102 protein-coding genes, 1 tRNA gene and 1 pseudogene (1 of these 104 running past the window's edge) are annotated in these 115,343 nt (G+C 39.5%); 54 read left to right on the top strand and 50 right to left on the bottom strand.

Annotation, left to right across the window (positions count from 1 at the left end; all coding sequences use genetic code 11):
- A protein-coding gene (locus RYH73_RS06990) for a porin family protein (RefSeq protein WP_335312700.1) crosses the window boundary here: on the bottom strand, positions 1–330 show its 5' end (the start). Its footprint begins 381 nt before the window's first position; 330 of the gene's 711 nt are visible here — the first part of the coding sequence; it begins with the start codon at positions 328–330; its stop codon lies beyond the left edge, outside the window.
- 111 nt (positions 331–441) lie between these two features.
- Between RYH73_RS06990 and RYH73_RS06985 the strand changes: the two genes are divergently transcribed.
- A complete protein-coding gene (locus RYH73_RS06985; protein WP_335312699.1) occupies positions 442–1,401 on the top strand; it encodes a hypothetical protein in 960 nt (319 codons plus the stop codon).
- Between the two features lie 106 nt (positions 1,402–1,507).
- On the opposite strand, the gene RYH73_RS06980 is transcribed toward RYH73_RS06985, so the two are convergent.
- From RYH73_RS06980 to RYH73_RS06965, 4 genes are all read right to left on the bottom strand, one after another.
- Positions 1,508–2,959 carry a bifunctional 2-methylcitrate dehydratase/aconitate hydratase gene (locus RYH73_RS06980; protein ID WP_335312698.1) on the bottom strand — a complete coding sequence of 484 codons (1,452 nt, stop codon included), beginning with the start codon at positions 2,957–2,959 and terminating at the stop codon, positions 1,508–1,510.
- Positions 2,960–3,083: 124 nt separating this feature from the next.
- Complete coding sequence (gene prpC / locus RYH73_RS06975) at positions 3,084–4,244, bottom strand: bifunctional 2-methylcitrate synthase/citrate synthase (RefSeq protein WP_335312697.1); 1,161 nt, start codon at positions 4,242–4,244, stop codon at positions 3,084–3,086.
- A gap of 71 nt (positions 4,245–4,315) precedes the next feature.
- Positions 4,316–5,203: a methylisocitrate lyase gene (gene prpB, locus RYH73_RS06970; RefSeq protein WP_335312696.1), complete on the bottom strand. Its 888-nt coding sequence runs from the start codon at positions 5,201–5,203 to the stop codon at positions 4,316–4,318.
- A gap of 291 nt (positions 5,204–5,494) precedes the next feature.
- Positions 5,495–6,208 (bottom strand): 3-keto-disaccharide hydrolase, encoded by a 714-nt coding sequence (locus RYH73_RS06965; RefSeq protein ID WP_335312695.1) that lies wholly within the window; start codon positions 6,206–6,208, stop codon positions 5,495–5,497.
- A 196-nt stretch (positions 6,209–6,404) separates the two neighbouring features.
- On the opposite strand from RYH73_RS06965, the gene RYH73_RS06960 reads away from it, so the two are divergent.
- The 3 genes from RYH73_RS06960 (at position 6,405) to RYH73_RS06950 (ending at position 10,608) form a co-directional block, all read left to right on the top strand.
- Positions 6,405–7,373 carry a lipid A deacylase LpxR family protein gene (locus RYH73_RS06960; RefSeq protein WP_335312694.1) on the top strand — a complete coding sequence of 323 codons (969 nt, stop codon included), beginning with the start codon at positions 6,405–6,407 and terminating at the stop codon, positions 7,371–7,373.
- A gap of 104 nt (positions 7,374–7,477) precedes the next feature.
- Positions 7,478–9,793: a TonB-dependent receptor gene (locus RYH73_RS06955; RefSeq protein WP_335313454.1), complete on the top strand. Its 2,316-nt coding sequence runs from the start codon at positions 7,478–7,480 to the stop codon at positions 9,791–9,793.
- Between the two features lie 2 nt (positions 9,794–9,795).
- The gene (locus RYH73_RS06950) at positions 9,796–10,608 is read left to right on the top strand and encodes a DUF4249 domain-containing protein (RefSeq protein WP_335312693.1); all 813 of its coding nucleotides are present in this window, start codon (positions 9,796–9,798) and stop codon (positions 10,606–10,608) included.
- 71 nt (positions 10,609–10,679) lie between these two features.
- Here RYH73_RS06950 and RYH73_RS06945 read toward each other — a convergent pair whose 3' ends face one another.
- The gene (locus RYH73_RS06945; protein WP_335312692.1) at positions 10,680–11,288 is read right to left on the bottom strand and encodes a polysaccharide deacetylase family protein; all 609 of its coding nucleotides are present in this window, start codon (positions 11,286–11,288) and stop codon (positions 10,680–10,682) included.
- A gap of 77 nt (positions 11,289–11,365) precedes the next feature.
- On the opposite strand from RYH73_RS06945, the gene RYH73_RS06940 reads away from it, so the two are divergent.
- From RYH73_RS06940 to mnmE, 4 genes are all read left to right on the top strand, one after another.
- Entirely contained in the window at positions 11,366–12,736 is a 1,371-nt protein-coding gene (locus RYH73_RS06940) for a TolC family protein (RefSeq protein ID WP_335312691.1), read from the top strand.
- Between the two features lie 41 nt (positions 12,737–12,777).
- Positions 12,778–14,151 carry an efflux RND transporter periplasmic adaptor subunit gene (locus RYH73_RS06935; protein WP_335312690.1) on the top strand — a complete coding sequence of 458 codons (1,374 nt, stop codon included), beginning with the start codon at positions 12,778–12,780 and terminating at the stop codon, positions 14,149–14,151.
- A 14-nt stretch (positions 14,152–14,165) separates the two neighbouring features.
- Entirely contained in the window at positions 14,166–14,681 is a 516-nt protein-coding gene (locus RYH73_RS06930) for a YdeI/OmpD-associated family protein (RefSeq protein WP_335312689.1), read from the top strand.
- Between the two features lie 134 nt (positions 14,682–14,815).
- Positions 14,816–16,186: a tRNA uridine-5-carboxymethylaminomethyl(34) synthesis GTPase MnmE gene (mnmE, locus tag RYH73_RS06925; RefSeq protein WP_335312688.1), complete on the top strand. Its 1,371-nt coding sequence runs from the start codon at positions 14,816–14,818 to the stop codon at positions 16,184–16,186.
- A 58-nt stretch (positions 16,187–16,244) separates the two neighbouring features.
- On the opposite strand, the gene RYH73_RS06920 is transcribed toward mnmE, so the two are convergent.
- The 4 genes from RYH73_RS06920 to RYH73_RS06905 form a co-directional block, all read right to left on the bottom strand.
- The gene (locus RYH73_RS06920) at positions 16,245–17,027 is read right to left on the bottom strand and encodes a LamG domain-containing protein (RefSeq protein ID WP_335312687.1); all 783 of its coding nucleotides are present in this window, start codon (positions 17,025–17,027) and stop codon (positions 16,245–16,247) included.
- Positions 17,028–17,295: 268 nt separating this feature from the next.
- Entirely contained in the window at positions 17,296–17,673 is a 378-nt protein-coding gene (locus tag RYH73_RS06915) for a hypothetical protein (protein WP_335312686.1), read from the bottom strand.
- A 149-nt stretch (positions 17,674–17,822) separates the two neighbouring features.
- Positions 17,823–18,404 (bottom strand): tRNA-(ms[2]io[6]A)-hydroxylase, encoded by a 582-nt coding sequence (locus RYH73_RS06910; RefSeq protein WP_335312685.1) that lies wholly within the window; start codon positions 18,402–18,404, stop codon positions 17,823–17,825.
- Positions 18,405–18,621: 217 nt separating this feature from the next.
- Positions 18,622–19,074 (bottom strand): hypothetical protein, encoded by a 453-nt coding sequence (locus RYH73_RS06905; RefSeq protein WP_335312684.1) that lies wholly within the window; start codon positions 19,072–19,074, stop codon positions 18,622–18,624.
- A 312-nt stretch (positions 19,075–19,386) separates the two neighbouring features.
- On the opposite strand from RYH73_RS06905, the gene RYH73_RS06900 reads away from it, so the two are divergent.
- The 7 genes from RYH73_RS06900 to pbpC all read left to right on the top strand — a co-directional run bounded on the left by RYH73_RS06900 (position 19,387) and on the right by pbpC (position 31,648).
- On the top strand, positions 19,387–19,689 hold the full coding sequence (locus RYH73_RS06900; RefSeq protein ID WP_335312683.1) for an ArsR/SmtB family transcription factor: 303 nt from the start codon (positions 19,387–19,389) through the stop codon (positions 19,687–19,689).
- A gap of 16 nt (positions 19,690–19,705) precedes the next feature.
- The gene (locus RYH73_RS06895) at positions 19,706–20,806 is read left to right on the top strand and encodes an NADH:flavin oxidoreductase (RefSeq protein ID WP_335312682.1); all 1,101 of its coding nucleotides are present in this window, start codon (positions 19,706–19,708) and stop codon (positions 20,804–20,806) included.
- A gap of 398 nt (positions 20,807–21,204) precedes the next feature.
- Entirely contained in the window at positions 21,205–22,041 is an 837-nt protein-coding gene (gene epsC / locus RYH73_RS06890) for a serine O-acetyltransferase EpsC (RefSeq protein WP_335312681.1), read from the top strand.
- 44 nt (positions 22,042–22,085) lie between these two features.
- Positions 22,086–22,955: a cysteine synthase CysM gene (cysM, locus tag RYH73_RS06885; protein WP_335312680.1), complete on the top strand. Its 870-nt coding sequence runs from the start codon at positions 22,086–22,088 to the stop codon at positions 22,953–22,955.
- A gap of 113 nt (positions 22,956–23,068) precedes the next feature.
- Positions 23,069–23,515: a DoxX family protein gene (locus tag RYH73_RS06880; RefSeq protein ID WP_335312679.1), complete on the top strand. Its 447-nt coding sequence runs from the start codon at positions 23,069–23,071 to the stop codon at positions 23,513–23,515.
- 150 nt (positions 23,516–23,665) lie between these two features.
- On the top strand, positions 23,666–29,167 hold the full coding sequence (locus RYH73_RS06875; protein ID WP_335312678.1) for an alpha-2-macroglobulin family protein: 5,502 nt from the start codon (positions 23,666–23,668) through the stop codon (positions 29,165–29,167).
- 213 nt (positions 29,168–29,380) lie between these two features.
- Positions 29,381–31,648: a penicillin-binding protein 1C gene (pbpC, locus tag RYH73_RS06870; protein ID WP_335312677.1), complete on the top strand. Its 2,268-nt coding sequence runs from the start codon at positions 29,381–29,383 to the stop codon at positions 31,646–31,648.
- Positions 31,649–31,726: 78 nt separating this feature from the next.
- On the opposite strand, the gene RYH73_RS06865 is transcribed toward pbpC, so the two are convergent.
- Both RYH73_RS06865 and RYH73_RS06860 read right to left on the bottom strand, forming a co-directional pair.
- Complete coding sequence (locus RYH73_RS06865) at positions 31,727–32,350, bottom strand: response regulator transcription factor (protein WP_335312676.1); 624 nt, start codon at positions 32,348–32,350, stop codon at positions 31,727–31,729.
- Positions 32,347–34,317, bottom strand: coding sequence for a tetratricopeptide repeat-containing sensor histidine kinase (locus RYH73_RS06860; RefSeq protein ID WP_335312675.1), 1,971 nt, complete (start codon positions 34,315–34,317; stop codon positions 32,347–32,349). The genes RYH73_RS06865 and RYH73_RS06860 overlap by 4 nt, the downstream gene beginning before the upstream one ends.
- A gap of 290 nt (positions 34,318–34,607) precedes the next feature.
- On the opposite strand from RYH73_RS06860, the gene RYH73_RS06855 reads away from it, so the two are divergent.
- A complete protein-coding gene (locus tag RYH73_RS06855) occupies positions 34,608–34,937 on the top strand; it encodes a DMT family transporter (RefSeq protein WP_335312674.1) in 330 nt (109 codons plus the stop codon).
- Between the two features lie 421 nt (positions 34,938–35,358).
- On the opposite strand, the gene RYH73_RS06850 is transcribed toward RYH73_RS06855, so the two are convergent.
- From RYH73_RS06850 to RYH73_RS06835, 4 genes are all read right to left on the bottom strand, one after another.
- A complete protein-coding gene (locus RYH73_RS06850; RefSeq protein ID WP_335312673.1) occupies positions 35,359–36,402 on the bottom strand; it encodes a flavin reductase family protein in 1,044 nt (347 codons plus the stop codon).
- 505 nt (positions 36,403–36,907) lie between these two features.
- Positions 36,908–37,921, bottom strand: coding sequence for a glutathione synthetase (locus RYH73_RS06845; RefSeq protein WP_335312672.1), 1,014 nt, complete (start codon positions 37,919–37,921; stop codon positions 36,908–36,910).
- A 51-nt stretch (positions 37,922–37,972) separates the two neighbouring features.
- Positions 37,973–39,832, bottom strand: coding sequence for a flavohemoglobin expression-modulating QEGLA motif protein (locus RYH73_RS06840; RefSeq protein WP_335312671.1), 1,860 nt, complete (start codon positions 39,830–39,832; stop codon positions 37,973–37,975).
- A complete protein-coding gene (locus RYH73_RS06835; RefSeq protein WP_335312670.1) occupies positions 39,833–40,618 on the bottom strand; it encodes an N-formylglutamate amidohydrolase in 786 nt (261 codons plus the stop codon).
- Between the two features lie 145 nt (positions 40,619–40,763).
- Here RYH73_RS06835 and nagA point away from each other — a divergent pair, with 145 nt between their 5' ends.
- From nagA to RYH73_RS06820, 3 genes are all read left to right on the top strand, one after another.
- Positions 40,764–41,879, top strand: a complete 1,116-nt coding sequence (nagA, locus tag RYH73_RS06830; RefSeq protein ID WP_335312669.1) for an N-acetylglucosamine-6-phosphate deacetylase — start codon at positions 40,764–40,766, stop codon at positions 41,877–41,879.
- 170 nt (positions 41,880–42,049) lie between these two features.
- The gene (locus tag RYH73_RS06825; protein ID WP_335312668.1) at positions 42,050–43,051 is read left to right on the top strand and encodes an acyl-ACP desaturase; all 1,002 of its coding nucleotides are present in this window, start codon (positions 42,050–42,052) and stop codon (positions 43,049–43,051) included.
- A gap of 164 nt (positions 43,052–43,215) precedes the next feature.
- Positions 43,216–44,106, top strand: a complete 891-nt coding sequence (locus tag RYH73_RS06820; protein ID WP_335312667.1) for an alkaline phosphatase — start codon at positions 43,216–43,218, stop codon at positions 44,104–44,106.
- A 24-nt stretch (positions 44,107–44,130) separates the two neighbouring features.
- On the opposite strand, the gene RYH73_RS06815 is transcribed toward RYH73_RS06820, so the two are convergent.
- Positions 44,131–44,940 carry a hypothetical protein gene (locus RYH73_RS06815; protein ID WP_335312666.1) on the bottom strand — a complete coding sequence of 270 codons (810 nt, stop codon included), beginning with the start codon at positions 44,938–44,940 and terminating at the stop codon, positions 44,131–44,133.
- An 89-nt stretch (positions 44,941–45,029) separates the two neighbouring features.
- Positions 45,030–45,203 (bottom strand): hypothetical protein, encoded by a 174-nt coding sequence (locus RYH73_RS06810; RefSeq protein WP_335312665.1) that lies wholly within the window; start codon positions 45,201–45,203, stop codon positions 45,030–45,032.
- Positions 45,204–45,410: 207 nt separating this feature from the next.
- Here RYH73_RS06810 and RYH73_RS06805 point away from each other — a divergent pair, with 207 nt between their 5' ends.
- Together RYH73_RS06805 and RYH73_RS06800 are read left to right on the top strand one after the other, a co-directional pair.
- Positions 45,411–46,382, top strand: a complete 972-nt coding sequence (locus RYH73_RS06805) for a TIGR01212 family radical SAM protein (protein WP_335312664.1) — start codon at positions 45,411–45,413, stop codon at positions 46,380–46,382.
- Positions 46,383–46,487: 105 nt separating this feature from the next.
- On the top strand, positions 46,488–47,912 hold the full coding sequence (locus RYH73_RS06800; RefSeq protein WP_335312663.1) for a sugar MFS transporter: 1,425 nt from the start codon (positions 46,488–46,490) through the stop codon (positions 47,910–47,912).
- A 117-nt stretch (positions 47,913–48,029) separates the two neighbouring features.
- On the opposite strand, the gene RYH73_RS06795 is transcribed toward RYH73_RS06800, so the two are convergent.
- Positions 48,030–48,482 (bottom strand): VOC family protein, encoded by a 453-nt coding sequence (locus tag RYH73_RS06795; protein ID WP_335312662.1) that lies wholly within the window; start codon positions 48,480–48,482, stop codon positions 48,030–48,032.
- Positions 48,483–48,666: 184 nt separating this feature from the next.
- Between RYH73_RS06795 and RYH73_RS06790 the strand changes: the two genes are divergently transcribed.
- Positions 48,667–49,878, top strand: a complete 1,212-nt coding sequence (locus tag RYH73_RS06790) for a DUF763 domain-containing protein (protein WP_335312661.1) — start codon at positions 48,667–48,669, stop codon at positions 49,876–49,878.
- A gap of 6 nt (positions 49,879–49,884) precedes the next feature.
- Positions 49,885–50,598 (top strand): deoxyribonuclease V, encoded by a 714-nt coding sequence (nfi, locus tag RYH73_RS06785; RefSeq protein WP_335312660.1) that lies wholly within the window; start codon positions 49,885–49,887, stop codon positions 50,596–50,598.
- Between the two features lie 2 nt (positions 50,599–50,600).
- Here nfi and RYH73_RS06780 read toward each other — a convergent pair whose 3' ends face one another.
- Positions 50,601–51,038: a nuclear transport factor 2 family protein gene (locus tag RYH73_RS06780; RefSeq protein ID WP_335312659.1), complete on the bottom strand. Its 438-nt coding sequence runs from the start codon at positions 51,036–51,038 to the stop codon at positions 50,601–50,603.
- Positions 51,039–51,106: 68 nt separating this feature from the next.
- On the bottom strand, positions 51,107–51,310 hold the full coding sequence (locus tag RYH73_RS06775; RefSeq protein ID WP_335312658.1) for a hypothetical protein: 204 nt from the start codon (positions 51,308–51,310) through the stop codon (positions 51,107–51,109).
- A gap of 335 nt (positions 51,311–51,645) precedes the next feature.
- On the opposite strand from RYH73_RS06775, the gene RYH73_RS06770 reads away from it, so the two are divergent.
- Both RYH73_RS06770 and RYH73_RS06765 read left to right on the top strand, forming a co-directional pair.
- The gene (locus tag RYH73_RS06770) at positions 51,646–52,263 is read left to right on the top strand and encodes a hypothetical protein (RefSeq protein ID WP_335312657.1); all 618 of its coding nucleotides are present in this window, start codon (positions 51,646–51,648) and stop codon (positions 52,261–52,263) included.
- 90 nt (positions 52,264–52,353) lie between these two features.
- Positions 52,354–52,674, top strand: coding sequence for a heavy metal-binding domain-containing protein (locus RYH73_RS06765; RefSeq protein WP_335312656.1), 321 nt, complete (start codon positions 52,354–52,356; stop codon positions 52,672–52,674).
- A 175-nt stretch (positions 52,675–52,849) separates the two neighbouring features.
- On the opposite strand, the gene RYH73_RS06760 is transcribed toward RYH73_RS06765, so the two are convergent.
- The 3 genes from RYH73_RS06760 to RYH73_RS06750 form a co-directional block, all read right to left on the bottom strand.
- Complete coding sequence (locus tag RYH73_RS06760) at positions 52,850–53,419, bottom strand: AAA family ATPase (RefSeq protein WP_335312655.1); 570 nt, start codon at positions 53,417–53,419, stop codon at positions 52,850–52,852.
- A gap of 202 nt (positions 53,420–53,621) precedes the next feature.
- Positions 53,622–54,140 carry a DinB family protein gene (locus tag RYH73_RS06755; protein ID WP_335312654.1) on the bottom strand — a complete coding sequence of 173 codons (519 nt, stop codon included), beginning with the start codon at positions 54,138–54,140 and terminating at the stop codon, positions 53,622–53,624.
- 3 nt (positions 54,141–54,143) lie between these two features.
- Positions 54,144–54,983, bottom strand: a complete 840-nt coding sequence (locus tag RYH73_RS06750; RefSeq protein WP_335312653.1) for a patatin-like phospholipase family protein — start codon at positions 54,981–54,983, stop codon at positions 54,144–54,146.
- A gap of 182 nt (positions 54,984–55,165) precedes the next feature.
- On the opposite strand from RYH73_RS06750, the gene RYH73_RS06745 reads away from it, so the two are divergent.
- Positions 55,166–56,341 carry an acyltransferase family protein gene (locus tag RYH73_RS06745; RefSeq protein WP_335312652.1) on the top strand — a complete coding sequence of 392 codons (1,176 nt, stop codon included), beginning with the start codon at positions 55,166–55,168 and terminating at the stop codon, positions 56,339–56,341.
- Between the two features lie 27 nt (positions 56,342–56,368).
- On the opposite strand, the gene RYH73_RS06740 is transcribed toward RYH73_RS06745, so the two are convergent.
- The 6 genes from RYH73_RS06740 to RYH73_RS06715 form a co-directional block, all read right to left on the bottom strand.
- Positions 56,369–58,534 (bottom strand): peptidase domain-containing ABC transporter, encoded by a 2,166-nt coding sequence (locus RYH73_RS06740; protein ID WP_335312651.1) that lies wholly within the window; start codon positions 58,532–58,534, stop codon positions 56,369–56,371.
- Between the two features lie 47 nt (positions 58,535–58,581).
- Positions 58,582–59,754, bottom strand: coding sequence for an HlyD family secretion protein (locus tag RYH73_RS06735; RefSeq protein WP_335312650.1), 1,173 nt, complete (start codon positions 59,752–59,754; stop codon positions 58,582–58,584).
- A 155-nt stretch (positions 59,755–59,909) separates the two neighbouring features.
- Entirely contained in the window at positions 59,910–60,104 is a 195-nt protein-coding gene (locus RYH73_RS06730; RefSeq protein WP_335312649.1) for a hypothetical protein, read from the bottom strand.
- A gap of 417 nt (positions 60,105–60,521) precedes the next feature.
- Positions 60,522–60,716: a hypothetical protein gene (locus RYH73_RS06725; protein WP_335312648.1), complete on the bottom strand. Its 195-nt coding sequence runs from the start codon at positions 60,714–60,716 to the stop codon at positions 60,522–60,524.
- Positions 60,717–61,128: 412 nt separating this feature from the next.
- The gene (locus tag RYH73_RS06720) at positions 61,129–61,329 is read right to left on the bottom strand and encodes a hypothetical protein (protein ID WP_335312647.1); all 201 of its coding nucleotides are present in this window, start codon (positions 61,327–61,329) and stop codon (positions 61,129–61,131) included.
- A gap of 410 nt (positions 61,330–61,739) precedes the next feature.
- Positions 61,740–61,943, bottom strand: a complete 204-nt coding sequence (locus RYH73_RS06715) for a hypothetical protein (RefSeq protein WP_335312646.1) — start codon at positions 61,941–61,943, stop codon at positions 61,740–61,742.
- A 438-nt stretch (positions 61,944–62,381) separates the two neighbouring features.
- Between RYH73_RS06715 and RYH73_RS06710 the strand changes: the two genes are divergently transcribed.
- From RYH73_RS06710 to RYH73_RS06700, 3 genes are all read left to right on the top strand, one after another.
- Positions 62,382–63,227: a restriction endonuclease gene (locus tag RYH73_RS06710; RefSeq protein ID WP_335312645.1), complete on the top strand. Its 846-nt coding sequence runs from the start codon at positions 62,382–62,384 to the stop codon at positions 63,225–63,227.
- A gap of 186 nt (positions 63,228–63,413) precedes the next feature.
- On the top strand, positions 63,414–64,202 hold the full coding sequence (locus RYH73_RS06705) for a cold-shock protein (RefSeq protein ID WP_335312644.1): 789 nt from the start codon (positions 63,414–63,416) through the stop codon (positions 64,200–64,202).
- A 133-nt stretch (positions 64,203–64,335) separates the two neighbouring features.
- A complete protein-coding gene (locus tag RYH73_RS06700; RefSeq protein WP_335312643.1) occupies positions 64,336–64,845 on the top strand; it encodes an ExbD/TolR family protein in 510 nt (169 codons plus the stop codon).
- Positions 64,846–64,981: 136 nt separating this feature from the next.
- Here the strand turns inward: RYH73_RS06700 and RYH73_RS06695 are convergent, their stop codons facing one another.
- Positions 64,982–65,578 carry a YdeI/OmpD-associated family protein gene (locus RYH73_RS06695; protein WP_335312642.1) on the bottom strand — a complete coding sequence of 199 codons (597 nt, stop codon included), beginning with the start codon at positions 65,576–65,578 and terminating at the stop codon, positions 64,982–64,984.
- Positions 65,579–65,746: 168 nt separating this feature from the next.
- Between RYH73_RS06695 and RYH73_RS06690 the strand changes: the two genes are divergently transcribed.
- From RYH73_RS06690 to RYH73_RS06660, 7 genes are all read left to right on the top strand, one after another.
- A complete protein-coding gene (locus RYH73_RS06690; protein WP_335312641.1) occupies positions 65,747–66,349 on the top strand; it encodes a TetR/AcrR family transcriptional regulator in 603 nt (200 codons plus the stop codon).
- Positions 66,350–66,623: 274 nt separating this feature from the next.
- Positions 66,624–67,892 carry a TolC family protein gene (locus RYH73_RS06685; RefSeq protein ID WP_335312640.1) on the top strand — a complete coding sequence of 423 codons (1,269 nt, stop codon included), beginning with the start codon at positions 66,624–66,626 and terminating at the stop codon, positions 67,890–67,892.
- 20 nt (positions 67,893–67,912) lie between these two features.
- The gene (locus tag RYH73_RS06680; RefSeq protein WP_335312639.1) at positions 67,913–68,830 is read left to right on the top strand and encodes an HlyD family secretion protein; all 918 of its coding nucleotides are present in this window, start codon (positions 67,913–67,915) and stop codon (positions 68,828–68,830) included.
- A 1-nt stretch (position 68,831) separates the two neighbouring features.
- Entirely contained in the window at positions 68,832–69,803 is a 972-nt protein-coding gene (locus RYH73_RS06675) for an ABC transporter ATP-binding protein (protein WP_335312638.1), read from the top strand.
- The gene (locus RYH73_RS06670) at positions 69,778–70,518 is read left to right on the top strand and encodes an ABC transporter ATP-binding protein (RefSeq protein WP_335312637.1); all 741 of its coding nucleotides are present in this window, start codon (positions 69,778–69,780) and stop codon (positions 70,516–70,518) included. The genes RYH73_RS06675 and RYH73_RS06670 overlap by 26 nt, the downstream gene beginning before the upstream one ends.
- A 47-nt stretch (positions 70,519–70,565) precedes the next feature.
- Entirely contained in the window at positions 70,566–71,678 is a 1,113-nt protein-coding gene (locus tag RYH73_RS06665) for an ABC transporter permease (RefSeq protein WP_335312636.1), read from the top strand.
- Positions 71,679–71,699: 21 nt separating this feature from the next.
- On the top strand, positions 71,700–72,806 hold the full coding sequence (locus RYH73_RS06660) for an ABC transporter permease (protein WP_335312635.1): 1,107 nt from the start codon (positions 71,700–71,702) through the stop codon (positions 72,804–72,806).
- Between the two features lie 30 nt (positions 72,807–72,836).
- On the opposite strand, the gene RYH73_RS06655 is transcribed toward RYH73_RS06660, so the two are convergent.
- The 3 genes from RYH73_RS06655 to RYH73_RS06645 form a co-directional block, all read right to left on the bottom strand.
- On the bottom strand, positions 72,837–73,667 hold the full coding sequence (locus RYH73_RS06655; protein WP_335312634.1) for a DUF4349 domain-containing protein: 831 nt from the start codon (positions 73,665–73,667) through the stop codon (positions 72,837–72,839).
- Positions 73,668–73,770: 103 nt separating this feature from the next.
- Positions 73,771–74,406, bottom strand: coding sequence for an outer membrane beta-barrel protein (locus RYH73_RS06650; protein WP_335312633.1), 636 nt, complete (start codon positions 74,404–74,406; stop codon positions 73,771–73,773).
- Positions 74,407–74,537: 131 nt separating this feature from the next.
- Positions 74,538–74,945 carry a winged helix-turn-helix transcriptional regulator gene (locus RYH73_RS06645; protein ID WP_335312632.1) on the bottom strand — a complete coding sequence of 136 codons (408 nt, stop codon included), beginning with the start codon at positions 74,943–74,945 and terminating at the stop codon, positions 74,538–74,540.
- Positions 74,946–75,066: 121 nt separating this feature from the next.
- Here RYH73_RS06645 and fabF point away from each other — a divergent pair, with 121 nt between their 5' ends.
- From fabF to RYH73_RS06630, 3 genes are all read left to right on the top strand, one after another.
- Positions 75,067–76,311 (top strand): beta-ketoacyl-ACP synthase II, encoded by a 1,245-nt coding sequence (gene fabF, locus RYH73_RS06640; RefSeq protein ID WP_335312631.1) that lies wholly within the window; start codon positions 75,067–75,069, stop codon positions 76,309–76,311.
- 73 nt (positions 76,312–76,384) lie between these two features.
- Complete coding sequence (locus RYH73_RS06635; RefSeq protein WP_335312630.1) at positions 76,385–77,281, top strand: LysR family transcriptional regulator; 897 nt, start codon at positions 76,385–76,387, stop codon at positions 77,279–77,281.
- Positions 77,282–77,319: 38 nt separating this feature from the next.
- The gene (locus tag RYH73_RS06630; protein WP_335312629.1) at positions 77,320–79,041 is read left to right on the top strand and encodes a M14 family zinc carboxypeptidase; all 1,722 of its coding nucleotides are present in this window, start codon (positions 77,320–77,322) and stop codon (positions 79,039–79,041) included.
- A gap of 22 nt (positions 79,042–79,063) precedes the next feature.
- On the opposite strand, the gene RYH73_RS06625 is transcribed toward RYH73_RS06630, so the two are convergent.
- Together RYH73_RS06625 and RYH73_RS06620 are read right to left on the bottom strand one after the other, a co-directional pair.
- A complete protein-coding gene (locus RYH73_RS06625; protein ID WP_335312628.1) occupies positions 79,064–81,733 on the bottom strand; it encodes a carboxypeptidase regulatory-like domain-containing protein in 2,670 nt (889 codons plus the stop codon).
- 6 nt (positions 81,734–81,739) lie between these two features.
- Positions 81,740–82,630, bottom strand: coding sequence for a GLPGLI family protein (locus RYH73_RS06620; protein WP_335312627.1), 891 nt, complete (start codon positions 82,628–82,630; stop codon positions 81,740–81,742).
- 234 nt (positions 82,631–82,864) lie between these two features.
- On the opposite strand from RYH73_RS06620, the gene RYH73_RS06615 reads away from it, so the two are divergent.
- On the top strand, positions 82,865–84,343 hold the full coding sequence (locus RYH73_RS06615; protein WP_335312626.1) for a sensor histidine kinase: 1,479 nt from the start codon (positions 82,865–82,867) through the stop codon (positions 84,341–84,343).
- 52 nt (positions 84,344–84,395) lie between these two features.
- The gene (locus RYH73_RS06610) at positions 84,396–85,088 is read left to right on the top strand and encodes a response regulator transcription factor (protein WP_335312625.1); all 693 of its coding nucleotides are present in this window, start codon (positions 84,396–84,398) and stop codon (positions 85,086–85,088) included.
- A 208-nt stretch (positions 85,089–85,296) separates the two neighbouring features.
- On the opposite strand, the gene RYH73_RS06605 is transcribed toward RYH73_RS06610, so the two are convergent.
- Together RYH73_RS06605 and RYH73_RS06600 are read right to left on the bottom strand one after the other, a co-directional pair.
- A complete protein-coding gene (locus RYH73_RS06605; protein ID WP_335312624.1) occupies positions 85,297–85,824 on the bottom strand; it encodes a DinB family protein in 528 nt (175 codons plus the stop codon).
- Positions 85,814–86,431 carry a dihydrofolate reductase family protein gene (locus RYH73_RS06600; RefSeq protein ID WP_335312623.1) on the bottom strand — a complete coding sequence of 206 codons (618 nt, stop codon included), beginning with the start codon at positions 86,429–86,431 and terminating at the stop codon, positions 85,814–85,816. The genes RYH73_RS06605 and RYH73_RS06600 overlap by 11 nt, the downstream gene beginning before the upstream one ends.
- Positions 86,432–87,003: 572 nt before the next feature.
- Here RYH73_RS06600 and RYH73_RS06595 point away from each other — a divergent pair.
- Positions 87,004–89,208, top strand: coding sequence for an alpha-galactosidase (locus RYH73_RS06595; protein WP_335312622.1), 2,205 nt, complete (start codon positions 87,004–87,006; stop codon positions 89,206–89,208).
- Positions 89,209–89,274: 66 nt separating this feature from the next.
- Here the strand turns inward: RYH73_RS06595 and RYH73_RS06590 are convergent, their stop codons facing one another.
- A complete protein-coding gene (locus tag RYH73_RS06590) occupies positions 89,275–89,691 on the bottom strand; it encodes an OsmC family protein (RefSeq protein WP_335312621.1) in 417 nt (138 codons plus the stop codon).
- Between the two features lie 339 nt (positions 89,692–90,030).
- Here RYH73_RS06590 and RYH73_RS06585 point away from each other — a divergent pair, with 339 nt between their 5' ends.
- From RYH73_RS06585 to RYH73_RS06560, 6 genes are all read left to right on the top strand, one after another.
- A complete protein-coding gene (locus RYH73_RS06585; RefSeq protein ID WP_335312620.1) occupies positions 90,031–90,609 on the top strand; it encodes a phosphatase PAP2 family protein in 579 nt (192 codons plus the stop codon).
- Positions 90,610–90,796: 187 nt separating this feature from the next.
- The gene (locus RYH73_RS06580; RefSeq protein ID WP_335312619.1) at positions 90,797–91,945 is read left to right on the top strand and encodes a porin; all 1,149 of its coding nucleotides are present in this window, start codon (positions 90,797–90,799) and stop codon (positions 91,943–91,945) included.
- A 31-nt stretch (positions 91,946–91,976) separates the two neighbouring features.
- Positions 91,977–93,410, top strand: coding sequence for an anion permease (locus RYH73_RS06575; RefSeq protein WP_335312618.1), 1,434 nt, complete (start codon positions 91,977–91,979; stop codon positions 93,408–93,410).
- A gap of 32 nt (positions 93,411–93,442) precedes the next feature.
- Positions 93,443–94,102, top strand: a complete 660-nt coding sequence (locus RYH73_RS06570) for a succinate dehydrogenase cytochrome b subunit (RefSeq protein WP_335312617.1) — start codon at positions 93,443–93,445, stop codon at positions 94,100–94,102.
- A gap of 1 nt (position 94,103) precedes the next feature.
- Positions 94,104–96,017 (top strand): fumarate reductase/succinate dehydrogenase flavoprotein subunit, encoded by a 1,914-nt coding sequence (locus tag RYH73_RS06565; RefSeq protein ID WP_335312616.1) that lies wholly within the window; start codon positions 94,104–94,106, stop codon positions 96,015–96,017.
- Between the two features lie 46 nt (positions 96,018–96,063).
- Positions 96,064–96,813, top strand: coding sequence for a succinate dehydrogenase/fumarate reductase iron-sulfur subunit (locus tag RYH73_RS06560; protein WP_335312615.1), 750 nt, complete (start codon positions 96,064–96,066; stop codon positions 96,811–96,813).
- A 24-nt stretch (positions 96,814–96,837) separates the two neighbouring features.
- On the opposite strand, the gene RYH73_RS06555 is transcribed toward RYH73_RS06560, so the two are convergent.
- Positions 96,838–97,467: a helix-turn-helix transcriptional regulator gene (locus tag RYH73_RS06555; RefSeq protein WP_335312614.1), complete on the bottom strand. Its 630-nt coding sequence runs from the start codon at positions 97,465–97,467 to the stop codon at positions 96,838–96,840.
- 138 nt (positions 97,468–97,605) lie between these two features.
- Here RYH73_RS06555 and RYH73_RS06550 point away from each other — a divergent pair, with 138 nt between their 5' ends.
- Positions 97,606–98,427: an arylamine N-acetyltransferase family protein gene (locus RYH73_RS06550; RefSeq protein WP_335312613.1), complete on the top strand. Its 822-nt coding sequence runs from the start codon at positions 97,606–97,608 to the stop codon at positions 98,425–98,427.
- A 95-nt stretch (positions 98,428–98,522) separates the two neighbouring features.
- On the opposite strand, the gene RYH73_RS06545 is transcribed toward RYH73_RS06550, so the two are convergent.
- The 7 genes from RYH73_RS06545 to RYH73_RS06515 form a co-directional block, all read right to left on the bottom strand.
- The gene (locus RYH73_RS06545) at positions 98,523–99,650 is read right to left on the bottom strand and encodes an efflux RND transporter periplasmic adaptor subunit (protein ID WP_335312612.1); all 1,128 of its coding nucleotides are present in this window, start codon (positions 99,648–99,650) and stop codon (positions 98,523–98,525) included.
- Positions 99,651–99,662: 12 nt separating this feature from the next.
- The gene (locus RYH73_RS06540) at positions 99,663–102,941 is read right to left on the bottom strand and encodes an efflux RND transporter permease subunit (RefSeq protein ID WP_335312611.1); all 3,279 of its coding nucleotides are present in this window, start codon (positions 102,939–102,941) and stop codon (positions 99,663–99,665) included.
- 48 nt (positions 102,942–102,989) lie between these two features.
- Positions 102,990–104,348: a TolC family protein gene (locus tag RYH73_RS06535; protein WP_335312610.1), complete on the bottom strand. Its 1,359-nt coding sequence runs from the start codon at positions 104,346–104,348 to the stop codon at positions 102,990–102,992.
- Between the two features lie 149 nt (positions 104,349–104,497).
- On the bottom strand, positions 104,498–105,832 hold the full coding sequence (gene porY, locus RYH73_RS06530) for a sensor histidine kinase (protein ID WP_335312609.1): 1,335 nt from the start codon (positions 105,830–105,832) through the stop codon (positions 104,498–104,500).
- A gap of 16 nt (positions 105,833–105,848) precedes the next feature.
- Complete coding sequence (locus tag RYH73_RS06525) at positions 105,849–106,532, bottom strand: response regulator transcription factor (protein ID WP_335312608.1); 684 nt, start codon at positions 106,530–106,532, stop codon at positions 105,849–105,851.
- A 217-nt stretch (positions 106,533–106,749) separates the two neighbouring features.
- Positions 106,750–109,332, bottom strand: coding sequence for a phosphatidylglycerol lysyltransferase domain-containing protein (locus RYH73_RS06520; RefSeq protein WP_335312607.1), 2,583 nt, complete (start codon positions 109,330–109,332; stop codon positions 106,750–106,752).
- 143 nt (positions 109,333–109,475) lie between these two features.
- Positions 109,476–110,126 (bottom strand): HAD family hydrolase, encoded by a 651-nt coding sequence (locus tag RYH73_RS06515; RefSeq protein ID WP_335312606.1) that lies wholly within the window; start codon positions 110,124–110,126, stop codon positions 109,476–109,478.
- A gap of 97 nt (positions 110,127–110,223) precedes the next feature.
- On the opposite strand from RYH73_RS06515, the gene RYH73_RS06510 reads away from it, so the two are divergent.
- The 4 genes from RYH73_RS06510 (at position 110,224) to RYH73_RS06495 (ending at position 113,440) form a co-directional block, all read left to right on the top strand.
- Positions 110,224–110,865: a M949_RS01915 family surface polysaccharide biosynthesis protein gene (locus RYH73_RS06510; protein ID WP_335312605.1), complete on the top strand. Its 642-nt coding sequence runs from the start codon at positions 110,224–110,226 to the stop codon at positions 110,863–110,865.
- A gap of 69 nt (positions 110,866–110,934) precedes the next feature.
- Positions 110,935–111,939: an LLM class flavin-dependent oxidoreductase gene (locus RYH73_RS06505; protein ID WP_335312604.1), complete on the top strand. Its 1,005-nt coding sequence runs from the start codon at positions 110,935–110,937 to the stop codon at positions 111,937–111,939.
- 27 nt (positions 111,940–111,966) lie between these two features.
- Positions 111,967–112,338: a DUF423 domain-containing protein gene (locus tag RYH73_RS06500; protein ID WP_335312603.1), complete on the top strand. Its 372-nt coding sequence runs from the start codon at positions 111,967–111,969 to the stop codon at positions 112,336–112,338.
- Between the two features lie 142 nt (positions 112,339–112,480).
- Positions 112,481–113,440, top strand: coding sequence for an NAD-dependent epimerase/dehydratase family protein (locus RYH73_RS06495; RefSeq protein ID WP_335312602.1), 960 nt, complete (start codon positions 112,481–112,483; stop codon positions 113,438–113,440).
- A 100-nt stretch (positions 113,441–113,540) separates the two neighbouring features.
- On the opposite strand, the gene RYH73_RS06490 is transcribed toward RYH73_RS06495, so the two are convergent.
- Positions 113,541–113,837: a hypothetical protein gene (locus tag RYH73_RS06490; RefSeq protein WP_335312601.1), complete on the bottom strand. Its 297-nt coding sequence runs from the start codon at positions 113,835–113,837 to the stop codon at positions 113,541–113,543.
- A gap of 240 nt (positions 113,838–114,077) precedes the next feature.
- Between RYH73_RS06490 and RYH73_RS06485 the strand changes: the two genes are divergently transcribed.
- Positions 114,078–114,165: transfer RNA gene (locus RYH73_RS06485), tRNA-Ser, on the top strand.
- 270 nt (positions 114,166–114,435) lie between these two features.
- Here RYH73_RS06485 and RYH73_RS06480 read toward each other — a convergent pair.
- Together RYH73_RS06480 and RYH73_RS06475 are read right to left on the bottom strand one after the other, a co-directional pair.
- Entirely contained in the window at positions 114,436–114,669 is a 234-nt protein-coding gene (locus tag RYH73_RS06480) for a heavy-metal-associated domain-containing protein (protein WP_335312600.1), read from the bottom strand.
- A 144-nt stretch (positions 114,670–114,813) separates the two neighbouring features.
- Positions 114,814–115,224 (bottom strand): annotated as a pseudogene (locus RYH73_RS06475) (HAD-IC family P-type ATPase); the annotation flags it as partial.
- Positions 115,225–115,343: the final 119 nt, after the last annotated feature.

The raw sequence follows: 115,343 nt of genomic DNA, 5'->3' as shown, positions 1-115,343 counted from the left end.
GGGTATTTCCAAGTAATGAAGCATACTTTTCTGTTTAATCGTTAGCGCTTCGTTTCCATTACCGGAAGAAATATGATCGGTTCGATTATTGCGCATACTATAGTTTATTTCGGGCTGCAGAATGAAGGTTCGTAACTCATTCAGTGCAATGTTGAGGCCGACGCCGGCAGAAACACCGGGTGAGAACCGTTGATTACTTAGATTAGAGGAAGTCTCATCGAAATCGTAGGTGTTTGCATTTAGGCCCACTTGCGGAATGATATATATATCTTGGGCAAAGCATCGAAGATTAATCAGTAAAAGCGAAAGTAAAACTGTTTTTTTGATCATTGATTTATAGATTTGCAGATATTAAGGTAACAATAATAGCGTTTCTTTTGTTTTGTTTACCGGATGAATAGACATTGTTTCGTAATTTTATACTATATTTTAAGCTCCGCTATGCTATTGAGATTTTTTAAGTACTTTATCGTTTTTCTTTTTACGCTAAACCTCTTTTTCTTATTTTCCTGTTCTTCTCCTGCCGCTAAAAAACAACATTCGGATAATGAAGAGAAATTGGAACCTGGCAGACCTTCTTTTACACCGATTGCAGGAACTAATTTTTTCGAGGTTCGGAGGGCTTTCGACAATGGTTTGGCCTTCGATACCTTAGGTTTTGAGCAAGAACCGATTTGGTTTTTGAATTTTATTAGCAACGATTCTGTCAAAATTTTCAGTCCGGACAGTAACGCGATGCTGCATTATTCGATTTATTTCGATCAAGACTCTATCTTTCATTTTGGAAGAGAATGGTTTCGTGTGCGTAGCTTGGCAAAGGATAGCCTTCTATTGCAACGTTTAACGGTCGTAAGTAAGCATGTGAAGGAGGCCCGATCAAATGTATATATGAAACTTTATTCAGAACGGTTTATTCGAGATAGCTTAAAAACGACGGTAGAAGAACTTAGGAAACCTCGATCCAATGATACGGCTTTTATTCAATGGAGATCTAATATAGCGAATGCAAACCCTACGGTTATTGATAGTGCTTTTGCAGCGAGAAACCCGGTGCAATTTATTCCCAAAAACCCTAATATAACGGTTGAAAGACGCGTCTTCAGCGAAACGGAACGATTGAACCAGAGTGCCGCCTACGAATATTTATATCCCGAATACAATATTGTAATCAACAAAGCCTATAAGGATTTTTACTACCCGTTCTCCGTATTGGTAGATGGAAAGGGGAATGTTCACCTCGGAAAGTTTGTGACGAGCGATGAATTTGTCGAATCCCGAAAAAAAGTGTTAAAGGGTATTATCGATGTGTACCTTAAAAATCTTTTGACGATCAAACCGGGTACGACATTGGGGATACCTCATACGAGCTTAATTATGTTGCGAGTAAGGGGAGTCGAATAAGGGGTAAAACGGGTTCATTTTAGCATTTTTTTGGTGTCCCTATGCGTCACCTTGGTAAACACCAAGGCAACGTGGGCAAAACTTTATTATAAATGCTGACATCGATTTAGAAAGTAATTAAATCAACGAAATCGGAAACCGGTAAGTTGATTAGCTTTTCGAAATCGAGCGATTCCTGCAAAATCTTATCCTGCTGCTTTTTAGCGAAGATTCGCGTTAAGTTTGTTTTATATTTAGCAAGCAACAACGGAATTCCCTCTTCTCTCCGTCGTTTATGCCCAATTGGGTATTCGACGAGCACCTCTTCCAATACGGTTCCATCTACACAGGTAAGGGTGAGGGCATTGGCGATCGAACGTTTTTCGGGATCATGGTAATCTTTCGTAAACTGCGGATCTTCTAAGGTGCTCATTTTTTTGCGGAGCGCGTCTACTCGGGGATCCAATGCAATATTATCTTCGTAATCTGCTGCGGTCAAACGGCCAAATAAAAGTGGCACGGCAATCATATACTGTAAGCAATGGTCCCTATCTGCTGGATTATGGAGTGGGCCCGATTTGTCAATTATACGGATGGCCGCCTCGTGGGTGCGAATTTGTATCTGCTGGATGTCTTCGGCTGTTTTTCCTTGCGCCTGTAGCTGATAGAAAAGTGTCATGGCGGCTTCCACTGCCGTTTGCGCATGAAACTCCGCAGGGTAGGAAATTTTAAATAAAACATTTTCCATTACATAACTACCGTAAGCGCGTTGAAATTTAAATGGCTGTCCTTTAAATAGAACATCATAAAACCCCCATGTTTTGGCGCTAAGGGCAGAAGGATATCCCATTTCACCGGTGCGAGCAATCAATGCCAATTGCACTGCTCGCGAGGTAGCATCCCCTGCGGCCCATGATTTCCTGCTACCGGTATTAGGAGCATGTCGATAGGTACGCAACGACTGTCCATCTACAAAAGCTAAGGAAATGGCGTTTGTAAGTTCTTCCTTGCTTAAACCTAAGAGATGCCCAACAACTGCAGTCGATGCCAATTTAACCAAGATGACATGATCCAACCCTACTTTGTTGAAGGAGTTTTCTAAGGCGATAATACCTTGTATCTCATGTGCTTTAATCATTGCATGTAGTAGGTCGTTGATGGTGAAAGGCGACTTACCCGAAGCAATAGCCTCTCGACTTAACCAGTCGGTAACGGAAAGGATAGCCCCTAGATTGTCGGAGGGATGCCCCCATTCAGCGGCTAACCAAGTATCGTTAAAGTCGAGCCATCTGATAATTGTCCCGGTATTAAAAGCGGCCCGTACGGGATCCAACTGATAGGAGGTTCCCGGTACTTTCGCACCGTTCGGAACGACTGTACCCTTTACAATAGGACCTAAAAGCTTCGTGCAGGCAGGATAGGTGAGGGCCTCAAACCCGCACCCAAGGGTATCTAAGAAACAATGATAGGCGGTTTGAATTGCTAGATCACTCGTTATTTTATAATCAAAGACATAATTGACGATGTCGGTAATAACCTGATCAACAGGTGGGCGTTCATTGGAATAATGAGATGACATTTTTTTAAAGTAAAAAGTAAAAAGTAAAAAGTAAAAAGTAAAAAGTAAAAAGTAAATTTTACTAACAACTAACAACTAACAACTAACAACTAACAACTAACAACTAACAACTAACAACTAACAACTAATAACCAATTCCCCGTTTGTCAAGCGGTACAAAAGGCCTGTTTTCAGGTCCGATATAATTGGCGCTTGGACGGATAATCTTCCCATCCAGTCGTTGCTCAATAATATGGGCACTCCAGCCACTTACCCGTGAAATAACAAACAAGGGCGTGAAAAATAGGGTAGGGATACCCATTATGTGGTAAGAAACAGCGGAAAACCAATCGAGGTTGGGGAACATTTTCTTCTTTTCCCACAGAAGTGTTTCGATTCGTTCCGCTATTTTATACAATTTGAGATCACCTATTTCTTCTGACAAGGATTTTGCTACACGTTTAATGACGATATTTCTTGGATCGGCTATGGTATAGACTGGGTGACCAAATCCAATAATCACCTCTTTTTTCGCTAATCGACCTTCAATATCACTAGCAGCTTCATCCGCATCTGCATACCGACTCTGTATATCATAAGCGACTTCATTCGCCCCACCGTGCTTTTGACCCCGCAAGGCTCCGATACTACCTGTAATGGCCGAATAAATATCCGATCCGGTCCCTGTGATGACGCGCGCCGTAAAGGTCGAAGCATTGAACTCATGCTCGGCATAAAGATTTAAGGAAATCTGCATCGCCTTAATCCAGGATGGACTTGGCTCTTTGCCGTGCAAAAGGTGCAAAAAGTGGGCACCAATACTGTCGTCATCTGTTTCGACCTCAATACGTTTGCCATTGTGCGAGTAGTGATACCAGTAGAGCAAGGCAGAGGCATAAGAAGCCATTAACTTATCTGCAATATCGCGGGCACCCGCTAGGTTATGATCGTCTTTTTCAGGTAATATCGTGCCTAAAAGAGAAGTATAGGTACGTAGAATGTCCATCGGATGGGCCGCGGCGGGAATCTGCTCCAATATGTTTTTTGCAATGATAGGCAAGCCTCGCAAGGCCTTTAACTTCGCTTTGTAGATCGTAAGTTCAGCGGTGTTTGGCAATTTCTCGTGTATAAGTAAATGAGCAACTTCTTCAAAAGTAGCACCTTCAGCCAGGTCTAAAATATCGTAGCCCCGATAATGGAGATCGTTGCCACTTCGTCCTACAGTAGATAAAGCCGTATTTCCGGCTAAGACGCCGGATAAGGCCACGGATTTTTTTGGTTTGAATTGCGGGTTCTCTGCTGTCATAACTATTGGGTTTTCATGTTTTTCTTATAAGGTGGGATCGGCCCTGTTCGAATAATAATACGGATTGCACGCTAGGGTGCTTTCTTGAATAAATTGTCGATTTTTGCTTCAAAATCGTAATAGCCGATGCTTTGATAAAGTTCTTCACGCGTTTGCATATCATCGATAACCGCTTGCTGTGTTCCATCTTTTAACAAGTGGTTATACACTTTCAGCGCAGCTTTATTGGCTGCACGGAAAGCAGATAAAGGATAAAGAACCAATTGAACGCCAGCTGCACCGAGTTCGGCAGCGGTCCATAAGGGCGTCATGCCAAATTCGGTTATATTGGCTAATATTGGCAGGTTACTTGCATTGGCAAATTCGGCATAGAGATGAATTTCACGAACAGCTTCGGCAAATATAAAGTCGGCACCCGCGTCTCGATAGCGTTTCACCCGTTCCAACGTTTTTTCAATTCCTTCACTTGCAAGCGCATCGGTTCGCGCACCAATGAGAAAATCGGGGTCGGTGCGTGCGTCCACGGCCGCTTTAATCCGATCCGTCATCTCCGCTGCACTTACCACCTCTTTGCCAGGTCGATGACCACACCGTTTGGCCCCCACTTGATCTTCTAAATGCAAGGCCGCAGCACCCGCCTTAATGAGTGATTTTACCGTGCGGGCAACGTTAAAAGCCGATGGGCCAAAACCGGTATCCACATCTACCAAAAGGGGCGTGTCCGTAACATTGGTAATCCGGTTTACATCAATCAGTACATCTTCTAAGTTCGTGATTCCTAAATCAGGAATTCCCAAAGAGCCTGCAGCTACTCCGCCCCCAGATACGTACAATGCTTGAAAGCCCGCCTGTGTAGCCAGTAAAGCATGATTGGCATTGATCGCACCGGCAATCTGTAGCGGTTGATTCCTTTTCATTGCTTCTTTAAAGCGTAATCCTGCAGAAGAATTGTTCATCATATAGTGTTTAAAAAAATTGGCCACCATACACAAAGTAAGGTGGCCAAACAAGTTACAAATTTTATTTAAGAAGCGTATAAGCTAATTATAATTGTCAAGAATTTTACGCTTATAAAAGGAACGATTTTTTTAATCAACTTTTTTCATCACTTGTTCGTTTTTAATGACATTCAAGCTACTTCGTGGTCTGCGGAAGAAAGTGACAAAAAAATCGTTCTTTTAATCTAAACACCTTCATCTGTATGTTAAAGGCGAAACTGACCAACAGGGATTCACCGAAGGTAATCCCTGTTATAATTGCTTGATTTTGATGTTTCTATAGGAGACTACATTGCCATGATCCTGTAAGGCGATCTTTCCTTTAGGATATTTAGCGAAATCTTCCCAATCGTGGAATTTACTTTTAGCGATCAATTGATTCCATTCGTCCGAACCCTTTTTTACATGAGCAGTTTGCACGCCGTTTAACCATAAAGTAATTTCTCCCTTATTATATAAAACGCGGGCCTGATTCCATTCACCAACAGGTTTTGGTTTGGAAACGTCCGGTCCTCCGATTAAATCATATAACGAACCTGCCAAGTGATTCGGAATAAATCGGTCGCCTGCGTTAATATTATCCAAAACTTGCATTTCTATCCCTGTTTGGTACGTTGCTCCAAACTTTGGATCTTCATGAATGCCGAAAATAACGCCGCTATTGCCTCCATCGCTTATTTTCCACTCGATGGTCAAATCGTAATTTTCATATTCCGCATCGGTTACCAAGTCGCCCTTCTCCGTTTTGTCAACTGTTGGATCGAACACCAGAGCCCCATCTTTAACGGACCAAGCTGCTGAGGCCTTGTCTTTTTGGTAGGTATGCCATCCTGTTGTCGATTTGCCGTCAAATAGAAGCACCCAGCCATCTTTCTTCTCTTTCGAGGTTAAGGCATTTGGTTTTTGAGCAAAGGTAGCTGTGGCCAAAAATAAACAGGCACAGATACTTAGTGAAATCTTCTTCATTTGTTTCTTCTTAATGTTGTTTGTTGTTCTTTAGTTCTGATTCGTTTACAGCGGTTAACTATTAAAACGTTTTTGCGCAAGATATAAAAATCTCTGGAAAATTGAAGTTGTTTTGTCATATTTAGGAATTCATTAACAACTTTGTTTCATTCATCTTGACTAATATTTTCAATTTGTATAAGTTTGGCTCGACTTCATGAGCTTACGATCGATCAACCATACACGTTTCCTATTAATAGGATGGTGTATTTTTTTATGTTTAACCACGTATGACGGACATGCGCAAACGGAATTATTGCATGAATTGTCGATTCATAGTGATAATGATGCCTATTTATTTATTAATCAAGATCAATATTATACCAATGGCATTGATTTCAACTACCGCAAATTGATCAATAAAGCGTTCCATGCTACAAGCGTTAAGAAGAAGATTTGGGAAATTACCGTCGGACACAAGTTGTACAATGCCTACAATGGCTCCACGGAGATCCAATATATGGATCGACCGTTTACAGCCTATTTATATGCAAGTATAAATCAAGGCCGGTTTTATCAAGATGAATCGCATTTAAGTCTTGGGATAGAAACGGGATTATATGGGAAAGGTGCATTTGGTGAACAGATGCAGGAAGGTTTTCATAATTTATTTGGTTTTTATGAAATCAGTGGTTGGGATTATCAGTTGCGTGGCAATTTTACGGTTGATTTGCGTGCAAATTACAGTCGATTATGGTTACGGAGTAACTCGGGTAAAATGGATCTTCAGTTCTATTCGAGCATGTCTTTGGGACTGAATCAAACTTTTCTCGGTATCGGTCCTGTACTGAGGTTGGGTAAGATCAATGCCTTGTACGAATCGGCATATACCGGAAGTCGCTTATTCCGGAAAGGAGAAGTGGTCAATAAAGAACGGTATTTTTACTATCGGCCGATGTTGTTTTACCGACTATACGATGCCAGTATACAAGGGGGGATGTTACTGGATGAAAAGGGGCCCGTTACATTTGGCATTAAACCGTGGATGCTGAGCCAAGTCGTCGGATTTACTTATGCACATCGACGGCTAACCATTGATGCACATCTTCAGTTTAATACAAAAGAAGTTAAAAGCACAGCCACCGCACACCAGTTTGGTTCCCTCTCTATCGGCTATGCGTTTTAACGGGCGCAATAAATTGTAATTTGTTTGTAACATTTCCGGGTTTTTTACGTCTATGGAAAAGTATAAAACGAGAAGCTTATCAATTCATATTAAACGCAGAGGCCTTGAAACCCTTTATTGTATTAGTCAACATATTCCTTTTTTTATTTTCCTTTTCCTTCGCCCAACAAATAACACTTAGTGGAACCGTTAGAGATGCTTCCAGTGGTGAAACACTCATTGGTGCCAGTATTAAAGTGAAGGAAAGCGCTTCCGGCGTCAGTGCGAATTCCTATGGTTTTTACTCTCTAAGCTTGCCTAAAGGAAACTATACCGTTCAGGTGTCCTCCGTGGGCTACACGTTGCAGGAGCAGGAGGTCGACTTAAATCAAGATCTTCGTCTGGATTTTTCATTAGCTCCGGCCAACCAGCTAGAGGAAGTGGAAATTAATGCGGTATCAAGTAGAGAGCAGATTGAGAGCCCGCAAATGGGTGTTAACAAAATCAGTATCAAGGAGGTGAATAATGTGCCTGTCCTATTCGGGGAACGCGATGTTTTGAAAACAATTCAATTGCTACCTGGTGTGTTAAGTGCAGGTGAAGGGAATAGCGGTTTTTTTGTGCGCGGAGGAACGACCGATCAAAACCTGATTTTATTGGACGAAGCCATGGTTTATAACGCCTCTCATTTGCTGGGTTTTTTCTCTACATTCAACTCAGATGCGATTAAAGATGTGAATCTCTATAAAGGGGGGATGCCCGCACAGTATGGCGGGCGCTTGGCATCGGTGTTGGATGTGAATATGCTGGACGGCAATAACCAACGCTTTGGTATGGACGGAGGGATAGGTCTCATTGCTTCAAGACTGAAGGTGGAGGGGCCCATTAAAAAAGGAAAAGGATCCTTTATGCTTAGCGGACGGCGTACCTATGCTGATTTGTTTCTGAAGCTTTCCTCCGATACTTCCGTAAACAACAGTGTGTTGTATTTTTATGATTTGAATTTAAAGGCTAATTATCAGTTGAATCGAAACAATACACTTTACCTTTCCGGTTATTTTGGAAAAGATGTGTTGGGCTATGCCAGTGATTTCGATTTTGACTGGGGCAATGCTACCGGAACGCTGCGATGGAATCATGTATTCAGTAGTCGGCTTTTTTCAAATACTTCCCTGATCTACAGTGATTTTAAATATAATGTTGGTGTGTACACCGATAATAACGATTTGAAAATCAATTCGCGTATACAAAACCTGAATTTGAAACAGGATTTTCATTATTTTTCCAGTAACCACAGCAATCTACGTTTTGGCTTGAACTTAATGCGGCAGGAGATCTCGCCTGCAGGTATCGACGCTTCAGCGCAATCGGATATTAATTCTCTGCTGATTGAAAATAGGCAGGGATACGAGTTAGCCGCTTATATTTCGCATGAATGGAAACCAACCGCTCGTCTAAGTTTTATATATGGGCTTCGACTAAATTCATTCTTATTGATGGGGCCGGGCGAATTTAATACCTACGATGCAGAGGGTGATATCATTCAAACAAGGATATACGGAAGCGGTAAATTGGTGAAGAGTTATGTGAACCCCGAACCGCGCTTTTCGGTCAATTACATGCTGAATGAAAATAGCAGTGTGAAAGCTTCTTATAATCGGAATACACAAAACTTACATCAATTAACCAATACAACCTCCTCGTTGCCAACAGATGCTTGGGTATTGAGTAGCAATAATATAAAACCCCAAATAGCAGATCAAGGTGCATTGGGTTACTATCGAAATTTTGATAATGATCAATATGAATTCGCTGCCGAAGTTTATTATAAAGACATGCAAAATCAGATCGATTATAAAAATGCAGCTGATTTACAGGCGAATGAGCATGTAGAAGCTGAGTTGGTTTATGGTGTGGGTAAGTCTTATGGGATCGAGTTTTTGCTAAAGAAGAGAACGGGTAGATTGAATGGATGGCTTAGTTATACCTTATCGAGAAGTAAAAGGAGATTCGATGAGGTCAACAATGGCAACTGGTTTGCGGCAAGGCAGGATCGCATTCATAATATAGCGATTGTAGGGATGTATAAGTTTTCTGATCGTTGGAGCTTCTCCGGAACTTTTGTTTATTACACCGGTAATGCGGTTACCTTTCCAAGTGGAAAATACAGCATTGGCGGAAAATCTACGTGGTATTATACGGAACGCAACGGTTATCGTATGCCTAATTATCATCGATTGGATTTGGGAGCAACCCTGGAGTCAAAACCGGGTGGGCGTTTTAAGTCGAGCTGGACCTTCGGACTTTACAATGTTTACAATCGTAAAAATGCCTATATTATCGATTTTAGGGAGAATAAAAACGATGCTAATATTACCGAAGCATACAAAGTTGCCTTGTTTGGCATTATACCGTCGGTAACTTGGAATTTTAAATTTTAAGCATGAAAATGGAAAGTGCTAGAAAAAATAAGCCGTTTTATAGCGGGGTTATCCTGCTCATCGTGCTCTTGCTTGGGCTAAGTGCTTGCGAAGAGGTTATTGATATCAAATTGAAGGATGCAGATCAAGTGTTGGTGATTGAAGGAGGTGTTTCCAATAGCGAAACAACACATTATGTTTATATATCAAAGACAGTTCCTTTCTCGTCTAATAGCACAAATAATCCGCAATCGGGTGCCAACGTGAAAATTCAGGAAGAGGGATCTTCGGCAGCGCGAACTTTTTCTGAAGTGAGCCCCGGGCGGTATCGAATCAATAACTACCAAGCGAGTCCTGGCCGGACTTATAAATTAACGGTTACATTCGAAAATGAACAATACGAGGCAACATCTACCATGCCGCCACCTATTGCTATTGACTCCATTGGAACGGTGACCGATAGTTTTTTTGGCGATGAGGAAAAAACCGTTGCTGTAGTCTATCAGGACCCGCCGGGAGAAAAAAATTATTTCAGGTACTTGGTTTCCGTGAATGGAAAGCCCTCCAATTTCGTTTTTGCCTATAACGACAAGTTTAATGATGGCAAAAAGGTACAACGGAATTTATATCACGAAGATTTAGACTTAGCGGTTGGTGACTATGTTGAAGTAGAACAACATTGCATTGATCAAGCCGTGTACACTTATTTTAACGGTATTCAATCGAATAATCCCGGGTCAGCTGCACCTGCAAATCCAACATCAAATTTTAATAAGGGTGTGTTGGGGTACTTTAGTGCGCATAGCGTAACCCGAGCTGCAACAACCATCGAGTAGGAGGCGGTTGTGAGTTGCCGGTTGTGAGTAGAAACAGGTTAGTTATTCGGATTTAACTACTCAACTCCCAGCTACAAAAGCTTAAATTCATACCCCTGTTGAAGCCAGTATTCAATGGCTTTAGGTAAAGCGTAAAGAAGACGTGGTGTGGCTTTTACATTGTCATGAAAAACAACAATAGAACCGTTGGTGGTGTATCGGATCGCGTTTTGGTAACAGTTTTCAGGACTTAGCCGATTATCAAAGTCGTAGGTAATCACATCCCACATAATAATTTCGTATTGTTTTCTCAGCTGTTTAAACTGCGATGGTGTACACTTTCCATAAGGAGGCCTAAATAGCTTCGTTTGTGTAAGCGTTTGGCATTTTTCTACATTCGCGAGGTAAGTCGCCAATGGTGTCTGCCAGCCTTTCAGATGATTAAAGGTATGATTACCGACTCCGTGTCCTTGTTGTTTGATTTGTCCAAATATTTCAGGATGTTTAATAATGTTTTCGCCAACGCAAAAGAAGGTCGCCTGAATGTTGTATTTTTTTAAGATATTTAATACTTGCGGTGTAACATCAGGTATAGGTCCGTCGTCAAAGGTTAAATAAATATGCTTTTCCTGCCGACTGCGGTTCCAGGTAAGTTTCGGAAGGACGAAGCGTAACCATAAAGGTGATTTTACGATATTCATTTTACGGCGCAATAATTTATTAAGGCGAAGGTAAAACAATTAAAAACATTAATAAGAAGTTGAGAAAAATTTACTAGATGAGACCACGTAAACCCCCGATGAACTATTTTAAACATAGCAGTTTGGCATTAATTGCATGTGTCCTTTCGGTTTCTGCCAATGCGCAGAAAACCATTACGATCCGAGAAGCTTTAGATCAGGCTTTACGTAATAATTTACAGGTTAAACAGGCGGTCTTTCAAAGCTCTTTGAGCGAAGAGGATGTGTTACAGGCGAAGATGGACCTCTATCCCTCCGTCAGTGGTACCGTACAGGGATCGAAGAATTGGGGTTTAAGTTTTGACCAAACAGCAGGTACCTTACTTAATACTTCCGTTACACAGGCTGGAGCCAGTGTGTCCAGTAATTTACTGCTTTTCGGTGGCTTTCAGAAAGTAAACCAGATTAAAGCGAATAAATACCAATTGCTTTCCAGCCAGAGCAATGTTGATAAAGTGAAAAATGATTTGGTCTTGCAAGTGGTTACAAAATATTTGGAAGCCTTGAGCAATAAGGATATGGCGATAGCCGCCAAACAACAAGTCGGATTGTCGACAGAGCAATTGGAGGCGCAGAAATACAATTACGAAGTCGGTAATAAAACCCTGGCTGATTTATCGCAGGCAAAAAGTCAATTAGCTACGGATGAATTGAACCTCGTTACGGCTCAAAATGCTTATGATTTATCCATCCTCGATTTGAAACAATTAATGGAAATGAATCCGGTCAATGACATTGCCCTGGAAAAACCGCCCCTGCCCGATGTGGCCAAATTGATTTCCAGTTATGTGGCAGAAGATATTTACCAAGAGGCGGTACAACAATATCCCGATATTAAATTGGCGGAATACAATACACAGGTCGCCTTGAAAAATATAGCTATTGCAAAAGGAGGTTTTTATCCGCAATTATCCATTGGTGCGGGTTATGGAACCAATTACTCCTCTCAAGCACGAGACTTCAGTACTGGATCACTATTGAGCTTTGGAAATCAGCTGGATCGAAATAAGAATACCAATGTTTTTGCTCAATTGAGTATTCCGATTTTTGACAATTATAGAAAAAGTATCACCCTAAGAAAAGCCAAAATTTCATATGAAAGTGCGGTGAATGATGAGCGCCTGGCGAAGAATAATCTCAATAAAGTGGTCAACCAAGCGGTATTGGATTTAAGAACAGCCGAGAAGAAATATTACTCGACACAAGAGAATTTTAAATCGGCTACCGATGCTTTTGAGGTATTAAAGCAACGCTATGACGTGGGCTTAGCCAATGCGGTGGAATTGTCGACACAACAGACTGCCAAGAATAAAGCTGAATTTGATTTTATACAAGCACGATACGATTTTATTTTTAGAAGCAAGGTGATCGATTTTTATCTAGGCAGACCCATCACCTTTAATAATTAAGGGGCTATCATATTTATCATAACATTACATCAAAATAAACCATGGCGAAGAAGAAAAAAGGTACACTTAAATATATCATCATTGGTGCGGTCGTATTGCTGATCCTGGTGGTTATAGCCGGTAAAATGGGCTGGATCGGTGGGCCAAAGAAAGAGTTGATCGCAACCGAAAAGGCAGAAAAACGGACGGTTCAGGAAACGGTATCGGCCAGTGGAAAGGTGCAGCCCGAAAAAGAGGTGAAGCTAAGCTCAGAAGTTTCGGGAGAGATCGTTGAATTGAATATAAAAGAAGGAGAAGTGGTAAAAAAAGGACAGATATTGTGTCGTATTAAACCGGACATTTTACAATCCGGTTACGACAAAGCGATCGCTTCTTTAAATTCACAACGTGCCGCTTTGGCGTCTTCACAACAGCAATTAAAGCAATCGGAAGCTTCATTAAGTATTATGGAGGCTACTTTTAAACGGACGCAACAGCTTTACAATCGGAAAGTAATTTCGGCTGCTGAATTTGATAAAGCGCGTACCGACTATGAAAGTGCCTTGGCAAGTGTGGAAGCGCAACGACAGAATGTGATTGGTTCACGCTATGGAATTGATCAATCGCAAGCCGCGGTGAAGGAAGCGGGTGACAATTTAGCGCGGACGACCATTTATGCACCGGTAGATGGGGTGATCTCTTGGTTAGGTGCTGAAGAAGGGGAACGGGTGGTAGGTACCGCGCAAATGGCAGGTACAGAGATTATGCGGATTGCCAATATGAGTTCAATGGAAGTTAATGTGGATGTGAATGAAAGTGATATCAATCGTGTTTCATTGAACAATGGTGCTACGATCGAGATTGATGCATTTCGGGGTAGAAAGTTCAAAGGCATTGTCACGGAGATTGCGAGCTCTTCTTCGGCGAATGCATTGACTCCATCTTCCTCCACTACCACCACTTCCAATACTGATCAAGTAACTAATTTTACGGTTAAAGTGCGGATTTTACCGGAATCCTATGAAGATTTACTGAAACCCGATAAGCCGAATCCCTCCCCCTTTAGACCAGGGCTGTCGGCTACCGTGGATGTGCTAACGGAGAAGGACAATGGTTTAGCGGTCCCTATCCAAGCGGTGACAACCCGTGAGGATGCCAATGCCAAAAAAGATAGTACAGCTACCGCTACCGATGATACAAAAAAAGACGATGGCTTTAAATCGAATGTAAAGGAATATGTATTTGTTTATGATCCTGCCACGACGAAGGTGAAACAAGTTGAGGTAACGACAGGTATACAGGACGATGCTTATATTCGTATTTTATCGGGACTGAAAGAGGGACAGGAGGTAGTAATACGGCCGTTCAATGCCATTAGTAAAACCTTAAAAGACGGTGATATCGTGGAGAAAACAAGCAAGGATAAAGTGAATTAGTGTTTTTATTGACTATGATTATCTTTCAGGCCGAGATACTAAAATTTAGCAGTAAAGGCGAAAAAAGCGGCTGGTCGTATATCGAAATTCCGCGGGACCTGGCCGAACAATTGAAACCGGGATATCGGAGGAGTTTTCGTGTAAGAGGAAAGATCGACCAAGAGGATATTGCAGGATTAGCCCTTACCCCGATGGGTGAGGGTGATTTTATTTTGGCCTTAAAGGCATCGCTGCGAAAAAAAATCCGTAAGGAAGAAGGTGATATCATCCAACTGGAGCTAGAAGAGGATACCGACTTCAAAATGGAAATACCGGAAGATCTTGAACTATGTCTCTGTGAAGACGAAAGCTGGATCAACCAATTTCTATCCCTGGCAATGTCCCATAAGCATTACTTTATCAGATGGATCAATGAGGCCAAAACGGAAGCAACGCGTACCAAACGGATTGCCTTAACGGTAGAAGCAATGGAAAAGCAGCTTGACTTTGGTGCGATGATCCGCATGGATAAAGCAAGAAGGAACCCCTAAATACGAATCGATTTTGCTGTCTCCCTAAAAGATGGCCTATATTTTGTAGGATGATGAATGTATGATGAAACTTAGTGTTTGTCGTCAAATTATCTCCTAACAAATAAGTATCTTTGCGTATGTCAATAATAAGCATGGAAGCAGAAAATGCTGACACGATCGTTGCTTTAGCGACACCTTCGGGCAGTGGTGCCATTGCCGTTATACGGCTTTCGGGGCCAAAGGCTATCGAAATAGTAAATGGCGTTTTTAAGGGGAAAGATCTAAGCAAACAGGCAAGTCATACTATTCATTTCGGAACCATTCGGAATGAAGATGGAAAAATTTTGGATGAAGTATTGGCTTCTATTTTTATTGCACCTCATTCTTACACAAAAGAGAATGTGGTGGAAGTTTCTACACACGGCTCGAAATATATTGTGGAGAGCATCATTAAACTCTTTATCAGAAAAGGCGCGCGAGCGGCGAAACCGGGTGAATATACCCTCAGAGCTTTTTTACATGGCGGGATGGATTTATCCCAGGCCGAAGCCGTAGCCGATTTAATTGCCTCCAATTCATCCGCTTCTCATCAGATTGCTATGCAGCAGATGCGTGGAGGCTTTTCCAACGAATTAAAGCAATTGCGTGAGCAGCTTATTCATTTTGCATCCATGATTGAGTTGGAGCTTGATTTTTCGGAAGAGGATGTCGAGTTTGCCAATCGGGATCAGCTGAAAGAACTCATCCTTGCGATTGTTAAAGTATTACACCGACTTATTTTGTCTTTTGAACAAGGGAATGTTTTAAAGAACGGGGTTCCGATTGTTATTGCCGGCAAGCCCAATGTAGGGAAATCAACGCTGCTAAATGCCCTGCTTAACGAAGAAAGAGCTATTGTATCGGATATTGCAGGTACAACGCGCGACACGATTGAAGATGAAATGACTATTCAAGGGGTGAGCTTCCGCTTTATTGATACTGCCGGTATTCGAGATACGGAAGACATCATCGAAGCAAAGGGAGTGGAACGTACGCGGGAGAAGATGAAGAAGGCTCGCTTAGTCATTTATTTGGTAGATCCCAATAACGATTCGTTTGAAGAAGTTTCTATCCAAGTAGCCGATCTAATTTTATGGCGTACTCCTTTCGTGTTGGTAATCAATAAGAAAGATTTGCTATCCGCAGACACCTTAGCGCAATATGAACCACTTAACCCGCTATTTATCGCTGCAAAGAATGGCGATGGAGTAGAGGCCTTGAAAGAAGAACTCCTCAATCAAGTTAGCTTACGTAATATCAATGTCGATGATGTGTTGGTAACCAACATCCGACATGTTGAAGCACTTCTTAAAACGCAAACCTCTTTGGAAAAGGTTTTATACGGAATTGATAACCCGATTACCTCAGACTTTCTAGCGATGGACATAAGGCAGGCACTCCATCATTTAGGAGAGATTACGGGACAAGTAAGCACGGAAGACCTCTTGGATAATATATTCAGTAAGTTCTGCATCGGCAAGTAAGTGCCGTAAATAAAAAGGAGGTGTCTAAAAAATAGGGTGAACACCTCCTTAAATCCAACTAACTACCTTTGCTAAAAAATAGCATCGCTATTTCATGGTCGCTCAGCTTCCGGTTGTAAGTCCGAACATCATCCAATATCCCTTTGAAAGGCCTTAACCGATCCCCAGTGTGATTGCCTCCTTCAAACATCCATCCACCAATAGTAGATGCTGCAGGCGCCTCAAATTCCTCCGGGTCCCATAGCTCCCAGCCATCAATGTAATTAGCACTGAACGTCTTCTTTTTGTCTACGAATACCTCTAAGAGCTCTTCGCTATCCGACCACCGAACAACTACGTGTTTCCATTTATTTGCTTGAATAACGGAGGGTATGATGAAGTCCTCCAGTTGGCCATTGCTCTCAAGGGTTCCCCACCGTCTATCCGATCGTAAGATTATACTATCACCATCAAGAGCGAGACGGTATGGAGAAATGCCCATGGTAGTCCCTTCGTAAGAAAATATAGGGTAGATATTATTCAGGTTTTCTACCCTCACCCAAAAGGAAAAAGTGCCCACGGAATCGTGCATTTTTACATTGGCGTTGAGGTAATTACTATCCAAGGATATTGCCGCATTTGAATTGCCGAATCGGTCTTCAACATATTGTGCACCGTGGCTGTCATATTCCTGGCTGCTTATCGCCTCTATACTATTTCCATCAAAAGGAAAATGTACAACCAAACCTTCATTTAAATCCCCCGGTTCACCGGGATTCATGTGACCATCTTTGTCACAGGCGAGAAACATGGCTGCCGTAAGAAGCGTCAGCAGCGTTCCTAAACTAAATTTTGATTTCATAACCTAAGTTTAATTTTTCATAATAAACCGATTTATAGTGTTATGTTGATTGGTAGGTTGAGTACAATCTCCAATAGAGATTGTTTAGCTTTTATTTGATTTGTATACAATCTGTGCTAATTGCACATAATTTCTCTTTTTGACAAAATGAACAGTCTCGCAAAGATTGCGGACGTAAATTGCGCTGATGCAAGAACCGTTTAAACATAAAAACCACCTATCGCGCTGATAGATGGTTTTTATCTAGAAAGTATAGCGCGTAGCGTAACTAACGTGTACAATCGGCTGTCCACGTACCATTATCGTTTGATACCAGCATTTTCAAGGTATTCGCGGTTATGGTAATGCCGGTAAGCCCGTCGCCTATACTAACGTAAGTGTTGTCCCCCTGTTGCTGGAACTTAACGCCGTTAATATTGGGGATGCTACTACCAAAATCGAAGGTATACGAATCATCGACTTTGACAACAGTTACACGGCCATCGTCATCCGCAATGGTTTCGCTTCCGTTGCTGAAGGTGATGGTTCCGTTGTATGTCCCTACAAAGAAATCGTTGTCTGCCGGATCATCGTCTTTACTACATCCCACAGTAAACAAGAGCATGGCAATAACCAACATGCCTAAAAATTTAAGTTTGCTTTTCATAGTAATATAGATATTTATTACTAGATAAGGCAAGCACCATGCCAAATGCGGTTGACGCAATTTTAAATGGTAGGAAGCTGTATTCGATTACCAAAGCCACGGATTTTTAGGAAATCGCTTGGTGATTGGCTGATGAAGCGTTTGAAGTATTATCCATGTATATGTTCTGTTTTTCCGTAAGATTGAATGAGCTTACCTTCAAATTCCAACCACTCCTTCCAGCGTTGATCAACGTCTACATCTACCGTATACTTGCGGGCAAAATTTAGGAAGGTGGTGTAGTGATTGGCTTCAGAGACCATTAGATCATAATAAAATGTAGCTAGTTCTTCGTCCTCAATATTTTGGGAAAGTACACGAAAGCGCTCGCAACTGCGAGCTTCGATCATAGCAGCAAAGAGTAGACGATCAATAAAGGCTGTATTTCTACTGCCATCTTTCTTCGAAAATTTCATCAGCTGATTTACATAATCGTCCTTTCGCTCTCTTCCGAGCTTATACCCCCTCTTTTCAATGAGATCGATTACCATTTGAAAATGTTGCATCTCTTCAATGGCGATAGCCGTTAATTCATGTACCAAGTCGGTATGCTCAGAATTATTGGTGATTAAGGAGATTGCATTGGATGCGGCCTTTTGTTCGCACCAGGCATGATCTGTTAGAATCTCTTCTAAGTTCGTTTGTGCAATATTCGCCCAACGCGGGTCTGTTAGTAATTTTAATCCAAGCATAGCGATGTCTTTTCTATGCAAACTTAGGTAATTTCTTTGTGTAGTTGGGAGCTTGAGTGGTTGAAACGTTAAGTGGTTAAGTAGTTAAATCCGAATAACGAACAGCTAACCTGTGCTCACAACCGACAACCCGCAACTGACAACCAATAATGAGTAACCAATAATTAACAAACGTCCCTGCCAATCCTGAAGAGGTTGGATGGGCAGGGTATAAAGCCTAGAATTTATAGTCTTGATTGTATTGCGTGCCAAAACCTGCAATGGTTTGCGAGTCTTCTTTAGCTACTTTACCATCTACTTCGGCCTTAAAAGTAAATTTAATCGGTGTATCATCGAAGTTTTGACAACCAATGTCAACTCCGGCGTTGATGAGTGGAATAGTTGACTCGATTACATAGGTACGCTTGCTTGGAAAGTCGTCTATTCGTACGGATTGTTCATTATTTCTAACTTGACCGTCCACTTTCCAAAAAGTTGATTCCTGTGGATTTTCTGTTACACCAAAAATAGTGAAGCCCGCGGTTTCATCTTCGCCCAAACCTTCTGCGGTAACGGTAAATTTATAGCTGTGTTTGTCAAAATTCTGCGGTTGTGGATCATCATCGTCTGAGCAGGCGTTCATAGTCAACACACTGGCCGCTAAAAAACAGGGTAGAAAAAATCGTTTCATAAAATGTAATTAGTTTGTTTTATACTTTTGTTCTCAATTATCGAGGGATATAACTTCTTTATAAAGGCCCGAAATAATTTTCCCAAAGGTATACAGCTGGGAAAAGCTGAGCAATTCCGGTTTATGGGTGTTTTTTTCTACTGGTTTTCTAGTAGCGATCCACATCAGCAGTCTTTCACATTGGAAGCGGAAATTTTTGAAAGGGGAGTTATAAGGTCAACGAAATGTAATTCATTCCACTTATTATCAATGTTTCGTCATTTGCATATCTATCAATAGGGATATCGGAAAAAGCCGATATATATTTGTTGTATGGATCAATTAGCGATTTTCAAAGCACTTTCGAATAAAACCAGGTTGGAGATACTCCAATGGTTAAAGGAACCCGAGCTGCACTTTCCACCGCAAGACCATGCCGACTTTGACGAAGTAGGAGTTTGTGTTGGAAAGATACAGGAGAAATGCGGGTTGACACAATCGACCGTGTCAGAATACCTGGCTTTGTTGCTAAAAGCCGGTCTACTGGAAGCAACGAGAATAGGGCAATGGACCTATTATAAACGAAATGAAAAAGCTATTGAATCGCTAAGCGATTTTATTAAATCGGGATTGTAGATCAAAATCAAACACAATGAGTACAACAAAATTATTTGAGCCCTTTCAATTAAAATCATTGAATTTAAGGAATCGGATTGTCATGGCGCCTATGACGCGATCGTTTTCACCAAATGGCATACCCACAGCTGCTGTTGCTGATTATTATACAAAGCGAGCGGCTGGAGATGTAGGATTGATCCTGTCGGAGGGAACTGTTATTGATCGGTTATCCTCCTCAAATGATGCCAATATTCCGCACTTTTACGGCGAATCGGCCTTGGCCGGGTGGCAACATGTTATTAAAAATGTACATGCTGCCGGTGGTAGCATGGGCCCCCAGATATGGCATATGGGAATTATGGAAAATCATCCTTCTGGATGGGTGCCTTCAGCACCTTTTGAAGGCCCTTCCGATTTGGCAAGACCTGGACTTTCAAATGGTAAGGCCATGAGCGAAAAAGATATAGAAGCGACGATTACAGCTTTTGGTAGAGCAGCAGCGGATGCCAAACAATTGGGTTTTGATTGCGTAGAGATTCATGGTGCTCACGGCTATCTCATCGATCAGTTTTTCTGGGGCGCCACCAATAATCGGACGGATGTTTATGGAGGCAAGACACTGTCAGAACGATCGCGCTTTGCCATTGATGTGATTAGAGAAGTTCGAAAACAAGTTGGCGAAGATTTTACGATTATTCTGCGATTATCTCAATGGAAATCGAGTGATTATGACTATAAGCATGCAAAGACACCAAGAGAAATGCAAGACTGGCTTCGACCCTTAGTGGATGCTGGTGTTGATATTTTTCATTGTTCGCAACGTCGCTTTTGGGAGGCAGAATTTGACGGTTCTGATCTGAATTTTGCAGGATGGGCAAAGAAATTAACAGGCAAGGCAACAATTACGGTAGGATCGGTTGGTTTATCGGGTGAGTTCCTAGCAGCTTTTCGTGGTGAGCGTTCAGAACCAAGCTCATTGGAAGAACTCATTCGGCGGCTGGATCGGGGAGATTTTGATTTAGTTGGGGTTGGTCGAGCACTTTTAGCCGATCCGCATTGGGTTACAAAAATAAGGGATGACCGTTCTGATGAATTGCAAGGTTTCACGAGAGAGGCACTTACCGAATTAATTTAATACTTTTCAAAAGTTAAATCTCCTAGCGTGCGACGACAGTGAAGTGCAAGCGATCATCGATGCTAGGAGCTTTCTTCATTTTATTCGACTCACTTATTTCCTAAGCTGCTCAAAATTTCCCGAAAAAGAGGCAAAAGGTTCAAATATTATATTGAACTTACAAAAATGTTGCTATAAATGCAATAATTTTCCGTCCTTTACAGTAACATTATACGCCATAAGGCTATTTCGCCATGGCAGAGAAGAGATGTTAAAAAACTAGCTTTCGCGGATGCTTTGTAGAATAAGTACAAATGAACTAATTGCTTTTATCATTGAAAGCATAGAATCATCCGTACTTATTTGTTGGGTTCCGAGGTTGCATTTTATCTAAATTGAGTTAATCAGAATAAAACCACATGAGCGAAGATTTTCTTCAACATATTTATGAAAAACAGCATAGGGTAGAAGTCGTCCCGTCGAACAAAGTAATTGCCGAATGGGCTTTTAACCTACTTGATTTAATTTATCCCGAAAGACTTACATCTCCTAAGCAAAGTCTAATCGGAATAAGGGAACGTTTTTTAAGTTTGCAAAACGATTTGGTAAAGCTTTTGGATGCTACAAAAGCCTGTAAAGATTGCAACAACCAGGCGGTGGCTGCCCTTTTTTTTGATGGCATTCCGGAATTATATCGTATCATGAACACGGATGTAGAGGCAATTTTAAATGGAGATCCTGCCTCGCGGAGTAAATTTGAAATTATTCGCACTTATCCAGGTTTTTTGGCCATATCCTTATACCGCATTGCACATGCTATATTGAAATTAGACGTACCATTGATACCACGTATTTTAACAGAACATGCGCATTCGCTTACGGGTATTGATATCCATCCCGGTGCAGAAATAGGTGAATATTTGTATATCGATCATGGAACAGGGATTGTTATCGGCGAAACAACTATTATCGGCAATCACGTTAAGCTTTATCAAGGCGTAACCTTGGGAGCTTTAAGCGTTGAAAAGTATATGGCCAATACAAAAAGGCATCCAACCATTGAAGATCATGTCATTATTTATGCGGGTGCTACGATTCTTGGTGGCGATACCATCGTTGGACAGCATTCAACTATTGGTGGTAATGTTTGGCTAACGAAAAGTGTCCCTAGGGGATCGACCGTGTATCATCAATCAACCATTAAAGTGGTAGAAGCGGGGATAGGAACTGCCGAAGGAGAAGCCGATAAGAACTGAAAATTAAAATCAAATAAGGGAGTTTGAAGTATTAGCTGATTGAAATGGACATCATAGAAAGTATAGGGAATACCCCTCTAGTAGAAATCAAACGATTAAATAAAAATTCAAAAGTAAGGGTATTGGCAAAGCTGGAAGGCAATAACCCGGGAGGAAGTGTGAAGGACCGCGCGGCACTGAATATGATCCGTAGCGCGATGGAACGCGGTGATATCAAAAAGGATACGCATCTTATTGAAGCGACAAGTGGTAATACCGGTATTGCACTCGCTATGATTGCTGCTATTTATGGGCTTGAAATCGAGTTGGTTATGCCATCGAACTCTACGAGAGAACGTACGCTGACAATGGAGGCATACGGTGCTAAGGTGACTTTACTTGAGTCAATTGAAGCTTGTAGGGATTATGCCGAAGAAAAGGCTGCAAATGGAAATTTTTATATATTGAATCAGTTTGCCAATCCCGATAATTATATAGCGCACTACAAAACTACGGGACCGGAGATCTGGAAGGATACGGAAGGAGCCATTACTCATTTTGTAAGCTCAATGGGCACAACGGGTAGTATTATGGGGAATTCGATGTATCTGAAGGAGAAAAATAAAGAAATACAGATCATAGGATGTCAACCAACCGAAGAATCATCGATTCCAGGGATAAGACGCTGGCCGGCAGCCTATTTGCCGAAGATATTTGATCCCAGTCGTGTAGATAAGATTATCGATGTATCTCAAGAAGATGCTACTTTGCGGGCGAGACAAATGGTTAAAGAAGAGGGGATTTTTGCAGGGATGAGTACAGGTGGTGCTTTGCATGTAGCACTTCAGGTGGCAAATGAACTGGAATCGGGCCTTGTTGTCTTTATTGCTTGTGATCGAGGTGATCGCTATTTAAGTAGTGATTTATTTGGATAAGAGGGCCTCACGCCTTGGCCTTCACAGCTTACCATCCTGCTAAATAAAAATAAAATTGTAAATGCGATTTTATTTTTACTAACTTTATATAACCAATTAGAAAGGAGGTTATTATGAACCTAATTCACAGGATTGAACATTGGGGAGATGCACATCACCCGCGTTGGATGGATGCGGTAAGAATTGTGTTGGGTATTATTATTTTTGCAAAAGGCGTAAGTTTTATAGCTGATACGGATTCAGTGGCGCGCTTATTGGAAAATACACATTTCCAGTTATCCATTTGGTCAGCGGTACATTATATTGCTTTTGCACATTTGGTTGGTGGTATCTTTATTGCATTGGGATTGGTAACCAGGGTGGCCATCGCTTTTCAGCTACCGATTTTATTTGGTGCGGTTTTTTTTGTAAACATCACCAATGGTTTTAGTTTTTTAAACTCAGAATTTTGGTTCTCTCTGTTGGTATTGCTCTTGTTAATCGTTTTCTTCATTGTTGGATCGGGACGATATTCACTCGATCATGAGATGAGAAGACCCGGTAATAAAAGATGGTTTTAGAAAATTACCTGAAAACAGGTATTTTCAGACCCAACAGCTTCTTTTAGCTTTGTGGTATAAATGAAGCTGGCTAAATGGATTGTGTCAAATTTCATAACATTGATTAAGCTGCCTTCTCACCGAAGGTGGCTTTTTTTATATAATTGTCCTATGAAGAAAAAATACCTCTTTATTTATTTTCTTTTCCTTTTTGTTGCCTGTACAAAAAAATCCGGAAAAGATTTTGATTCTGACTTTTCCTTGTATAAGGATTACATAGCTGAGTTCACCTCAGGCATTGTTTCTGCGAAGTCGGATATCCGTGTGGTACTAAATTTCAATAAAAGAGAGTGGACGCCTAATCAAGAGCTGGACCCGGATCTTCTTGAAATTAACCCCAAGGTGGAGGGAAAAATAATAGCTCTATCGCAGAATACTATAGTTTTTAAGCCAAAGAAACAGCTGAAACAAGATACGGAATATCAAATTTCGTTTAAGCTTGACGATCTTATCGATGTGCCTAAAGAATTAAGAACATTTAATTTTACCATCAAAACCATCAAGCAGGATTTTGTAGTGCTTAGCAAAGAACTTCAATCCTATAATCAGGATTATCAGTTTCAGCAAGCCATTTTGCGAACCAGCGATGAGATGGATGTACAAATGGCTTCGAAACTAGTATATGCTGAGCAGCAAGGAAAACGTTTACCGATACGTTTTGATCAAATGAAGTCAGGAACGGCATTCCGATTCATCATAGACAGTATTAAAAGGCCTCAGAAGGACGAATCGATCAAATTAATATGGGATGGAAATGCCTTAGGTATTGATCAAAAAGGATCTGAGGAAATAGAAATTGCTGCAAAAGGTCATTTTAAGGTGCTAAAGACTAGCGTAGCAGAAGAGAATAGCCAATTGTTGTTGATCAATTTTTCGGATCCACTCAAAAAAAGTCAAAACTTTGAGGGCTTGGTGAGCATTGATTCGGCAAAAAACCTGACATACACGGTTGATGGGAATATACTGAAGGTTTTTTTAACCGATGCGCTGAAAGGGGAGCGTCTGTTAGAGGTCTTCCAAGGAGTAGAGAATACGGATGGGACCAAACTAAAAAAAGGTTACACGAAGCAGATCCGTTTTGAGCAGACGAAACCAGGGGTAAGATTGTTGAAAAATGGCACCTTGCTTCCGAGCTCGAATAATCTAAAGCTTAACTTTGAAGCAGCTAACCTGAAAGCTGTAGATGTGAAGATCTATAAGATATACCAAGATAATATTCTCCAGTTTCTCCAGGATAATGATTTAAACGGCAATTATAACCTACGGAAAGTTGCATTGCCCATTGCGAAGAAGAGAATAGAATTGACACAAAACAGACTTTATAACAACGGCAAATGGAATGTCTTTGCGTTGGATTTGGCGTCTTTGATTAAGCCGGACCCGGGGGCGATCTACCATGTTGAATTTAGTTATAAAAAAGCCTATTCAATTTACCCATGTGGGAATCAGGTTAGTGCAGAAGACGAATCGGAAGAACCAAGTTTGGAAGAGGAACAGGAAACTTTCAGAGGTAACATGTCAGAAGATTATCCTTATTATGATGATTACAATTGGCAAGAAAGAGAGGACCCCTGTGCTAATTCTTATTATTATTACGATAACAAGGTTTCAACTAATGTCTTGGCTACTGATTTGGGTGTAATAGCCAAAATGGGTAAAAACGGCTCTTATTTTTTTGCGGTGAACAATATTGTAACAACGCAAGCAGTATCGGGAGCCCATATTGAGCTTTATGACTATCAACGTCAGAAAGTGGGGGAGGTAAACACGAATGGGGAGGGAATTGCCCAATTGGAAAATACCAAAAGGGGATACTTTGTGATTGTAAAAAAAGATAATAACACCACCTATGTCAAATTGGAGGAGGGGCTTTCCTTATCACTGAGCAATTTTGACGTATCAGGCTATGAATTGGAAAAAGGCTTGAAGGGATACCTTTATGGCGAGCGTGGGGTTTGGCGACCCGGCGATACGTTGTTCCTTTCCTTTATGTTGAACGATCAAGCGAATAAGTTACCCGCTACCCATCCGATCAAACTACGATTGACAGATCCAAAAGGTAAGGTGGTTGCACAACAGGTACAACGGTACAATGAAAATAACCATTATCGATTTATTGTTCCAACCAAAGTAGATGCACCAACAGGTAATTGGGAAGCTGTGGTGAGCGTAGGGGGAGCTAAATTTTATAAAAGCCTTAAGATTGAAACCATTAAGCCTAATCGCTTAAAGATAAAGAATAGACTTGCTAATCGCGTATTGCATGCTAATCGTGCAACAACTGACGAAATTTCGGTAACCTGGCTCCATGGAGCCATTGCTAAAAATTTAAAGACGGAGATGCAGGCCAAATTCTATCAGATGAAAACTATTTTTAAGGGATTCACCAACTATGTCTTTGATGATCCTGCCCGTAGTTTCAATATGGAAGAAGTTAACGTATTCGCGGGGAATATAGATGAAGCGGGAAAGGCTGTGGTTGGTATTAAGCCACAGCTCCATGGGCAGGCACCAGGTATGCTAAAGGCTTCGTTTATTACAAAAGTTTATGAAAGTGGTGGTGATTTCAGTACCGATGTAGCCACAGCTACTTATTCGCCTTACCAAACCTATATCGGTTTAAAATCTCCCGAGCCTAATAAATATGGCATGTTAGAAACGGGCAAAAGCAATCAATTCGATATAGTCACGGTAGATGAACAGGGCAGACCCAAAGCAACGCCCAATCTGGAAGTAAAGGTGTATAAAGTAGATTGGAGGTGGTGGTGGGACGCCTCGAATGATAATTTATCAAGCTACAGCGCCTCTTCTAGCAAAACACCTTTCAAAAGCTTTCGTGTAAGTACAGGGGGCAATGGCAAAACAAGCATCCAATTTAAGGTGAATGATGAAGATTGGGGAAGGTATTTCGTGCGCGTGACGGATTTGGACGGTGGGCATGCGAGTGGTGAGACTGTTTTGATTGATTGGCCTTATTGGTCGGCAAAGACCAAAAACACGGATGGAACGAATGCGAATATGTTGGTATTCTCTACGGATAAAGCGAAGTACAATGTGGGAGAAAAAGCAAAAGTTTCATTCCCATCCAGCGAGGGAAGTCGGGCCCTAGTCTCAGTAGAAAACGGTGCAAAAGTAATTACAACCTATTGGGTAGAAACCAAGAAAGGAGAAACCCAACTGGAAATACCGGTCACTGCAGAAATGGCACCGAACATCTACTTATTCGTCACACTTTTACAACCGCATGCTTCTACATTGAATGATGCACCGATTCGTTTATATGGAGTTGTACCCGTAGAAGTATTAAATAAGGAAACAATTTTGGAACCGGTTCTTTCCATGCCGGATGTGTTACGCCCGGAGCAGACAGTCAATATACAAGTGAAGGAGAAAGCAGGACAGGAAATGTCTTACACTGTTGCCATCGTAGATGAAGGCTTGCTTGATTTAACGCGTTTTAAAACACCGAACGCCTGGGATAAATTTTATGCGCGCGAGGCCCTTGGGGTTAAAACATGGGACGTATACAATGATGTTATAGGTGCCTACGGTGGCAAAATTAATCAGGTATTTAGTATCGGTGGTGACGAGGATATTGGCGGTGGTGAAAATAAACATGCCGATCGATTTAAACCCGTGGTCATTTATCTCGGACCGTTTTATCTGAAGAAAAACGGAAGCAATAGCCATCGGGTGAAATTGCCGAACTATATCGGATCGGTACGTACGATGGTTGTAGCGGGTGATGTAAAACGGAGTGCTTATGGAAGTGCGGAAAAGACAAGTCCGGTAAGAAGCCCTTTAATGGTTTTGGCCTCGTTGCCACGTAAGATTTCACCTGGAGAGAAAGTGACCCTACCAGTAACTGTTTTTGCCATGGAAAACCAGATTAAAAATGCACAAATCCAGGTAAAAACAAGTAATGGAATTAAAGTAGTTGGTTCGCGTACTAAATCGATCAGTTTTAGTCAACCCGATGAAAAAATGGTTTATTTTGATTTGGAGGTAGGTGATATGACGGGCGTGGCAAAGGTTGAGGTGCTTGCTGTTTCCGGTCGAGAACAAGCTTCTTATCCGATTGAAATTGATGTCACGAACCCAAACCCGGTAACACACGATTATAAGGAAGTTGTTTTAAAGGCGAATGAGGAACGAACACTGACGTGGGAGCCCTTCGGTGTAGCAGGTAGTAATGAGGCACGTCTTGAGCTTTCCTCTTTTCCATCAATCGATCTTAATGCGCGCTTAAATTACCTAATTCAATATCCACATGGTTGTTTAGAACAAACGACCTCCGGTGTGTTCCCTCAGCTGTACCTTTCGGATATTGTTGATCTAGATGGTGCAAAACGTGAAGCCATTCAACGAAACGTTGTAGAAGGTATAAACAAATTAGCCTCTTTTCAGTTAGGAGACGGTGGATTTGTCTATTGGCCGGGTTTACAGTCTGCTGACGATTGGAGCACGTCCTATGCAGGGCATTTCTTGCTGGAGGCAGAGACAAAGGGATATGTCATGCCAGTGGATTTCAAAAGTAAATGGATCAGTTATCAACAAAGAGCATCACGGCAATGGCGTATGGAAGCCCATCGAGGCAGTGATTTCGCACAGGCCTATCGATTATACACCTTGGCGCTGGCAGGGGCTCCTGATTTGGCTTCCATGAATCGTTTAAGGGAAACTGTTGGCATATCCAATGATACACGCCTACGCTTGGCAGCGACATATGCTTTGGCTGGTCAAAAACATGCTGGCAATGAATTGTTAAATGCGAGCGCAATTGATGATTCAACTAATACATACAGCTATTACTATTATGGGTCTCCTGAACGTAATAGAGCGATGGTACTCGAAACTTTATTATTACTTAATCAGACTGCCAAAGCATTTACCCTTGCGACAAAAATAGCGAAGGATTTATCGTCGGGCGCCTGGATGAGCACACAAAGCACCTCCTTTAGTCTGTATGCCATGGCAAAATTTGCTAAAACGAATGGCCAAGGTGGTGTGCATGCAAGCTATACCTATCAAGGAAAAAGTGGTGATATAAAGACTAACAAATCTTTTGCTGACAAAGGTTTAACAATAGGCAGCGGAGTTAGCAGCATAAAAATCAAAAATAAGGATAAAAATACACTGTATGTCAAGGTGCTGAACAGTGGCGTTTTACCGGTTGGAAAGGAGCAAGCGCTTCAACGCAACTTAACTGCCGGTATTCAGTTTCTAGACAGGCAGAACCAGGCATTGGATGTTCTTTCACTTAAACAGGGTACGGAGTTTGTTGCCGTGGTTACGGTTAAGAATCAAAGTTTAGATCGCGTGGATAATCTAGCATTAACGCAAATCTTACCTTCCGGATGGGAAGTCGTTAATACACGATATACCGATTACGGTGCTTTCGGACAAAATAAGGCGGATTATATTGATATACGAGATGATCGGAATTCGTTTTATTTTTCGTTGAACGGAAATGAAAGTCGATCTTTCAAGATTTTATTAAATGCATCCTATTTGGGTAAATATTATCTGCCGGGTATCCAGTGTGAAGCGATGTATGATAATTCATTCTTGGTACGGACGAAAGGGACTTGGATTGAAGTTGTTGGTTATTAGTTGCACGTTGCCGGTTGTGAGCACAGGTTAGTTATTTGTTATTCGGATTTAACTACTTGACGTCTCAACTACTTAACGACTGAACCACTTTAACATTGAATAATAGAAATTGAATCGTTGAAAAAAAAGCTGCTTATAATTAAGCGTTGGATCGGGCAAAATAAAAAGAAAAGTATTTTAGTTTTGCTTATCTTACTGGTTTACTATTTTTCTTTGCCTCGCAAACTTTTTGATCATCCATATGTAACAGTTATTGAGGATGCACAAGGGCACCTTCTGGGTGCAAAGATTGCTTCTGATGGGCAGTGGCGTTTTCCGGAACGAGATTCACTTCCGGAAAAATTTAAACAATGTATCGTCGCTTATGAAGATCAACATTTTTATTTTCATCCCGGATTTAACCCCGTGGCTATGTTCAAGGCTTTGGTGCAGAACACCAAGGCGAATACGATAGTACGCGGCGGTAGTACCATTACGCAACAGGTAATCAGGCTTTCAAGAAATCACCAACGGCGAACCTATTGGGAAAAGTTTATTGAGCTGATACTGGCGACTCGACTTGAGCTGAGATATAGCAAAGAAGAAATATTGGGCTTATATGGTGCGCACGCTCCGTTTGGTGGCAACGTGGTTGGACTCGAAATGGCCTCGTGGCGCTATTTTGGTATCGAACCTCATCAACTTTCATGGGCAGAGGCTGCTACGTTGGCAGTACTTCCTAATGCACCAAGCCTTATTTACCCGGGGAAAAATCAGCAAATACTTTTAGAGAAGAGAAACCGCCTTTTGCGTAAACTCTATAAAGCACAATTGATGGATTCAACCACTTACAGGCTTTCCTTGGCGGAACCTTTGCCGCAAAAGCCTTATGATCTCCCCCAGATTGCACCACATTTATTATCAAAGCTTACAAAAACGGACAAAGGGAAGCGCATCAGAACGAGTATTCGTATGGGGCTTCAACAGCGTATTAATGAGTTGACCGAGCAATATTATCTCCAATATAAACAAAATGAAATATACAATTTAGCGGTTTTGGTGGTAGATGTAAAAAGTAGAAACGTCGTGGCGTACGTTGGAAATGCGCCGACAGATAAATGGCATCAAAAGGACGTTGATATTGTTGAAGCACCAAGAAGTACCGGAAGCATATTGAAACCATTGCTTTACGCAGGAATGCTCAACGATGGGAAATTATTACCGAATACCCTTGTAGCAGATGTCCCCACTCAAATCGCTGGATATAGTCCGGAAAATTTCAATCGAACCTACGATGGAGCTGTACCTGCTCATAGCGCCTTGGCGAGGTCACTTAATATCCCTGCGGTATTGATGCTTCAACAATACGGCATCTACAAATTCTATGAGGAGTTACAAAAGTTTAATTTAAGAAATGTTAATAAGCATCCCGATCATTATGGACTTTCGCTGATTTTAGGTGGGGCAGAATCCAATCTGTGGGATTTATGCCGAACGTATGCAAACCTTTCATCTACTTTAAATTATTACCATGTCAATGGCAAATATCGAGATGGGGAGTTTGCGGAATTGAATTTATACGCTGATAATAAAGTGGAATTTGGAAAAGAAAGAAAACAGGAAACTATTTTGGACGCTGGATCTATTTGGTTGACTTATAATGCAATGAAGGAGGTGAATAGACCTAGCGGGGATGAAGCCTGGAAATTTTATGATTCTGCATTAGAAATAGCCTGGAAGACGGGAACCAGTTTTGGTAATAGGGACGCTTGGGCCATCGGTACAACCAAAGATTATGTTGTAGGTGTATGGGTGGGTAACGCAACGGGCGAGGGACGGCCACTTTTAACCGGCGTTGGGAGTGCGGCACCCTTATTGTTTGATGTTTTTAGACTTCTTCCTAGGACTGCTTGGTTTTCCAGTCCGATAAACAATTTAATAGAGGAAGATATTTGTGCAGTAAGTGGCTACCTGGCAAGTGATTATTGCCCGAGAAAAAAGGCCTATATCCCGATTAACGGGATACGAACGAAGACTTGTCCGTATCATCAATTAATTCATCTTGATCACACAGGCCAATTTCGCGTAAATAGCAGTTGTGAACCGATTGATCAACTCGTTTCCAAAAGTTGGTTTGTCTTGCCACCTGTTATGGAATGGTATTACAAAAGTAAACATGCCAATTATAAAGTACTTCCTCCGTTCCGGGCTGATTGCCAAGGAGCACAAATGATGCGGATGGATTTTATCTATCCAAAAGACTATCGTAGTAAAATCTATTTAACAAAAGATTTTAATGGAAGGGTACAACCTGTCATTTTGAAAGTTGCGCATTCACAAGATAATGCAAAACTCTTCTGGTATGCAAATAAGCAGTTCCTGGGAACTACGGAAACTTTTCACGAGATGCCACTGAGCTTGAAATCCGGTAACTATCTCATTACCGTAGTGGATGAAAACGGGATGGAGATCGCCCGAAAAATTGAGCTGATCAATGAATAAGGGATTGGCAACCATCTGCTGCACAAGTCCCTTTTTGCATATTATCAGTTATTTTCTGTTCAACAGCGATTCAGCAAATCACAATAAACGGTAATCAGTTGCTAATTTTATCACAGAGATGATATTGTTAACTTCAAATTTTTCCATTAACTTTTTTCGATGACTTTCCACGGTATGCGGACTAATAAAAAGTTGATCGGCAACCTGCTGTGTTGTAAGACCTTTGCCAATAAGTTGAAGCACTTCCTTTTCGCGTCGGGTTATAAGTGGAACGGTCACATGTTGATCAGCCTCTGCATTTGCCATTGTGGTGCGTGTAGCGGAGCATAGGTATTTTTGCCCTTTTGCAACCGTTCGTATCGCCTCTAGAATTTCGTCACCGGGTGCATTTTTAATAACATAACCCAGGGCTCCATTTTGAAGCATACTTCGAATAACGGCGTGCTCATTATGTAAACTAAGTGCTATAATTTTCAAGGAGGGGTGGATACGCTTCAAATCGCTGCACAAATTAATGCCGTTCATATCGGGGAGGTTGATGTCTAAAAGAATAACATCAACATCAATTCCTTTCAAAGCCTCTAATGCTTCCTGTCCTGATTTGTACGAATCAACCAAAGAAATATCTTCATGGGTGACAAACAAGTTTTTTAAACCGTCGATGACGATGGGATGATCGTCTATTATAATAACCTTTATCATGATTTTATATTACATTCTATAGTGAAAGTTGTTCCATTACCGATTTCGGAATGCACATCAAGCTCACCTTGAATATATTCAATACGTGAGAGGATGTTTGTAAGTCCATTTCCGGTTCTGTTCTTAGCTAATATTGATTTATCGAATCCTTTTCCGTCATCTTCTACAGTTAAGGTTACCTTATCTTCGGTTTTCAAAAGCTGGACGAAAATGGTACGGGCCTTCGCATGGCGAATGGCGTTGGTAACCAACTCTTGCATGATCCTGTATAGGATTAATTCCTTCTCTTGTTCTAATTCGTTATTGTAGTGAAATAACTGACATAGGAGTCGTATTCCTTTGTTTCGCATACGCGAACAATAGGACTTTATCGCTTCGCCGAGCCCATATTTTAAAAGGGTCTCTGGCATCAGATTCTGCGAAATGAACCGTAACTCATCTACTGCATAATCAATTTTTTTAAGGGAATCTTGACTACTATTGTCTTTTAACGCACTGGATAATTCTATTTTTAGGGCTGATAATAATCCACCTAGTCCATCATGAAGATCGCGGGCAATTCGAGTTCGTTCGGATTCTTGTCCGTTCAGCATAGCCGATAATAGGGATATCTGGTTATGTTGACTAATCTTATCCATCTCCAATTGATATAATTTTTTGTGCTGTATGAGCTGCTTTTTATGATGTCGATTGGATTGAAAATACAAAATGGCTAAAGTCAGTAATAGCAAGGATACAGCCGTTAGCAACCCGGTATAAAGACGATTTTTTTGCAGGGCAAAAGACTTTACTTCGTTTTCATGTTGTAGCTGTAAAATTTGCTTTTGTTTATTCGCACTTTGAAATTTCTCCTCAATCTCATTTAGATTTGCTTTTTTTTCGACCTCATTGAGACTGTCAGCAAGATGAGCGTATAAAGATTTTGCTTTGTATGCATGTTGATAATCACCTAAATTTTCATAAATATTGGCCAGATCTTCCAATGCCCCTAATTGACTGCCTTCTAAATTCAGACGAACATTCTCCTGTGCATAGGATAAGGCATGGGCGTTATCATCTGTGCTTTGTTTCAGTTTCACCAACGTGCCTAAAATATTGCTCTGTGCCAGTGCATCTGCTTCACTTTTTGCAATTGATAGGCCCGCTAATAAATCGGCCTCCGCTCGCTGATATTGCTTCTTCTCAAAGGCATATAAACCACTATAATTGTAATACCAACTCCAAACCTCTCGTCGATCATTGGCTTTTAACAGATAATTTTTGGCTTGGTTCAAATAGGGTTTCATTTCATCAATCTGACCGCTTCTATAATAACTGGCCGCTAAGTTCACATAGGAATAGGCAAAACGAGCATACTGTTTGCGTTCTACAATCTTTACGGCTACACTTTTTTTAAAATATTGTATGGCCTTTGCGTATTGACTGATATTCATAAACCAGACACCAATATTATTATATAGATTCCCCAACGTAACTTCATCACCCACTTTGTATGCCAGCGGTACAAGAGAAAGTGCTTCGTTCAGCGCTTTATCCGGTTCTTTGCTGATTTTTATGGTAAGATGATTTTGTTTGACAAAAAGTAATAGCTTTTGATGTCGAACATTGGCACTTTTGAGTAGTAGATGTTCGGCTTTTTGATAATAGACTTCCGCGCTATCCATCAAATAATATATTTGGAAGAATCGGGCCAATGAGGCATAACTATTTGCTATATAATAGTCTTCTCGACTTGCTAAAGCGGAGTTTAATCCCTTCTCCAGAAATTGGAAACCATTCGTGCTGTCAGAGGAGGCGAGCTGGCTTCCAATACTTGTGTATAAACGTGCTTTTAACGTATCTGAGGAGGCATTCTTCAGTTCTCTTTTTAAACTGTCGATTAAAGAGGAATGCTGTTTGCCTTTTGCAGGCAAAAAAAGCACAGTAGCGAGCAAGCTAATCAGCATATGTTTTGCAAGGAGCCTCATATTGTATGGCAAGTTAGTTTTTTTTGTAGCAGTGAAACAAAGCAAATCATAAAACCCCGATTTTCAGGGAGCAGATAAAAATACGTGATTTTGACTATTTTCTTGTGTTTTGCGATAGAGAACCGCTGTCGCTGCGCAAAATACCTGAAAACAACTATTTTATGTATGCATAATAAATTATATCTTTGTAAGGTTGAATCGAGATTAGATTAAACACACATGAAAAACCAGGCAAGTGACTTCACTTGCCTTTTTTGTAATCCCTTATAGCATGATGACAATTTGAAAGAATGAAGTATTTGTTTCTTCTGTTGGCAATTGTTTTGGAAACGGTTGCTACGGCTTCGCTAAAGGCATCTGAACAATTTACGAAGCCTTTTCCAACCATTATAACCATTCTTGGCTATATAGCTGCTTTTTATTTTTTAAGTGCCACGCTCAAGTCTATTCCTATAGGTATTGCCTATGCGATTTGGTCGGGTATAGGTATTGTACTCATCAGTGTTGTTGGTGCCTTGCTTTATAAACAGACTCCTGATTGGCCGATGGTGGTCGGGATTGTATTGATCATTGTGGGAGTCGTGATTATTAATCTCTTTTCAAAGACCTCTGTGCACTAATACAATTAGTGTTGAAGCATCTATTTCAGAGCGTATGAGCGAGATGATGAAACGGGCGAAACTACATCAACGCCGATTCACTAAATGGATGAGGTCCCTATTTTTTAAATTAGATAACGATTTTTATGCCTTATCGAAGTAATTGGTCAAAATCAAACTACCTTGCTAAAAGATTAGCTAACCTTTCATTGTTCTCCGTTTGTTTTGCTTGCTTCAGCTTTATGATGTTGTTTATCATGGATAATACAAATTTGTGGGAATATGGGATTGTCATTCCAGCCCCTGTTTCGTTGGTGTTGGCTTCGGCGTCATTAGCAAATAAAAAAACAAACCGGGGTTGGTGCGCATTTGCAGCCTCAATTTTTTACATTGGAATTTTGCTTTTACTGTTGTTTTCCCTTCGCAACATGTGTGTAATTTGCTAAAGTTTCAACGTAACAGGGCCATCAATAGGATAGCCGGTACAGGTAAGTATATAGCCATCAGTTAGTGCTTTTTTCCCTAATACTTCATTGTAGCGCATCCAGACTTTGCCACTCGTACAGATTGCTGCACAAGTGCCGCATTGCCCCGTTTCACAACTATAAGGAAGTTGCTCACCTTGCTTTTTCGCTGTTGCGAGAATAGACTCCGGGTATTGTACTTCGATCGTAAAGCTACGATTATTGTAGTATATAGTAACGGAATGACGATCGGTATCGGGTGGTTCCGCTAACTTGTGAGTCGGAGCTTCTACAAGAAAAAGCTCCTTTTTGATCGATTCAGGAGAAATACCCTCGGCACGTAATTTAATATTGATCATACGCATATAAGCACTTGGACCACATAGGTAAAACAAGGTGTCATCATCTTTATAAAGCGCGTGTTTTTGCGCCAATTGATCCAATACACCTTGTGTTAGCCGGCTTTGTGTTAGGATTGCCGATTCACTGAAAAGCAATTCGAGCATAAGTTGGTCTTTGAATTGGTCTTTCAGTTGAAGAATTTCATCTAAAAAAATTGTTGAAGAAGCACTTCTATTACTATAGATCAAAATAACACGATTCGCCGAACCATAAAGAATCGATTTGATCTGGGCGAATATGGGTGTGATGCCGCTACCTGCTGCTAAAAAACAAAATCGTTGATGAGCAGGATAGGAATCAGGCAGGGTGAAAAGACCCGCTGCTCCTATGCTATTAAGCAAATTCCCTTCTCTCGCTTGATCAACCATTTTTCGAGAAAATTCGCCATTGGGTATCTTTTTAATTGTGATTGTAAGAGGCTCCTCAAGCGTAGTGGATGAACTTATGGAATAACTTCTCCTTACTTCATCACCATTGCTGTGCTTAAATAGTAGGGTCAAAAATTGCCCCGGTTTGTAAACCAATGGTTTGCCATCGACTGTTTCTAGCGTAAAAGATTTAGTGTCTACCGTCTCTGTTTTAATCGATGTTATACGTAAAAGGGTAGAAAGACTGTTCATATCACTTAATCTCCCCAAGATAGCAATTACTTTCTATTAGACAAAGTTACTTGCTTTGTCTACCGGGATTTCGCTTTTAACATATAGATGGAGATGTTTATATTAAAAGAACCTTTTTCTTAATCAACTTTTTCTTGGCAAAAAGTTGAACAAAACCCAAGGCTATGTAGGCTACCTTGCACCTGATTGCAAAGCATCAACAGTGCGTATTGCAGCCGTTTCACTTCCTCAATCCGCTTGGATACGGCACAATGAACAGAGATGCAAATGCTTTGCTGTTCGTTGCCTCGGTATCCTCCAAGGCCATTCTTCTCACGCACAGGGCTATATTTAGGGCTAAAGTAAGTATGTTCGGTTAAAAGTAAAAGCCATCCGTTCTGCCAAAGTATCGCCTAGGAAGTTTGCGGTTTGCACGTTGATGCACTACCGCTTATAGCAAAGTTCCAAGCGATAAGTTTTTGCGTCACTTTTTGCGGGAAAAAGTGACTAAAATAAGCGTTCTTTTTTAAGAGCGAGACCCCAGGCTTTGGCCATTTACTTTCTGCTCTATTGCTTTTATAACAGGTGTGTAGAAGTCGGCATCATATAGCTCGCAGGCATGTACCAAGCCGCCGGGACTGAATACGTTTACTTCCATGAGTTTATCGCCGACGATATCCAAACCGGTCAGAAACATGCCGTCATTTTTGAGCTTTGGACCCACGAGCTCTACAATTTCTTTAATCCGTTTTGTCATCCTAGCTTTACCTGCGGTACCACCTTGATGTATGTTGCTCCTGATTTCACCTTTTTTTTGTTGACGATGGATCGCTGCATAGTGACCATTGACGACTATTGGATCGCCATCTAGTAAAAACAAGCGAATATCACCATTCTTAGCTGCAGGAAGGTACTCCTGTGCAATCACAAAACCGTCGCGGCAAATAGCGTCCACAATTTGATTAAGATTCTTTACCTCTTGCTTGTTGATGAGAAAAACATTCCTTCCGCCGGATCCTTGGAGCGGTTTGAGAATGATTTTATTTCCATTGCTCTTATAAAATGCCTCGATATCGTCTACGTTTCTCGTGATAATGGTTTCGGGTCGGACCTCCTTTGGAAAATATTGAAAATACATTTTATTGGATGCCTGTGATAAACTGGCAGGATCATTTAAGACCAAGACACCTTGGTTTTGCGCTAATTGGCCAAATACGATACCGGCATTTTGTGCCCAGGGGCGCTTATCAATATCCGCCGAGGGGTCATTCCTTAACAAAAGCACGTCCAGATCGGCAGCTTTGATTTGAACTTTGTTCGTTTCTTTGAGAGCCTGTAAAAAGGTATCAGGCGAACGAAACTGTTTCGTCGGAACCTTACGTGCCAGTCCCCCCATTTGGTCATCACCAAAGTAAGCGAGGTCACCAACTCCCAAATAATAAACTTCATGTCCCATTTTATGAGCTTGAAAGGCCAATCCAGTGGTTGTATACGGCGTTGCTTCTTTCATTAGTTGATTCACAATAAATGCGATTTTCATCAGAAATAGTTTTAAGGTATTGATTTTTATAAGTAACAGGAAGTATGAACTTTAGTTTAGCATGGTGAAAATATTTCCTCCTTTCTTTATGGCATCGATTTGCTTCAAATAGGGGCTGCTCAAATAGCGCGGTTTTATAGGGATTTTTGATAATAATCCTCTGAAAGTCAATTCGTTAATTACTGGAATATAATCTTGACGAATTTTACCGATCAGCAAAGGTGCGATATCATTGTCTTGTTTAATATATTCAATTAAATTGAGTAATCCTTTCAGATACACGGCGTCTTTAGTGAGCCCACCACCGCGATAGACACGCATGGTAATATGAAAGGCGGTTTCAGGTGTAAAAAAGTATTTGTCTGTTAATAGAAAAAACGTGTCCACAAACGAATTTCCGGTAATCATAGAATTGACAGCGACTACACGTGCTGCCAAAATACGCAAGCGTTCGTTTGTTAATCCACCGCTTAAATATTCAGCAAATACGGCTAGGCCCTCTTGCAATTGCTCATAACCGGGTACACCAATGTAGAAAAGTTTGAGCGGCTGCGCTTTGCCATTATAATAAGTGACTACATGGGTTCCAATCTCGTGCTGGATCAGTGCGAAAGCACGTTGCTTCGAGATCTGGTAATTTTTGTTGACATTAAGTATACCACGGGAGACCATAACGCCGTCAACATCATCGCGTACACGTACAGCGGTTAGAATAGAGGCGTCCTGCTGCTTGAGCCACATTAGTTCGTCTTCAGCCATGTGAGCAAACTGTTGCGCATCCAATAAGTCCTGATTCGCTTGCTCCGGGTCTGGTTCAGCAGCAACAAGAATGGCACGGGCAACATCCAAGAGATGCTCGTCTATATTACCGAAGACTTGTAAGCTGCTGTGCATAAAATCCGGTTTTTCTCGTTCTAGCATCATATTAAGCATCCTGTCTATTTCCTTTCGCTTATCCCTAAAAAGGAAGGCGATGGTGGGGTCAGATATGTCCTCAATGGGTAGGTTATATATTTTTCGTTTAATCAATTCGGGTTCTATGGGCATCGGACGGTAGTGAAAAACCGGTGCCTTCAAATAGTTGCTATCTTCAAAGTTTTTCCATGCCTCATTCGTATTAATTGGAGTTACCAGTAAAAGAAAATCGAAAAGATTACTGTATTCTGCCAATTCGTTGTCGATCGTCCAAACTTTATCGTCCAAAACGGTTGTGCCTAGCATTTCAAAGTGCGTCGCATTATAAGAAGTATTCGTACGTACAAATTCAAATAGGCTCTTGCGTAATGATTTACCGAAAGCTGCGCGTAATTCGCGCATAAATAATGGGTAGGGTTTACCCGTTTTAATATCATTGTAAATAGGTGCTATTTCTACTCCAACCAATACAATTTCGGATTGTTTTGCTGTATTTTTATCGATCAGTGACGAAAGCCCGGGCGGGGCTACGGACGTTTTTTGTTTATCAAGTGATGCCGTGATTTTTTGATTACCGATCAGCAATGCATTTAGCTCTTCGGTCAGCTTGGTCGCCATACTCAATGTCCCTTTTTGATTGATGTGGATTGTGAATGCCTGACCATCCAATTTTTCCTGATGCCAAACCTCTACCAGTATAAAGCCACCAAATTGATCCGCTAAATATTCCGTGATGAGTTTCAAAAGTCCTGCTATTTTACCTGTTTTATAGTCGAATGTGATTAAATAAGAAGATTCTGTTTTAGCGAGGTTATATGTAAAATTGTCTTTACCCTTTTCCGGTACACGATAGACGAGAAGAAAAGGAACAGGTTTATCAATCTTGAGTAGACCTTTATTAGGTAGGGAAAGTCTGATCGCTTCGCCCTTTTTCAACTTATCACGAAGCTGATTTAAAACCTTTTCTTGTTTTTTCTCCATATTAATTTCCTTCATCTATTTTACAGATTGAAGTTTCGTGAGTTCATTTTCCAGTAAAGGAATGCTCTTTCGTAACGCCGCTCGAATGTCCATCAGATAGTCAATATCGACGCGGCCTGTCCATTCATCCATAAAAGTTTTTTTAAATTCAATCGACAATACACCACCATATTCACCGAATGTTGAGCAAATCCAGTTAGAAAATGCCCCACCTTTAAATTTGACATTTTCCCTGACATCAGGAAGATGATCCTGAATCATTGTTTTCGAAAGTACATCTATAAAGGTGTTTATAATGGGACGCCATTTGGGCAGGTTATTGATTGTCCCAATATTTATTTCCGGATTCTTGCCAAGCGGCGCTTTTTTATGAGGATCCTGCCTTCGATGGTTGTAAGTATGAATATCGAGTACGATAAAATAACCATAGTTTTTTATAAGTTCTTGCAATAACTTCTTTACCGCCGAATAGAAGTTATCGTAATAAGCCAGCATCTCTTTTTCTTGCTTCGTTGTGATTTCCGTAGCCCATACCCTTAGTCCCCACGCCTCATCAGGTGAATGGTAAATAGCGCGATCTCTCGGTCGATTTAAATCCACTATGAATCTGGAATAATCGACAAGAATTCGATTGACGGGCAAATTGATCATCTCTGCCGTATAAGGATCTTCCTCGTGCATGCGTTCATTTTCAGCTAAAAACATCTTGGATCGAAGCACCGGTGGTATGTAATGCCCATCGTGGATAGCCGTTGCGACGATTGGGCTTTTAACGCGTTCTATGTGAATTTGAAATTTCATTTTAGTTTAGTGAAATAACAGCTAAAAGAAAGCATTGTTTCATCTTGTATTCTTAGCATGAAAACCATTACCTTTAGCAGCGTAGCTTAGGAAAATAGAGATCATAGAAAATAGTAAAATAGCTAACGTTAGAAAAACCATTGTAATGAAAATATTTGCAAATCACGTATACACAGGAGAAACCGTATTAGAGAAACAACTAATCACCTGCGAGAAGGGGCATATCGTTGCAATCAACCAAGGAAATGCAAAAGACGCAGATGAAGTTGTTGAGCATATCGCACCTGGTTTTTTTGATATCCAAGTAAATGGGGGAGCGACCTACCATTTCACCGCACATCCTCATGAAGACTGTTTGTCAGACATAGAAGAAACCTGTTTGGCTGACGGAACTGCCTTTGTGCTGCCAACGCTTATTACTTCTTCCATGGACAATATTTTAATGGGTATTGAGTCGGTAAAAAACTATAAAAAAAAGCATCCACAGTCAGGTATTTTAGGAATGCACTTGGAAGGGCCCTTTATTAATCCGGTGAAGAGGGGGGCACATCTATTAAAATATATCAGAAAACCGGAGAGAGCTTTAATTGAGGAAATTATAAAATATGGAAAAGATACGATTTTACAGATGACTCTTGCACCGGAAGTATTTGATCAAGATATGCTTGCGCTTCTTCAAGACTCAGGAATTGCGTTAGCGATAGGTCATACCAATGCCTCATTCGAAGAAGCAAATCGTGCTTTCGACCAAGGCGTTAAACAGGTGACACATTTATTTAATGCAATGTCTCCATTCCAACATCGAAGCCCTGGCGTGGTGGGCGCAGTGTTAGCGGATGAACGCGTTTATGCACCGATTGTGTTAGATGGAAGGCATGTTGATTTTGCAGCGGCTGCCATCGCTTATAAACTAAAACGGGATAAATTTTTTTTAATTTCTGATGCCTTATTTCTCGGAAAAAAGAAGACCCATTTTCAGTGGGAAGAATTTGATGCAACACTGAAAAACGATGAATACGTCAACAGTGAAGGGAATTTGGCTGGTGCTAATATTTCTCTCATGGATGCGGTTCAAAATGCCATTAAGCACTTAGGTGCTTCCATACAAGAAGCCATTGAAATGGCAACACGTCGCCCTGCCGAAGCTGTAGGTCTTCATCATCGTATTGGGAAAATTGCACCAGGTTATCCTGCCCGATTTACCGGTTTTGATGCTGCATTGCAGCATGCGCGCGTTTTATATTCAAAAAAACCTGAATAAGACTCGGCAGCGAACAACTCTTCGGCATTAAATTACGAATTTAGCGCGCGCTATTTTTTTTTAAAAACCTGATAATAAATTGTTTGTTTAGTAGGAAGGTGTTGTTGTTGTAAATGGATATAGTCCGCTAATCGTTATTTTATATCCATATATGTATATTTGTCTTCTATATGGAAAATACCATGCAACCGATACATGAGGGATCGAGAAAAGAAGTGATGACCTATCTTGAGCCATTTATGCTCAATGAGATGAGTGAATATTTGAAGCCCGTTGAACAAATGTGGCAACCAGCTGACTTTTTACCAGATGCCTCTCGAGATACTTTTTTTCAAGAGGTGAAGGATTTGCAAGATAGCGCAAAGGAGCTGCCCTACGATTTGGTCGCGGTTTTGATAGGTGACACGGTAACGGAAGAAGCGTTGCCTACCTACGAATCGTGGTTAACAATGGTGGAAGATGTTGAAAAGCATGAGCAAGGTGGTTGGATGAAGTGGGTTCGTGCATGGACAGCGGAAGAAAATCGACATGGTGATCTTTTGAACAAATACATATACTTATCGGGAAGAGTTGATATGAGGCAATTCGAAATTTCTGTGCAGTATTTATTGCAGGATGGTTTTGATATTGGAACTGGCCGAGATCCCTATAGAAATTTTATTTATACCTCTTTTCAAGAACTTGCTACCAATGTTTCGCATAGACGGGTTGCCGGTTTAGCGAAACAATCAGGAGACAAATTGTTGGCAAAGATGTGTGGTGTCATCGCTTCAGATGAGGCTCGCCATGCAAAGGCCTATATGTCCTTTATCTCTAAAGCAGCAGAAGTTGATGCTAACGAAGTGTTAATTGCTTTTGAAGATATGATGAAAAAGAAAATTGTAATGCCAGCTCATTTTTTAAGGGAGGCGGGTGAACCACAGGGTGAACTCTTTTCACATTTTTCAGATGCCGCCCAACGGTTAGGTGTCTATACAGCACTGGATTACGTAGACATTCTGAAAGATCTCTTGAACGAATGGAAACTAGACGCCATGTTGAATTTGAATGAAGCGGGAGAGCGCGCTAGAGATTATTTAATGCGTTTACCGGACCGGTTAATTCGCATTGCTGATCGAATGAAAGATCCGGTGAAACAATATAATTTCAAATGGATTCATGGGGATCGATAAAACCTCTTTGAAAGAAGAGAAAAAAGGATCTAACGGACGATGCTGTTAGGTCCTTTTTTGTTTAAAAATTGAGCAATCGATTGCGTTTTGTTTTTGATATTAGTAAACTTTGTTTGTTAATATTAAAATATTAGTTTAGCCTTTCGGATTTTAAAAACATTCAAATGAAGAAACTAATCAGCGTAATCGTTCTACTCGTCTCCTCTTTTGTGTTAAATGCCCAGGTCAAGCATGTTAAACATATTATCCTTATCGGTTGTGATGGCTTTGGGGCCTATGCTTTACCTGAAGCTAATATGCCAAATCTCAAAAAGCTCATGGAAACAGGAGCTTGGACATTAAAAGCCAGATCCGTACTGCCGTCATCAAGCGCGGTAAATTGGGCTTCCATGTTGATGGGGGCGGGGCCAACATTACATGGTTATACGGAATGGGGAAGCAAAACCCCCGAAATACCTTCCATTTATACGACACATTATAAGCTATTTCCAAGTGTTTTTAGTATCATTCGAGATCAGCGCCCTCATGCATATACCGCCGCCATATATAGCTGGCCAGGTATTGGTTCCCTAATAGAAAAGGAAGCAATAAATAAGGTGTTTCCGGCGAATGACGATGAAGAAATTTGCTTGGAAAAAGCAGTAGAAACCATTATTGAAGATAAACCTTTGTTCACGTTTATTCATTTTGACGAGCCGGATCATACCGGACATCATATAGGTCATCGTACACCTGCATATTATGAGGCGCTTCATAAGGTGGATGAGCGCATCGGAGCAATTGTAGCAGCCGTACAGCAAGCTGCGATTGCCGAAGAGACGGTTATTATTGTTTCGGCTGACCACGGCGGAAAAGACAAGGGGCACGGTGGAAAATCGTTGGATGAAGTTCAAATACCTTGGATTATCAATGGTGTGGGTGTTAAAAAAGGGTATGAGCTATCCGATCCGATTATTACCTACGACACAGCAGCAACGATTGCTTGGATCCTTGGTTTGGAAGAACCGAGGGCATGGCGCGGTAAAGCAGTCACAGAAGCGTTTGTCAATAGATGATCGAAATTGGGTCGGCCTATTTTTTTAGTAATCGAGAGGACTTTCGTATATAAACTGATAGTTTAAATCTGTGATTAGTTTCTCCGAAGAAACGAGTTTGTGCTCAAATGGTCGGTTTTCAAACGAACTAGGAAGAGCAAAACCATATTTTTTGACCATTTGAAGAATGATTTCTTTTTTCTGTGGATGGAACGGCGAGACCGCATTATAAAGCTTTCCATGTATACCCTCATCGTATAGACTTAAAATAATGGCGTGGATATCTTCCACGTGGATATAATTTGCAAATTGGCTACCTACCTCGCATCGCTTAGCGCTAAAGTGCCTGCCGGGAATACGATTATCACCGAAAATACCCCCTAGTCGTAAAATATTTAGTTGTGCAACCGCGGTAGTAAGTATTTGTTCGGCCCGATACAGCTTTGGATCGAGCAATTGATTTGGTATATCCATTTCACCAATAGGATGTGGTGACGTCGGATAAATACCAACTGAACTTAAATAAACCATCGACTTTGCCCGGATTTTTTGAAGAAACTGACTCAGACTCTCGAATTTTTTTATACAGTTAATAAAATCCTCACGTTTTTTGGCAGGAACACTAATTAGTACAATATCAAAAAGTTGATTGCTTACCGAATTCTCCATCTCCGGAATCGGTTCCTTACTGAAATCCAGCAAAAAAGCGCGAACACCTAAATGATTTAAGGTATTTATTTTAAAATCAGAAGTAGTTGTAGCCGTTACGTCAAAGTCAATGGTTATTAGTTTTTGGGCAAAACGAATACCTACCCACCCGCAACCAATGATGAGTGCTTTCTTTTTTGATAACATATATAGATTTTGAAACTTTATTGATAATGTTGACGGCAAAAATAAAAATAAAGTCTCAAATGTTATCTGTGTGCAAACTCATACGCTCGTCAGTTTTTACTTTTTTCATTTTCTGTTCGGGCACCGGAATCGGCTGAACGTCCGCCGGCATTCGGTAGCCCTTGGTGCCGTTTTAATATTTTTTGATCTTTGAAAGCTTTATCGGCCGTTGTAGTTCCGACAAAAGTGGTTTTTTGGGTGACTGATTTTTGTCCTGCCTTCATATTAAAGCTCCTTTCTTTGATGTTTAACCTGATTTTGTTTTTGAATAACAGGTTGTCCGTCCAGTTTGTTTAACAAAATATAAATTGATCGAGCAATCATTAACCTTGTAAACTAGGGCTTAAGATTTTGGTGCTTTCTTTTGTCGGGAGCGAGCGGATTGATAAAAACAAATATTTACATAGGAAATAATTACCTTTGCCCTTATTATGGGAACGCTACTAGATTCAGGAATAAAACCTTACAACCATTACGGTGCCTATCTAAAAAAGAAATATAATGATAAGCGTGTTTTTAAGATTATTGTCGATGGCAATTTTACATGCCCCAACCGAGATGGGAGTAAAGGGTTTGGTGGTTGTTCTTATTGTAATGTTGATTCCTTTACACCGGATAGTGCTCGTAAATTGCCCACTATTAGAGAGCAGGTAGAACAGGGAATAGAGCGAGCTATTAAAAGCTATGCTGCCGAAAAATTTGTTATTTATTTTCAGCCGAACACAAACACTTACGCGCCCGTACATTATCTCAAAGCTATGTATGACGAAGCATTAAGTATAGCACCGGAAAACGTAGTCGGACTATCCGTTGGTACACGGCCAGATTGCATTGATTTCGAGAAAATAGCCTTACTGGAAAGTTATACGGATCAGCTCGATGTAGATTTGGAGATGGGAATGGAATCAATTTACAATGACACCTTAAGTCGGATTAATCGAGGATGTTCGCACGAAGAGCTCGAAAAAGCGCTCAATTTGGTGCAAAACAGTCCGATGGACATTTGTGTTCACACGATCTTTGGCTTTCCTTGGGAGACGAAGGAGATGATGTTGAAATATGCCGAAGAGATCAATCGTTTTCCACAAATAAAATTCGTGAAATTACATCATCTGCATATTGTGGAGGGATCCATTATGGGAGTTCAATATAAGCGCAGCCCTTTTCCACTCTTTAGCTTGGAAAGCTATACAGATTTTCTGTGTGAATTTATTCCACTATTGCGTCCTGACATTGTCATACAACGACTTTTTGGTTTAGCCGATCAAGAATTATTAATCGCCCCGAATTGGGGACTGGGAAAATCAAGTATCCAAACCTACATCGATAAGCAATTGGAGAGGAAAGGTGCAATACAGGGATCGCAATATACAGAGATTTCAAATTCTGCTAATACGTTTTAAATTGATTTAGTCGCATTAATTGAGTTGTTTTTAAAATCCAAAAATGTATATTCGTAGCGTACTTTCAATGCGTATTGGAATAAAACTATATTAAACGTACTATTCATGAGTAATATCCAAACCTCTTCCTCCGGCCAGCGCTATTTGGTGCCGTTGATTACCTTAACGATCTTATTTTTCATGTGGGGCTTTATCACTTGCATGAATGATATTTTAATTCCCTACTTAAAGCAGTTATTCAGTCTGAGCTTTTTCGAGTCTATGCTGGTGCAATTCTGCTTTTTCGGCGCGTACTTTATTGGGTCGTTGATTTACTTTATTGTATCTTCCAAATGGGGTGATCCGGTCAATAAGATCGGTTATAAAAAATCAATCATCGCAGGGATTATATTGTCGGCAATAGGATGTGTTTTGTTCTGGCCTGCGGCTACTACTTCTCTATACGGCTTGTTTTTAACGGCACTTTTTGTATTGGGTTTAGGCTTTACGATTTTACAGATTACTGCGAATGCCTATGTTTCCTTATTAGGCCCCGAAGATGGCGCTTCGAGCCGACTTAACATGACACAGGCATTTAATGCATTGGGAACTACCATTGCACCTGTATTGGGTGGGCACCTTATATTCGAGTTTTTTGCCGATGGCGATTCAATCAGTCCACAGGCTACGCGTATCCCTTATCTTATTTTTGCGGTCATTTTATTGTTGGTAGCGCTCTTTATCTCGACCGTAAAACTGCCTTCTTTCGAATCAAGCGACGAAGAAAAAGATGTTAAAGGACTTGGGGCATTAAAATTCACCCATTTGCGCTTGGGGGTTTTAGGAATTTTTTGTTATGTTGGTGCTGAGGTGGCGATTGGTAGTTTTATTATCAGTTTTCTTGAACAGGAACAAATAATGGGTTTCACGGAATCTATCAGTAAAAATTACCTTTCACTTTATTGGGGTGGGGCAATGATTGGACGATTCTTAGGAGCTATTTATCTGAATCACAATATCAATTTTTCCAAGAAACTTATTTATATGATAGGCATGGCGACACTTGTATTTTTGTTAATCTTCAGTTTAGTTGATTTAACTTTTTCACAAGTAAGCTTCTTCTTGGTATTTATTGTGCTGAATTTACTTGGTTTTTTGGTTGGAAAGGCTGCCCCTGCACGTACGCTTGCTATATTCGCCGGCATTAACGTGTTATTACTAATCTCCAGCATTACCAATACAGGCGCCTATGCCATGTATTCAATATTGGGAATTGGTATATTTAACTCCATCATGTTCTCGAATATATACACCTTATCCATTGCCGGTCTCGGAAAATATACGAGCCAAGGATCTTCATTATTAGTTATGGCAATTTTAGGAGGTGCTATTGTCCCTGTCATCCAAGGGGCGTTAGCTGATTATCTGGGCGTTCAACTATCATTGATCTTACCGGTTATTTGCTATGTTTACATTTTTGGTTTTGGTATCTACTGTTCGAAAAAACTTAAGAATGTTGAACATACAGGACCTGTAGCTGGAGGGCATTAGCCGATTCATTTAACGATTAAATAAGTTAAGTGGTTGAGCGTTTCTTCCTATGATGATTTGACTGCTCAACCACTTAGCGACTTAACTATTTAACCACTCGACTACTTAACAAATAGTTTATTTTTCATCATTGATTTCTATCCAGTGTCCATCGGGATCTCGGAAATATATCTGATGGACACCATCTACCCTGGTTGTAACCTTTCCCTTCTTGCCAGGCCAGTCAAAATAGGTGATCTGGCGGTTTTCCAAATTGTGGATGAAAGTCTGTATGTCGTTTGTGCTAAAACACAGGTGATCATTCTTATCTCGTTCTATACCACCCTTAGCGCCTTGTATGAGGTGTAAACTACCCGCTGCACCTATCGTAAACCAGGTGTGTAAACCATCATGAAAGGGTTCTGGAATTTCCGTGAGCTGTAAAACATCCTTATAAAAAGCAGTACTTTTTTGCAAGTTTTCCACATATACGGCAATATGGTTTAATTTCAATGTGTTTTTTTGTTGGGCTCGTAGCAAACCTGTCCCGAAAAAGAAAAAACTCGCTAATAAAATTCCAGTGATTCTCATGTTAAAATTTTCTAAAAATAAAGGTCAAAAATTTTGATGTTGATTTAACGCCTTGGCAATATAAACAAATTTAAGCATAACTGATTTCTATGCCCGCGCTGGATCAATTGTTTCTTTAAAAAATCAGCTATTATTGTTTTTTTGCTATTTTTTTTAGTAAATTGCCGCTAAAAATATAGGGGATATGAGAGGTGGACATGCTGATTTGCCTTTACACTATGGGCAAGTTCCTAGGTGGTTGGCTCAAAGGATGAGCCTTTTAGGGGGAGCTATTGTAGAAGCGATTGTTTTGGAATATGGCCGAGATATGTTTCTTCGTAAACTGAGTGATCCCTGCTGGTTTCAGTCTTTAGGCTGTGTGTTAGGGATGGATTGGCATTCTTCCGGTATTACGACTTCTGTTATGGGGGCATTGAAGGCCTCAGTTAACAAAAAAGCAACAGAGCTGGGTATTTACATTTGCGGCGGAAGGGGGAAGCACTCCTTGAAGACTCCGAATGAGCTCCTCCAAATTGCGGGTATCACGGGTTTAGATGGGGATCAATTTGTAAAAAACAGTAAGTTAGCTGCAAAGGTCGATAATACGGCAGTTCAGGATGGATTTCAGCTCTATTTGCATTCTTTCGTGTTAAGTATTGACGGAAATTGGTCCATTGTTCAACAAGGAATGAATACAGAAAGCAGATTGGCAAGACGTTATCATTGGCATGCCCCTCAGGTTCATTCCTTTATGGAAGAGCCACATGCTTTTATTTACGGCTATAATCAAGGTCAGATACTGAATTTGACAGATCGAAATGCGGCACTGACGAGAGAGGCAATACTGATGATAACCAAAGAGCACCCCGACTATATTTTACGAGAAGCAAAAAAAATCGCCATGCCTTTACACCATGATGTAAGAGAAAAAGATGTCAATCTGAAACGTTTGGGAACGATATTAGCCTTAGCTCAGGACAGAGGCGTACGAAGTATGGAGGAATTACTCTTATTAGAGGGGTTGGGCCCTCGAACATTACAATCGCTCACTTTGGTTAGTGAAATTATTCATGGTACACCTAGCCGTTTTGAAGACCCCGCGCGTTTTTCCTTTGCCCATGGCGGAAAAGATGGATATCCCTTTCCTGTGCCTACAAAAATATATGACGAATCCATTGCGACTCTTCAACAGGCGCTTGATAAGGCGAAGATCGGTTTTAAGGAGCGATCAGATGCCATTAAAAACTTATCGAAGATAGCGTTACAAAAAGAAAAAGATTTTATCCCCAATCACCGATTAGATGAGTTTATTGCTGTTGAAAAATCAGATTCCTGGAAATACGGAGGAAGAACCGTTTACGGGAAGGAGCACGCACCAAAGCCAAAACAAATAAAAAACCAATTAAGTCTGTTCTAAATACTTATGGATAACGAAAAATTAGATTATACCAACTTAACGATATCAGAGGCTACCGCTATACAAAACAGGCTTCGGAGTTCTTTAACGCAGTTACCTTTATTGAAGGAAATAAAAACAATCGCAGGTGCTGACATCTCTCTTAACCGTTTTAGTGATATTTACGCAGGGATTATTGTGCTTGATTTTAATACGCTAAAGCCTTTGTCTTATTCATTGGTAAAAAGTAAAACGTCTTTTCCTTATATTCCCGGCTTTTTAGCATTCAGGGAAGTTCCGGCTTTAGTTGAAGCTTTCCGTCAAATGACCGTTAAACCGGATGTTATTATGGTAGACGGTCATGGTATTGCACACCCGAGGAGACTTGGTATTGCCGCTCATTTAGGAGCCTTAATTAATATACCAACACTCGGTTGCGCAAAGAAAAAGCTATATGGAAGTTTTGAAGAACCCTTGGCTGCCAAGAACAGTTTTAGCCCACTCATGCAGAAGGACGAATTGCTCGGATATGTTTTACGTACAAAGAATAATGTTAAACCTGTGTATATCTCACCAGGTAATCAGCTAAGCATGCATGATAGTTTACAGATTGCTATGCATTGTACAGGTTCTTATCGACTCCCCGAACCAACAAGACGAGCGCATGAATTCGTTAACTTATTTAGAACAGGTCACTTGAAAGAAGGATTCTTTCAAGTGACGAACGAAACACTTTTTTAAAATTAAGAAGGTAACTTAAAAGCTTGTCTTGCAAATAGTCGCCAATTTCCATTATGTTTTTGGAAAACCAATAACACACCGATTCTTACTGTGCCAGGTTTACCCCCATCATTGGTTTTTCCACTCAAGGTATGATGAACGGTAGCTATATCGCCAGAAATGCTAATAGTCTGATCACTTAAGTCGATGCTTACAAAATCAGATTGTCCTGATGTAAGACTTTCTATAAAAGCTGCTTTATTTTCGTACTTGCCACTGGAGTGCCAATAACTTAAATTATCAGCCGCTATTGCATCGAGCGCACCTTGGTCGCCACTGATCAACGCTAAGCGAAGATCTTCTACGGCCTTTAGTAGCTGCTTTTCTTCAGCGCTTTGGCCATACGCCAAACTGCCTGATATCATCATAGTTAAGAGTAGGAGAACTTTTGGTTTTAGCATAAAGGTTTGTTTTTTTAACAAACATATGCAATTTTACCTTTTTATTCAACCTGAAATGCTATTATCACCTATTTCGCCAGTCCTGGATGATCTTCTCTTAAAATATCGGGTTTAACAGCTGAATCTACAGAATTGGTGCCGATAATATCCTCTTCTACGCTGATTCCCGGGTGAGTAGGGTGATTGTCATCTGGAAAGACATCCTTTTTTTGCACCTCTCCTGCGTTCTTTTTGCTTTTGTTATCCGTTTTTCTTTTCCTTAGTTTATCCATTGCGATTCGTTATGTTTTCCTTAAGGAACAAATCTATACCTACTCAGTTTGTCCTTTTATCTAAAATTGTTGTTGATGGAAGAAAAATAAGAAGAGAAGCATTGCCTGTTTGTAGAGAAAAACGTCCTGTTGGTAGAAAAGACAACAAAAATCGTGGCTATGCTTGCAACGTTTCAAGCAAGGTAGCGTCTTATATACAAAGAGCGTAACAGCTTAGTGAGGTGATAAAGATTATTAAAACGCTTATAATGCTCGGCCGGCAGGAAAATTTACAATTAGGAAAAAAGGAGTAACAACCGTTCATAAGCGAACGCGAAAAACTAAAAAATCGTAAAATGAAAATGTTATTAATTATTGCGCTATTGAGTACATCTGTATTGAGCGCACAGGCCAATACCATTGTTTTAAGTGATGGATCCAGCAAAAGTAAAGTCGAGAAGAACGAGCGTGAAGTTGCGGAATTGAAGCAGAAGATTAAAGTACAACTTTATAATTTGGAAGTCTTGGAAAAGCAGTTTAAGATGGCACAAGAAGCCATTAAAAATTCCAAAGGAAATCACAAAGATATTGATAAAGATTTTGAGTATTTCCACCATTTATTATTGGAAGATTCAAATGCAAATAAGGACAACAATCAAGTAAAAGTAGATGAATCTGTACAACGTCTTAAAAAGGAATATGCACGTAAACACAAAAGCAGGGCAACCGATGAGCTGAAAGAACAAAAAGCCTTAGCGACGAGCATGCAAAAAGAATTGAATAATCATATGCGCGAATGCAAATCATTGAAAGCCAAGTATAAAAAATATTTGGACGAAAATGAAACACCTGAATTGCAAAATCTAGAGAATAAATTAGAAGAAGCAGGAAAGATGCTAAAGGAAAGTACGGAAAGTAACACGGAAAATGCGGCTTACTACAGCCGAAAACTGGAAGATATCAAAAAAGCATAGCTTATTAGAAATAGCCGAAAAGGGAGCTTCGTTTGGGCTCCTTTTTTTGTAACAATATGAGGTGTAATTTGTCTAAAGGAGAAAAAAATCATGCTAATAACAACAACTCCTAATGTAGAAGGTAAAAAGATAGTAAAATATATCGGTTTGGTGAGCGGTGAAACAATCATCGGTGCAAACTTTTTTAGGGATATCTTCGCCGGAATACGGGATATCGTAGGAGGTAGATCAAATTCTTATGAGAAGGTCTTAAGGGAAGCAAAGGATACGGCTGTTTTTGAAATGCAGCAATATGCCGCATCTATCGGTGCAAATGCAGTAGTAGGTGTAGACCTAGACTACGAAACGGTGGGGAGTGGTGGTAGTATGCTGATGGTTACGGCAAGTGGGACAGCTGTTGTACTGGAATAGGAAAACAAAGTGTTAAAATTTTGTTAAAGTCTTGCTGGTTTTTGTCAGCACGATTGTTAGTCTTTATCTTTGTATCATCATAATTTAGGTTTATAATTGGTTAATGAAAGTCCTTAATCTCCCCGGTTAAGGACTTTTCTTTTTTATCAGTACTAAACTGTATTCTCACGATTTTTTACGCGTTCTGTAATTCTTTTATCTTTTGGAGTAGCATATCTGCTCGACTTTTGACGCTAAGCTTCGGGACATTGATTAGTTGGTAACCGCATAATGTATAAGTATGCTGCATCATACGATGGGTATCGACCGCTAATGAAAAATCTTGTTTTCGCTCGGTATCCTGTTGGTAGATCGCTTGCCAAGGTGGAAGAATAAAGACAACCGGATTATATCGAAAGCGTTTTACACTTTCTTCTAGATCGGAAAAAGTACGCATCTTACACAGTTTGACATAGCCAAGGACGTCTGGAATACCACGATCAAAAATAAGAGGCGTATTTACCAAGATGTTTTGTCGAAAGTTTTTTATATCTATTTCCAACATCTGTTGGGCAAATGCCGATTTATTCTTCCAAGGTAAGGCATCGCCGTTCTTCTTGACTTGCTCTTGGATTACATGCCTGCCGGATTCCATTATGGTTGAAATTCCTTCGCTATGTAGTTCTTGTAATAAAGATGTTTTACCGGAACCGGGTCCACCGGTCACGACAAAAAAATTAGTTTTATGATAGATGGATGTCGCCATGTATGGTATTTATAATGTCTATATATAATTACATTGTTAGCCTCTATGAGCTATATTTAAAATATGAATCGGATAAGGTTGTGCAGATAAGATCGTTTCGGAGATGATTGCACAGTAAAGAAAAGAAATGTGTTCTTAGGAAGCCTAAGGTATGAAAGATACGATTTTTATTTTGTTTTTCGTCAACCGTACTTATCGTGGCCTAGGTATTGCTTGCCTTGTCAAGAATAATTTTAGCCGTTACCAAGGTCTGTCCTGTGTGACGTTGTGCATGTTCAGCAGCATGAAAAAGTAGACCTATGAGGGTAGTCGGGATTTTTTTTCTCCCAATGCTTCTTTGTTCTGCCAGTGTTGCTGTATCTATTTTTTTTAGTTCTAGTATAGCTGTTGTAATGCAATTGTCGAGCTGTTTTAATAGTATTTCAATATCAATTGAATCGTTTTGAGTTCCTTCATTTCGGAGATAAAGAAACTGTTTATCTGATAAAGGCTGTTGCTTGGCATATGTAAACATACGATCTATTACGCCGACGATGTGTTGTAGATGGAAGGCGACAGAGGCTAGGTTAGCAGGTCTTTCCCAAAGAAAAGCTTTGGGAAAGTTGGCAAGTAAACTAGATAGTTCTTCTTTTACTTGCAGCAGGGCATGTGCTACAGGCTGCAACAGTGCGGGAACACCAGTAATTGGACCGCGCATCCAGACTTCTGCAACTGATTCCATCTGTTATTTAGTATGTTTGAATGATTTTTCCTGCACACGCTCACTGCTTACTCGGTGAAAATTCTGTAAAGCCATGGACGTCCTTTCCCGACCGATTTCAATAAGATAATCTGCTTTATGATAATCCCAAACACCAACTACATTTCTGGGTATGTGGACAACCATATCAGGCTTATACAAGTTAATCGATAATTCCGTGATTTTCCCAAGCATCGTAAGAATTGCTTTTTGTGTAATCGTAAGATAACCACCATACTTGCCATTTACCCCGGCCAACGAAAGATTTGCTTCTTCCGGAGCGTTTACGTTTATGGCCACCACAAGCTCGTTTTTCCGGTTTGGAAGATGGTTAAGTGGTAGTGGGTTTATCAAACCTCCATCTACGAGGATATTGTCTAGATGATTAACGGGTGTAAAGACACCTGGTATAGCGATGGAGGCTCTCACAGCGTCAAAAAAACTTCCTTGCTTAAAGCTTATTTCTTTCTGATGAAGAATGTCAGTTGATACGGCAACGAATGGTATGGGCATTTCTTCGATCAGCATATCCGGAATAAAACTCTTAATCTTATTAAAAACGCGTTCTCCTTTCATTACACCTGAACTACTCCAGGTGAAATCCATTAAATTAAAGACATCGCGTCGTTTCAGTGTTTTTAGCCACGAGGTGAAATCATCTAATTTACCCATTGCATATAGGCCACCAATAAGACTGCCAATAGAGGAACCTGCAATTGATTTTATAGCAAACCCATGTTTTTCTAATACTTCAATTGCACCAATTTGGGCAATTCCACGTGCTCCGCCGCTAGATAGTACCAATGAAATAGAAGTCTCATCCATCCTTTTAAAATAAAATGGGTATTCAAGCCAAGTCTCTAAAGGCTAATATATAGATTCTGTTTAAAAGACCGGCAAGAATTTATACAAATGACATATGGAAAATATATTTGACGGTGAAAGTTTTTGATCGATGAGCAAATAGTTCTATATTGCAGTTGACTGACTGATAATAAATAACATCGATGATTTATTGGAAGAAATTAATAGATGCTGAAAATCGGCGTTTGGCGGGGCTTGATCATCTACGAGCACTCGCTATTATTTTGGTTTTTCTTTGTCATTACAGAGCCTACGTCAGACCGGAATGGGTAAATATGATTGGAGGTTTTGGTTGGACAGGGGTTGATCTGTTTTTTGTTTTAAGTGGATTTTTAATTGGTAATCAGCTGATCCGTCAAGTACTATCTTTTGGAGCTATTGATTTTCGGGAATTCTACATCAGTAGAAGTTTTCGGATTTTACCTGTTTATTTCTTTGTTGTATCGTTATATTTTCTGTTCCCAATGATACGCGAACGAGATGGAATCGCACCTTTGTGGCAATTCCTTACTTTTACTCAAAATTTCGATCTGGATTATGGAACGGAAGGTACTTTTTCACATGCTTGGTCTTTATGCATTGAAGAGCAATTCTATTTGATACTTCCTTTGTGCATCACGTTGTTTTGGAATGCGCGTCATCCAGCCAGGGGGTTTTATCTTTTATTAACGTTTTTTTTGTTGGGGATTTTATTGAGGTCGCTAAACTGGTTACATTTTGTAGAACCGTATTATGCTAATAATATAACCGAGGGTAGATTTATCGCTTATAATAAATGGGTATATTATCCCAGTTATAACCGTTTCGATGGTTTATTAGTAGGAGTGGGAATTGCTGCCTTGGCCAATTTCTTTCCTGCTTTGATAAAGCGTATAGAAAAGTACGCAAATACATTATTTATTTTAGGGGTATTATTGCTTTTTGCTGCTTATTTATTCTTAAAAGACGATCGACTTGATTTTTGGCCTACCGTTCTAGGGTTTCCCCTGATTTCTTTTGCTTTCGGTTTTATGGTATTAAGCGCTATTTTACCTACAAGTTTTTTGTATCGGTTTAGATGGCGCCTAAGCACTTTAATAGCGACTTTATCGTATAGTATTTATTTATGTCATAAATTCGTTAATCATCTGCTTCAAATCCCTTTGAATAAATTAGCTATACCACTTGATAGTAATTGGCGCGTTCTTATCTGCGCTGTCATGGCTACACTCGTTGCGCTTTTTTTAAATCGTGTTGTTGAATTCCCTTTTATGAAACTAAAGGGATCGATGCTGAAAAGGAGGAAAAAAAAGACCGAAAATCCTGTATTGGTAACTTAATAGGTGATTTATAATCGTGGAGCTTCCTTAGTTTTTAAGAATCAATTGTTGCGACTGCATTTTCCATAAATGGGAATAAAGCGAATCTGTACTTAATAGAAGTTCTTGATGTGTCCCTTGTTCAATAACTTTACCTTTATCCAAAACGATGATTTTATCAGCACTGTAAAGGGTGCTCAAGCGATGCGCTATAACAATGATGGTTTTATTTTCCTTTTTTAGGTGTTCAATTGTGTTCAGCACGAATTTCTCAGAAGCTGAGTCCAGAGAGGAGGTCGCTTCATCGAGGATCAAAATCGCTGGATTTCGATACAACGCTCTAGCAATAGCAATCCGTTGGCGTTGACCGCCGGAAAGTGACAAGCCATTTTCGCCAATGGAGGTATAAAAGCCTTGCGGCAATGATTCGATAAAATCTATAATTCCCAGCTGCGTAGTGATATCGATGATTCGTTGCATATCAGGGGTATAATCACCCAAAGCAATATTGCTTACGACATTGCCCGAAAATAAATCGATATGTTGAGGTACAACCGATATGGTTTGGCGAAGCGAGGTGTTTTTAATATGCTTCAAGTCGTACTTACCAATGGTAATCGTACCATTCTGTACCGGATACAGGTTTTGTAAGATTGAAATGAGTGTCGATTTACCAGATCCACTCTCACCAACGATGGCTGTAAACTTTGCTTTCGGAATTGTTAATGTCAACTCATCAAATACATTGTCGCGTGTTCCATACCTAAAGGATACGTCCTTAATCTGTATGTCACCTATATTTTCCTGTGTCAGTTCAAGATCACTATTGTCTTTTTCTCGCTCCAAATCTAGGATCTCAAAAAGACGATCAGTAGCAATCATAGCATCTTGAACTGTTTTGTTCATCGTAATCAGTGAGGTAACCGGGCCTGTGAAATAACCGATAAGTGCATAAAAGGAAAGTAGTTCACCTGGTGTGATTTGATTGCTCAAAACATAGGTAGCTCCGATCCATAAGAGGACAATGGTAATCAGTCTTGAAATGAGTTCAGAAGAAGTATTCGAAAAAACCCCGTTTAAATTAGAGCGGTACCCTGTTTTCAATAGTTTTACGAAACGCGTTTCGGTTTTTTCATTCGCATAATTTTCAGCACCAAATTGCTTAATGGTCCGAACTGCATTTAGGCTTTCAACAAGTTGAGATTCAAGTTCTGCAGAATCCTCCATTAAAGTCCTCTGTGCCTTTTTATTCAATTTATTACTGATGAAATAGACCGCCAAATACAATGGGATTACGGTTAGCATAAGCAAACCTAACTTCCAGTAATAAGTGAACATCATCAAAAAAGAAAAAGTTACAATAAAGATATTTACCAAAAAGTTAATACTAACTTCATTTAAAAATACCCTGATTTTCACGGCATCATTAATTCTCGATATAACCTCGCCGACACGCATGGTATCAAAGAATTTCTGAGGCAAGGTTAACAGATGTTTATAGTATCCCAGTATAAGTTGAGCATCGATAATCTGGCCCATTTTTAAGGTGAAAACTGTCTTCGTGGCACCAATAAATAGTTGGAATCCAAGTACAACCAACATCATTGTACTCATTAAGTTTAACAGATTGGTATTCCGGTCAACCAAAACGAAATCTACGATCTTTTGTACAAAAATAGCTGTGGACAAGCCCAAAATCGTATAGACAATTGCTCCAACCAAAATTTGTATCAAGGTACCGGTTTGAGGTTTAATCAAATCCCAAAAGCGACTGGAAGCACTTGTTGTTTTTCTGCCTTTTTCAAAAGATTCAGAAGGGATTAATAAAACAAGCGCGCCGGTCCATATTTTTTTAAACGCTTCGTGCGACTTCTTATGAAGTTGGCCATCCAGCGGATCCATAATTTCAATCCAATGTTTGGTTACTTTATATATTACGACATAATGTTGCAGTACACCCTCTACTACAATATGTGCAATAGCCGGTTTAGGAATTTTAAAAAGGCTTTCAAACGGCCCTCTAACTCCCTTTGCTTCGAAACCTAATGATTGGGCAGCTTCCAAGATACCGAGCACGGTGGTTCCTTTTTTATCCGTCCCGGCCATTTGTCTTACATTGGCTACGGAGACGGCCAATTTATAGTGAGCAGCTACCGATGCAATACAAGCTGCGCCACAGTCAGTTATATCACGTTGTTTTACTCTCTTGCTCATAAGCTTGCGTTTCTGATTTGTTTAATCATATACCTATCACCGGAGTGCTATGACGCTCCTTTGATATTCGGATTTAACCAATTGTCTACCTTGTCATATAGCAATTGAAACAAAGTCCTTTCTGTGACAGAAAATCTAGCGGTAAAACTCATGCCTTTTTTGACATAGCCTTTATACCCATTTTTTAAAATAAGATGGTCTTTGTTTAATACACAGCGGACTTTAAAAACAGGTTGCTTGTCATTTAACATGACGATATCGTCTGAAATATCGATAACGCGACCAGTTAGTAGGCCCCATTGATTATAGTTAAATGCATCTATTTGGAAACGTACTTCCTGCTCCTTCTTGATCAAACCAATGTCGGAAGGGTTTATATAACAAAAAGCCAATAACGTAGTATCGGGGGAAATCTCAGCTACTTTCTGATTGGCAAAAACATAGGTTCCCTTTTGCAGACCCGCTAAGTTTTGTATAGAACCGTCGATAGGAGCTGTTACGACAAATTGTTTCTTTTGCTCATTGATGTCAATTTGCTGACTTACTAACTGTCTTAACTCGTTTTGCAATTGATTAACCTCCGTTTGCCATTGTGCCTTGTACTTTCTTGAAACCATCACTAAAGCTGAGGATGCCTGCTTATACTCAAAATCATACTTGTCATATTCAGCTGAAGAGAGCATTTTCTTTTTGTACAATTTACTGTATCGGTTGAATGTATTTTCTGCTTGATCCTTAGCAATCCGGGCATTATCAATTTCTTGTATATATTGTTGCCAGATGGCAAGATATTGACCGGATTGAAGATTTGGTGGACTGAAATCCTCATTGTTAGCCTGTCTTATCAAGACGTGAAGGTCTTTAATAAATGATCCAATTTCTTGTTGCCTTCCTTTTACCAAAAGATCTTGTTTGTTAGACGAACTGCCGTCAATGATTAGCAACGTGTCTCCTAAAGTTGTTTTTTGATTATCTTTTAAGTTAAAATAGACCAATCTTCCGTTAACCGGAATGCTGATGTCCGTTTTTTCTATTGAAGATTGTAATAGACCACTGCCTTTAACACTTATGTTTATTTTTACCAAAGGTAGCGAGGCAAATGCCAACATAAATAGTAGTAAAATGCCGAGATAGATTATCTGCGTCGTCCTTTTAACGCGTGCAGTATAAACGATGGAGGTGTTACTGATTGTTTCTACTGAATAAATAGGCATCGACATAATCCTACTGATTGGTTGTTTGATTGATTTGCTAACTAATCGGCTAATCCAAATTTATCAATACATAAAACAAGGTGCGGTGTTCGGTCGTAAATGTACTGCTCAGATATTAGCAGTCGCCTTTACGAAAGGTAACTGCTAATGTTTGTTGTTTTCTATAAAGAGAAAATTGTCTGAAGAAGGGTAGATGCTGTTTTGCCTACATACTCAAAAGTACCCTTAAGAATAGTACGCGTTCCACCTACTACAATGCCTAGTAAATCATTAACCGGGCCACCGCCTTCTACTGTTCTTAAATCAGCGGTATTCATTTCTTCAACACCGAGGTTGTTCAAATCTAATTTTTTCATAACAAAGAGATTTTGCATTTGTCCTTACTCTTCAAAGGCTTTTCAGGATACGCCTATGCTGGCCAGCACGTAACAAATATATATAATTAAATGGCTAGCGCCTCTAGGTAAAATGCTAATCGATCATAAACAGCCTGCGTGTATCTCGGTGAAAGAAGCACTTTATCTTGTTGGAATATAAAGTTTTAGGCTTTTTTTTGAGAATGACGACTAAAAAGGAAAGAGGTTGATCTTTTTGTTCAGTTTTTTCTGAATAGAAAAAAACGCACGTTGAGAATCATATATTGAACGAAAGCGCGGTCGCGAAAATAAAGTGAATTATCTAATCACTGCAGTCGTTGAACGCGCCTGATTTTTATTATAAGATAGCAGTTATCCTTTTAAGGATAACTGCCAATGGCTTTTAACACAATTATCTTATAAAGAAGAAAGTGTTTGGAAAACGGTTACTAAGGCTTTATTCACGAATTTAAATGTATCGTTTAAGACGGTTCCAACACCACCTACGAGGATATTCAATAAATCGTTAACGGGACCACCGCCTTCTACTGTTCTTAAATCAGCGGTATTCATTTCTTCAACACCGAGGTTGTTCAAATCTAATTTTTTCATAACAAAGAGATTTTTGTCGTTGTCCTTACTCTTTCATGGCTTTTCAGGATACGCCTGCGCTGACCAGCACGTAACAAATATATATAATTAAATGGCTAGCGCCTCTAGGTAAAATGCTAATCGATCATAAACAGCCTGCGTGTATCTCGGTGAAAGAAGTGTTTTATCTTGTTGGAATATAAAGTTTTAGGCTTTTTTTGAGAATGACGACTAAAAAGGAAAGAGGTTGATCTTTTTGTTCAGTTTTTTCTGAATAGAAAAAAACGCACGTTGAAAATCATATATTGAACGAAAGCGCGGTCGCAAAAATAAAGTGAATTATCTAATCACTGCAGTCGTTGAACGCGCCTGATTTTTATTATAAGATAGCAGTTATCCTTTTAAGGATAACTGCCAATGGCTTTTAACACAATTACCATAATAAATTATTAAGTGTGCTTAAAACGTTCGCTACGGTTTTCTTCACGAAATCTAATGTATCGTTTATGATGGGTACAACATCAGCTAAGAAAGTAAACAATAAATCGTTAACGAGACCACCGCCTTCTACGGTTCTTAATTCCGCAGCGTTCATTTCTTCTACGCCTAGGTTGTTTAAATCTAATTTTTTCATAACAAAGAGATTTTTGTCGTTGTCCTTACTCTTTCATGGCTTTTCAGGATACGCCTGCGCTGGCCAACACGTAACAAATATATATAATTAAATGGCTAGCGCCTCTAGGTAAAATGCTAATCGATCATAAACAGCCTGCGTGTATCTCGGTGAAAGAAGCACTTTATCTTGTTGGAATATAAAGTTTTAGGCTTTTTTTGAGAATGACGGCTAAAAAGGAAAGAGGTTGATCTTTTTGTTCAGTTTTTTCTGAATAGAAAAACGCACGTTGAGAATCATATATTGAACGAAAGCGCGGTCGCGAAAATAAAGTGAATTATCTAATCACTGCAGTCGTTGAACGCGCCTGATTTTTATTATAAGATAGCAGTTATCCTTTTAAGGATAACTGCTAATGGCTTTTAACACAATTACCATAATAAATTACGAACTGCGCTGATAAGGTCCGTTACGGTTTTACTCACGAAATTTAATGTACCGTTTACGATCTCTATAGCTTCGTCTAAGAAATAACCAAAGTCACCGTCACCAAGGAGACCACCGCCTTCTACGGTTCTTAATTCAGCAGCGTTCATTTCTTCTACGCCTAGGTTGTTTAAATCTAATTTTTTCATAACAAAGAGATTTTTGTCGTTGTCCTTACTCTTTCATGGCTTTTCAGGATACGCCTGCGCTGGCCAGCACGTAACAAATATATATAATTAATAAACTAGGATTTTGTAAGACATTAGACCAGGATTACCAGTTGATTCTTAATCAAAGGTCATGAAAGTTGAATTTTGCGTAAATAAATGGTTTTTTGCCTGTTTTTGTATCGATTTTCCATCGCTATTTATTATCCGGTCTTTTTGTTCATTTTTTTTATGAGGGTGTTCAGGCTTTTTCTGATGATCATGCAGAACGCTTTTATATGATTTTAGATTAGCCTTCGTAACGGTTAAGTAGTATGGGAAAGCATGAACAGCTATTTTGAAAATGAAGTATATTCAATTTTTTGTCTCTAATACTATTAAAAAATTGCCATTTTTAACGATCAAAAAATAACAGAGAATATGAAGGTTAAAAAATATTCGGGAGAATTGGTTGATTTTGACTTGCGAAGACTCAAAGGCTCTCTGGTGAAGTCAGGTGCATCGAGCGAAACGGTAGAACTCATTTGGGAAAAAATGAGTAAGACAATATTTGATGGTATGTCTACCCGCCAGTTATATAAACTCGCCTTTCAGTTATTAAAACAACAACGCAATTCGTTGGCTGCGCGTTATAGTCTTAAAAAAGCACTTCGTGATTTGGGACCCACGGGGTATCTTTTTGAAAAATGGGTTGCGCGATTATTTGAACATACGGATCATCAGACACTGACAGGTCTCATACTGGAAGGGAATGCGGTAAGTCACGAGGTAGATGTGATTGCACAAAAAGGGAATGATTTACTGCTAGTTGAATGTAAATTCAGGAACACAGTGGATGCAAAAGTGAGCGTTACCAATCCTATGTATTTCTTGTCTCGATTTGTTGATCTGAGAGATAAAGAATTTAATTTTTTTAATCGTCCAACTAAATTTACGCAAGCTTGGCTTGTCACCAATGCCTATCTAACCAAAGATGCTATTGAGTTCGGGAATTATTACCAGCTAAATTTGCTTTCTTGGGATTACCCCAGTGGTATAAGTATTAAAAGTCGGGTTGACAGTGCAGGTTTGTATCCTTTAACTTGTTTAACCTCCATTAATACGCAAGAGAAAGACAAATTACTCTCCTTAAATTACATACTTGTAAAAGATATTGTAGAAAAACCTGATATATTGGAACATATCGGCGCCACCACATACCGTAGAAGGAAGATTTATCAAGAAGCAGATGAGCTGGTAAATGGACTTTCAACGAATTTTGAATAAAGTAAAGGTGAAAGTGACAGACCTTTGCGTTTTAAAAAATATTCGTTACCTTGCAATGAAGATAGATAATTCTTTAATTAAGTGCCGTTAATGCTTGAAATTTTGGCTGTAATGATGCTTTTCGAAGCGATTTACTAAAGAATTTCTTAGTTTACCTTTTCATCCCTCTTCATAAAATCGAGAACTATGGAAATAGGAGTGATTAAGTGGTTTAACAATACGAAAGGTTTTGGTGTAGCAGATACTGTGAATGGTCAGGTATTCATTCATATTAAGAGTTTTAAACTGAAGCCAACCAATTTATCTTCAAGAGATGCAATTTTGTTCAAAAGGCGAGTCGATCCAAAAAGTCACAATGCTGTTGCGATTCATTCGCGTTTAGTAAGTGACGTGCACGATTGGGAATTGATCGCCTCGCTGGCTTTAAAAGGAAGCAATGTACCTAAAGAAATAGGTGAGAGACCCGCAATTCCCAAAAGCAATCACCTTTCACTCGCTGAACTGGCTGCTTATCAATATCTCAATGGAAAATCACGTGAGCAAATCTTTCAAGAAGTGACCGATTACTTTACAAGTAAACTGCCGGATGACCAGTTTTTGTTTTATGGAGAGTTTCTAGAAAAAGTCTTTACCAGAAGTATGGGGCTGGAAAAGAGAAATGAATTGTTATCACGGATTTTTGACTTCTTCGGAAAACATGTGAATGAGCGAAAACTTTTTATTGTCTGGAAATCTACTAAATTTCGATATATCGGCCATATTGAAGCCGATGATTTCGAGATCCCGGAGAATATACTTGTTCTATTTGCAGACGAATTAAGCGTTGCTGAATTGATGCGTATCCACACATATAGTTATGGGAATATCTTTTGCAATGAACTAATTACCAAAAAGCTTGAAAATGCTGATGATCTGAGTACCGAAGAAATTAAAAAGCTGGAAATGATCAGCCATGTTAAATTTTTCAAAGATTAGCATCACCTTCTAATTACTCATAATCTAATCCTTCTGCTTTACCTATATCGAGGTGTTAAACTTTAAGTGATGGTTATGGAATAACCACTTTTCATGCATCTCCTGTAAAAGAGTTTTACTAATCAATAGACGTATGGCAGAATTAATAAGCGGTAGGATGCAGCCAAGGGTTGACCTCACACCAATGGTAGATTTGGCGTTTTTGTTAATCACCTTCTTTATGTTAACAACGAGTTTGCAAAAACAGCATGCATTGGATATTTCTATGCCGGACAAAACACATCTAAGCGAAACCATTAATTTCGCTGACAAACGTACCATGACCATATTGTTAGGCAACGACCATCGGGTTGCATGGTACTGGGGACTCATGGAAGCTCCGATTGAAGGACCAAAAATGGCTGAATTTGGGAAAAGTGGGATAAAGACTGTGCTACAAGATAAAATAATAAAGGTAATACAACAACAATCTACCGGTTCCAAGCCCTTAATGGTTATAATTCGCCCAAGCAATCAATCGAGTTATGGCGATCTGGTAAATATACTTGATGAAATGAGGATTAATGGGATTATCCAATATGCCATTGACGATATCGGCCGTGCAGAGATTCAACTTTTGACGAAATTAGGACTCTATAAATGATTTGATGAGGTGTACAAAAAAAATAAAAAAAAAGGAGAAGTATATAATATTCTCGATATAGTACCGTTATTTTATCAATAGGTTTAGGTTGATAAAAACGTATGTTTTTACCCGGTATCCCAAATACCGGGTTTTTTTATTTAAGACGGTACTTATCGTGTAGACCAACTCCTTGAATAATCATCGGAACAATTTTTTCTAATCGATTTGCTTTTGTTGTTTCTTGTTTAGCAGTTTCAATATATTCCGAAAATGCTCGTTGTTGCGTTTTTTTCAATTGATAAAAGCAATCCTTTAAGGTTGGGGATTTATCCAATAGATTCTTTAATTCTTTGGGGATTAGAACAGGCTTGTTTCTGTCGGCTTTGATTTCAAGTCCTTTTTCTTGATTGTTCATCGCTTCCAGTAAATACATCCGTATATTATCTAGATCAGTCGACTGTAATATATCAAAACGCATCTGCCTCAATGCCTTTGTTTTACCGTCTTGCGCATTAATGAGCAGGTGATAGGGGTCCTCCAGAAAAACACCCTGATAAAACCAGACACCAAAATAAGACTTAAATCCGGCTAAACCAACAATGTTTTTTCCATTGTGCGTGTAAACAGGGCCTCCCCATTTGAGCTCCTCTTTGAGACCGACAGACAATATCAATTTCCGTAATTCACCAAGCTCCTTTTTCCATTGTTGGTGCGCGTTATAAAAATCATCGGGCGTTTTAAAATTTTCCATGTTCAAATGAATGATCGACTCTAAAATACGAATATTTAGCATAGTACTTGTGGTATCGGCTCGCTAGAATTAGAAGGGTAAGGGAATGATGTTTTAAATAAATGATTAAATTTTGTTTTTAAAATGTTTTTTCATCCTTACTTTTGGCTTAAATTTAGATCGCATAAGATGGCGAAGAAAAATAAAGATATCTCAACGGAAGAAAAAATCAAAGAGGCGGCAAGAATTGTTTTTACCAGAAAAGGTTTCGCGGCGACAAGGACCAGGGACATCGCTGAAGAGGCTGGGTTGAACTTAGCTTTGCTAAACTATTATTTTAGGAGTAAAGAAAAGTTGTTTCATCTCATTATGGAAGAGAAGTTCGAACAGTTTTTTGGAACGATTGCTCGACTACTTAATGACGAAGGCAGTTCGTTAGAGGAGAAGGTGCAGGCTGTTGCAAACGACTATATTGATATGCTTTTACAGAATCCGGACTTACCTATATTTGTATTAAGCGAGATCAAAAATAATCCCGGATTATTCAGTGATCGAATAGCAGGCAAATTAATGACTTCTAAATTTTATGAACAGCTGAGTTCCATCCGTCCTGATATCAACGTCTTTCACTTCATATTGAATTTGTTGAGCATGATCATTTTCCCTATACTTGCCGAACCCATCATTACCCGGACAGAAGCATTCAAAAGCGGAGAGTTTAAGAAATTCGTTTTGGAACGAAAAAAAATGATCCCGATTTGGTTTCATACGATTTTACATACTGAAGTATAGACTTTAGCAAAATAAATGATTCGTTAGCTGGTTTTTAATCTCTATTTTTAATCAAATGATTAGAAATATTTTTTAAATACAAAAATACGCTTACCTTTGCAGAGTAGCTAGCATGACGTATACGTAATGTTTTGATTTTTTTTAATTTATCGATAATCAAATGATTAAAAAATGTGATCAATGATGTTTTTAGAAGTATTTAAGGTTTTGGCAATTAGGCGACCCAATGCCCGTGTAGGGAAACTAAAATCAGAAAAGAAAAAAGCAACAAGCGATGAGAAGTAAGGTATTATTCGCAGGGCTGTTATTAATGATGTTGAATTTTCAGCTTTATGGTCAATTTCGCTTGACCTTGGATGAATGTCAACAACGCGCCCAAGTTAACTACCCCCTGATTAAGAAGCGAGCGCTCATAAAAAAAAGTGAAGCATACTCCGTTGAAAACGCAGCAAAAGGTTATTTACCTCAACTTACTATTAATGGGCAAACAACTTATCAATCGGCGGTAACAGAAATTCCCATTCAGATGGCAGGTATAGAAATACCACAGCTAGCGAAAGATCAGTATAAAATATATGGCGAGTTGAACCAGTCTATATACGACGGTGGGGATATAAAACAAAAGAAAGAGCTGCATCGGTCTACATCGACTATTGAAGAACAAAATCTTTCAGTCGAACTATATCAGCTTAAGGACCGTATCAATCAACTTTTTTTTGGCCTATTAATGATCGAAGAACAGTTAAAGCAAAATCATCTTCTTACTAAGGATATTCAATTAGGGCTGGCCAAAATAGACGCCGCTATCACGAATGGAACTGCTTTGCGAGCTGATCGGCATGTGATAGAAGCCGAGTTGCTAAAGGCAGGGCAACAGATGGTTGATTTAAAGGCGAACCGAAAAGCCTATTTGGAGGTGCTTAGTTTATTTCTTAATACACCTTTAGACGATCATACCAGGTTTATTAGACCGGTGGCACGTATGCGACCATCAGGGGTAAAACGACCGGAAATCGATTTATTCAATTACCGACTGGCAGGTATTGATGTGCAGGAAAAATTGATTCATGTCAGGAATAGGCCTCGACTCGATTTCTTTTTCCAGGGAGGCTACGGTAGGCCCGCGCTTAATATTCTAAAACCTCGCTTTGAGGCATATTACATAGGTGGTTTGCGTTTGCGCTGGAATTTGGGAGGTCTGTATACACAGAAAAAAGATAAGGCTATTTTAGAAAACGATCGTTTGGCAATCGAAGCAGAAAAGGAAACTTTTTTATTTAATACAAATTCGCAGGCCAAACAAGAATCGATCACCATGCAGCGTTATCAGGACTTGTTACAATCTGATAGCGAAATCATTGTACTTCGCGAAAAGGTAAAAAAAACGGCAATAGCCCAATTGGAACATGGAGTGATCACTACGAACGATTATTTACGAGAGGTTAATGCAGAAGATCAGGCAAGATTGAATCAGATTGTACATGAGATTCAGCTACTCGCATCGCAATATGATTACTTATATATAACAGGAGATACCCATTAATACTTTAAAAGACGAAAAAAATGAAAACGGTTGTGTTGTACATCAATTTGTTCGCCCTTTCTATGACGTCGTGTAAGACAAACCGCGTAGATTATGATGCGTCGGGCGCTTTTGAAGCGGTGGAGACGATTGTGCCTGCGGAAGCAGATGGCGTTATCAGAGAGTTGTTGCTGGAAGAAGGGCAAACTATTTCCGCAGGGAAAGCGCTCGGCTATATTGATACAGTAGCCTTGTTTCTTAAGAAAAGGCAATTAGAAGCGCAAGCGACAGCTGTACTTAGCAAACGTCCGAATGTTGCCAAAGAGATTGCTTCTTTACAAGAGGAATTGAGGCATGCAAAAAATGAACAGGAACGTTTAATTAATCTGGTCCGTGATGATGCCGCCACACCAAAAGAGCTAGATGCAGCAACAGCCCAGGTCAATATTATTCGTAAGCGCATAGAAGGTCAGCAATCATCATTGGGAATTACTTCCTTTAGTTTACAAGAGGAGACTGCCCCGCTGTATGTACAAATAGAACAGTTAGACGATCAGCTGCGGAAATGCAAGATTGTCAATCCAATTACAGGAACAATTCTTGCCAAATATGTCGAAGTAAATGAAATGGCGACCATTGGAAAGCCGCTGTATCGCATAGCTGACACCAAAAAGATGATCTTGCGGGCCTATGTTACCAGTAAAAAATTAGGAGATTTTAAGATAGGACAGCGTGTCCAGGTACAGGTTGATAAGGGACAGGATGCATTTAAGAATTACGCGGGCATTGTTGAGTGGGTAAGTGATAAGGCGGAGTTCACACCAAAGACCATCCAAACGAAGGATGAAAGAGCGAATTTAGTGTATGCAATGAAAGTCAAAGTAGAAAACGACGGCTATTTAAAGATCGGAATGTATGGGCAAGTGGTTTTAGCACCACACTCAAATGAGCAAAAATAAGATGGAAGCAGTAAGACTTCAACATATTGTGAAAACCTACGATAAAGGAAAGATCGTAGCCGTTAATGATGTGTCTTTTTCAGTCAATGAAGGCGAGTTATTTGGACTCATCGGCCCGGATGGTGCGGGTAAGACTTCCATATTCCGTATTTTAACCACGCTTTTACTTGCTGACAAAGGGAATGCCAACATACTAGGTCTCGATGTAAAGGACGATTATAAAGCGATTCGCAAGTTGGTGGGGTATATGCCAGGAAAGTTTTCGCTGTATCAAGATTTGACAGTCTTGGAAAACCTTCGTTTTTTTGCTTCCATTTTCGGTACCACCATCCAACAGAATTATGATCTTATAAAAGATATCTACGAGCAGATAGCGCCTTTTAACCAGCGTCGGGCCGGAAAATTATCAGGAGGCATGAAACAAAAGTTAGCGTTATGTTGTGCACTCATTCATAAACCAAGTGTTCTTTTATTAGATGAGCCAACAACTGGTGTGGACGTTGTTTCCCGTCGGGAATTTTGGGATATGTTAAAAGCACTCAAACAGCAAGGTATTACTATATTGGTCTCCACTCCTTATATGGATGAAGCGGTGCTCTGCGAACGGATTGCGTTAATTCAGGAAGGAAAAATTATGCGTGTTGATACACCGGACGATATCGTCAAAAGATACCCGACAAAATTGTATGCCGCTAAATCGGCTAATATTTATCAGCTCTTGCGAGATTATAGAGAAAACGATGCCATTGAGAGCAGTTACGCTTTCGGTGAATACCTGCATGTTACCTTGCAGCGCGCCGAAGTTGATGGGACGCTTATGCTGCGAGAGCTAGCAACACATTTGGGGCATAAAGATGTCCTCGTAAAGGAAATACAGCCTGGTATTGAAGATAGCTTTATTCGTTTAATGGAAGGTGCTAGAGCCACCGGTAATGCAGACTACGATAATGGAAAAAGTAATCATATGTCATAATCTGACAAAGAAGTTTGGCGATTTTATTGCAGTTGATCATATTTCTTTTGACGTTGGAAAGGGAGAAGTTTTTGGTTTTTTAGGAGCAAACGGCGCTGGTAAAACCACGGCAATGCGGATGCTCTGTGGTTTGTCCTTTCCTTCATCTGGTGAAGGGAACGTAGCAGGATATGACGTTTATAAACAGCAGGAAAAAATTAAAAAGCACATTGGCTATATGAGCCAGAAATTTTCTTTGTATGAGGACCTGTCTGTTTTAGAAAACATTGAATTTTTTGGTGGTGTTTATGGTATGAATAAAAAGGAAATCCGTGAAAGGGGGGGCGAGCTAATACATGCATTGGGATTAAAGCAAGAGGCCCATAAGATGGTAGGTGAGTTACCTCTTGGGTGGAAGCAGAAACTGGCTTTTTCCGTAGCCATTTTTCATCAACCCAAGATCGTTTTTTTGGATGAACCTACAGGCGGCGTAGATCCGATTGCGCGAAGGCAATTCTGGGACATGATTTATAATGCGGCAAATGAGGGGATTACCATTTTTGTTACAACGCACTACATGGATGAGGCTGAGTATTGCAATCGAGTTTCTATTATGGTAGATGGTCAGGTAGTTGCACTCGATTCTCCCGCTAATTTGAAGTTGGCCTATCATGCGGATTCAATGGATGATGTCTTCTATCAATTGGCTAGGAGCGCTAAGCGGAGTGATGGTTAACGCAAATGGTGTCCGGGAAGTATTTAAATCCTTAAAACAAGCACAAAATGAAGCAGTTGTTGGTTTTTGTCAGAAAAGAGTTCTATCACGTTTTTAGGGATCGTCGAACCTTATTGATTATGTTCGGCCTACCTATTGTGCAGATTATTTTATTTGGTTTTGCACTGTCAAGCGAAGTAAAGAACATTCATATTGTGGTAGCTGATTATGCGAAAGACTTTCAGAGTGCAAGGTTGATTGAAAAAATTAAAACCTCGGATTATCTTGTCGTAGAGCAAACAAATGTTTATGATGAACAAATTGAGGATGAGTTTAAGAAAGGAGAAATAAAGGCAGCTCTTATCATCCCACCCAATTTCAGTAGCGATCAACTCCACCTTGGACAGTCACAGGTTCAGCTTATTACGGATGGCTCCGACCCGAATATTTCAAAAACTGTTATGAATTATTTTACGTCCATTTTTTCGGATTTTGAGCGAGAAGCGCTTATAGCTACCCCCGGCTCATCGTCTTTAAAAATCAAATCCGAAATGCGCATGCTTTATAACGAAGAGGGAAACGGTTCGTTAAATTTTATTCCGGGTGTGATGGCTTTAATCTTAATGATTGTTTGTACGGCTTTGACTTCCGTTTCCATTGTTAAAGAGAAGGAAATGGGTACAATGGAAATATTGCTCGTGTCGCCCTTTAAGCCTGTCCTCGTGCTTATTGCTAAGGCTATTCCGTATTTGTTACTTTCCCTCGCAAATTTTACGTTGATTTTGTTGCTAACGGTTTTCGCACTTGACGTTGAAATAAGAGGTAGTCTTTTGCTGCTTTATTTGGAGAGTACGTTGTTTATCGTTACTTGTCTTTCTTTAGGGTTATTAATATCAAATGTAACCAATTCTCAGCAAGCAGCTTTGTTAATATCGCTTATGGGAATGATGTTACCCACCTTGATTTTTACCGGTTTTATTATGCCTTTAGAAAATATGCCTGTTTTTTTTCAGGTGCTTTCTAATATCGTTCCATCCAAATGGTACTATCTTGCTGTTAAATCAGTTATGCTGAAAGGATTAGCACTTGAATATGTTTGGAAGGAAACGCTAATTCTTACATTGATGACCATTCTATTGCTCAGCTTAGCACTGAAACGTTTTAAAGTGAGACTTCAATAGATCGAATTTATAAAATTAACAATGAGGGTTTTAAGATTTATTTTACAAAAGGAGTTTCGACAAATATTTAGAAATAAATCCATATTAGTGATGATGTTCGCCATGCCGGTTATTCAATTAGTTGTTCTCCCACTAGCGATGGACTTCGATGTAAAGCATATTAATCTTTCCGTTATTGATCATGATCATAGCTCCATTTCCCAACAATTAATTCACAAAATTTATGCTTCGGGCTATTTTATTCCGATTAGCGTAGACATGAAGTATGAGGAGGCGATTCATCGCATCGAGCAGGAAGAAACGGATGTGATATTGGAGATCCCCTTGAACTTCGAGCGTAATCTTATACGTGAAGGGACACAGCAAGTGGGGCTTTATGCCGATGCAATCAATGGAACAAAAGCAGGTATCGGTACAGCCTATTTGAATCGTATTATTGCTGATTTCAACGCAGAACTGGAGCGGGCCAACGGAAAGAAACAGATTGGGATTGTTGAAATTTTGCAAAGAAACTGGTATAATCCATTGGAAGCTTACAAATTCAATGTTGTTCCGGCAGTATTAGTACTGTTGTTAACATTAATAGGAGGCTTTATGACCGCTTTAAATATCGTAAGAGAAAAGGAAATAGGCACAATCGAGCAGATCAATGTAAGTCCAATTAAAAAATGGCAATTTATACTGGGCAAAATGATACCATTTTGGATTATAGGACTCCTTATCTTTACGGTTGGCTTGTTTGTCTGTTTTTTTGTTTATGGGATACCATTGCAGGGAAGCTTAGGGCTTTTGTACTTATTTGCAGCCATTTATTTAATTGCTGTTCTCGGTTTCGGCCTACTGATTTCAACCTACAGTGATAATCAGGTACAAGCGATGTTTATAGCCTTCTTTTTTATGATGATTTTTATGCTTATGAGTGGCTTCTTTACTTCTACTGACAGCATGCCACCCTGGGCTCGAATTTTATCTAATCTTACACCTGTAACGCACTTTGTAAAGGTTGTGAGGATGATTATTCTAAAGGCCAGTGCTTTGCGTGATGTGCAGTTGGAATTGTTATACCTAGTCGCTTTTGCCATTGTATTAAACATTTGGGCTATTTGGAATTACAGAAAAACAAGCTAATGTTTCGAAATATTAGCTTGTTTTTATTCTTTATGACTCCCCGCGTTTTCTCATTTTCCGTTTGTGCAACCAACGTCTGGTAAAAAAGATACCGATGCTTACCAGAAGCAAAAATGGCCAAATATTGATCAAGCCGACCGTAAACCATATGAAGTTTTGCCAGCCGTTGGCAAATCCTTGTTTAAACTTTTGACCAAATGCAATTTGCTTAGGAATCGTTTTGTAATACGTAATTGAGAGCGTGGAGTAAGCCGATTGATTTGCTAAGTATCGTAAACGACCTTCAATCGATTCTATTTCCGCGCGGACATCCGCCAATTGCTTTTCGATTTCAAGTATTTCAGTGACCTTGTTTGCACGCTGGAGTAAGGTGCGATACCGCTGTTCCAATTCCTTTTTTGTTGTTAGCCTAGCTTGTATATCAACAAATTCCTCGGTAATATCTTTTACCTGAATATTTTTCGTTTCAAAATGATTAACACCCTTAGTTACCTCTTGGATAAATGAATCGAAATGTTTAGCATTTACGCGAACGATGATGGTTCTGCTTAGACTTTCCGAATAATTGTTCTCGGTTTCGGACGCAATATAAGCCTGATATTTTTTCATTGCCTGACCGATTTGTCTGGCTGTTTCCGATAAATCGTTTGTCTCGAAAGCGATGTTCCCCTCTTTGATTAACTTCCGTTCCATTGGTGTGGTCTGTACCTGCTCAGGTTCACTGACCGCAATTGCGCTCTCCGCAGCGCTACCGATGGCTTGGGCTTGATCGACTCTTTTATTGCAGGTCAATAAAAAGAATGGAAAAAGTAATAAAATAAGATGTTGCTTCTTATCGATAGTGTATTTTTTCTTTTTCATGTGAAGGTTCTGATTTTTCCTTAGGATGTTTTTTCCGATCAAATTCCATAACCTTCATTCCATTTTACGCAAAAAGGTAACCTATATGGTGACTTATTTATTTTTAAAATGAATACCCAATTGTGAAAGTCCAGGCCCTATTCCGTTGCTCATAACGCGAGCTTGTTGATAAGTTGGCCATTCCCATTAAATAACCTAGCGAAATAGTATATCCCTTCTTTAGTTGATATCCAATGTTCAGGTTTGCACCGTAGTCAATTCTTTTTTGGCTGCCCAGATCTCCGAAGGTAAAATCTTCTCGACTTCCCGTATAGTTCGAAGCGAAACTGTTCGATCCCATCAGTCCGAATCCGCCATAGGGGCCAACGCTTAAAAAGAAGTAGCTACTGTCGTTCAATGGGAGCTTTCCTGCAAAATTAAGGGGAATTTGAAGCCAAAAAGTATGCTGTTTGACCTTGGTATTGCCAAATTCAGAATAATCAAGCTGGGCACCAAGTTGCTGAAAGGAAATTCCGGATTGAATGGCGAAGTAATTGCTTGCTGAAGCCTCGACCAGACCCGTAACCGAAAAACCTAATTTTTTAGAAGCTTCACGGGACGTGTTATTGCTTATATTGGAAAGGGCATAATAAGGCAGGCTACTTCCTAGCTTTATGCTATATCCAATATTCCATTGTTGAGCTAGCAGAGATTGATCAATCAGGCTGATGAGAAGAGCAGTAAAAATAATTTTTTTCATATCACTAATTTTGCCTCAAAACTAGTTAATGAAGTGTTAAGAAGTTTTAAGGTTTCGGGCTCTTAACCTTAAAAAATGTTAAAACCAAGGGAAACAAACAGAGAATAATCTTGTGGATTTACTTGCTTCGTTTACACGTGTTTGTGATATAATTTTTCTTTAAGCAGCTGAATAGCGTATGCTTTATCTATTTTCACCTCTTTTAGGATCATGTCTTTTTTATGGACAGGGATGTGAAGCCCATATTTATCTGACCATAAACCAATTTCAATAATAATCGGAACCAAATCGATGCCCTTTTCTGTTAGACTGTAAATTATTTTCTGCTTATGATCAGCTGCTTTTTCTTTCTTTATAAATCCGTTTTTTTCAAGTGTATGTAATCTGTTCGCCAAAATGTTTGTGGATATCTTTTCATCGGAAAGTAGAAATTCCTGATAATATCGCTTCTCAAAGAAGACCATATCTCGAATAATTAACAGAGACCATTTGTCGCCAAATAGCTCGAGCGCATAGTTTAAAGGGCAATCAGACCTCATACGTTAGCTAAGAGTTTGTGCATTTGCAAATATAAAATGAATTGCTTTATATTTGCAAGTACTTGTTAAATGCAAGTTGTTTTGTTGTGGAGTCGATATGATTTCACTTAATTTAAAAATCATGAATCGAGTAGTTATAACCGGGCTTGGTGCCTTAACGCCGATTGGCGAAAATGTCGAATCTTTTTGGCAGAATTTAATAAAGGGTGTTTCGGGAGCCACAAGAATTACAAAATTCAATCCCGATAAATTCCGTACACAGGTTGCCTGCGAGATTAAAGATTATGATCCTACCAGATGGCTCGATCGGGGCGAGATCAAACGAACAGATCCATTTACACAGTATGCACTTATCGCCGCGGATCAGGCAATCGCCGATACAGGTTTGAATTTCTCGGCAATGAATCCCTATGATGTGGGGGTCATTTGGGGGTCCGGCCAGGGAGGAATGCTTACATTTGAAGAGCAAGTGAAAGAATACGTTGCCGAAAATTTTATACCTCGTTTTAGTCCCTTTTTTGTTCCCAAATTAATTGCTAATATGGCTTCCGGATTAATTTCCATTCGGCACGGTCTAAAAGGGATAAATTACACAACCGTGTCCGCTTGTGCAACCTCTAATACCGCTATTATGGATGCTTTCAATTATATACGGTGGGGAAAAGCAAAAGTAATGATTACCGGTGGTTCGGAAGCGCCGATTACAGAGGCGTCCTTAGGAGGTTTTTGTGCGATGAAAGCAATGACCACTCGGAATGAAGAGCCAGTCTTAGCCTGTAGACCCTTTGATCAAGGACGTGATGGATTTTTAATGGGAGAGGGAGCCGGCGCTTTGGTGTTGGAAGAATATGAACATGCACTAGCAAGAGGTGCTAAAATTTACGCGGAGATCGTTGGAGCGGCCATGACCGCGGACGCCTACCATATGACAGCAACACATCCGGACGGAGAAGGAGCTTTTATGGCCATGAAGTTAGCCTTAAAAGATGCTAATCTGGAACCCAAAGATGTCGATTATCTTAACGCACATGCAACATCTACACCTGTTGGAGATATGAGCGAATTGAAAGCAATCGGCAAGCTGTTCGAAAATAGTTTTGATCGTTTGTATGTAAGCGCAACCAAATCCATGACCGGTCATTTATTAGGAGCTGCCGGTGCAATTGAGGCTATTGCCTGTGTTCTATCCATTCGTGATTCGATTATACCACCTACGATTAATTTAACAAATCCGGACGAAGCAATACCTAAAGGACTCCAACTTGTCCAATTAAATGCGTTGAAACGAGATGTGCAAGTGGCGATGAGCAACACCTTTGGTTTCGGGGGGCATAATGGCATTACTGTTTTTAAAAAATTGAGCTGAGAGCCAAAAAATCGACTATTTTATATTAATTTTGTGTTTTAAATGATTGTTTTTCATTATTAATATAATAGAAATGTTGAATTTAGAATGGTTCAGAACCTTTAAAGCAATTTATGAGCTGGGTACATTGACGGGGGCAGCGCAAGCATTGTTTATCTCTCAGCCAGGTGTAAGTTTACATCTTAACTCGTTAGAGGCTTATACGGGGTATAAACTATTTGACCGATCGGCCAAGCGGATGGTTCCCACAGAGCGGGGTAAAGTGTTGTATAATTTCATTCTTGAACCTTTAACGAAACTGGAAACTTCTGAACAGCTTTTTCATAGAAGTTCTAAAATGGATCGTGCAACGGTCAGCATCGGAATGTGCTTCGAAACCTTTCAATTTACCCTTGAAAGACATATTTCATCCCTGCCATTCAATGTAATTATCAAATTTGGCGAGTATCCCCAAATGATTCATGACTTAGATAAGGGCTTATTGGATCTGATCATTAGCCCTCAGAAGGGTTTGGAGAAAAATCTTGAGTTCTGTCCTTTTTCTAAGGAACGGATTGTTTTGGTTGCAGGAGCAGAGACAGATACCGCAGTTTTGGAAAAATCGATTGTAAAAGGCGATTTGATAGAAATGGAGAAATGGCTTAAAGAACAAGTGTGGTATAGCACCGCCGCTGATATGGAGAATTTAAAAAGATTTTGGCACCTGAACTTCAAACATCACCCGGATTTTAAACCGAATTATATCGTCCCGAATATATGTTCCATCGTTCGATGTCTCAGTGATGGTATTGGTTTTTCGATCATTCCTGATTTTCTATGTAAGGACGAAATAAAATCTAAAAAATTACAATTAGTATGGACAGGCAATCCGGTTATGGAAAATACCTTATATTTCGGCACCCGAAAAAAAACTATGTATGAAAAGGAAATCAACTTGGTTAAAAAGATCTTTGTGGAAGAAGGAATTTGATAGGAACAAATAAAAGTATACACATTCATTAAAAGGAAATGTCTAAATCGTTTGTCTTTCTTTTTATCCTTTTTTGGGCTGCTCAAGCGCAGGCTCAAAAGATTGCTTTTGAGTTGGATAGCCATCATAACCGTACGGCTACTTATGAGGAAGTGCAGGCATTTTATCGTTCATTAGATAGTAACTATGTACAGGCGAAGCTTTTTTCTTTTGGTGCGACCGACGTTGGTAAAAAGCTTCAATTGATGGTCCTATCGAAAGACGGTGACTTTAATCCGTCAAGCCTTAGAAAGAAGCGTAAAAGTGTCATACTGTTCAATAATGGGATCCACCCCGGCGAACCGGAAGGTATTGATGCATCCATGATGTTGATTCGCGATTTGTTAACAGAAAATGCAATTCCTGATGATGTTGTGCTTTGTTTTATTCCTATATACAATATTGATGGCATGTTAAATCGTGGTGTTTCGAGAGTTAACCAAAATGGCCCCGAACAATACGGGTTTAGAGGAAATCGGCAGAACTTCGATCTGAACCGTGATTTTATTAAAACAGATAGTCGTAATTCTTGGGTTTTTCAAGAAATATTCAACCAATGGGATCCGGATGTTTTTATGGATAATCATGCAAGTAATGGCGCTGATTACCAATATGTGATGACGCTTATCGATACGCAACGCGACAAGTTGAACGCTGTTTTATCTGATTATATGCTTAACGATTACACCCAAGAACTCTACAGACGCATGAAAGATGATGGTTACCGATTGGTACCTTATGTAGATTCGCGTGGAGAAACTCCGGAATCTGGCATTGTATCTTTTTTAGAAAACCCAAGATATTCCACGGGATATGCCGCATTGCATAATACCATCGCTTATATGCCCGAAACTCACATGTGGAAACCGTTCGAACAAAGGGTATATGCAACCTATGCTTTGATGAAGCACCTGATAGATATTACCCGGGAGCAGGGTGAACATTTGCTTGAGGTAAGACGAAAAGCGAAACAATCGGTGAAAGATCAACAGCTTTTTCCACTAACATGGGAGCTTGATACCCTTAATTACAGTCAAATTGATTTTTTTGGGTATCAAGCCATACATAAGCCAAGTGCGATAAGTGGGCAGAATCGCCTATATTACGACCGTCAGCACCCCTTCACTCGGAAGATCAAACGCTATGATCGCTATAAACCAAAAGACACGGTAAAAAAACCATTGGCCTATGTGATCCCTCAAGCCTATGAAAAAATTATTAAGCTTTTAGCGCTAAATGGAGCAAAGTTAGACACGCTGCAGCAAGATACTACCCTGTTGCTAGATATGTATTATATTACACAATTTGAAACTTTAGACAAACCATTCGAAGGTCATTATCTGCATAGCGATGTGGAGCTGGTAACTAAAAAAATGGAGGTTCCATTTTATGCCGGCGATGTCGTGGTAAAAACTAATCAGGAGGCCAATAGATACATCGTCGAGACACTTGAACCACAGGGAGTGGATTCCTATTTCTGTTGGAATTTTTTTGATGCGATTTTGGGACAGAAAGAATATTTTTCATCTTATATTTTTGAAGATGAGGCGACGAAATTATTAAATGAAAATCAAGGGTTGGCGGAAGCTTTTGAAAAGGCTAAACAAATGGATTCCTCCCTTGAGAAGAGCGGAAAGGCGCAGCTCGATTGGATTTATAAACATTCACCCTATTATGAGAAAACCCATTTGCTTTATCCTGTTGGGCGCCTGGTGGATTAATGTGAGGCTATATACTTTTTAATTAGATACGAAAACTAAGTCGCAAAAGTAAGGTGCGGCCTCTTAAGTCGTATTGGCTATACCCAACTTGATTGGACGAAAGTGTGTATAGTTCGTAAGACTTGATGTTTGTAAGGTTGTTTGCCTCCAGTTCAATATCCGCTTTCCACTGATCTATTTTATAACGAATGTTTAAATCTGTAAAGAAATAGTTTACATTTTCTGCTTGTTCTTGAACCGTTAAAAGTTGCCTGCCATGCAGCTTGAAGAATGTATTTTCAAAAGGTTGAAGCGTGAGGGTTACCGATTGGTCGATAAATTGCATTTGTCTTTCCGGAATAGTTGCATCCAGTTCCGGGTTAACCATTTTACTGGTCGTCCAACTACCTTTTCCATCATATTTTAAAAATAGAAAATTAAATAAATGTGTTTCAAAATAGGGATTAAAATTGAATGATATATTGTTGAAAGGGAGCGATTGATTATTTAAAAACTGATTGTAGCGTATGTTATCCCAGGAGATTTTGGCCCCAACATTGACATCAATATCAAAAAGATACTTGCTTATACCTGCAGCAACAGTTAAGCTGTGGCTTTTGTTATTAAAAGGTAACAAGACCGTTTGAAAGAGATTGTCGGTTATTATACGAGACAAGATCGTATTGGAACTGATTTTACTGTAATTGATGGAAGCATTCAAGAAGAACATATTTAAACTGCGTTGGTAGTTGTAGCGCAAGCCGATATTGTGAAGATTCTTTTCCTGAAGTTTTGTATTATTGGATTGGATACTCCGATAATTGGTAAGAATAGCCCCTCGATATAGATCACTTATAGTACCTATTTGGTTATTGTAGTTGTAAGTCGCGGTCAAATAATCCTCGCTATTGATATTATAGATGATATTCCAGGTAGGGTTGAAGAGCCATTTGTTAAAATTTTCTTTAAGTGTAAATCCGGCATCTTCATAGTTTATTTTTTGCATCGCAAGAGGAAGCGATAACACGCTCTCCCAAGAGCCTTTATTGTATTCAAACGATGGATTTATATTTATTCGATATCGTTGCCAAAATAGATCATTATCAGCGCTGTTTTCGTAGGAGACTTGTTCTCCACTAGCCTGCATCAGTTCTAAGTTAGATGCTAGGTGCTGCCACTCACTTACAAATCCAACTAAATAATGTTGCTTAATAAGGCCCTTCGGAATCCGATAGCCTACGGACAAATTACTGAACCAGGTAGGTAGGTGGGTAACTTGATTGATAGATTGGAAAGGAACGCTATCGTTCAGTATTTCTTCATTTATTCCAGGGCTTATTGTTAAAGACTGAGGCGCATTATAGTGATTGAGGTACCAATTGATGTCTAGTATATGTTGATTCTTTAGCGATGGGATGTAGGAGACTTTGTTTGAAAAATCGTATTGCTTGGTTTTTAATCGTTGACTAAAATCGAAGGAATTGCTTTTTAGATCAGACCTGCTTTCCTCGCCACTTAAATTGATTTGCAGCATATTGTTGAAGTAATATTTTTTATTATTGTTTTTAAGATTGAGCGATATCGCGGTCATAAAAGGTTTATTTCCGATTTTTTGTGATTCACTATAATGGATTGTATCTCGATTTACGTACATATCAGTCCAATTATTGTAATTCATTTCGTTGCGATCGTATAGCAGACTCATATTAGCGGTTAACTGGAAACCGTTCTTCAATTTCGTTAAGTTATTTGCGCTGAGTAAGGCTGAATGATTAAAGTTATAACGTTCTGTCGGTATATTCGGCTTCGATACGGTACCGGAAGACAAAAGCTCACTTGGCCGTTGATTATTTACCGATTGTAATTGATTATCCGCGTTGAAGGCAGTCAACTCCTTTTCGAAGTCAATGCCAACATTGTTCACCTTGGCGACGTGAAGCATTTTATGTTTATTGTTGAACAATATACTGTTCAGTTCTGCTTCATATAAAGAAGGAGTTCCACCACTGGCCTTCACCTGTCCCATCAATTTAAGCTTGGCTTCTTCTTTCACTTTTAAATTGATGGCAACTTCATCGCTGTAACTTTTATTACGTAAAACCTCAATAGGTTGATGATTTTGCAAGATTTCAACATCCTTCACCATGTCTTGTGGGATGGTTTTTGTTCCGATATTATAGCGATCATTCAGTAAGTCGTCTCCATCAATATAAAAATTTGATATATTTTTACCATTGTATTTTATCTGCCCACCTTCTTCAACCTCTACTCCGGGCATACGCTTTAATACATCTGCTATTGTACGATCTGTCGACTTCGAAAACGATTCAACATCATAGCGCAACGTATCGTTATTTGAGCTTATTGGCGGACTCTTCACCTCAACTTCGGCTAAATCTATCGGTTGTTCTTCCATCGTTATTGAGTAATCCATTTTGTCCGACAGGATTGATACGATAGTCTTTTTATACCCTATGTGATTGATTTCCAGCCAATATGTCGTACGAGTTGTGTCGGCCAGCGTTAAACTAAAATTGCCATCGATGCTGCTGGTAGTGTAAGTAACAATCCCTCGCTGCCTATTCTTTAATAGTATGTTCGCATATGGAATTTTTTTACCGGTAGCCGTTTTTAGCTGACCATTAATTTTCAGCTCTTGAGCTTGACTTGCTAGCATAGCAAATGTGGCAAGAAAAGATACCATGAATTTCATTAACGCTTATTTTTTGTCAAGTTCCAGCGGATTGTTCGGTTTATTTTTTTTCTCATTTGCCCGAGACTCCCTCATTGCGCTGAACTCATCTTCAGACAATTGTCGACCGGATTGATCCTTAAGGACTATTTTTGTATTCGCATTAGGAGATGCCAGGGCCTTATGGTTGAACATCAAATTCTTTTCAAAGGCTATTTTTGCTTTCGTAAAATCTTTCCACGTTGTTTGTTGGGCTTCTTTAGGCAGTGCTATGGTAATGGTATCATTTAACTCTTTCTTAAATCCGGCATAATTAAATTGCACGTCATTCGTTGCATCTGAAGCTTGTAGAATCAAACCAGGTAAACCATGAAGTTTCCAGGGGCCATAAGGGAACGGTATTTCTGCGGTAAACCAAGCCAGGTAGGTTCTGCCGCCAAAATCTCCGGTAGCTTGCTGGCAGTTGTATCCGCCGATGACTTTTGTTTGACTGTTTATCGTCCATTGGATCATCGGATAGTCTTCAGGGATAAGGTATTCGATGGGACCAATTTTATCCACCAGGCGCATCTGTTGCTGTTGTGGAGATAAAAAGAGTTCACTGGTAGCTATATTTGGTGCATTGAAAGAAAGATGCCTCTTTTTATTTCCTTCGTTAAATTCTTCTCCCATCTCTTTTTTTATTTCTGCTAGTTTTAAAGCCAGCGTTTTACTTTTATAAAGACTCATGGATTTACCTAGATAAAGAATCATGCGCTCCTTTCTTGGATTTTCTCTTCGCGTGGTATCAGTGACATGTACAAATTCGTACTCGATACTGGCGAGTGCGTGATCCTTTTCCTGCGCAAATGTTGAGCAGGTAAAACCAATAATGGTTACGAGTAAGAGGCTTCTTTTTAGAAAAAAAATCGTTTTCATTTTATGTACATTTTAGCGTTAATTCAATGTATTGATTGGCAATAGATATCGGCTGTTTTGACGACTGACGAATTAATTCTTTGTATGGTCGAAGGTATATAGGTTAAAGGATTTGTTGATATTTATTACTGTTAAAGACTGTTAAACAATAACGTTTGTGTTAATTACTGTTAATTACTGCTAAGTTCTGTTAACAAATTAAGGCTTACGTTCAATTAAATGTAGATTTGTGTTATGTTGTTGCAGCGGATTCGTTTTACGGTAATCATTGTCTCTTGCGCCTTGCTCGGTATCTTTCTTTTACAAGGGTATTGGCTGTATAATTCATATCAATTAAGCGCTGAACAATTCGATAAGGAGATATTGAAACTAATGCAGGTACTTCAACAGCAATATGTTCAACGTGATATGAAGAAGCTGGACATTCCATTGGACAGTTTAAGAGGAGGGCGGCACATCATTTTGGGCAAAAAAGAAAAGCTAAATACTTTTTTTCAATCATTTGGTGCCCCAGCTGATAGGGAGCAAGATCGATTGTTGCTCGAACCTAAAGATACAGCAAAACATCCTCGTCAACTGTCGGTAGTTACACAGATTAATACAGACAGTACTGATCAAGAAGGTCATTCAAAAATTCAGCGAACGAAAATCATTAACGTAACGGACGTTTTCCGTAGCAAATCGGAATTGAAAAAACTAGCTGAACACTTGTCTGTTGAAGTTGATTCTTTATTACAGCGTCATAATCTACAAACGTCCTATGCAGTTAAACTATCCAATATAAATGGTCGTGGTGAATCATACTATAGCGATAGTCTAAGTTTTGAGTCGTATTCGTCTAAAATAACCCGATTGAAATTTGGCGTATGGCAGCCTTTTTTTATCGATTTCGCTGTGGAGAACAATATGCTTTTTATTGTCAAAAAAATGCAGTGGGTGCTGTTAATTTCAATTACCATTGTAGGGGTGACGGCTTGGGCTTTTCTGTATATGTTGCGTACTATTTTCGAACAAAAGAGAATGTCGGATATAAAAAATGACTTTTTTAACAATATGACACATGAATTCAAGACGCCGATAGCTACGGTATCATTGGCAGTTGAAGCACTTACAAATAATGAAGTGTTGCATAATTCACAGCGATCTTCCGAATATTTGACGATATGTCAGCTTGAACTTAGCCGTATTTCCACACTAGTAGATAAGGTGTTAAGAATGGCTGCATTTGAAAAAAATGAAGTTAATCTATATTTTCAGTCGACCGATATCCACCAACTTATCCGCAATGTGATTTCGACTATGCAGCCACAGTTGGTAAAAAAAAATGCAATTGTACATCTTAGCGATAAGGCTGAGGCGCTACCAATGATGATGTTGGATCGGGATCATATTTCAAATGTTTTTTATAATCTAATCGAGAATGGTCTAAAGTATTCAACTAATTTACCCCTCATTAAGATTGATTTAAGGTGTGAAAAAGCGGGGATAAAGATTTCTGTTGAAGATAACGGCATCGGTATTCCGAATACTTACCATGATCGTGTGTTTGAAAATTTTTTCCGTGTTCCGACGGGTGATATCCATAACGTAAAAGGTTTTGGTATGGGGTTAAGTTATGTTGCTACCATTATCAAAATGCATCGCGGAGAAATCAATTTGATAAGTAAATTAGGTGAAGGAAGTACCTTTATTGTTAATTTACCTATAGAATAATATTTATCTATTTATCAATAGATTATTTTTATTATATGAAATTTTTATATATATGGAGGCTGTAAAAATATTGGTGGCAGAAGACGAACCCTTTCTTGGTAAAATTGTTAAAGAGAGCCTTGAACTTAAGGGATTTAATGTACTCTTAGTACAAGATGGACTCAAGGCATATGCAGCCTTTAGAACTTGGCAACCGACCGTCTGCGTTTTCGATATCATGATGCCCATAAAGGATGGTTTTAGTCTTATTGAAGATGTCAGAAAGATCGATGAACAGATGCCCATTATATTTCTCACTGCAAAATCGCTAACGAATGATGTAGTAAAAGGCTTCGAGTTGGGATGCAATGACTATTTAAAGAAACCATTTAGCATGGAAGAACTAATTGTCAGGATAAACGCACTTTTATCACGATCATTCATAAAAAAAAACAATGATGAACAACATGTTTTTGAAATTGGCGACTTTATCTTTAACAGTAAAAGTCAAGAGTTGAACAAACCAAAAGGCGTGGTTAAACTCTCTTTCCGAGAGTCGGTACTCCTGAAATTGTTAGTTGAAAACAAAAACGAGGTACTCAACCGCAAGATGGCGCTTGAACTTGTCTGGGGGGAAGACAATTTCTTCAACGCTCGAAGTATGGATGTCTTTATTACAAAACTTAGAAAATATCTGAAAGAGGATAAGCGTCTTGAGATCGTCAATATACGCGGAATAGGTTATAAATTGATTATTAATAGCTAAAGCAGTTTCTATATCTCGATGGGTTGCTTATTCTGCTAGGCCATTTCGCTTCCTACCTGGATAGCTGCCGGGAAAATCGTATGCTTGGCGTCACGTTGAACGTGCAGTGAACTTGAACTGAAGGCTCATGTTTTAGGATGTTCCAAGATGACAACCAAGCAGTACTTTTTTAGCATCTACAACCTTTGATCGAGACTTTAGATGGTCTTTAATAATTGATGGAAGGGTCTAAATCGTATTTCATAGCATTGTAGCCTAAAACACGTCGCATCAAGCCTAATTGTCCAAATAAATATTCTTCTCGATCGAGACACATCCCTATCGCATTTAGGTAATTTTCTTCGATAAATGGAGCTCCCATTCCAATGGTATAAGGTTGAAGAAGCTCTTCATCCGTGACGTTACAAAGTTTATAAAAAAGCTTCGGTGAAATCTGATGCCATTCATCTTTAAGGATTTTTAGATTTGGATAATCCAGGTTCTCGTTCAACGCTTTAGCTTCTGAAAAAAAATCAGCATGAGGATCTCTGTCCGGAAGTCCCAACGCCTCCGCCAACCAGTATCGGCAATTTACCAAATTGCCAGCCATCCATAATATATGATTAGTACGTCCATTTACGCGGTGTTTAGCATCCACTTCATTAATGTCTGCCAAAACACTGTTAAACAATTGGCTACGCATTTTGTAGGCGGGGATGACGATTTTTAAGAAATTGCTTTTAATCTTAGTTTCCATAATATGATATATTAATTTTCGAAAAAAATTGGTCGCATTCGTTTTGCGTTGTCGGTTGTTTTCCGTAAACCGTTAATGTTACACCGTTATTGAATGATTTGCTTTTACATTGTTGCCAAACTACTCGTCCGTGGACATGTTGAAACATCGTTTGTCCACTACCTAATACAATGGGTGTGATCAAAAATCGTAATTCATCAACCAAGTCTAAATTCATCAACTGCGACGCAATACTCCCACTTCCGAAAATTAGAATGTCTCCACTTATATTTTGCTTTAAATGATACATTTCATCGTGTTTGAGTTCTTTTTTAACGATACTGTTTCTCCAGTTGATTTCCTTTAAGCTACTTGAGAAAACAATTTTTGGCGTATTGTTCATGAATCTAGTTATTTGTTTATTCTCGTTAAGCGCAGCGGTGGTGGGCCAGTAATTCGCCATTATATCATAAGTAGTTCTACCGAACAACATCAATGCTATATCCTTTTGCATGCAGAGTTGATCGTGTTCGATTTCATCGTTCCAAAAAAACCAGTCCGTCTCGCCGTTGCGTCCCGAAAAGAACCCATCCAGTGATAGCCAATTGCATACGATAATTTTTTTCATTAACATCAATTGTTTTTTAATGGCAATGAAGCTTGCATGAGCATAGATTTATTGAAATCCTTTTGCTACTCATGCAGGTTTCATTAACATCAATTGTTTTTTAATGGCAATGAAGCTTGCATGAGCATAGATTTATTGAAATCCTTTTGCTGCTCATGCAGGTTTCATTAGCATCAACTGTTTTTAATGACGGCGTCTTGTCATTATTTACTGCAAAATTAGTCCAAAAGACTAGTAGCAGATGTGTGTAGAAGCGACAATAAAGGGGTAGGATGCGACGCTAAGTTAACGCACGCTATGTTACTAAAATGAAAAGGCCAGACAAAATGCCTGGCTTTTCTATTTGGGTCGATTAGTTGCTATTTGTTTTATTATAAAGTTGTTATGTTGAAGATAAAGGTAGTTAAAAATAAAGAAGATACCAGAAAAAATGGAAAAAGATTTCAATTCTTGTTGATTCTATTCAAACAGCTTGCCTTGTTCAACGCTAATTACTACTTTTGTTTAGTAGTATAGACTAGTACAGATTTATTAAATTGACCGATTAATTGATGCCTAGAACGCCAATATTTATGAAACAGAGCTATTTTTCCTTCATTATGATTTGCTGTTATTTAATTGCCGGAGCACAACAGAAAGAACCTGTAAGTCAGGTAAAAGAACAACTTATTTTAGAGAGTACACGACAAGCTATTGTCTTGCAAGTAGAAGATAATCATGATCTCAATATGATTTATTTAGGAGCGAAGTTGTTAAAATCTTCAGATTACCAAAGAATTGTTTCTCAGTATAAACAGGCAGATGATTATACGGGAATGTATCGTGCGGCCTATTCCGGTTCCGGTAGTCGTAATTTGTTGGAACCTGCAATTGAAGTTCGACATGTAGATGGAAATCAGTCCTTGGATTTAAAGTACGTAAGTCACCAATTCGTCGATGTTGATGATAATATTCGCGAATTGCAAATACGTTTAAAAGATGCCGTATACCCTTTTGAAATCGATTTACATTATCGCGTTTATCAACAAGAGGATGTTGTTGAACAGTGGTGTACCATCCGTCATTACGAAAAAGGTAGGGTGGAACTGGTTAAGTATTCATCCGCCAATTTAAATTTAAAAGCCGACAACTTTTGGTTAAAACATTATCATGGTGACTGGATTAAGGAGATGCAGCCCGAGGAGGAAGAACTGAGTCACGGGATAAAAACGATTGATAGCAAGTTGGGAACGCGAACAAACCTTTTCCAACATTCGTCCTTTATGTTGTCTTTTAATGGTCGCGCGAAGGAAAATGAAGGAACCGTACTTTTAGGTGGGCTTGCGTGGAGTGGCAATTTTAAGATCGATTTTGAAAAAGATCCACAGAATAATTTGCGCATATTAGCGGGGATGAATAATTATGCGTCCACCTACATACTTCAGGACCAGGAGGTGTTCGTGACACCAAAATTTATTTATACGATCTCTGATCATGGAATGGGAGGTGCGAGTAGAAATTTACACAATTGGGCTCGGAAATATCAATTACTGGATGGCAAGGGTGAGCGATTAACCTTGTTGAACAATTGGGAGGCCACTTACTTTGATTTTAACGAGAATAAACTTTTTTCCCTCTTAAAAGATGCAAAAAAATTAGGTGTTGATTTATTTCTTTTGGATGATGGTTGGTTCGGAAACAAATATCCCAGGAATAGTGATACGTCGGCCTTGGGTGATTGGGAAGAAAATAAAAAAAAATTACCCAATGGACTTACTTCCTTGGTGAAGGAAGCAAGCGCCAATGGAATTAAATTTGGTGTTTGGGTGGAACCCGAAATGGTAAGCCCTAAAAGTGAGTTATACGAGAAGCACCCTGATTGGGTTGTAAAGCAGCAAGAGCGGCCTGAGTATTATTTCAGAAATCAATTAGTACTCGACTTGTCAAACCCTCAAGTGCAAGACTTCGTTTTTAAAACCTTAGATGACTTGTTTATTAAAAATCCTGGCCTTGCTTATATTAAATGGGACTGCAATGCGGTCATATATAATGCCTATTCGCCCTATCTTAAGCACCAAGGGAATTTTTACGTGGACTATGTAAAAGGTTTATATAAGGTGTTGGAACGGATCAGAGTAAAGTATCCAAAAGTACCTATGATGCTTTGCTCAGGAGGAGGTGGGCGTGTTGATTACGGAGCACTTCGTTATTTTACCGAATACTGGCCAAGTGATAATACAGATCCTTTAGAGCGTATCTTTATGCAATATGAATATTCTTATTTTTATCCGGCCTTGGCCAGCGCAAACCATGTAACCGACTGGGGTAAGCAATCGATAAAGTTCAAAATTGATGTGGCTATGATGGGTAAATTGGGATTTGATATTGTGGTCGATAAGCTACCGGAAGAGGAATTGAAATTCTGTCAACAAGCACTAAGAAACTACGATGAGTTAAAACCTATCATCTGGCAAGGCAATCAATTTCGATTAGCAAATCCACGGGAGAAAGATTATGCCTCTATTTTGTATATAGATGAGAATAAGGAGCGGGGAGTTGTATTCAATTACTTAGTCAATTATCGTCAAAATGTAGGTACATCAACTCCCATAAAGTTCAATGGTTTGGACCCTATGAAAAGCTATCGACTGGAAGAGATTAATCTTTATGGTGACGAAACTTCAACGATTAAGGGCCAAGAAGTATATACGGGTGATTTCCTGATGAAAGTAGGTTTTAATCCCAATTTGTCCAATAGCCGAAAGAGTGTTGTACTGAAATTTACGGCTGTTCCTTAGCCATAAAGCAAATTTATTCTAATTGCCCCAAAGAAGCTCATTTTTCAGCTCCTCTGGGGCTTTATGTTATACCAATGAAGCTTCTAATGTGATGTTTGTGTTCAATAATTTGGAAATCGGACAAATCTCCTTTGCTTTTTGCGCCGTTTCTGCAAATTCCTGTTCGGAAATGCCACTTACTTTGCCGGTTAAGATTAATTTGATATGGGTAATTGAACCGTCTTCAAATGTGATTTGTGCTTCTGTATCGAGATTATCCGGTGTATAACCCTTTTCACTTAGCAAAAAGCTTAGTTGCATCGTAAAGCAACCCGCATGTCCAGCAGCCACCAATTCCTCGGGATTGGTGCCAACTCCTTGTTCAAAGCGTGTTTTGAACGAGAGCTGTGCATTATCTAAAGTTGTACTTTGCGTACTGATGGTACCCTTTCCTTCCATGCCGGTACCTTTCCAATTGGCATTTGCTTTTCTTGTAAATTTCATAACCTTATGTATTTGCTTATTGCGAAGCTAGCGAAAATATCGCTTAGCGCCAGTAAACTTTAGCAATTTTATGTACGTCAAAATGTGCTGTTCAAACTAGCTAGCAATTGTATTGTAAGATGACAAATAAATTACAATCAATCCATTCTGATAGTGTACTTGATACACTATCTTTGTGTCATTCATAATTTAGGTTTATAATTGGTTAGTTAAGAGTCTTCAATCTCCCCGGTTGAAGACTTTTTTGTTTAAATTTTAAATGGGTGGTGTACGAGCGCATTTATCTTCTTTTGCTTTCTATTGGTAATTTACTAAGTTTGGAAATAGAATTGGCCGTAGATGAAAACGTATACCATTATACTTTTGCTTTTTTGTTCCACTAATCTTTTTGGACAATCTGCAATTGACCGGATTGATTTACGTATTTTAGAAAACTTAGCTGCGAAACGAAGTGAACAGCAAACGAGGGTCATGCGGATTATTTCGGACGCGAATAATTATGTAAATGCAGCAATACCGGCCGGGCTGTTTATTGCGGGTCTCATTGATCAAGACAAGGAGATGCGTCAGAACGCAGCCTATATAGCAAGTAGTACCGCTATCACCGCATTATTGAATTTTGGATTAAAGAAGATATTTAAGAGGCCACGACCATTTACCGCCCATATTGGTTTTCAAGCTGTATATCAACCCACAAGCTATTCGTTTCCTTCGGGTCATACTTCCGCCTCATTCAGTACAGCTACCGCCTTGTCTCGAGCCTATCCTAAGTGGTATGTAATTGCACCATCGTTTATTTGGGCGGGAACTGTTGGTTACTCTCGCATGTACCTTGGTGTTCATAACCCCTCTGATGTTGCTGCCGGAGCTATACTGGGTGCAGGAACAGCTTTTGGTATGGGCTTTATGAAGCCTTAACTTACTCTTATAATCGTTTATTAATAGTGATTAAGGACTTCGCTTCTGTTTAAGTATATCAATTCGCCTTTTTTTCTCGTGAAATAATAAATTATCACAATTTTTATTTTTTTTATAATCAACGACACAAATTTGTCTCTTCTTTGTTGGTAGCATTATAGTCATCGTGTCAATTTAAATGCTAATTATGAAAAGACACCTTTACACGCTTCCTTTTATTTTTTTTATTTTTTTTACGCAGAAAAATAGTACCGCACAGACACAGAGTCTGACGGACAGTTCTGCGCAGAAGCTACCACAACCAAAAATACAGTTTAGGGGGCTGTTCCAAGGTCGATATGTCATCGGCCTGCATGATAATGTGGATGTGAATGGTTTGCATCATGTTTCGGGTGATTTCGTCAATAATTCGTTTGACTTAAAACGCGTGCGATTTGCAACTACAGCTATCATAAGCGATAGAACAGAAGTTAATATTCTTTTAAACCTGGCAGATTTTAAATCAGATCCAAAAAACAAAGTACTAGAAAATGCCTATATCTCTTACAAAATAAATAATTATTTATCGCTGATAGGAGGTCAGTTCCGACCTGCATTTGGCTTGGAAAACACCTATCCGATCGACATCATTAAGTCCATCGATTTTTCGAATCAGTATTACGAATTCGGCAATAACGGCTGGGAAAGCTTTCAAGTGGGAGCCGGACTGACAGGAAAATATGAAGAAGGTAACTTGCCTGTCTCCTATGCATTAACTGTATTTAACGGAAATGGACGCAATCAGCCAAGCGACAAAGATAATGGCAAGCAGGTAACCGCTAGGGTAGTATTAGGATTATCAAAGAAAAATAAGATTAACTTAGGCTTAAATGGCGGCACAGGGAAAGTATTCAAGCGCTCTGTTTATGCTACAGGGATCGATTTAACCGGTGACTTTCATTTGGGTGGGAAAATGTCTATTGAAATGCAGGTAGAAGGGAAGCAAGGGAATAATCACAATTTATATTTCAATACAGACAGCGCAGCTCGTCCGGCCAACATAAATGATTTTCAAATGCGGGGATGGTATGTCCTACCTAATTTGCGTTATGCAATTAATTATCACCGTTTAAGCTCGATTGAGCTGTCTTGTCGATATGAAGAATTTGATCCAAATTTCAAAAACGCGTCGAATAAACGCAGGACATTTATTCCAATGATCAGTTTTGAGTTCTTAAAAAATTATAATGCTAGGATACAAGTAGCTTTTCAAATGGATCGTTACGAGCACAATATACCCAATACCAGCACTTATCGAAACAATTTATGTATTATACAGCTACAATCTAGGCTTTAGCCTGTAGAAGAGTTTACCTAAATTAAAACAAATGAAAAAGGAAATTAACCTCAGAAGTCTTTTGATGACAGCTATATTTTGCCTTATCCTATGGTTTATACCAGCGCCACAAGGGGTAAATATACAGGCCTGGCATTTGTTGGCCATTTTCTTATCAACTATTCTTGGTATTATTATCAAAGCTGCAAGTATGGGTACGATGTGTATGTTGGCAATTGCAGGGGTTGCCTTAACCCAAGTACTTGCACCGGGCGATGCGGCCAAATCAATTACCCTTGCGTTACGAAGTTTTGGTGATAAGGTAATTTGGTTAATTGGTATTTCTTTTTTCATCGCACGTGGGTTCATTAAAACTGGTCTTGGGAAACGGATTGCATTCTTATTCATTCGAATTTTCGGAAAATCATCATTGGGTTTAGCCTACGGGCTTGGGTTGGCGGATTTGGTATTAGCTCCTGCAATCCCAAGCAATACAGCACGTGGTGGAGGTATTGTTTACCCTATTATGAAATCGATGGCTATTAGTTTTGGATCCGAACCTGATAAACCAGAAACACATCGAAAACTTGGTTCCTATTTAACGTTAAATTGTTATAATATCAATTTGATTGCTTCTTCCATGTTTTTAACAGGAACAGCTAGCAATCCCATGTGCCAAAAATTCGCGGCCGGTTTAGGGATTCACATTTCCTGGATCTCTTGGATGTTAGCAGCACTGATACCCGGTCTCGTTTCTTTTTTTGTTATACCTTTTATTTTATATAGGACTTACCCCCCTGAATTGAAGGCAACAGGTGATGCTCCCAGGGTCGCAGCGCAGCAATTGAAGGAAATGGGAAAAGTTTCGCGCGATGAATGGTTGATGTTGCTGGCCTTTGTTATTCTTTTGTTTTTATGGATTACCGGTGATTTATTTAGCATTGATGCAACGACTACTGCTTTTATCGGTTTGGTGCTCTTGCTTCTGACCGCTGTCTTAACATGGGAGGACGTAAAAGCTGAAAAGGGTGCATGGGATACGATCGTATGGTTTTCGACGTTGGTCATGATGGCGAGCTCTTTGAATGAATTGGGGTTTATCGGATGGTTCAGCGAGCTCATCCGAAAGGAGATTGGGGCGCTATCTTGGCAAATCGCTTTTCCTGTCATTATTGGGGTCTACTTCTTCAGTCATTATCTTTTTGCCAGTGCAACGGCCCATGTTGCGGCTATGTATGCGGCCTTGCTAGGCGTAGGAATATCTTTGGGAATTCCACCGTTATTGCTTGCTTTCATGTTGGGATTTACAGGATCTCTCTATGGAACTTTAACACATTATGGTCATGGCCCTGCACCGGTTTTTTTTGGAAGTGGGTTTGTTGATATAAAGACCTGGTGGATTAAAGGTTTGGAAACAGGGTTGATTCTTATGTTCATTTATATGGGAGTCGGGTTTATTTGGTGGAAATTGCTCGGTATATATTAACAAGTGCAGGGATTAATTTATAACGATTTGTTATGTGGAATATAACTCTAATACGGAAAATGCTAATGGCAATCACTGGCTTATTCGTGTGCTTTTTTCTCGTCATTCATTTGCTTGGGAACCTACAATTGTTTTTACCACCTGCAAGGGCTCAATTACAATTCAACTATTATTCGGCACTTTTATCGGGAAATATAATCATATCGATCATTGCTTATATTTTATATTTCAGCTTGATCTCGCATGCCGTTTTAGCTCTTTTAATAACTATTCAAAATAAACGGTCGGGAGGCAGTTATAAAGTTGACAGGCGATCAAGGGCAAGTGCTTGGGAAAGTAGAAATATGGGGTTTCTAGGTGCCGTTATATTGTTTTTTTTAATTGTTCATCTGGCAAATTTTTGGTACGTCTATAAGTTTGGGAGCATCCCTTACGATGTTAACGGACGAAAAGACTTATACGCGGTGGTGCTAAACGTTTTTTCTATTGGGTGGTATGTGCTTATATATTGTATTGGTATGCTTGCACTGGGGTATCATTTACGACATGGTGTTTATAGCGCAACGCGAACACTCGGTATTTATCACCCAAAATATGTCTTTTGGTTTAAAATCATCGGATTGATCTATACTTACAGTGTCACTTTGGGCTTTATGGCCATCCCTATCTATGTTTATCTAACTCAATTATAATATGGAGCTTGAATCTAAAATACCGGACGGCCCGCTCGCAGAAAAATGGAGTCGATATAAGCGCCAGGCAAAACTAGTGAATCCGGCAAATCGAAAGAAATTGACCATCATTGTTGTTGGGGCCGGTTTAGCGGGGAGTTCGGCAGCCGCTTCGCTGGGAGAGATGGGCTATCAAGTAAAATCATTTTGCTTTCAAGACTCGCCTCGGCGCGCCCATTCAGTTGCCGCTCAAGGAGGGGTAAATGCAGCTAAAAATTATAAAAATGACGGTGATAGTGTTTATCGAATGTTCGTAGACACATTGAAAGGAGGAGACTTCAGGGCTAGAGAGGCTAATGTTTATAGATTAGCAGAGTGCTCACTTGCTTTAATTGATCAGGCGGTTGCGCAAGGGGTTCCTTTTGGTAGAGAGTATGGTGGTTATTTAAATAACCGCTCTTTCGGTGGTGTTCAGGTTAGTCGCACATTTTATGCAAGAGGACAGACCGGTCAGCAATTGTTGTTAGGGGCTTATCAAGCTCTTATGCGACAGGTCGCCCATGAAAATGTAAAATTATATACGCGCCATGAAATGCTCGACCTGGTGGTAGAGAATGGAAAAGCGGTGGGAATTATTGTGCGGAACTTAGATACGGGAGCCTTGGAACGCCACGGTGCCCATGCAGTGATATTGGCGACTGGAGGCTTTGGTAAAATATATTATCTGTCTACCCTGGCTATGGGGTGTAACGGTTCGGCTATTTGGAGAGCACATAAACGAGGTGCACTTATGGCTAATCCCAGTTGGACACAGATCCACCCAACGTCACTCCCTCAACTTGGTGCTTATCAATCAAAACTGACATTGATGTCCGAATCTTTGCGAAATGACGGGAGAATCTGGGTTCCAAAAAAAGAAGGAGACAGTAGGCCTGCTAATGACATACCCGAAGAAGAGCGAGATTATTATTTAGAACGTCGTTATCCCGCTTTTGGTAATTTGGCACCTAGAGATATCGCTTCTCGTGCGGCGAAAGAGCGTATTGATGCAGGTTACGGTGTGGGAAAGGAGAAGAATGCCGTATATCTTGATTTTTCCAAAGCGATACGCGAACAAGGTATCGATAAAATTCAGGAAAAATATGGTAACCTATTCGATATGTACAAAAAGATTACGGACTACGATGCTTATCGCGAACCGATGATGATCTCTCCCGCAGCGCACTTTTCAATGGGTGGGCTATGGGTAGATTATGAGCTGATGACCACTATTCAAGGCTTGTTTGCCTTGGGTGAGGCGAATTTTGCGGACCATGGAGCCAATCGTTTGGGAGCTAATTCGTTGCTTCAAGCCTGTGTGGATGGCTATTTTATTGCGCCTTATACATTGCAAAATTATTTAGCTGATGAAATACACAGTGGACCGGTCATTACCGAGACGCCAGCGTTTAAAGAGGCAGAGGAGTCCGTAAAAAGACAATTGTCAGACTTATTAGCAATTAAAGGAGATTTACCCGTCGATTACTTCCATAAAGCTGTTGGTAAAATTCTTTATGACAAGTGCGGCTTATCCCGTAGTGCCAATGGGCTCAATCAAGCGATCACCGAGATAAAAGAATTGCGCAATTTATTTTCTAGAAGTGTGTGCATACCAGGGGATGGACAAAGCTTAAATAGTGAGTTAGAGAAAGCAGGTCGTGTTAAGGATTATTTGGAAATTGCTGAATTGATGTGTATGGATGCATTAACAAGGAATGAATCTTGTGGAGCACATTTCAGAGAGGAGTATCAGACCGTTGATGGGGAAGCAATGCGTGATGACAAGTCTTTTTGTTTTATATCTGCATGGGAATACAATAACAGTAGCGAACCGATATTACATAAAGAACGGCTCTTTTTTAACGAAGTTAAACCCACGGTACGAAGCTATAAATAAAATCACAGAAGCGATCAGATATGAATTAACATAAATTGAAAAAGTGATGAAGTTACATTTGAAAATTTGGAGACAGGCAAATGAACAAGCAAATGGAATGCTGGTTGACTATGACCTAGAGGATGTTAGCGAGCATATGTCTTTTCTCGAAATGCTCGATTTCCTAAATGAAAAACTTATTAAGCAAGGAGATATTCCTATTGAATTTGATCATGACTGTCGAGAAGGTATTTGCGGACAATGCGGTGTGATGATTAACGGAATCGCTCATGGACCTTTAGAACATGTTACCACCTGCCAACTACATATGCGTGTTTTTAAAGATGGCGATACGATCGTTGTTGAACCGTTCGGTGGAGCTGTATTTAAAGTAAAGAGAGATTTAAAAATTGATCGTTCCGCGTTTGATAGAGTTATTGGTGCAGGTGGTTACATTAGCGTCAATACAGGTCAGGCTCCTGAGGCAAATTCCACTCGGGTATCACATGATGTGGCAGAATCGGCATTTGATTCAGCAGCCTGTATCGGTTGTGGAGCCTGCGTCGCTACCTGTAAGAATGGGAGTGCAGCTCTCTTTACCGCCGCCAAAATCAGTCACCTGGCGAAACTACCTCAAGGGAAAGAAGAACGTTTGGATCGAGTTCTTAATATGGTGATACAAATGGATAAGGAGGGTTTTGGGCATTGCAGCAATACCGAAGCATGTGAAGTAGAATGTCCTCAAGATATTTCAGTGTTGAATATTGCGCGGATGAATTGGGAATACAATCGTGCACGCCTATTGATGAAAAAATAAGCATTGCATTTGAGGAAATGCCCCTTATTGAGGGGAAACTTTGTAGGCACATCTTCTTGCCCCTGCAAGGATATGATCAACCCGTTCGACTGATGCATTTTCACCCAACACATATTGAAATGTATTAAGTTCCGACCGGCAAAAGCCTTGACATGTTTGTGCTGCCGCGCAAATTGGACAATGATTTTCAATGAGTAAATAACCTTCATCCTGCTTTTGGCATTCGGCCATATAGCCTTCTTGGTTTCGAATCTCTGCTAATTTTTTTACTCGTTCTTCCAGGCTATTTGCACCCTGTAAATATTCACGGTATTTAATAATTCCTGCCTTTTCGTTTTCTGATATGATAGTCTCCAAAGACTGTTCGCCCAAAGTCTGCCGAATCAGATGGATGAGTTTTACCGTTAAGTCTGCATGCGCATCAGGGAATTGCGCATGTCCTGTGCTCGTCAATGACCAAACCTGTTGGGGTCTTCCTCGACCTTTTACTTGCGTAACGGAGGAAGCTAATTCTTCATTGGCAAGTTTTTGTAATTTAAAACGCGCCCCTTCGGTGGTTATTTTAAGTGCATTAGCAACCTCAATGAGTGTTTGAGGACCTTTCTTTTTCAGCAACCACAAGGCGCTATCGTAATCATCAATATGATAAGACATAAACAAAGTATAAGCTTGGTTTAATTCGTAAAAGTACTAACTTTGATCGATAATCGGAAATAGGGGTAGCGGAATAATATTTTATACGGATGGGGCGTTAGATGTTCTTATCCTCTAGGACCATTTAATAAATTACATATGGTTGATTTAAAAGCATATCTAGAACGAATTCATTATACACAGCGTTTAGAAGCTAATCTGGAAACGCTGATGGAAATTCATCGATTACACCCAAAATATATACCTTTTGAAAATCTGAATCCGCTTACCGGAAGAGTTGTAAGCTTAAATATGGACGATATCTTTAACAAGTTAGTTTTATCGAACAGAGGTGGCTATTGCTTTGAGCATAATACATTATTTAAGCAAGTATTAAAACAGATAGGGTTTCAAGTAAGTGGGTTTTGGGCAAGAGTGATCTGGAATATGGAACCAGCTACGATAACGGCAAGAACTCATATGTTATTGCATATCATTTATGACGGTCAGCCCTATATCGCGGACGTAGGTTTTGGTGCCATGACCCTGACGGCTCCGCTACTTTTTGCTGCCGATGTGGTACAGGAAACGCAACATGGTATTTTTCGTATTGTGCAAAAAGAGAAATTTTATATTCTACAAGTATTGCAACAGGGTGAGTGGCGATCAATTTATCAGTTTTATACTGAGATCTTGGAGCCGATTGACTATGAAGTAGCCAATTGGTATGTATCCACTCATCCCAATTCGCATTTTACCAAACAGCTCATCGTAGCAAAGGTGGATGACGACGGTCGTTATACAATGAATAATAATGCGTTGAATATTCGCTATGATAGTGGGAGGAAGGAATCATTTACCTTTCATGCGGCTAATGAAATTCTTGAAACTTTACAAGATACATTCAACATTGATACGCATGGATTGGATAACTTAGCAGACAAATTGTCGGCTATAATGAATACAGAGCGTGTGCCCTGAGAAGAGGAAATCAATTTGCTAAGGTGCTATTGTAAATAAGCCATTGTACGATTAAATACAATGGCTTTTATTATATATTGATATTGGGTTGCGTTTTATTGCACTACTTTTAAAGGTGTGTTTAGGGGTTCCTTATCCCGGATTTCTTCAGTCGCGATTCGCACGAGTTGGGACGATTCATCAAGTGGCCCAAAGACTTCAGATTTTCCATCTGCTTGACGACCAAGATTGATCGGTATCCATTTTGCGCTATCGTGCTCTACCTTAATTACATAAGTCCCTAAGGTTGAATTCAAAACAGCTTCGGTAGGGACAACAAAAGTATGTTCGCTGCCCGTAAGTGGAACCTCAACTTCCGTAATCATGCCGGGTAGTAATCGTTTATTGTTATTGTTTACATCCATTTCGATACGCTGTGATCGAAGACGAGGGTCCAGTGCGCCTGCTAATCTGGCAACTTTTGCCGAGAAAGATTCGTTCGGTAATGATTTAACCGAAAATTTCACTTCATTCTGATGGTTTAAATACGCTGAATACAGCTCTGGTACACTAACTACTAAACGGAGTTTATCTTGTTGTTGTAAGGTGAAAATAGGCCATTCAGAACCTTTGCCTGAGGGGCCAACATAAGCACCGGCACTAACATTTCTTGCTGTTATAATACCTGAAAAAGGTGCTCTTATTTCAAGATAATTTTTAGTATCTCCTACCTCCCGGTAAGCGGCTTGTGCCGCTTTAAATTGAGCAAGATCTGAATTTTGTTTGGCCAATGCCAAATCCAGGTCATTTTGGGATACCGTTCCCGGTGTCTTGCTGGTCTCCAATAAGCGCTGGTAAGTCGCTTTACTTGCTAAGTACACCGCTTCCTGTGATTTCAGGCGGGATTCAGCGCCAGCTAACTGCGAATTCAATTCAGGCGCTTCCATTGTCGCAAGAATCTGTCCCGCAGCGACAACGCTACCAACATCCACATTCAGTTTTTTTACAAAACTATTGACTTTAGCATATAAATCCACCTGTTGATAAGCAATTAGCTCTCCCGGGATTTTAATGGAAGAAGAAAGCTGACCTTTGGTTAACCTGAATATTTCTAAAGAAGTTGATTCTTCTTTTGTTTTTTGATTCTCAGCTTCTGCCTTCTGAATAGGCGAGGTGCATCGAGCAAGTAGGCAAGCTATGCTAAATAAACCGCTCGTTAATAAAACAAATCTGTGCGCGTTCATATCTGAATTTTTTTAATTTTTAGTGATAGCTGGGATGTAATGAATACTTTCTTCGTCTTCGGGATCTAGAGACACACTTTGTGTACTCGTTTTGCCTTGTCCCCAGGCAAATACCAAAGGTAAGATAAAAAGTGCTGCAAAGGTGGAAGCTATTAGTCCTCCGATAACTGCTCTGCCTAAAGGCGATGATTGATCACCCGCTTCACCTAGGCCGCTCGCCATCGGAATCATACCAACTACCATTGCCAATGCCGTCATCACAATGGGTCTCAATCTCAATGAAGCAGCACCGGTTGCTGATGAGATGGCATTTCCTGTGGTTTTCCGTATCTCTTCCGCGTTGGTTATTAACAAAACGGCATTGGATATAGATACACCAACCGACATAATCATACCCATATATGACTGTAAATTTAAAGTAGAACCGGTCAATAATAAAAGTCCGATAGACCCTAGAATAACCGCAGGTACAGTTGCCAAAACAATTCCCGAAACTTTAAAAGACTGAAAATTAGCTGCAAGCATTAAGAATATCACCACAATAGCTACTAAAAGACCGCTTTCTAAACTATCCATTGTTTCCGTCAATGTATTGCTTAAGCCAATCAACTCGACATCCAAACCACGGGGCAGTTCTCCTAGCGAAGTTATCGCCTTTTGTACTTCTTTCGACGCGGACCCCAAATCTTGTTGATTAATGTTGGCTGTTACGGATAACATAGGCATTGCCCCCAAATTATCCGTTTCCCCATAAGTAGTGCCTGATGTAATCGAGGCAATATCTCCTAAAACCGGTCTAGATGTATTTTTCAATAAAGGAATTTCATTGATTTCGCTAATACTATTCATTTTGTTCTCGGGAACCTGAACCTGTACACTATAACTGTTTCCGATACGTTGATCAATCCAAATATTTTTATCGGTATATCGAGACGAAGAGGTAGAGGCAATCAAGGACCTTGAAACATCATTCATATCGACGCCTAATTGTGCGGCCCTTGTTCTGTCTACATTGATGTTAATAGATGGATATTTAGTTGATTGACCTAATTGAACATCTCTGAGGTAGTCTATTTTCTTGAGTTTACTAATCAGCTTTTGTGCAAATTCTTCACTAAGCTTTTTATTTCTTCCCGAGAATCGAACCTCTATGGGGGTTGGCGATCCTTGACTTAAAATTTTATCTGTTAATTCTATTGGTTCAAAGGAGGCCGTTATTTCCGGTAGCTCTTTGGAAAAAGCAGCGCGAATGTTTTCTTTTAGTTCATCCAAATCGGTTTTATAGTGCTCACTCAAAGCTACCTGAATAACGGATTCATGCGGCCCCGCCATCCATAAGTAAATTGGACTTGTAGAGAAAAGCGATGGATGAAGGCCAACATAGGCTGAGGTAATCGATACGTTTTCAGGACCGACTAGCTTTTTAATTGCTTCAATTGCTTTGTTCGTCTTCCGTTCGGTTTCCTCAATTCGAGTACCGTCAGGAGCACGTAAACGAACTTGAAATTGGCTTCCATTTACTTTTGGTAACACATCGCGGCCAATTTGCATCATCAAAATACTTGCGAGCCCACAAATCAGTAATAGATAAGCAACAACAATTACCTTCCTGTAGGGCATAATTCGTTCGATAAAACGCAAATAGCGCATGCGTACTTTCTCAAAAAATCCAACCTTTCCGTTGTGATTTCTGTCAATAGAGGCAGCTGCGTTAATCTTTTGTTCTATCTGAGCATGATGATCGTCAGCAGAAAGTCCGGCCAACTTAAGCTCTTCGGCATCGCTCAACGTTGAACCGTCGGTGTTTTTATGGTGTTTTACCTTCATTATCCAGTTGGCCATAATTGGAACGAAAGTCTGCGCTAGAAAGTAAGAAACAATCATACTGAATCCAATGGCCAAAGCCAAGGGCAGGAATAAAGATCCAGGTATGCCACCCATGGTAAAGGCAGGTGCGAAAACGGCCAAAATACAAAAGAGTATCAGAAGTTTCGGAAAGGCAATTTCTTTACAGGCATCCCATATCGCCAATGCTTTTGGTTTACCCATGTCAAGATGTTGGTGAATATTTTCAATAGTCACGGTACTTTCGTCAACTAGGATACCAATTGCCAAAGCTAAACCACTTAGCGTCATAATATTGATGGTTTGCCCGAACAGATTAAGGAACAAAACACCAGATATAATAGATGTTGGGATGGTTAAAATAACAATCAGCGCCCCACGTAAATCCCCTAAAAACAAGATAACCATCAAACCGGTAAGTAAAGCACCGATTGCGCCTTCCGTCAACAAACTTTTTACGGAATTCATCACATAGACCGACTGGTCAAATTCATAGCTTAATTGAACATCTTCCGGTAGTTGACTTTGTATTTTTGGGACTGCGGCCTTCAGTTTTTTCACCACTTCCCAAGTGGAGGCATCAGCACTTTTTGCAACATTTAAGTAAACGGAGCGTTTACCATTTACAAGAGCATAACCGGACGTAATATCAGCTGCATCTTCCACTGTTGCTACATCCCTTAAATAGAGGTTTTGTACGCTACTCTTGAAAAGTGGAATATTTTCAAAATCTTTAACATCTTTAATCGTTGTGTTAGTTGGTGTGATGTAGTTTTTATCACCAACCCTTACATTTCCGGATGGAGCCGTTTGATTGTTGATTTTTAATGCCTCGACTAATTGGTCTGGCGTCATGTTATGGGAACGGAGTAAAGCAGGGTCCGCTTTAATAACAATTGTTCTGACGTTTCCTCCAAAAGGGGGAGGTGCTACCAGTCCGCTTATAGATGTAAAAGAAGATCGTACATACGTGTTCGCTAAATCTGCCAATTCATTATTACTCCTTGTTTTACTGCTCAATACGAGCTGGCCAACAGGCAAGGTAGAGGCATCAAAGCGTATAATGAAAGGTGGGTTTGACCCTGGAGGAAAAATCGCTTGAATCCGATTTGTGAAAGAGGCAAGCTCTGCGGCCGCCTGGGCCATATTGGTTCCTGGGTAAAAGTTTAGCTTCATCAGCGTCAAGCCCTGTATGTTCTTTGTTTCTATACTTTTTAATCCATTAGTGTAGAGCAATATGTTCACATACTGTTTAGCAAAGAAAGACTCCATTTGTTCCGGTGTATAACCTGTAAAAGGATGGGAGATATAAATTACAGGCATGTCAAGTTTCGGGAAAATATCGATCTTAATGGAAGTAACTGCTTTTATTCCAAAGAAAAATAGCCCTGCTACGATAACCATGATGGTTATCGGTTTACGTAATGCAAAGCGAATTAAATTCATGATAGTTTATTTAAATACTTTTTAACTGTTTTTTTGAAACAACAAATGCTAAGGTTCTATTTTATTGACAAATAATTTGAAATCGCCGGAAGCTGCTGCTTTATATAGCAAAGCCTGCCAAACATTGTTGTAGGCGATATCACGATCCGTCTCCGCTCGTATGAGTGTATAAAGTGCTTGCGTAACATCTACTAAATTGGTCAGTCCATTTTTGTAAAGCACCGATTTTTGCAAAAATGCATCCGAGGCGGCTTTAACTTGCGTGGGCACTTCTCTATAATTACTTAGCGCGTTCTCAATTTTTGTATCAGCTAGAATTAATTGAGCTTGAATTTGTTGATTTGCCAATTCAAACTCGTTTGTTAAAGCATCATTCGTAAAAGCCTGTGCTTTTACTTGCTTCGAAACACGAAGCGGTTGCGTTAAGTTCCAAGTTAAACCGATACCTATGAGATAATTTGAACGAGTGGGTTTAATGCCATCAAAGTAGTTTTGTGTAAAGGATTGCTGATTAGTGGCATAGTCACTCCGAAAACCAGAACCTCTTGTTTGAAAAATACCAATAAGTGATAAGGAGGGATAATAGAGTGTTTTTAAATACTTCTTTTGTTCCTTTCCAACATTGATACGCGATTGATACCACCGTAACGTGGGATGGTTCTCAACATCGCTATCGCTTGGCTGTTCAATACCGATTGGAACATGTGAAATAAAGAAACTGTCTAATATAAACTCCGCAGGAGGAACGCCCATTAGCTGTGCGAGTTTGTTGCCCTGTTCTTGCTCAAAATCCTTCGCTTTGGTCAGCGCAATTTTAGCATTGGATACCTCTGCGTTTGCCAACGATGAATCCACCCCTGCAATAAGTCCGTTCAACGCCCTCGTTACAACCACTTGGCGGAATGTATCGGCTCGTAATAGGTTCTTTTTATAAGAGATGGTGAGTTTTTGAGCCGCTAGGAGATTTAGATAAGCAGCTGAAACTTTTACCTGATGGTTGAAAAGTTCTTGCTGTAGATCTATGTTGTCTCTTTGAGCGGTTTCTTTCGCTACTTTGATCCGCTCTTTCGCTTTTCCAAAAGAAAAGAACTCCCAGTTAACATTGGCTAAATAGAGCGATCCGAAAGCCGCATTCCAATTCTGGTTAGCAAGCGGTAATCCAGATGAAGCTACACCATATCCACCAAAACCGTACAGTGGTCCATTTTGACCATTGACCGTTCCATAGTCCTGTTGTGCAGATAGAACCAGGTTTGGAAGGTAATCGCGTTTAGCTTGGTCAACGGAGGAGAGAGAAGCTTTTGCGTAATTAGCTTTTGCTTTCACGCTACCGTAATTGTTAATGGCTAATTCGAGCGCCTCTTTTAGAGACAGTTTTTGTTGCGCCCAAGCATGCTGTGTAAACATGAATGATAAAAGGCTTGAAATGCAATACCTTATTATCCAACGAGATGAGTATTTCACAAAAAATAAAAGTATTATATAGTATCTTTTGTGAAATTGAGGAATAATTTTGAAGAGAATTTGAAGGAAATGCTTGAAATGTTACTGTTCTGTTATTCTAATGTAACAATTTGATTGTCTTGGTCTAAAATTATGCGGTTGCCTTCTTGTACGGGCTCCAAGCTCACTATCCGTGGAAAATCTACCCTTAGCATATGGAGTCTATTTTCATAGGTATATTGAATATCGAAGTTATTCAATTCACAAATTCGTTTAACAATAGCAAGACCCAAACCTACACTGTTACTACACTGATTACTTTTCTTAAAACGCTGGAACAACTCTTCTGTCGGAAATACCGGTTCAGGACCGGTATTTTTTATTAAAAGTCCTTTTTGGTTTATTTCTAAGAAAATAGTACCATTTTTAACATTATGTCTGATTGCGTTGCTAAGTAGGTTATCAAACAACATATCTGCCAAGGTTGCATTAATGCTGACATTGACCTCACGATCAATATGTTGGGTTACCTTTAACTCCTTAATGGCTATTCTATCTTCATAAATTGTTAATAGCTCGAGCGCTTGTTTCGTGAAATTGATTTCCGTAGTCGCTTCAAATTCCTGATTTTCTAATTTCGTTAGTAATAAAAGCGAGTGATTGATTCTAGACAATTTTTCGATAGCGTTTTGCATATCGGCAATAAGAGTTGCCTGGTTTTTCTGTATATCAGTTTCCGTGAGCAATTCCAATTTGCTTCTCAAGACAGCTAATGGTGTTTGCAGTTCGTGCGAAGCATTCTCACTGAATTCTTTTACCAAACTATATTCTTTGACCGCCTTATCGGTCATTTTTTTCAAGAATTGATTTAATTCCTGAAATTCTTTTGTGTTTGTATCACTTAATATTAAGGGTTGCTTCTTTTTAATACTAAACTTCTGAATGCTGTTCAGTGTTTGATTAAATGGCGAGAGGATTTTTTTTGAGACCAAACGAACTGTTAAGAGAACTACTAAAGCTATCAGCATTGTTTTGAGAATAGCGGTTAGAAGCATGCCCTTCAAAATCTGATTTGACTGTGTAACGTAATTATAGGAAGATACCTGATAATTGACTCCATTGATTGTATAGTAACAACTGACGGTTATGCGGCATTCATCTGTGACAGAAGTGGTGCTGTCACACCTTTGCTTTTGCACCTGGATCTTTTTCTCTGGTAAGGGAGTTTCAATTTTCAAAATAGCGATCGGCCGGCCCTGTGAATATTGGTCAGGTGCAATACCTGCTTTTAGTTGTTCAGCTACTTCATTATTAACGGCTTTCAAACGTTCTATTTCCGAATTATCGATGCGATTGCGTATATTACTTAAGGTAGTAAACATACTGATTGGCGTAACGAGTAAAATAATCGCCAAAAACCACAATGTAAATTTATCTGCTAACTTCATTACTTGGAATTTAGAGTCAACCTTTGTTTGTATTGAACTTATATCCTAAGCCATAAATCGTGTCGATGTAATCATCTCCTCCCGCCGTATTGATTTTTTTCCGGAGATTCTTAACGTGCTGATAGACAAAATCGACATTACTTAAATTATCTGTATAGTCTCCCCAAAGGTGGTTGGCTATGGCCTGTCGTGATAACACTCTGTTTTTGTTTACCAGAAAATAAAGAAGAAGCTCGAATTCTTTTCTGGTTGCATCCAACTCATTTCCATGTATTTTTAACTCAAAGGTATTGGTATTTAGTGTGATTTCATTAAATGAAATGATATTATTACCGTCTAGATTTTTTCTCCTGTGTATCGCCCTTAAGCGAGCATGAAGCTCAGGTAGGTGAAAAGGTTTAGTAAGATAGTCGTCAGCCCCTTCTTCTAAACCTTTTATTTTATCATCTAGTGCCCCTTTGGCGGAAATGATCAAGATGGAGCCGTTTATATGTTCCTCCTTTATGAAATTGAGCAATTCAAGACCGTTGCCATCCGGAAGCATAATATCAAGTATAATACAATCATAGGTGAAAAAGAGTAACTTTTCGCGTGCTTCTGTAGCACGAAGGGCAAGCTCACAAATATAATTTTCGCCCGCCAAATAGTCATGGATGCTACTGGCCAATTCTTTATTGTCTTCTATCACCAATATCTTCATCTACATACAATTTATATTTGATAAGTTAAGCATCATCATCTGATAAAGGCTGCTTATCCATCAAAATTAGCTAACTAAACTTAAAACTTTTATACAGTAATAAAAATAGCTATTTAGAACACAAATCGCTAAATAACTTGCAAGATACGAGGTGATTTTGAAAAGATTTTGAAGCGATTCTGTTCGCTTGAAGAAGCATATTCTATTTAAAATGGGGTTACGCTTTCATCACCTTATTTAGCGCAAGAGGGATGTGTAGAAGGTCGTAATCGTTCGAATAGATTAAGTATTTCGTATGCCACGTAGGATTGTACTTATCTTTAAATTCTCTTAAACCTTTGTAGTGTTTGAATTGCTGCAATTTTTCGTAGGCAAATTTAATCGTTCGCTGCGGTATATCTGTAGGTGAATCAATGCCTGAAAAGGGGGCCAAACCCATGTTCAGGGATTCGAAGCCTTGTTGCCGGGCATACTGTATTAATGTTATAAGAATACAATCCATATTTCCACCCGGAGCATCGGCTGTTTTTCGAATAAGATCGTAAGTGATTTCACCAGGCATGTAATCGGGTATGACGTTAAGGAAGCTTACGACTTTTTCATCTGCATTCTCTAAGGTAATAATCGTCTGTTCCTTTAACTCCCTTTCATCAAAAGCTCCCTGAGAAAATATCATTTCTTCCCGATTGAGCATCATCAGCCATTCATCTGAAACTGATTTTAGTTTCTGGAGTATGCCATCCTTGATCGGAGGTGCATAAATCTTACTGATAAAACCTCTCTTTTCAATATTGTTTAGTGCATTTCTTAGGGATTTATTGCTTTTACCCTCTAAACTAAACTGACTTAAGTTAACGATGGCTTCTTGCCCAATAGGAAGTGCTTTTTTCTTAATCGATCTGTAGAACGCTAAATTATCTTCGTCTACACGATAATAAATGGCCTTTAAACTGTTTTGCTGACAAAATCCTTCAAAAGAACGGATTGTCTGCTCTTTTACCAAAGTGGAATTTAGACAAACCGGATCCTGTAATACGACGGCGAAACTGTTGGCTATTTTATATGAAATTACCGCGTCTATATTTTCTGGAAAGAAAAAAAGCTTGTCGTTGGCGAGTTTGAAATAGTCTGTAGCTGATTTTCCATAATTGGCGATTAATATTTGTGCTTTTTTTAATTCCTCTTCATTTCTTTTGGTTTTAAAAATATAGGGTTGAATGAAGGAATAAAATAACATTAAGATAGCAAGGGCACCAAATAAATTAATTGAATAGACAAATAGTTTGGCGAATTCGGTATGTGGATTTAAATAGGTCGTATCTACTAAAATAAGGCAGGCTAATGTATTAACAAATGACTCAATTATTGAAAAATCTTCATGAAAATGATTGGCCTTTAAAAGATAAAATCCGATTGTTCCATAAATAAGGACAGCGCCGATAACCACAAAGGATGTCGTGATGCTAAATGTTTGTAATTTTTTATCACCCTTGATATAATACTGTTTATATGTGATAAGTAAGGTGACAATAGTAAATAGTGCTAAAGAAGCTTCTTCATAGTCAATTGCCTTTGTAAGATGACCAATAAAAGATAAGGTACTGAGTAGCAGTGCTATCATCCAAGCGTTTCGCAATCCTTTGATCAGGAATGCTGAGCAAATGAGCAATAATAATCCAATCAATAATACCATATAATTGGAGAAATGTATGGTGTCGTTTGGAATGAAGCGATGAAGCGTTTTGACCCTACTTGCGATGGCAGGTGTTAATACAGAGGCAATGTTTACTATTCCCAATGTGAAAAGTAAGACAGAAGGAAAAATCCGTAGGATTAGATTACCTTTCTGAAAAATAAAGCTGAACAAGCCCAATAAAAGTGGTAGCCAAAATTCAAAAAGACGGTATAAGAAAGTAACAGAAAGCGACTCCGTTGTATTGAATCCAAATCGATTAAGAACAACCACCAAAGATACTTCAACAGCACCAAGACCTCGCATAAAAGGTGAGATACAAAGAAATAAAGTAGCGATTACATAACCAACTATTGCAGCTGATACATCGTGCTGTAAGTGAAGCGCCTTCATCGCGATTATTAAATGAATTATTCCGACTAATTCAATCAATATAGAATAGAGTAACGTTAATCCTAATTGCTGTTTGCTGAATCGTCCATTTTTAAGCTCTAAGATAATGGCTTCAAGGGCCGGAAAACGAGGTGATAACCAGCGATAAACCCTCCCTTGTATATAAATATCGTAACTAAAATAACCAATAAAAAAAAGCAAGGAACAAAGCACTATTAATGTTTCCCATTCCCCCCCATAACCTTGATTTGTAAAAGAGATATACAGAATTACAGGAAAAGCCAATAAGACAATGGATATAATTCCAACAATGCCGTATATATAAGAGGCGAAATTTATTTTTGTCTTACTGATACCTGTGCGTTCAATTTCTTTTGTAAAAAATGCAAGTGATGTTATACCACCTCCCGGAAGAAAGACACTTAACAGATTTCTTTTTAGAAACAGGTGCACTGCAAGTTTGATAGCAATCGTTTTCCCAACCGTTTTAAAGCTATGAACATACATGAGGGCCTGAAGTAATACATATAGAAAAACCCCTCCAATTCCGATTACTATCCAAAATGGATCACTTCGGAACGTCGTCTCTTTTACGTTTATCAGTTCTTCACGTTGTTGCCTTAAGAAGTAAATGCCAATCAGGACAAAAAGAAGACCAACGATTTCTTTTATATAGTAGTTATGCTGTTTAAAGCGATTTATTAAAACCTTCATTTTAGATTCAAATCTTATTAAATTTAATAAACTCCGTTTTAAGATAATACTAAGTTTTTTATTTTTGATTGGGTTTGCTTAAAACTTTAACCAACTGGCAACTAATTGAGTCTTACTGTAAAAAGATAGTCGAGTGTTCCTCTTTATTCTATGTTTTTCAATAGCCATTCATGAAAATTGCCCACATCAAAAAATATAAAATCGGGCATTAATCCGGTAAGCTCTTCAACTTCTGCGGTTTCCGCCCAAGCTGCAGCTGCAATGGGGACCCCGACCGCTCTACAAGCTATTATATCGCTGGGAGCATCTCCAATGTAAATAACTTGATTTTTCTTTACGTCAGGCATATGGTTCAATACCGATTGGATACCATCCATCTTTCTTGGTCCATTTGGTGATCCGGTTTCGATCCATTCAAAAAAAGAAAAAAGATCAAAGCGTTTTAAGGAAATAGCCGTACTTAATGCTCCTTTTCCGGTAACGAGTGCTATTTTTATTCGATATCGTTTTAGATCGATAAGAAGATCACGTATACCTTCGAACGGTTGCGGACAGATATCATGTAGTAATTCGTAGTTATTAAGGTAGCTAGAAACCCCTTGGTGATAATGATCCGGTGCCAGGGCCATAATCGTACCTTCTTCTGAGGGGCCAAAGGTAGCTATAATCTCCTGATCGGCGATCGATTTACCCAGTAAGGGCTCAATTGATTCACGAAAAGCTCGAATACAAAGTGGAAGCGTATTCGCTATTGTGCCATCTAAATCAAAAATAACTGCTTTTATTTTATTCATCGTTATTTCGCGGTTAAAATACTTGAAAATAGCTATTTTTAGATTAACCTGACTAAGTTAGTTTTGTAATGTTTTAAAACCAAATCTATTTCCTCAAATGAAGAATATAAACATTCTTGTAGAAGTTATATGCTTAATTGGTTCAGTCCTATTTTTTTCCGAATCATTTGCTCAAAAAGTAAGGGCGCTGGATGCTACAGAAATCGAAGAAATTGCTTATGATAGCGATTTAGATATACCCGTATTCATGGGCTTTGAATACAGAGACAAAGGCGGTTTATGGGATATGTTGCTTCTGGAGGATGGTTATATTGCTGGAAGCGATACGGCTACGAATGCATCATTAGAGGGAATTTTATATTTACAGGATCATGGCGGATACCTTAAAAAAATGGTATTGAAAGATTTTATAAAAGAAGAGGAAAGAGATATTCGATTTTGGACATCTTATTGTTCCTTCCTAGATTTGGATAATGATGGATATATAGATCCGATACTCGTATATGCTTCTTATAAAGGAGATAATAACCTGGATAAAGAACCGCTAAGAATCAAAATATTTATTCTTTATAAAAGAAAAAAAATTGCTATCAGTGCGCGTGAATGTGTTCTAGACGGGTGCCGTAGCTTGAAATTTGACAAAGACTATAGCGCTTTGCCATCAAGTATTCGTCGGCATGTTTTTCAATTAATGGAGGTGATGAGAAATGAGAAGGGAGTAGTCCTGAAAGACGGTTAGCATTTTAATAGGAGAATTTGACTTAGGGCTTACAGCCCTTGTATTCCTTAAAGTTAAATTTGCTGAACTATGAGAGAACGAATTCCTTTATCGGCCTTGGAGTTGGCCGTAGTAGTTGAGGGCGGAAGTGCAGGGACGGCAATAGAGAGCAGTGTAAAAGTAGCGCAACATATCGAAGCCTTGGGTTATCGGCGGATTTGGTTAGCTGAACACCATAACATGGAGCATATCGCCAGCTCCGCTACAGCAATATTGATTGGACATGTTGCCGCTTATACCAAACAAATCAGGGTCGGGTCAGGAGGAATTATGCTACCGAATCATACACCTTTGATTATTGCAGAGCAGTTTGGAACGCTGGAGACGCTATACCCCGGACGTATTGACTTAGGTTTAGGACGAGCACCCGGTACGGATCAGTTGACTGCCATGGCCTTACGAAAGAATAATATGCATGCCGCATTTCAGTTTCCTGATGATGTGAAAGAATTGCAGCAATTCTTAAGCGTGAATAATATTGATAATAAGGTCCGGGCTTTTCCTGGAGAAGGTCTTGATATACCGATATGGATACTGGGTTCAAGTACTGACAGTGCGCACCTGGCAGCACGCTTAGGTTTACCCTATGCATTTGCTTCCCATTTTGCACCTGCACAATTTCGTGCTGCGGTATCAATATACAAGCAGGAATTCCGACCTTCAGAACATTTGAAAGAGCCTTACGTTATAGCTTGTGTTAATGTCATCGGAGCAGATACCGATGACGAAGCTGAGTTCCTTTCTTCCAGTTTGTATCGCATGTTTATTGGTATTTTGACCAATCAGCGGCAGCCACTACAGCCACCTAACCCATCTTTGACTTTCGCTTGGAGCCCCGAGGTACAGCAGGCGGTGAATAATATGACTGCTTGTACTTTTGTTGGTAGTAAAGATACGCTCAAACAACAGTTGTCTGCCTTTATTTCTGAAACGGGAATTAACGAATTGATGGCAACCAGTTATATATATGATTTGGATAAAAGATTAAACTCTTTTACGATACTAAAAGAAGCTTTGCAGGAAGTTTATAAATAATCCTGTTAGAAAGAAAGAAATAAAATTATGGGTGCTCAAATTTTTGGCGCTTGCTTTGGCTTATTGGCAGTTATCTTAGGTGCTTTTGGTGCGCATGCATTGAAAAAGAAATTTACTGTTGATCAACAGCAGAGTTTTGAAACGGGAGTAAGGTACCAAATGTACCATGCCGTTGTTCTTATAATTGTTGGAAAACTTTACGAAGGCACGACGTTGTATGGGCTAATAAGCTCGCTTTTTGTTGTTGGTATTCTTTTATTTTCGTTTAGTATATATGGCTTATGTCTTAGCTCGGCATTTGGTCGTAAGCTTCGCTTTTTGGGGCCCATTACTCCGCTCGGCGGCTTACTCTTGGTTAGCGGATGGGCCTTATTGCTCTATCAATTTATTTCGATATGATCAAAGACTGTTTGAAAACGATCGTTATCTACCGGGTTTGGCGGATAATCGATGCACCAAGAAGTGTTGGTGTTTTTGATGCTAACAGCTATTAAAAAAGGTGCGAGGTAAATATAATAGAAGCTATTTCTAATAATTTTTTATGAAAATACTGGTAACCGGAAGTAGCGGTCACTTAGGTGAAGCACTTGTAAGGACGCTAAGGAATATGGATCACCGTGCAATCGGTTTGGATTTATTGCCTTCTCCCTTTACAGATTTAGTAGGATCGATAACCAATCGATCGTTTGTTAAAGAAGCTATGAAAGACGTGGAGGCCATACTACATACAGCTACTTTACACAAGCCACATATTGAAACACATAGTTATCAACAATTTATCGATGTCAATATTACCGGAACACTTTACTTGCTGGAAGAAGCCGTAGCTGCCGGTGTGAAGTCATTTGTCTACACCAGTACAACCAGCACATTTGGAGATGCACTTGTACCAAAAAAAGATTGTCCGGCAGTTTGGATTAACGAAGAAGTTAAACCCATTCCTAAAAATATTTATGGCGTTACCAAAACAAGTGCTGAAGACCTCTGTAGGATATTCCATCGCGATACCGGATTACCTTGTACTGTACTAAGAACTTCCCGATTTTTTCCGGAAGAAGACGATAACAGATTAATCAGTTCGAAATATAGGCAGGATAATGTACAGGCCAATGAATTTTTATATAGGCGCGTTGACATTGAAGATGTGGTTGATGCTCATCTTTTGGCACTGGAGAAGGCTGACGAACTGGGATTTGATCGTTATATCATTAGTGCTACCACACCGTTTACCAAGAGTGATTTGTTGGCTTTGCACCAAGATGCTCCAAGGGTAATTAAACGTTTGTTTCCCGACTATGAAGAAATCTATAAGCAATTCGGATGGAAAATGTTTCCTGTCATTGAGCGCGTATATGTAAATGAGCGAGCAAAGCAAAAGTTGGGATGGCAGCCAACCTACGATTTTCGCTATATTCTTGATCGGTTAAAAGAAGGGAAAGACCTGCGAAGTGAATTAGCTAAAGCCATTGGTTCTAAGGGATATCATCAAAATCATAACTAACAGCATCTCTTCTCTTAGTTTTTATCACTCAAAATAGGTTTAGATACTTCATAGAGACGTTAAGAGGAAATTGGAACAAGATAAATGGACATTTTAAAGACTACTCGTGAGCAACAACCTTTTTGAATCGATATAGATATCTACCATTAGAGGTCTGGAAGAGACTGTCCTGTTGTTGAAGCGCTTGTTGAGCGCTTAATTTAACAACATCATATGATATAAATTCCTCTCGAGGTTCGTCAGTAATACGAACATTATTTACATATTTGTAGGAGGGAATAACCCGATATAACTCACGATTCCAAGTCTGCACACCTGTTTCCGCCGAGATGTCAAGGCTGTCCTTTCCGCAGGAGCAGAGCATCAAAACGATCACACAATTTATTATCAATTTCATTCAGTTAGATTGTGGTGGATTAAATCCCTCCAAGATTATGTATTTTAAACAAAAAGTATTCCAAGGAGTCAACAGTCCATTCGGTTCTATTAAATTTTAACATTTATTAACGGATTTGTACCATGATATAGGAGAAGGTATAGCCTTTTTAACCAATCGAGAGGATAGAAAATGTATTTTTATTTTGGCAAATAGGGCGAAACTACTATTTTTGCAATCCCTTTAAAGAAGGGATTAATAGGAGAGGTGTCCGAGTGGTTGAAGGAGCACGCCTGGAAAGTGTGTATATGTCAAAAGCGTATCGAGGGTTCGAATCCCTCTCTCTCCGCTAAGTAATATAAAGCCCGACGATGAGTCGGGTTTTTTTCATTTAAGCCATTTGTGAGCTTGCTCAAACAAATGGCTTAAATGAAAAAAACTAATGAGCATAGCGAGTGGCTTTATATTGTTTGAAGCTCCCCCTCTTGGGGGATCACCGAGCATAGCGACGGTAATCCCTCTCTACGCTGAGCGGGTCTTCTCAATGAAGGCCCTTTTTTTTTATATTAACAATTCCCTTTCAAACTATTTATTTAAACGTTAATGGTGATACCAAACCTTAGGATTGTGATGAAATATCTATCGGTTCAGCCTTAAAACCTTTACTTTTGATAATAGCTACGATTTCTTCTTCTGTAATACCTTCCGATTTTACGGTAAGTATTTTATCGCCATTGGCAATATCTACGTTCCATTCGCAAAGCCCGTCTGCATTATCCAAATCTGATTGTACTTTTGATACACAGCCTCCACAATTAAGATTTGTTTTGAATTGAAGATTTTTATTTTCCATTTTTTTATAATTTTTATTGTTACTTATGATACAAAATTGAGCAAACAATAGCTACTCTTATTTACGTTATTCTTGATTTGATGTACAAGATTTACTCATTGATTTTGATGCCGAATAAATTTAATGGTTAGAAACCCGACGATGTTACTTTTTCCATTTCAGCCGTAAACTGTTACTTACCACACTTACGCTACTCAATGCCATCGCTGCACCCGCTATCATTGGGTTTAATAGAAAGCCATTGATCGGATAAAGAATACCTGCTGCAACTGGAATACCGATAAGGTTATAAATAAATGCCCAAAACAGGTTTTGCTTAATGGTCGCAACGGTCTGTTTTGACAATCTTATTGCTTGTGGTATCTTGGTAAGATCGGATGAAATAATGGTCATTTTAGCTACGTCCATTGCAATGTCCGAACCTTTACCCATTGCGATACTTACGTCGGCAGTTGCCAAAGCGGTACTGTCATTGATACCGTCACCTACCATTGCTACTACCTTGCCCTGTTGCTGCAGTTCTTTCACAAAGTCTGCTTTATGTTGTGGCAATACTGGAATTGCAACTAAAAATAGGAGACTTTTTTATGCTGCCATTTTTTCTTTTTCCAATAGCATTTCTTCGATCTGTCTGGGTGTCTTATAACCCAGAGCAGAATGTGTTCTTTTGGTGT

Source organism: Olivibacter sp. CPCC 100613, from assembly GCF_036959255.1.
In the GTDB taxonomy this organism is placed as follows: Bacteria; Bacteroidota; Bacteroidia; order Sphingobacteriales; family Sphingobacteriaceae; genus Olivibacter.
This window is presented reverse-complemented; position numbering and strand designations above follow the sequence as displayed.

What these genes read in the sequence shown, in the direction of transcription:
- RYH73_RS06535 (WP_335312610.1), bottom strand. Translation starts at nt 104,348, where the DNA reads ATGTTTACACAGCATGCTTGGGCGCAACAAAAACTGTCTCTAAAAGAG.
- RYH73_RS06865 (WP_335312676.1), bottom strand. Translation starts at nt 32,350, where the DNA reads ATGATAAAGGTTATTATAATAGACGATCATCCCATCGTCATCGACGGT.
- RYH73_RS06490 (WP_335312601.1), bottom strand. Translation starts at nt 113,837, where the DNA reads ATGAAATTGATAATAAATTGTGTGATCGTTTTGATGCTCTGCTCCTGC.
- RYH73_RS06935 (WP_335312690.1), top strand. Translation starts at nt 12,778, where the DNA reads ATGGCGAAGAAGAAAAAAGGTACACTTAAATATATCATCATTGGTGCG.
- RYH73_RS06835 (WP_335312670.1), bottom strand. Translation starts at nt 40,618, where the DNA reads ATGAAATTTCAAATTCACATAGAACGCGTTAAAAGCCCAATCGTCGCA.
- prpC (WP_335312697.1), bottom strand. Translation starts at nt 4,244, where the DNA reads ATGACAGCAGAGAACCCGCAATTCAAACCAAAAAAATCCGTGGCCTTA.
- RYH73_RS06515 (WP_335312606.1), bottom strand. Translation starts at nt 110,126, where the DNA reads ATGAATAAAATAAAAGCAGTTATTTTTGATTTAGATGGCACAATAGCG.
- RYH73_RS06775 (WP_335312658.1), bottom strand. Translation starts at nt 51,310, where the DNA reads ATGGATAAACTAAGGAAAAGAAAAACGGATAACAAAAGCAAAAAGAAC.
- RYH73_RS06480 (WP_335312600.1), bottom strand. Translation starts at nt 114,669, where the DNA reads ATGGAAAATAAAAATCTTCAATTCAAAACAAATCTTAATTGTGGAGGC.
- RYH73_RS06500 (WP_335312603.1), top strand. Translation starts at nt 111,967, where the DNA reads ATGGGTGCTCAAATTTTTGGCGCTTGCTTTGGCTTATTGGCAGTTATC.
- RYH73_RS06810 (WP_335312665.1), bottom strand. Translation starts at nt 45,203, where the DNA reads ATGAAGGCAGGACAAAAATCAGTCACCCAAAAAACCACTTTTGTCGGA.
- RYH73_RS06560 (WP_335312615.1), top strand. Translation starts at nt 96,064, where the DNA reads ATGAAGTTACATTTGAAAATTTGGAGACAGGCAAATGAACAAGCAAAT.
- RYH73_RS06665 (WP_335312636.1), top strand. Translation starts at nt 70,566, where the DNA reads ATGAAGCAGTTGTTGGTTTTTGTCAGAAAAGAGTTCTATCACGTTTTT.
- RYH73_RS06575 (WP_335312618.1), top strand. Translation starts at nt 91,977, where the DNA reads ATGAAAAAGGAAATTAACCTCAGAAGTCTTTTGATGACAGCTATATTT.
- RYH73_RS06915 (WP_335312686.1), bottom strand. Translation starts at nt 17,673, where the DNA reads ATGAAAAGCAAACTTAAATTTTTAGGCATGTTGGTTATTGCCATGCTC.
- RYH73_RS06895 (WP_335312682.1), top strand. Translation starts at nt 19,706, where the DNA reads ATGAGTACAACAAAATTATTTGAGCCCTTTCAATTAAAATCATTGAAT.
- RYH73_RS06570 (WP_335312617.1), top strand. Translation starts at nt 93,443, where the DNA reads ATGTGGAATATAACTCTAATACGGAAAATGCTAATGGCAATCACTGGC.
- RYH73_RS06780 (WP_335312659.1), bottom strand. Translation starts at nt 51,038, where the DNA reads ATGCTAAAACCAAAAGTTCTCCTACTCTTAACTATGATGATATCAGGC.
- RYH73_RS06605 (WP_335312624.1), bottom strand. Translation starts at nt 85,824, where the DNA reads ATGGAAACTAAGATTAAAAGCAATTTCTTAAAAATCGTCATCCCCGCC.
- RYH73_RS06625 (WP_335312628.1), bottom strand. Translation starts at nt 81,733, where the DNA reads ATGAAATTCATGGTATCTTTTCTTGCCACATTTGCTATGCTAGCAAGT.
- prpB (WP_335312696.1), bottom strand. Translation starts at nt 5,203, where the DNA reads ATGATGAACAATTCTTCTGCAGGATTACGCTTTAAAGAAGCAATGAAA.
- fabF (WP_335312631.1), top strand. Translation starts at nt 75,067, where the DNA reads ATGAATCGAGTAGTTATAACCGGGCTTGGTGCCTTAACGCCGATTGGC.
- RYH73_RS06985 (WP_335312699.1), top strand. Translation starts at nt 442, where the DNA reads ATGCTATTGAGATTTTTTAAGTACTTTATCGTTTTTCTTTTTACGCTA.
- RYH73_RS06675 (WP_335312638.1), top strand. Translation starts at nt 68,832, where the DNA reads ATGGAAGCAGTAAGACTTCAACATATTGTGAAAACCTACGATAAAGGA.
- RYH73_RS06670 (WP_335312637.1), top strand. Translation starts at nt 69,778, where the DNA reads ATGGAAAAAGTAATCATATGTCATAATCTGACAAAGAAGTTTGGCGAT.
- RYH73_RS06875 (WP_335312678.1), top strand. Translation starts at nt 23,666, where the DNA reads ATGAAGAAAAAATACCTCTTTATTTATTTTCTTTTCCTTTTTGTTGCC.
- RYH73_RS06690 (WP_335312641.1), top strand. Translation starts at nt 65,747, where the DNA reads ATGGCGAAGAAAAATAAAGATATCTCAACGGAAGAAAAAATCAAAGAG.
- RYH73_RS06840 (WP_335312671.1), bottom strand. Translation starts at nt 39,832, where the DNA reads ATGAAGGAAATTAATATGGAGAAAAAACAAGAAAAGGTTTTAAATCAG.
- RYH73_RS06945 (WP_335312692.1), bottom strand. Translation starts at nt 11,288, where the DNA reads ATGAATATCGTAAAATCACCTTTATGGTTACGCTTCGTCCTTCCGAAA.
- RYH73_RS06635 (WP_335312630.1), top strand. Translation starts at nt 76,385, where the DNA reads ATGTTGAATTTAGAATGGTTCAGAACCTTTAAAGCAATTTATGAGCTG.
- RYH73_RS06655 (WP_335312634.1), bottom strand. Translation starts at nt 73,667, where the DNA reads ATGAAAAAGAAAAAATACACTATCGATAAGAAGCAACATCTTATTTTA.
- RYH73_RS06600 (WP_335312623.1), bottom strand. Translation starts at nt 86,431, where the DNA reads ATGAAAAAAATTATCGTATGCAATTGGCTATCACTGGATGGGTTCTTT.
- nfi (WP_335312660.1), top strand. Translation starts at nt 49,885, where the DNA reads ATGGATAACGAAAAATTAGATTATACCAACTTAACGATATCAGAGGCT.
- RYH73_RS06715 (WP_335312646.1), bottom strand. Translation starts at nt 61,943, where the DNA reads ATGAAAAAATTAGATTTAAACAACCTAGGCGTAGAAGAAATGAACGCT.
- RYH73_RS06685 (WP_335312640.1), top strand. Translation starts at nt 66,624, where the DNA reads ATGAGAAGTAAGGTATTATTCGCAGGGCTGTTATTAATGATGTTGAAT.
- RYH73_RS06855 (WP_335312674.1), top strand. Translation starts at nt 34,608, where the DNA reads ATGAAGTATTTGTTTCTTCTGTTGGCAATTGTTTTGGAAACGGTTGCT.
- RYH73_RS06900 (WP_335312683.1), top strand. Translation starts at nt 19,387, where the DNA reads ATGGATCAATTAGCGATTTTCAAAGCACTTTCGAATAAAACCAGGTTG.
- RYH73_RS06615 (WP_335312626.1), top strand. Translation starts at nt 82,865, where the DNA reads ATGTTGTTGCAGCGGATTCGTTTTACGGTAATCATTGTCTCTTGCGCC.
- RYH73_RS06525 (WP_335312608.1), bottom strand. Translation starts at nt 106,532, where the DNA reads ATGAAGATATTGGTGATAGAAGACAATAAAGAATTGGCCAGTAGCATC.
- RYH73_RS06540 (WP_335312611.1), bottom strand. Translation starts at nt 102,941, where the DNA reads ATGAATTTAATTCGCTTTGCATTACGTAAACCGATAACCATCATGGTT.
- RYH73_RS06650 (WP_335312633.1), bottom strand. Translation starts at nt 74,406, where the DNA reads ATGAAAAAAATTATTTTTACTGCTCTTCTCATCAGCCTGATTGATCAA.
- RYH73_RS06610 (WP_335312625.1), top strand. Translation starts at nt 84,396, where the DNA reads ATGGAGGCTGTAAAAATATTGGTGGCAGAAGACGAACCCTTTCTTGGT.
- RYH73_RS06815 (WP_335312666.1), bottom strand. Translation starts at nt 44,940, where the DNA reads ATGTTATCAAAAAAGAAAGCACTCATCATTGGTTGCGGGTGGGTAGGT.
- RYH73_RS06805 (WP_335312664.1), top strand. Translation starts at nt 45,411, where the DNA reads ATGGGAACGCTACTAGATTCAGGAATAAAACCTTACAACCATTACGGT.
- RYH73_RS06800 (WP_335312663.1), top strand. Translation starts at nt 46,488, where the DNA reads ATGAGTAATATCCAAACCTCTTCCTCCGGCCAGCGCTATTTGGTGCCG.
- epsC (WP_335312681.1), top strand. Translation starts at nt 21,205, where the DNA reads ATGAGCGAAGATTTTCTTCAACATATTTATGAAAAACAGCATAGGGTA.
- RYH73_RS06590 (WP_335312621.1), bottom strand. Translation starts at nt 89,691, where the DNA reads ATGAAATTTACAAGAAAAGCAAATGCCAATTGGAAAGGTACCGGCATG.
- RYH73_RS06735 (WP_335312650.1), bottom strand. Translation starts at nt 59,754, where the DNA reads ATGTCGATGCCTATTTATTCAGTAGAAACAATCAGTAACACCTCCATC.
- RYH73_RS06755 (WP_335312654.1), bottom strand. Translation starts at nt 54,140, where the DNA reads ATGGAATCAGTTGCAGAAGTCTGGATGCGCGGTCCAATTACTGGTGTT.
- RYH73_RS06825 (WP_335312668.1), top strand. Translation starts at nt 42,050, where the DNA reads ATGGAAAATACCATGCAACCGATACATGAGGGATCGAGAAAAGAAGTG.
- RYH73_RS06565 (WP_335312616.1), top strand. Translation starts at nt 94,104, where the DNA reads ATGGAGCTTGAATCTAAAATACCGGACGGCCCGCTCGCAGAAAAATGG.
- RYH73_RS06645 (WP_335312632.1), bottom strand. Translation starts at nt 74,945, where the DNA reads ATGAGGTCTGATTGCCCTTTAAACTATGCGCTCGAGCTATTTGGCGAC.
- RYH73_RS06630 (WP_335312629.1), top strand. Translation starts at nt 77,320, where the DNA reads ATGTCTAAATCGTTTGTCTTTCTTTTTATCCTTTTTTGGGCTGCTCAA.
- RYH73_RS06965 (WP_335312695.1), bottom strand. Translation starts at nt 6,208, where the DNA reads ATGAAGAAGATTTCACTAAGTATCTGTGCCTGTTTATTTTTGGCCACA.
- RYH73_RS06545 (WP_335312612.1), bottom strand. Translation starts at nt 99,650, where the DNA reads ATGAACGCGCACAGATTTGTTTTATTAACGAGCGGTTTATTTAGCATA.
- RYH73_RS06585 (WP_335312620.1), top strand. Translation starts at nt 90,031, where the DNA reads ATGAAAACGTATACCATTATACTTTTGCTTTTTTGTTCCACTAATCTT.
- RYH73_RS06770 (WP_335312657.1), top strand. Translation starts at nt 51,646, where the DNA reads ATGAAAATGTTATTAATTATTGCGCTATTGAGTACATCTGTATTGAGC.
- RYH73_RS06730 (WP_335312649.1), bottom strand. Translation starts at nt 60,104, where the DNA reads ATGAAAAAATTAGATTTGAACAACCTCGGTGTTGAAGAAATGAATACC.
- RYH73_RS06710 (WP_335312645.1), top strand. Translation starts at nt 62,382, where the DNA reads ATGAAGGTTAAAAAATATTCGGGAGAATTGGTTGATTTTGACTTGCGA.
- RYH73_RS06910 (WP_335312685.1), bottom strand. Translation starts at nt 18,404, where the DNA reads ATGCTTGGATTAAAATTACTAACAGACCCGCGTTGGGCGAATATTGCA.
- RYH73_RS06960 (WP_335312694.1), top strand. Translation starts at nt 6,405, where the DNA reads ATGAGCTTACGATCGATCAACCATACACGTTTCCTATTAATAGGATGG.
- RYH73_RS06555 (WP_335312614.1), bottom strand. Translation starts at nt 97,467, where the DNA reads ATGTCTTATCATATTGATGATTACGATAGCGCCTTGTGGTTGCTGAAA.
- RYH73_RS06700 (WP_335312643.1), top strand. Translation starts at nt 64,336, where the DNA reads ATGGCAGAATTAATAAGCGGTAGGATGCAGCCAAGGGTTGACCTCACA.
- RYH73_RS06850 (WP_335312673.1), bottom strand. Translation starts at nt 36,402, where the DNA reads ATGAACAGTCTTTCTACCCTTTTACGTATAACATCGATTAAAACAGAG.
- RYH73_RS06750 (WP_335312653.1), bottom strand. Translation starts at nt 54,983, where the DNA reads ATGGATGAGACTTCTATTTCATTGGTACTATCTAGCGGCGGAGCACGT.
- RYH73_RS06765 (WP_335312656.1), top strand. Translation starts at nt 52,354, where the DNA reads ATGCTAATAACAACAACTCCTAATGTAGAAGGTAAAAAGATAGTAAAA.
- RYH73_RS06880 (WP_335312679.1), top strand. Translation starts at nt 23,069, where the DNA reads ATGAACCTAATTCACAGGATTGAACATTGGGGAGATGCACATCACCCG.
- RYH73_RS06510 (WP_335312605.1), top strand. Translation starts at nt 110,224, where the DNA reads ATGAAGAATATAAACATTCTTGTAGAAGTTATATGCTTAATTGGTTCA.
- RYH73_RS06725 (WP_335312648.1), bottom strand. Translation starts at nt 60,716, where the DNA reads ATGAAAAAATTAGATTTGAACAACCTCGGTGTTGAAGAAATGAATACC.
- RYH73_RS06745 (WP_335312652.1), top strand. Translation starts at nt 55,166, where the DNA reads ATGATTTATTGGAAGAAATTAATAGATGCTGAAAATCGGCGTTTGGCG.
- RYH73_RS06680 (WP_335312639.1), top strand. Translation starts at nt 67,913, where the DNA reads ATGAAAACGGTTGTGTTGTACATCAATTTGTTCGCCCTTTCTATGACG.
- RYH73_RS06795 (WP_335312662.1), bottom strand. Translation starts at nt 48,482, where the DNA reads ATGAGAATCACTGGAATTTTATTAGCGAGTTTTTTCTTTTTCGGGACA.
- RYH73_RS06930 (WP_335312689.1), top strand. Translation starts at nt 14,166, where the DNA reads ATGATTATCTTTCAGGCCGAGATACTAAAATTTAGCAGTAAAGGCGAA.
- RYH73_RS06760 (WP_335312655.1), bottom strand. Translation starts at nt 53,419, where the DNA reads ATGGCGACATCCATCTATCATAAAACTAATTTTTTTGTCGTGACCGGT.
- RYH73_RS06790 (WP_335312661.1), top strand. Translation starts at nt 48,667, where the DNA reads ATGAGAGGTGGACATGCTGATTTGCCTTTACACTATGGGCAAGTTCCT.
- RYH73_RS06860 (WP_335312675.1), bottom strand. Translation starts at nt 34,317, where the DNA reads ATGAGGCTCCTTGCAAAACATATGCTGATTAGCTTGCTCGCTACTGTG.
- RYH73_RS06620 (WP_335312627.1), bottom strand. Translation starts at nt 82,630, where the DNA reads ATGAAAACGATTTTTTTTCTAAAAAGAAGCCTCTTACTCGTAACCATT.
- RYH73_RS06495 (WP_335312602.1), top strand. Translation starts at nt 112,481, where the DNA reads ATGAAAATACTGGTAACCGGAAGTAGCGGTCACTTAGGTGAAGCACTT.
- RYH73_RS06940 (WP_335312691.1), top strand. Translation starts at nt 11,366, where the DNA reads ATGAGACCACGTAAACCCCCGATGAACTATTTTAAACATAGCAGTTTG.
- RYH73_RS06520 (WP_335312607.1), bottom strand. Translation starts at nt 109,332, where the DNA reads ATGAAGGTTTTAATAAATCGCTTTAAACAGCATAACTACTATATAAAA.
- RYH73_RS06550 (WP_335312613.1), top strand. Translation starts at nt 97,606, where the DNA reads ATGGTTGATTTAAAAGCATATCTAGAACGAATTCATTATACACAGCGT.
- RYH73_RS06505 (WP_335312604.1), top strand. Translation starts at nt 110,935, where the DNA reads ATGAGAGAACGAATTCCTTTATCGGCCTTGGAGTTGGCCGTAGTAGTT.
- RYH73_RS06740 (WP_335312651.1), bottom strand. Translation starts at nt 58,534, where the DNA reads ATGAGCAAGAGAGTAAAACAACGTGATATAACTGACTGTGGCGCAGCT.
- RYH73_RS06980 (WP_335312698.1), bottom strand. Translation starts at nt 2,959, where the DNA reads ATGTCATCTCATTATTCCAATGAACGCCCACCTGTTGATCAGGTTATT.
- mnmE (WP_335312688.1), top strand. Translation starts at nt 14,816, where the DNA reads ATGGAAGCAGAAAATGCTGACACGATCGTTGCTTTAGCGACACCTTCG.
- RYH73_RS06905 (WP_335312684.1), bottom strand. Translation starts at nt 19,074, where the DNA reads ATGAAACGATTTTTTCTACCCTGTTTTTTAGCGGCCAGTGTGTTGACT.
- RYH73_RS06705 (WP_335312644.1), top strand. Translation starts at nt 63,414, where the DNA reads ATGGAAATAGGAGTGATTAAGTGGTTTAACAATACGAAAGGTTTTGGT.
- RYH73_RS06595 (WP_335312622.1), top strand. Translation starts at nt 87,004, where the DNA reads ATGAAACAGAGCTATTTTTCCTTCATTATGATTTGCTGTTATTTAATT.
- RYH73_RS06845 (WP_335312672.1), bottom strand. Translation starts at nt 37,921, where the DNA reads ATGAAAATCGCATTTATTGTGAATCAACTAATGAAAGAAGCAACGCCG.
- cysM (WP_335312680.1), top strand. Translation starts at nt 22,086, where the DNA reads ATGGACATCATAGAAAGTATAGGGAATACCCCTCTAGTAGAAATCAAA.
- RYH73_RS06720 (WP_335312647.1), bottom strand. Translation starts at nt 61,329, where the DNA reads ATGAAAAAATTAGATTTAAACAACCTAGGCGTAGAAGAAATGAACGCT.
- RYH73_RS06920 (WP_335312687.1), bottom strand. Translation starts at nt 17,027, where the DNA reads ATGAAATCAAAATTTAGTTTAGGAACGCTGCTGACGCTTCTTACGGCA.
- nagA (WP_335312669.1), top strand. Translation starts at nt 40,764, where the DNA reads ATGAAAATATTTGCAAATCACGTATACACAGGAGAAACCGTATTAGAG.
- RYH73_RS06580 (WP_335312619.1), top strand. Translation starts at nt 90,797, where the DNA reads ATGAAAAGACACCTTTACACGCTTCCTTTTATTTTTTTTATTTTTTTT.
- RYH73_RS06950 (WP_335312693.1), top strand. Translation starts at nt 9,796, where the DNA reads ATGAAAATGGAAAGTGCTAGAAAAAATAAGCCGTTTTATAGCGGGGTT.
- RYH73_RS06695 (WP_335312642.1), bottom strand. Translation starts at nt 65,578, where the DNA reads ATGGAAAATTTTAAAACGCCCGATGATTTTTATAACGCGCACCAACAA.
- RYH73_RS06820 (WP_335312667.1), top strand. Translation starts at nt 43,216, where the DNA reads ATGAAGAAACTAATCAGCGTAATCGTTCTACTCGTCTCCTCTTTTGTG.
- RYH73_RS06660 (WP_335312635.1), top strand. Translation starts at nt 71,700, where the DNA reads ATGAGGGTTTTAAGATTTATTTTACAAAAGGAGTTTCGACAAATATTT.
- porY (WP_335312609.1), bottom strand. Translation starts at nt 105,832, where the DNA reads ATGAAGTTAGCAGATAAATTTACATTGTGGTTTTTGGCGATTATTTTA.